This is a genomic window from Denitratimonas tolerans (assembly GCF_037203605.1).
In the GTDB taxonomy this organism is placed as follows: Bacteria; Pseudomonadota; Gammaproteobacteria; order Xanthomonadales; family Xanthomonadaceae; genus Denitratimonas; species Denitratimonas tolerans.
The window spans coordinates 57,672-171,350 of record NZ_JBBDHC010000001.1; the positions used below are offsets into that span (position 1 = coordinate 57,672).

General features: G+C 69.0%; 96 protein-coding genes, 1 tRNA gene, 1 other RNA gene, 1 pseudogene and 1 riboswitch (2 of these 100 running past the window's edge). Of the genes and pseudogenes, 25 read left to right on the forward strand and 74 right to left on the reverse strand.

Going from position 1 to position 113,679, the window contains the following annotated elements:
- Both WB794_RS00250 and WB794_RS00255 read left to right on the forward strand, forming a co-directional pair.
- On the forward strand, nt 1-111 hold the 3' portion of the coding sequence (locus WB794_RS00250; protein ID WP_337333833.1) for a complex I NDUFA9 subunit family protein. 834 nt of this gene lie to the left of the window's left edge; 111 of the gene's 945 nt are visible here — the last part of the coding sequence; its start codon lies beyond the left edge, outside the window; its stop codon occupies nt 109-111.
- Nucleotides 108-1,334, forward strand: coding sequence for a multifunctional CCA addition/repair protein (locus tag WB794_RS00255; protein WP_337333834.1), 1,227 nt, complete (start codon nt 108-110; stop codon nt 1,332-1,334). The genes WB794_RS00250 and WB794_RS00255 overlap by 4 nt, the downstream gene beginning before the upstream one ends.
- A gap of 19 nt (nt 1,335-1,353) precedes the next feature.
- Here the strand turns inward: WB794_RS00255 and WB794_RS00260 are convergent, their stop codons facing one another.
- Nucleotides 1,354-2,139: an SEL1-like repeat protein gene (locus tag WB794_RS00260; protein ID WP_337333835.1), complete on the reverse strand. Its 786-nt coding sequence runs from the start codon at nt 2,137-2,139 to the stop codon at nt 1,354-1,356.
- Between the two features lie 129 nt (nt 2,140-2,268).
- Nucleotides 2,269-3,153, reverse strand: a complete 885-nt coding sequence (gene htpX / locus WB794_RS00265) for a protease HtpX (RefSeq protein ID WP_337334015.1) — start codon at nt 3,151-3,153, stop codon at nt 2,269-2,271.
- A gap of 68 nt (nt 3,154-3,221) precedes the next feature.
- Between htpX and gluQRS the strand changes: the two genes are divergently transcribed.
- The 3 genes from gluQRS to WB794_RS00280 all read left to right on the forward strand — a co-directional run bounded on the left by gluQRS (nt 3,222) and on the right by WB794_RS00280 (nt 7,916).
- The gene (gluQRS, locus tag WB794_RS00270; protein ID WP_337333836.1) at nt 3,222-4,118 is read left to right on the forward strand and encodes a tRNA glutamyl-Q(34) synthetase GluQRS; all 897 of its coding nucleotides are present in this window, start codon (nt 3,222-3,224) and stop codon (nt 4,116-4,118) included.
- A gap of 96 nt (nt 4,119-4,214) precedes the next feature.
- Nucleotides 4,215-5,867 carry a tetratricopeptide repeat protein gene (locus tag WB794_RS00275; RefSeq protein WP_337333837.1) on the forward strand — a complete coding sequence of 551 codons (1,653 nt, stop codon included), beginning with the start codon at nt 4,215-4,217 and terminating at the stop codon, nt 5,865-5,867.
- A 93-nt stretch (nt 5,868-5,960) separates the two neighbouring features.
- On the forward strand, nt 5,961-7,916 hold the full coding sequence (locus tag WB794_RS00280) for an acetoacetate--CoA ligase (RefSeq protein ID WP_337333838.1): 1,956 nt from the start codon (nt 5,961-5,963) through the stop codon (nt 7,914-7,916).
- Nucleotides 7,917-8,597: 681 nt separating this feature from the next.
- Here the strand turns inward: WB794_RS00280 and WB794_RS00285 are convergent.
- Nucleotides 8,598-9,854 (reverse strand): aminotransferase class I/II-fold pyridoxal phosphate-dependent enzyme, encoded by a 1,257-nt coding sequence (locus WB794_RS00285; RefSeq protein WP_337333839.1) that lies wholly within the window; start codon nt 9,852-9,854, stop codon nt 8,598-8,600.
- 203 nt (nt 9,855-10,057) lie between these two features.
- Between WB794_RS00285 and WB794_RS00290 the strand changes: the two genes are divergently transcribed.
- On the forward strand, nt 10,058-10,603 hold the full coding sequence (locus WB794_RS00290; RefSeq protein WP_337333840.1) for a DUF924 family protein: 546 nt from the start codon (nt 10,058-10,060) through the stop codon (nt 10,601-10,603).
- 9 nt (nt 10,604-10,612) lie between these two features.
- On the opposite strand, the gene tkt is transcribed toward WB794_RS00290, so the two are convergent.
- The 16 genes and pseudogenes from tkt to WB794_RS00370 form a co-directional block, all read right to left on the reverse strand.
- On the reverse strand, nt 10,613-12,613 hold the full coding sequence (gene tkt, locus WB794_RS00295; RefSeq protein ID WP_337333841.1) for a transketolase: 2,001 nt from the start codon (nt 12,611-12,613) through the stop codon (nt 10,613-10,615).
- A 120-nt stretch (nt 12,614-12,733) separates the two neighbouring features.
- Nucleotides 12,734-13,546, reverse strand: a complete 813-nt coding sequence (locus tag WB794_RS00300) for a prolipoprotein diacylglyceryl transferase family protein (RefSeq protein WP_337333842.1) — start codon at nt 13,544-13,546, stop codon at nt 12,734-12,736.
- A gap of 21 nt (nt 13,547-13,567) precedes the next feature.
- Nucleotides 13,568-14,875, reverse strand: coding sequence for a dicarboxylate/amino acid:cation symporter (locus tag WB794_RS00305; RefSeq protein ID WP_337333843.1), 1,308 nt, complete (start codon nt 14,873-14,875; stop codon nt 13,568-13,570).
- Between the two features lie 72 nt (nt 14,876-14,947).
- The gene (locus tag WB794_RS00310; RefSeq protein WP_337333844.1) at nt 14,948-16,624 is read right to left on the reverse strand and encodes a BatD family protein; all 1,677 of its coding nucleotides are present in this window, start codon (nt 16,622-16,624) and stop codon (nt 14,948-14,950) included.
- On the reverse strand, nt 16,621-18,492 hold the full coding sequence (locus WB794_RS00315) for a VWA domain-containing protein (RefSeq protein WP_337333845.1): 1,872 nt from the start codon (nt 18,490-18,492) through the stop codon (nt 16,621-16,623). Before WB794_RS00315 ends, WB794_RS00310 begins: the two co-directional genes overlap by 4 nt.
- Entirely contained in the window at nt 18,489-19,472 is a 984-nt protein-coding gene (locus WB794_RS00320; RefSeq protein WP_337333846.1) for a vWA domain-containing protein, read from the reverse strand. Before WB794_RS00320 ends, WB794_RS00315 begins: the two co-directional genes overlap by 4 nt.
- Nucleotides 19,465-19,944, reverse strand: a complete 480-nt coding sequence (locus WB794_RS00325; RefSeq protein WP_337333847.1) for a DUF4381 domain-containing protein — start codon at nt 19,942-19,944, stop codon at nt 19,465-19,467. Before WB794_RS00325 ends, WB794_RS00320 begins: the two co-directional genes overlap by 8 nt.
- Nucleotides 19,941-20,900: a DUF58 domain-containing protein gene (locus WB794_RS00330; protein WP_337333848.1), complete on the reverse strand. Its 960-nt coding sequence runs from the start codon at nt 20,898-20,900 to the stop codon at nt 19,941-19,943. The genes WB794_RS00325 and WB794_RS00330 overlap by 4 nt, the downstream gene beginning before the upstream one ends.
- Nucleotides 20,901-20,912: 12 nt before the next feature.
- Nucleotides 20,913-21,917, reverse strand: a complete 1,005-nt coding sequence (locus tag WB794_RS00335) for an AAA family ATPase (RefSeq protein ID WP_337333849.1) — start codon at nt 21,915-21,917, stop codon at nt 20,913-20,915.
- 173 nt (nt 21,918-22,090) lie between these two features.
- Complete coding sequence (locus tag WB794_RS00340; protein ID WP_337333850.1) at nt 22,091-23,248, reverse strand: EAL domain-containing protein; 1,158 nt, start codon at nt 23,246-23,248, stop codon at nt 22,091-22,093.
- 129 nt (nt 23,249-23,377) lie between these two features.
- Nucleotides 23,378-26,323, reverse strand: a complete 2,946-nt coding sequence (locus tag WB794_RS00345; RefSeq protein ID WP_337333851.1) for a hypothetical protein — start codon at nt 26,321-26,323, stop codon at nt 23,378-23,380.
- A gap of 65 nt (nt 26,324-26,388) precedes the next feature.
- Nucleotides 26,389-28,575 carry a type IV pilus secretin PilQ gene (locus WB794_RS00350; protein WP_337333852.1) on the reverse strand — a complete coding sequence of 729 codons (2,187 nt, stop codon included), beginning with the start codon at nt 28,573-28,575 and terminating at the stop codon, nt 26,389-26,391.
- A gap of 59 nt (nt 28,576-28,634) precedes the next feature.
- Nucleotides 28,635-29,174 (reverse strand): pilus assembly protein PilP, encoded by a 540-nt coding sequence (locus WB794_RS00355; RefSeq protein WP_415926624.1) that lies wholly within the window; start codon nt 29,172-29,174, stop codon nt 28,635-28,637.
- 5 nt (nt 29,175-29,179) lie between these two features.
- The gene (locus WB794_RS00360) at nt 29,180-29,821 is read right to left on the reverse strand and encodes a type IV pilus inner membrane component PilO (RefSeq protein ID WP_337333854.1); all 642 of its coding nucleotides are present in this window, start codon (nt 29,819-29,821) and stop codon (nt 29,180-29,182) included.
- A gap of 2 nt (nt 29,822-29,823) precedes the next feature.
- Nucleotides 29,824-30,408: pseudogene (locus WB794_RS00365) on the reverse strand (PilN domain-containing protein); the annotation flags it as partial.
- Nucleotides 30,408-31,466, reverse strand: coding sequence for a pilus assembly protein PilM (locus tag WB794_RS00370; RefSeq protein WP_337333855.1), 1,059 nt, complete (start codon nt 31,464-31,466; stop codon nt 30,408-30,410). The pseudogene WB794_RS00365 and the gene WB794_RS00370, both read right to left, overlap by 1 nt.
- Before the next feature lie 218 nt (nt 31,467-31,684).
- On the opposite strand from WB794_RS00370, the gene WB794_RS00375 reads away from it, so the two are divergent.
- Entirely contained in the window at nt 31,685-34,153 is a 2,469-nt protein-coding gene (locus WB794_RS00375) for a penicillin-binding protein 1A (protein ID WP_337333856.1), read from the forward strand.
- Nucleotides 34,153-34,779: a hypothetical protein gene (locus WB794_RS00380; protein ID WP_337333857.1), complete on the forward strand. Its 627-nt coding sequence runs from the start codon at nt 34,153-34,155 to the stop codon at nt 34,777-34,779. The genes WB794_RS00375 and WB794_RS00380 overlap by 1 nt, the downstream gene beginning before the upstream one ends.
- A gap of 70 nt (nt 34,780-34,849) precedes the next feature.
- Here the strand turns inward: WB794_RS00380 and WB794_RS00385 are convergent, their stop codons facing one another.
- The 4 genes from WB794_RS00385 to thrS form a co-directional block, all read right to left on the reverse strand.
- The gene (locus WB794_RS00385; protein ID WP_415926621.1) at nt 34,850-36,148 is read right to left on the reverse strand and encodes a citrate synthase; all 1,299 of its coding nucleotides are present in this window, start codon (nt 36,146-36,148) and stop codon (nt 34,850-34,852) included.
- 210 nt (nt 36,149-36,358) lie between these two features.
- Nucleotides 36,359-36,604, reverse strand: coding sequence for a type B 50S ribosomal protein L31 (locus tag WB794_RS00390; protein WP_337333858.1), 246 nt, complete (start codon nt 36,602-36,604; stop codon nt 36,359-36,361).
- A gap of 207 nt (nt 36,605-36,811) precedes the next feature.
- Entirely contained in the window at nt 36,812-37,333 is a 522-nt protein-coding gene (infC, locus tag WB794_RS00395; protein WP_337334017.1) for a translation initiation factor IF-3, read from the reverse strand.
- A gap of 42 nt (nt 37,334-37,375) precedes the next feature.
- Complete coding sequence (thrS, locus tag WB794_RS00400; RefSeq protein ID WP_337333859.1) at nt 37,376-39,286, reverse strand: threonine--tRNA ligase; 1,911 nt, start codon at nt 39,284-39,286, stop codon at nt 37,376-37,378.
- 409 nt (nt 39,287-39,695) lie between these two features.
- On the opposite strand from thrS, the gene WB794_RS00405 reads away from it, so the two are divergent.
- Nucleotides 39,696-41,885, forward strand: coding sequence for a M3 family metallopeptidase (locus WB794_RS00405; protein ID WP_337333860.1), 2,190 nt, complete (start codon nt 39,696-39,698; stop codon nt 41,883-41,885).
- A gap of 124 nt (nt 41,886-42,009) precedes the next feature.
- On the opposite strand, the gene WB794_RS00410 is transcribed toward WB794_RS00405, so the two are convergent.
- Complete coding sequence (locus tag WB794_RS00410; protein ID WP_337333861.1) at nt 42,010-42,348, reverse strand: Hpt domain-containing protein; 339 nt, start codon at nt 42,346-42,348, stop codon at nt 42,010-42,012.
- Between the two features lie 129 nt (nt 42,349-42,477).
- On the opposite strand from WB794_RS00410, the gene WB794_RS00415 reads away from it, so the two are divergent.
- Nucleotides 42,478-43,116, forward strand: a complete 639-nt coding sequence (locus WB794_RS00415) for a DUF937 domain-containing protein (protein ID WP_337333862.1) — start codon at nt 42,478-42,480, stop codon at nt 43,114-43,116.
- Nucleotides 43,117-43,200: 84 nt separating this feature from the next.
- Here the strand turns inward: WB794_RS00415 and WB794_RS00420 are convergent.
- From WB794_RS00420 to WB794_RS00435, 4 genes are all read right to left on the reverse strand, one after another.
- Nucleotides 43,201-43,276, reverse strand: a tRNA-Thr gene (locus WB794_RS00420).
- Between the two features lie 102 nt (nt 43,277-43,378).
- The gene (locus tag WB794_RS00425) at nt 43,379-44,056 is read right to left on the reverse strand and encodes an SPOR domain-containing protein (protein ID WP_337333863.1); all 678 of its coding nucleotides are present in this window, start codon (nt 44,054-44,056) and stop codon (nt 43,379-43,381) included.
- Nucleotides 44,057-44,086: 30 nt separating this feature from the next.
- The gene (locus WB794_RS00430) at nt 44,087-44,836 is read right to left on the reverse strand and encodes a type III pantothenate kinase (RefSeq protein ID WP_337333864.1); all 750 of its coding nucleotides are present in this window, start codon (nt 44,834-44,836) and stop codon (nt 44,087-44,089) included.
- On the reverse strand, nt 44,833-45,609 hold the full coding sequence (locus WB794_RS00435; protein ID WP_337333865.1) for a biotin--[acetyl-CoA-carboxylase] ligase: 777 nt from the start codon (nt 45,607-45,609) through the stop codon (nt 44,833-44,835). Before WB794_RS00435 ends, WB794_RS00430 begins: the two co-directional genes overlap by 4 nt.
- A gap of 153 nt (nt 45,610-45,762) precedes the next feature.
- Between WB794_RS00435 and WB794_RS00440 the strand changes: the two genes are divergently transcribed.
- Nucleotides 45,763-46,041, forward strand: a complete 279-nt coding sequence (locus WB794_RS00440) for a hypothetical protein (protein ID WP_337333866.1) — start codon at nt 45,763-45,765, stop codon at nt 46,039-46,041.
- 211 nt (nt 46,042-46,252) lie between these two features.
- Nucleotides 46,253-47,002, forward strand: a complete 750-nt coding sequence (locus WB794_RS00445) for a M90 family metallopeptidase (protein WP_337333867.1) — start codon at nt 46,253-46,255, stop codon at nt 47,000-47,002.
- Nucleotides 47,003-47,017: 15 nt separating this feature from the next.
- Here the strand turns inward: WB794_RS00445 and WB794_RS00450 are convergent, their stop codons facing one another.
- From WB794_RS00450 to dusA, 5 genes are all read right to left on the reverse strand, one after another.
- A complete protein-coding gene (locus tag WB794_RS00450; protein WP_337333868.1) occupies nt 47,018-48,391 on the reverse strand; it encodes an ATP-binding protein in 1,374 nt (457 codons plus the stop codon).
- A gap of 12 nt (nt 48,392-48,403) precedes the next feature.
- Nucleotides 48,404-49,084: a response regulator transcription factor gene (locus WB794_RS00455; protein WP_337333869.1), complete on the reverse strand. Its 681-nt coding sequence runs from the start codon at nt 49,082-49,084 to the stop codon at nt 48,404-48,406.
- 121 nt (nt 49,085-49,205) lie between these two features.
- Complete coding sequence (locus tag WB794_RS00460; RefSeq protein WP_337333870.1) at nt 49,206-49,499, reverse strand: hypothetical protein; 294 nt, start codon at nt 49,497-49,499, stop codon at nt 49,206-49,208.
- Nucleotides 49,500-49,703: 204 nt separating this feature from the next.
- The gene (locus tag WB794_RS00465) at nt 49,704-50,579 is read right to left on the reverse strand and encodes an arginine deiminase-related protein (protein ID WP_337333871.1); all 876 of its coding nucleotides are present in this window, start codon (nt 50,577-50,579) and stop codon (nt 49,704-49,706) included.
- 2 nt (nt 50,580-50,581) lie between these two features.
- Nucleotides 50,582-51,583, reverse strand: a complete 1,002-nt coding sequence (gene dusA / locus WB794_RS00470) for a tRNA dihydrouridine(20/20a) synthase DusA (protein WP_337333872.1) — start codon at nt 51,581-51,583, stop codon at nt 50,582-50,584.
- A gap of 217 nt (nt 51,584-51,800) precedes the next feature.
- Between dusA and WB794_RS00475 the strand changes: the two genes are divergently transcribed.
- Entirely contained in the window at nt 51,801-52,694 is an 894-nt protein-coding gene (locus WB794_RS00475) for a pirin family protein (protein WP_337333873.1), read from the forward strand.
- Nucleotides 52,695-52,811: 117 nt separating this feature from the next.
- Here the strand turns inward: WB794_RS00475 and WB794_RS00480 are convergent, their stop codons facing one another.
- From WB794_RS00480 to WB794_RS00525, 10 genes are all read right to left on the reverse strand, one after another.
- A complete protein-coding gene (locus WB794_RS00480; protein WP_337334018.1) occupies nt 52,812-54,011 on the reverse strand; it encodes an acetate/propionate family kinase in 1,200 nt (399 codons plus the stop codon).
- Nucleotides 54,012-54,019: 8 nt separating this feature from the next.
- Nucleotides 54,020-55,438: a bifunctional enoyl-CoA hydratase/phosphate acetyltransferase gene (locus tag WB794_RS00485; RefSeq protein ID WP_337333874.1), complete on the reverse strand. Its 1,419-nt coding sequence runs from the start codon at nt 55,436-55,438 to the stop codon at nt 54,020-54,022.
- Between the two features lie 54 nt (nt 55,439-55,492).
- Nucleotides 55,493-56,614, reverse strand: coding sequence for an ABC transporter permease (locus tag WB794_RS00490; protein WP_337333875.1), 1,122 nt, complete (start codon nt 56,612-56,614; stop codon nt 55,493-55,495).
- A gap of 27 nt (nt 56,615-56,641) precedes the next feature.
- Nucleotides 56,642-59,452, reverse strand: coding sequence for a ribosome-associated ATPase/putative transporter RbbA (rbbA, locus tag WB794_RS00495; RefSeq protein ID WP_337333876.1), 2,811 nt, complete (start codon nt 59,450-59,452; stop codon nt 56,642-56,644).
- Nucleotides 59,452-60,540, reverse strand: a complete 1,089-nt coding sequence (locus WB794_RS00500) for an HlyD family secretion protein (RefSeq protein WP_337333877.1) — start codon at nt 60,538-60,540, stop codon at nt 59,452-59,454. Before WB794_RS00500 ends, rbbA begins: the two co-directional genes overlap by 1 nt.
- 111 nt (nt 60,541-60,651) lie before the next feature.
- Entirely contained in the window at nt 60,652-61,737 is a 1,086-nt protein-coding gene (locus WB794_RS00505; protein WP_337333878.1) for a branched-chain amino acid aminotransferase, read from the reverse strand.
- Nucleotides 61,738-61,762: 25 nt separating this feature from the next.
- On the reverse strand, nt 61,763-63,169 hold the full coding sequence (gene lpdA, locus WB794_RS00510) for a dihydrolipoyl dehydrogenase (protein ID WP_337333879.1): 1,407 nt from the start codon (nt 63,167-63,169) through the stop codon (nt 61,763-61,765).
- A gap of 4 nt (nt 63,170-63,173) precedes the next feature.
- Nucleotides 63,174-64,493: a dihydrolipoamide acetyltransferase family protein gene (locus tag WB794_RS00515; RefSeq protein WP_337333880.1), complete on the reverse strand. Its 1,320-nt coding sequence runs from the start codon at nt 64,491-64,493 to the stop codon at nt 63,174-63,176.
- Between the two features lie 3 nt (nt 64,494-64,496).
- A complete protein-coding gene (locus WB794_RS00520) occupies nt 64,497-65,537 on the reverse strand; it encodes an alpha-ketoacid dehydrogenase subunit beta (RefSeq protein ID WP_337333881.1) in 1,041 nt (346 codons plus the stop codon).
- A 2-nt stretch (nt 65,538-65,539) separates the two neighbouring features.
- A complete protein-coding gene (locus WB794_RS00525) occupies nt 65,540-66,772 on the reverse strand; it encodes a 3-methyl-2-oxobutanoate dehydrogenase (2-methylpropanoyl-transferring) subunit alpha (RefSeq protein ID WP_337333882.1) in 1,233 nt (410 codons plus the stop codon).
- A 144-nt stretch (nt 66,773-66,916) separates the two neighbouring features.
- On the opposite strand from WB794_RS00525, the gene WB794_RS00530 reads away from it, so the two are divergent.
- Complete coding sequence (locus WB794_RS00530; protein ID WP_337333883.1) at nt 66,917-67,849, forward strand: LysR family transcriptional regulator; 933 nt, start codon at nt 66,917-66,919, stop codon at nt 67,847-67,849.
- A gap of 22 nt (nt 67,850-67,871) precedes the next feature.
- Here the strand turns inward: WB794_RS00530 and WB794_RS00535 are convergent, their stop codons facing one another.
- Both WB794_RS00535 and WB794_RS00540 read right to left on the reverse strand, forming a co-directional pair.
- Nucleotides 67,872-68,186: an FmdB family zinc ribbon protein gene (locus WB794_RS00535; RefSeq protein WP_337334019.1), complete on the reverse strand. Its 315-nt coding sequence runs from the start codon at nt 68,184-68,186 to the stop codon at nt 67,872-67,874.
- 62 nt (nt 68,187-68,248) lie between these two features.
- Nucleotides 68,249-70,189, reverse strand: a complete 1,941-nt coding sequence (locus WB794_RS00540) for an ABC-F family ATP-binding cassette domain-containing protein (RefSeq protein ID WP_337333884.1) — start codon at nt 70,187-70,189, stop codon at nt 68,249-68,251.
- Between the two features lie 169 nt (nt 70,190-70,358).
- Here WB794_RS00540 and WB794_RS00545 point away from each other — a divergent pair, with 169 nt between their 5' ends.
- From WB794_RS00545 to arsC, 8 genes are all read left to right on the forward strand, one after another.
- Nucleotides 70,359-71,036, forward strand: coding sequence for a YceH family protein (locus tag WB794_RS00545; protein ID WP_337334020.1), 678 nt, complete (start codon nt 70,359-70,361; stop codon nt 71,034-71,036).
- A gap of 102 nt (nt 71,037-71,138) precedes the next feature.
- On the forward strand, nt 71,139-73,967 hold the full coding sequence (locus WB794_RS00550; RefSeq protein ID WP_337333885.1) for a monovalent cation/H+ antiporter subunit A: 2,829 nt from the start codon (nt 71,139-71,141) through the stop codon (nt 73,965-73,967).
- A complete protein-coding gene (locus tag WB794_RS00555; protein ID WP_337333886.1) occupies nt 73,967-74,320 on the forward strand; it encodes a Na+/H+ antiporter subunit C in 354 nt (117 codons plus the stop codon). The genes WB794_RS00550 and WB794_RS00555 overlap by 1 nt, the downstream gene beginning before the upstream one ends.
- Complete coding sequence (locus tag WB794_RS00560; protein ID WP_337333887.1) at nt 74,317-75,849, forward strand: monovalent cation/H+ antiporter subunit D; 1,533 nt, start codon at nt 74,317-74,319, stop codon at nt 75,847-75,849. Before WB794_RS00555 ends, WB794_RS00560 begins: the two co-directional genes overlap by 4 nt.
- A 1-nt stretch (nt 75,850) precedes the next feature.
- The gene (locus WB794_RS00565; RefSeq protein ID WP_337333888.1) at nt 75,851-76,348 is read left to right on the forward strand and encodes a Na+/H+ antiporter subunit E; all 498 of its coding nucleotides are present in this window, start codon (nt 75,851-75,853) and stop codon (nt 76,346-76,348) included.
- Between the two features lie 44 nt (nt 76,349-76,392).
- Complete coding sequence (locus WB794_RS00570; RefSeq protein WP_337334021.1) at nt 76,393-76,614, forward strand: K+/H+ antiporter subunit F; 222 nt, start codon at nt 76,393-76,395, stop codon at nt 76,612-76,614.
- Nucleotides 76,611-76,994, forward strand: a complete 384-nt coding sequence (locus tag WB794_RS00575; protein WP_337333889.1) for a Na+/H+ antiporter subunit G — start codon at nt 76,611-76,613, stop codon at nt 76,992-76,994. The genes WB794_RS00570 and WB794_RS00575 overlap by 4 nt, the downstream gene beginning before the upstream one ends.
- Before the next feature lie 42 nt (nt 76,995-77,036).
- A complete protein-coding gene (arsC, locus tag WB794_RS00580; RefSeq protein WP_337333890.1) occupies nt 77,037-77,384 on the forward strand; it encodes an arsenate reductase (glutaredoxin) in 348 nt (115 codons plus the stop codon).
- Between the two features lie 82 nt (nt 77,385-77,466).
- Here the strand turns inward: arsC and WB794_RS00585 are convergent, their stop codons facing one another.
- The 3 genes from WB794_RS00585 to WB794_RS00595 form a co-directional block, all read right to left on the reverse strand.
- Complete coding sequence (locus WB794_RS00585) at nt 77,467-78,444, reverse strand: NUDIX domain-containing protein (protein WP_337333891.1); 978 nt, start codon at nt 78,442-78,444, stop codon at nt 77,467-77,469.
- A 91-nt stretch (nt 78,445-78,535) separates the two neighbouring features.
- Nucleotides 78,536-81,265 (reverse strand): preprotein translocase subunit SecA, encoded by a 2,730-nt coding sequence (gene secA / locus WB794_RS00590; RefSeq protein WP_337333892.1) that lies wholly within the window; start codon nt 81,263-81,265, stop codon nt 78,536-78,538.
- A gap of 137 nt (nt 81,266-81,402) precedes the next feature.
- Complete coding sequence (locus WB794_RS00595) at nt 81,403-82,338, reverse strand: M23 family metallopeptidase (RefSeq protein ID WP_337333893.1); 936 nt, start codon at nt 82,336-82,338, stop codon at nt 81,403-81,405.
- On the opposite strand from WB794_RS00595, the gene WB794_RS00600 reads away from it, so the two are divergent.
- Nucleotides 82,328-82,807 carry a DciA family protein gene (locus tag WB794_RS00600; RefSeq protein WP_337333894.1) on the forward strand — a complete coding sequence of 160 codons (480 nt, stop codon included), beginning with the start codon at nt 82,328-82,330 and terminating at the stop codon, nt 82,805-82,807. The two genes, WB794_RS00595 and WB794_RS00600, sit on opposite strands and share 11 nt — an antisense overlap.
- A 69-nt stretch (nt 82,808-82,876) precedes the next feature.
- On the opposite strand, the gene lpxC is transcribed toward WB794_RS00600, so the two are convergent.
- From lpxC to rnpB, 16 genes are all read right to left on the reverse strand, one after another.
- Nucleotides 82,877-83,791: a UDP-3-O-acyl-N-acetylglucosamine deacetylase gene (lpxC, locus tag WB794_RS00605; RefSeq protein ID WP_337333895.1), complete on the reverse strand. Its 915-nt coding sequence runs from the start codon at nt 83,789-83,791 to the stop codon at nt 82,877-82,879.
- Between the two features lie 328 nt (nt 83,792-84,119).
- Nucleotides 84,120-85,325, reverse strand: a complete 1,206-nt coding sequence (gene ftsZ, locus WB794_RS00610; RefSeq protein WP_337333896.1) for a cell division protein FtsZ — start codon at nt 85,323-85,325, stop codon at nt 84,120-84,122.
- An 86-nt stretch (nt 85,326-85,411) separates the two neighbouring features.
- Nucleotides 85,412-86,647, reverse strand: a complete 1,236-nt coding sequence (gene ftsA / locus WB794_RS00615) for a cell division protein FtsA (protein ID WP_337333897.1) — start codon at nt 86,645-86,647, stop codon at nt 85,412-85,414.
- The gene (locus WB794_RS00620) at nt 86,644-87,510 is read right to left on the reverse strand and encodes a cell division protein FtsQ/DivIB (protein WP_337333898.1); all 867 of its coding nucleotides are present in this window, start codon (nt 87,508-87,510) and stop codon (nt 86,644-86,646) included. The genes ftsA and WB794_RS00620 overlap by 4 nt, the downstream gene beginning before the upstream one ends.
- Entirely contained in the window at nt 87,507-88,478 is a 972-nt protein-coding gene (locus tag WB794_RS00625; RefSeq protein WP_337333899.1) for a D-alanine--D-alanine ligase, read from the reverse strand. The genes WB794_RS00620 and WB794_RS00625 overlap by 4 nt, the downstream gene beginning before the upstream one ends.
- Nucleotides 88,475-89,920 (reverse strand): UDP-N-acetylmuramate--L-alanine ligase, encoded by a 1,446-nt coding sequence (murC, locus tag WB794_RS00630; protein WP_337333900.1) that lies wholly within the window; start codon nt 89,918-89,920, stop codon nt 88,475-88,477. The genes WB794_RS00625 and murC overlap by 4 nt, the downstream gene beginning before the upstream one ends.
- On the reverse strand, nt 89,917-90,990 hold the full coding sequence (gene murG, locus WB794_RS00635) for an undecaprenyldiphospho-muramoylpentapeptide beta-N-acetylglucosaminyltransferase (RefSeq protein WP_337333901.1): 1,074 nt from the start codon (nt 90,988-90,990) through the stop codon (nt 89,917-89,919). The genes murC and murG overlap by 4 nt, the downstream gene beginning before the upstream one ends.
- Nucleotides 90,987-92,303 (reverse strand): putative lipid II flippase FtsW, encoded by a 1,317-nt coding sequence (ftsW, locus tag WB794_RS00640; protein ID WP_337334022.1) that lies wholly within the window; start codon nt 92,301-92,303, stop codon nt 90,987-90,989. Before ftsW ends, murG begins: the two co-directional genes overlap by 4 nt.
- Before the next feature lie 2 nt (nt 92,304-92,305).
- A complete protein-coding gene (gene mraY, locus WB794_RS00645) occupies nt 92,306-93,385 on the reverse strand; it encodes a phospho-N-acetylmuramoyl-pentapeptide-transferase (RefSeq protein WP_337333902.1) in 1,080 nt (359 codons plus the stop codon).
- A complete protein-coding gene (locus WB794_RS00650; protein WP_337333903.1) occupies nt 93,375-94,760 on the reverse strand; it encodes a UDP-N-acetylmuramoyl-tripeptide--D-alanyl-D-alanine ligase in 1,386 nt (461 codons plus the stop codon). The genes mraY and WB794_RS00650 overlap by 11 nt, the downstream gene beginning before the upstream one ends.
- Nucleotides 94,757-96,214, reverse strand: coding sequence for a UDP-N-acetylmuramoyl-L-alanyl-D-glutamate--2,6-diaminopimelate ligase (locus WB794_RS00655; RefSeq protein WP_337334023.1), 1,458 nt, complete (start codon nt 96,212-96,214; stop codon nt 94,757-94,759). Before WB794_RS00655 ends, WB794_RS00650 begins: the two co-directional genes overlap by 4 nt.
- 2 nt (nt 96,215-96,216) lie before the next feature.
- The gene (locus tag WB794_RS00660) at nt 96,217-98,043 is read right to left on the reverse strand and encodes a peptidoglycan D,D-transpeptidase FtsI family protein (protein ID WP_337333904.1); all 1,827 of its coding nucleotides are present in this window, start codon (nt 98,041-98,043) and stop codon (nt 96,217-96,219) included.
- The gene (gene ftsL, locus WB794_RS00665; protein WP_337333905.1) at nt 98,040-98,309 is read right to left on the reverse strand and encodes a cell division protein FtsL; all 270 of its coding nucleotides are present in this window, start codon (nt 98,307-98,309) and stop codon (nt 98,040-98,042) included. The genes WB794_RS00660 and ftsL overlap by 4 nt, the downstream gene beginning before the upstream one ends.
- Nucleotides 98,306-99,244, reverse strand: a complete 939-nt coding sequence (gene rsmH / locus WB794_RS00670; RefSeq protein ID WP_337333906.1) for a 16S rRNA (cytosine(1402)-N(4))-methyltransferase RsmH — start codon at nt 99,242-99,244, stop codon at nt 98,306-98,308. The genes ftsL and rsmH overlap by 4 nt, the downstream gene beginning before the upstream one ends.
- A 3-nt stretch (nt 99,245-99,247) precedes the next feature.
- A complete protein-coding gene (mraZ, locus tag WB794_RS00675; protein WP_337333907.1) occupies nt 99,248-99,694 on the reverse strand; it encodes a division/cell wall cluster transcriptional repressor MraZ in 447 nt (148 codons plus the stop codon).
- 328 nt (nt 99,695-100,022) lie between these two features.
- Nucleotides 100,023-100,452, reverse strand: an RNA gene (rnpB, locus tag WB794_RS00680) — RNase P RNA component class A.
- A gap of 124 nt (nt 100,453-100,576) precedes the next feature.
- Nucleotides 100,577-100,692: riboswitch (SAM riboswitch) on the forward strand.
- A 92-nt stretch (nt 100,693-100,784) separates the two neighbouring features.
- On the opposite strand from rnpB, the gene metX reads away from it, so the two are divergent.
- Together metX and metB are read left to right on the forward strand one after the other, a co-directional pair.
- On the forward strand, nt 100,785-101,825 hold the full coding sequence (gene metX, locus WB794_RS00685; protein ID WP_337333908.1) for a homoserine O-succinyltransferase MetX: 1,041 nt from the start codon (nt 100,785-100,787) through the stop codon (nt 101,823-101,825).
- The gene (gene metB / locus WB794_RS00690) at nt 101,822-103,027 is read left to right on the forward strand and encodes a cystathionine gamma-synthase (RefSeq protein WP_337333909.1); all 1,206 of its coding nucleotides are present in this window, start codon (nt 101,822-101,824) and stop codon (nt 103,025-103,027) included. The genes metX and metB overlap by 4 nt, the downstream gene beginning before the upstream one ends.
- Nucleotides 103,028-103,086: 59 nt before the next feature.
- Here metB and WB794_RS00695 read toward each other — a convergent pair whose 3' ends face one another.
- From WB794_RS00695 to WB794_RS00740, 10 genes are all read right to left on the reverse strand, one after another.
- Nucleotides 103,087-103,926, reverse strand: a complete 840-nt coding sequence (locus WB794_RS00695) for an undecaprenyl-diphosphate phosphatase (protein WP_337333910.1) — start codon at nt 103,924-103,926, stop codon at nt 103,087-103,089.
- A gap of 73 nt (nt 103,927-103,999) precedes the next feature.
- Entirely contained in the window at nt 104,000-104,629 is a 630-nt protein-coding gene (locus WB794_RS00700) for a YbhB/YbcL family Raf kinase inhibitor-like protein (protein ID WP_337333911.1), read from the reverse strand.
- Nucleotides 104,630-104,733: 104 nt separating this feature from the next.
- Nucleotides 104,734-105,735, reverse strand: coding sequence for a YheT family hydrolase (locus WB794_RS00705; RefSeq protein ID WP_337333912.1), 1,002 nt, complete (start codon nt 105,733-105,735; stop codon nt 104,734-104,736).
- Nucleotides 105,732-106,535, reverse strand: a complete 804-nt coding sequence (locus WB794_RS00710; RefSeq protein ID WP_337333913.1) for a lysophospholipid acyltransferase family protein — start codon at nt 106,533-106,535, stop codon at nt 105,732-105,734. The genes WB794_RS00705 and WB794_RS00710 overlap by 4 nt, the downstream gene beginning before the upstream one ends.
- 95 nt (nt 106,536-106,630) lie before the next feature.
- The gene (locus tag WB794_RS00715) at nt 106,631-107,065 is read right to left on the reverse strand and encodes a hotdog fold thioesterase (protein ID WP_337333914.1); all 435 of its coding nucleotides are present in this window, start codon (nt 107,063-107,065) and stop codon (nt 106,631-106,633) included.
- Nucleotides 107,065-107,679 (reverse strand): YkvA family protein, encoded by a 615-nt coding sequence (locus WB794_RS00720; protein ID WP_337333915.1) that lies wholly within the window; start codon nt 107,677-107,679, stop codon nt 107,065-107,067. The genes WB794_RS00715 and WB794_RS00720 overlap by 1 nt, the downstream gene beginning before the upstream one ends.
- 209 nt (nt 107,680-107,888) lie before the next feature.
- Nucleotides 107,889-109,781 (reverse strand): phospholipase D family protein, encoded by a 1,893-nt coding sequence (locus WB794_RS00725; protein WP_337333916.1) that lies wholly within the window; start codon nt 109,779-109,781, stop codon nt 107,889-107,891.
- Nucleotides 109,778-110,311: a YceI family protein gene (locus WB794_RS00730; protein ID WP_337333917.1), complete on the reverse strand. Its 534-nt coding sequence runs from the start codon at nt 110,309-110,311 to the stop codon at nt 109,778-109,780. The genes WB794_RS00725 and WB794_RS00730 overlap by 4 nt, the downstream gene beginning before the upstream one ends.
- Nucleotides 110,312-110,354: 43 nt before the next feature.
- On the reverse strand, nt 110,355-110,834 hold the full coding sequence (locus tag WB794_RS00735; RefSeq protein ID WP_337333918.1) for a SixA phosphatase family protein: 480 nt from the start codon (nt 110,832-110,834) through the stop codon (nt 110,355-110,357).
- Nucleotides 110,835-110,842: 8 nt separating this feature from the next.
- Nucleotides 110,843-113,679: the 3' portion of a trypsin-like serine peptidase gene (locus WB794_RS00740; RefSeq protein ID WP_337333919.1), read on the reverse strand. Its footprint extends 679 nt past the window's final position; the window shows 2,837 of its 3,516 coding nt (coding positions 680-3,516); its start codon lies off the right edge, out of view — the gene reads right to left on this strand; its stop codon occupies nt 110,843-110,845.

The window sequence follows — 113,679 nt, forward strand, 5'->3', positions numbered from 1 at the left end:
TATCGGCTCGGCATCGAAAAGACCCCGATCGATGCCATCGTGCCGCAGCAGCTCGGCGTCGGTGCGCGCCAGCCGCGCCACGACCGCTGGCGACGGGCGCGGCGCGCGTGAAGACGTTTCTGGTCGGCGGCGCGGTGCGCGATGCGTTGCTGGGTCTGGCGCCAGGCGACCGCGATTTCGTGGTGGTGGGTGGCACGCCCGAGGCGATGGTGGCGGCCGGCTACACCCCCGTCGGGCGCGACTTCCCGGTGTTCCTGCACCCGCAAACGCACGAGGAATACGCCCTGGCGCGCTGCGAGCGCAAGGCCGGGCGCGGCTATCGCGGCTTCTCCGTGGTGGCCACGCCCGACATCACGCTGGAAGAAGATCTGGCGCGGCGCGACTTCACCGTCAACGCCATGGCGCAGGATGCAGACGGCAGCCTGATCGATCCCCATGGCGGCGCGGCGGATCTTGCGGCGCGTGTGCTGCGCCACGTCTCCCCCGCCTTTGCCGAAGACCCGGTACGGATCCTGCGCGCGGCGCGCTTCATGGCGCGCTGGGCGCGACTGGGTTTTTCCGTGGCGGCCGAGACTCTGGAGCTGATGCGCGCCATGGTGGCCGATGGCGAGGTCGATCACCTGGTGCCCGAGCGCGTCTTCCAGGAGCTGTCGCGCGCGCTCGCCGAGCCCTCGCCCTCGGCCTTCCTGCGCACCCTGCGCGCCTGCGGCGCACTGGCCCGGGTGCTGCCCGAAGTCGATGCGCTATACGGCGTGCCGCAGCACGCGGCGCATCATCCGGAAGTGGATGCGGGCGTGCACACCGAGATGGCCTGCGACGCGGCCGCGCGGCTGGCGCCTGGCGATGCGCTGGTCGCGTTCTGCGTCCTCACCCATGACCTGGGCAAGGCGCTCACGCCGGCGCGCGAGCTGCCGGCGCACCGCGCGCACGAACATTCGGGACTGGCTCCGCTGGAAGACCTGTGCGAACGCCTTCGGGTGCCGACCGAACACGCCGCGCTCGCCCGCAGCGTCTGCCGTGAGCACCTCAACGTGCATCGCTTCCACGAGCTGAAGCCGGCTAAGGTGCACGACCTGATCGTTCGCTGCGACGGCTTCCGCAGGCCCGAGCGCATGGACCGGATCGCACTGGCCTGCGAGGCCGACAAGCGCGGCCGGCGCGAGCGCGAACGCGAGCCCTACCCGCCGCGTGACGCACTGCTTGCCGCGCACGCCGCCGCGCTCGCGGTGAAGCCGCGCGATCTCGACCTCGCCGGCCTCGGCGGCGAACAGATCGCCGAGAAGATCCGGCGCGCGCGCGTCAGCGCCATCGCTGCGGCGCGCGCGGTCGGCTAGGCCGATCCGGCCGGGCGCTTCAGTCCTTCGCCGCTTCAGTCCCGGGCACGAGGTCACCCACATGCACCTCGCCGCGCGGGGGAGATTTCCAGATCGTGTCCTGCAGCGCCCAGTACCGCTCAGGCTCCCAGTACTCCCTTGCATAGAAACGCTCGCCCGGAATCGACATCCCCGTTCCCGCCAGCGGGCCGGTGTTCGGGATGATGGTGATGTTGCCGACGAAGCCGGTGCGGCTGCCGGTCAGCTTGCGCTTCTCCCGCCGCAGCACTTTCTCCAGGCGCGGTTTGGCAACCTCGTCGCCGTACTCGGCATAGACCGCCTGGCCGCGCTCGATCGCCTCGGCGCGCGTCGATTCATCGAGCTGGTCCCAGTAGCTCTCGCGCAGGATCAGGAAGTTCGGGTAGCGCCGCTCGGCGGCCAGGTCCATCCACGCATAGCCCAGGGCACGATCCTGCGGCACGCCGATGCCCTGCCAGTGCATCTCGGCCACCATGGCCTGCGAGGCCTTGTCGGCGTAGCGCGCGGCCTGAAGGAAATGCGTCATCGCCTGCCCATGGCGGCCGTTGGCGTAGTCGTGCAGCCCTTCCCGCCGCCAGCGCAGGTCGGGATGCGCCGCCATGAACCCCTCGGTCATCGCCTCGATCGCAATGCCCGGTTCGCCCACGAAATCGCCGTGCCGCGGCGCTTCCGGCCGCTCCTGCCAGCGCACCTCGCGCGGCTCGCCGGCCTGCGCTGCCGCCCACGGCACGATCGCCAGCACGGTACCCACCGCAGCGACAGCTCGCCACACGGCTCTCTTTCCCATGGTTCCACTCCTCTCCGCCCCGGATCCGCTCCGGTATGCATTTACTGCTACGGGCGAGAGCGCGGAACCGTCGCAGCCTTGCGCAAATCGAGGGCGCGGCGTGGAGACAGCGGGCGGAAGGAGCGGCGTTTACGCGGCCTCGCGCAGCGCGCGGATGCGCTCCTCCAGCGGCGGGTGCGACATCATCAGCTTGCGCAGCCCGTGCGCGATGCCGCCGGAAATGCCGAAGGCGCGGATCTGGTCGGGCAGCGTACTCTGGCCGCGGTTGCCCGCCAGCCGCTGCAGCGCGGCGATCATCTTCCCGCGCCCTGCGAGGCGCGCGCCGCCGGCATCGGCGCGAAACTCGCGCCAGCGGCTGAAGGCCATCGCGATCATCGAGGCAAACAGCCCGAACACCAGTTCCAGCACCGTCACGATGATGTAGTAGAAGAAGCTCGGCCCGCCGTCATTGTCGCGATTGCCCGAAAGCATGGCGTCGATGGTGCGGCCGACCACGCGCGCGAGAAACAGCACGAAGGTGTTGAGCACGCCCTGGATCAGCGCCATGGTCACCATGTCGCCGTTGGCGACGTGGCTGACCTCGTGCGCCAGCACGGCCTCGGCCTCGTCCCTGTCCATCGCGCGCAGCAGGCCGGTCGAAACCGCCACCAGCGAACTGTTGCGGGTGGCACCGGTGGCGAACGCATTGACATCGGGCGCGTCGTAGATCGCCACTTCGGGCATGCGGATACCGGCAGCCTGCGCCTGCCGCTCCACGGTCTGGAACAGCCAGCGCTCCACCTCGTTGCGGGGCTGGGTGATGACCTGCGCGCCGGTGCTGCGCTTGGCCATGGTCTTGGACATCAGCAGGGAAATCATCGCCCCGCCGAAACCGAACACGGCCGCGAATACCAGCAGGGTGCCGTTCTGGCCCGGTTGAATCCCGAACGCCTTTTCCAGCACGCTCATCACGATGCCCAGCAGGACCAGGACCGCAAGGTTGGTGGCGAGAAACAGCGCGATGCGTCGAATCATCATGGGAACCTTCCTTGAAGAAAGATGCCGGAGCCTCCGGCGCGCAGTGGAGTGCGGATTGTGCAGAAATGAAGCCATCGTCCGCTGAATTCAAGCCGGGTCGATACCGCGGCCGTTTCGCGCCCTCGCCCACCGGGCCGCTGCATTTCGGTTCGCTGGTGGCGGCCCTCGGCAGCTTCCTGCGCGCCCGCGCGCAGGGCGGCCAGTGGCTGCTGCGGGTGGAGGACATCGACACCCCGCGCGTGGTGCCCGGTGCCACGGACCTGCAGCTCGACGCGCTGCGCCGCTTCGGGCTGGACTGGGACGAGGAGCCGATGTGGCAAAGCCGGCGGCTGGAGGCGTATCGCGCCGCGCTCGATCGGCTGCGCGCGGACGAGCGGGTGTTCGCCTGCCGCTGCAGCCGCAGCGCGCTGGCCGGCGCGCCGCACCGCGGCTGCCTGTCCACGCGCCGCGATGGCCCGGTGGCCTGGCGGCTGCGCGTGCCGGATCGCGTCATCACCTTCGTCGACGCCATCCGCGGGCCGCGCCGGCAAAACCTCGCGCAGGACGTGGGGGATGTGGTGCTCTGGCGCGGCGATGGCCTGGTGGCCTACCAGCTTGCGGTGGTGGTGGACGACGCGGCCCAGGGCATCAGCGAGGTGGTGCGCGGTGCCGACCTGATCGACTCCACCGCGCGCCAGATCTTCCTGCAGGAATCGCTCGGCTTGCCGACGCCCGCCTACGCCCACCTGCCGCTGGCGCTGGATGCCGATGGCCACAAGCTCGGCAAGTCGCAGCAGGCGCTGGCGCTGGACGCTGCCCGTCCGATCCCGGCGCTGCGCGCCGCCTGGGCCTTCCTCGGGCAGCGCTCCGAGGCGCTGGATGACGCCCTGGACCTGCCGCGTCTGCTCGACGCCGCCATCGCCGCGTTCGACCTGACGCGCGTGCCGCGGAGTGATCGCCGCATCGCCACGACGCTGGCCTGAAGCCACCTGCGCGGCGAGCAGGCGGAAAACTGCGATGCGGCGCGCAGATTCAATCCGCGCTACTCTCCGACCACCTCTCGCCCACCCGCCGAGCCCATGACTCAGGATCAACGCACCGAACGCCATCGGAAAGCCGGAAAGCTGTTTCGCGACAGGGACTACGCCGGCGCGCTGAAGATCCTGGACGAACTTGTCGCCTCCCACCCCGACGCCGCGCCGCTGCACGTCCACCGCGGGCGCTGCCTCAATGCGCTGGGGCGTCCGGCCGAGGCGGCGATGGCGCTCGACGCCGCGCTGGCGCTCGCGCCCGATCACGTTCCCACGCTGCTGGCGCGGGTGGAACTTGCCGAAGAGCATTACGAAGCGCTCGACATCCTGCCGCTGCTGCGGCGCGCGATCGCGCGCGAGCCGGAAAATGCCGCCGCGCACTTCTTCTTCGCACGCGCCGTGCTCGATGGCGCGGCCGATGCCGACGACGCCGGCGCGGTCGAGGAGGCGCTCGCCAGCCTGGACCTCAGCATCGCGCTGGATCCGCAGCGCGCCGAAGCCTGGGCCCGCCGCGGCCAGTACCATCACCTGCGCGCACACGATGCCGCGGACGGCCAGGACGTGGTGCACGATGCCCTCGGCATCGGCTACGGCCGCAGCGCGCTGGAACAGGCCCTTTCCGACACCACCCGTGCGGCAAGCCTGACGGCCGACAACCAGTATGACCGCCTCTGCGCGCGGATCGCCGCCCTGCTCGGCCGGCACGAACTGGCCACCCACCACATGGACCGCGTGCTCGAACGCATTGCGGCCGATGCGCCGGCGCGCGCCTTCGTCGAGGAGGAACGCGCACGCTACGCCAGGGGCAAGGAAGGCGAACGCGAAGAGCTGGCCGAAATCCTCGAGCGCGCGGGTGACACCGAAGACGTGGAACGCAGCCCCGTGGAAGACGCGAGCTACGCCCTGACCCACGCCACCGCGGAACTGGTGCGCCAGGGCGTCGACCTGCAGAACGCGCTGGAGGCGATGGCGGGAGACGAATCGCCGGAAGACCTGCAGGCAACCCAGATCGCTTTCAGTCTCTACAGCGTGGCGCACGAGGCCGATCCTGAGCTGGCCGAAGTCGAACCCACGGAATTCCCCGCGTTCCAGCGCAGGCACGCTGCGGCCTGCGAGCGGGCGCTGGCACCGCTCGGATACACGCTTCTGGCCTATGCCGAGGCGCGCGGCATCAGCGCGCAGCAGGGCCGGCGCACCCTGCTCGGCCTCTTCACCCACCCCGATTACGGCAGCGCCGCATCCTTCGCGCTCAAGCCCAAGTGGCCGGGGTTCATCGGCTTCCTCCTGCTGCTCCTGAGCGGTCAGTGGAAGACCGCGCGGATGCTCGAATGCGCCACCCGCTTCGACGACGACCTCCACATGCACAGCCGCGCCGCCGGACCGGACCCGTTCGAGACCGACGGCATCCGCAACTTTTCCTTCGAGAAGCTGCCGCCGAAATCCGCGCCGCGCGAAGTGGCCGAGCGCCACATCGAGCGCGTGCTCGAACGCATCGGCGAAGGTCACGACGTGGTACCCGAGCGTTGCATTGAAGACATCGAAGCGGGCTGGCGCGCGACCAGCGCGCTGAAGCGCGAGTATCGCCAGAGCATCGGCTACGCCACCGACGGGGAGCTGCGCGCGCTCCTGGGCAGGCACTACGACGCGCTGGCCGGGCGGGTGCGCGACCGGCTGCGCCTGCTGGCCGGGTCCGGCGGCTGATTCCGCCCGGGGCGCGGGCCTTGCCCCAAAGGACAACTGCCGCCGCCGGGACGCGGCACTAGAATGCGGGCAGGTCATTCATCGGTCCGCGTCATGTCCCAACCTCTCTGGATTCCCGGCGTCGAACGCATCGAGCGCGCCAACCTCTCGCGCTTCATCGCCCTGGTCCAGGCCGAAACCGGTGACGACAGCGTCACCGACTACCCCGGCCTCTACCGGTTTTCCATCGCCCACCCCGAGGCGTTCTGGTGCCTGGTATGGGACTTCTGCGGGATCGAGGCACAGGGCGAGCGCACACCGGTGCTGGTAGACGGCGACAAGATGCCCGGCGCGCGCTGGTTCCCGAACGTGCGGCTGAACTTCGCGCAGAACCTGCTTCGCTTCGACGACGACCGCGTGGCCCTGCTGTTCCGCGGCGAGAACGGTGCCACCGAGCGCATCACCTACGCCCAGCTGCGCCGCCGCGTCGCCGCGCTGGCCGCCGCCCTCGGGGCGCAGGGCGTGACCGTCGGCGACCGCGTCGCCGGCTTCATGCCGAACCTGCCCGACACCGTGGTCGCGATGCTGGCCACCGCCTCGCTCGGCGCGATCTGGTCGTCGTGTTCACCCGATTTCGGCGTCAACGGCGTGCTCGACCGCTTCGGCCAGATCCGCCCCAAGGTGCTGTTCACCGCGGCCAGTTACCAGTACGGCGGCAAGCGCCTGGACTGCCTGGAGAAAGTCGCCGGCTTCGCGCGCGAGATCGACTCCATCGAGCGCATCGTGGTGGTGCCCTACCTCGACCGCCCCGAGTCGCTCGAGGCGGTGCCGCGCGCGGTGAACCTGGGCGATTTCGTCGCGCCCTTTGCCGAGGCCGAGCTCGAATTCGTGTCCCTGCCCTTCGACCACCCGCTCTACATCATGTACAGCTCGGGCACCACAGGCGTGCCCAAGTGCATCGTGCACAGCGCCGGCGGCGCGCTGATCCAGCACCTGAAGGAACACGTGCTGCACGCCGACGTGAAGCGCGAGGACAACATCTTCTACTACACCACCTGCGGCTGGATGATGTGGAACTGGCTGGTCTCGGCGCTGGCGGTGGGCGCGACCGTGGTGCTGTACGACGGCAATCCGTCCTGGCCCGACGCCAACGCGCTGTGCAACCTGGCCGACGAATTCGGCATCAGCATCTTCGGCACCAGCGCCAAGTGGATCAGCGCGATCGAAAAGGCCGGCATCAGGCCGCGTGAAAGCCACAGGCTGCCCGCGCTCAAGACCATCCTCTCGACCGGCTCGCCGCTGGCCCCGGAGAGCTTCGATTACGTCTACCGCGACATCAAGGCCGACGTGCTGCTGTCATCGATTTCGGGCGGCACCGACATCATCAGCTGCTTCGCGCTGGGCGCGCCGATCCTGCCGGTGTGGCGCGGCGAGCTGCAGTGCCGCGGCCTCGGCCTCAAGGTGGAAATCCTCGACGACGACGGCCGGCCCGTGGTCGAACAGACCGGCGAGCTTGCCTGCAGCGCCCCGTTCCCGGTGATGCCCGTGGGCTTCTGGAACGATCCGGACGGGGCGAAATACCGCGCCGCCTACTTCGAAAACCAGCCCGGTATCTGGTGCCACGGCGACTTCGCCAAACTCACCGGACACGACGGCATCATCATCTACGGCCGCTCCGACGCCACCCTCAATCCCGGCGGCGTGCGCATCGGCACCGCGGAAATCTACCGTCAGGTCGAGCAGCTTCCGGAGATTCTGGAGAGCATCTGCATCGGCCAGGACTGGCAGGGCGACGTGCGCGTGGTGCTGTTCGTGCGCCTGCGCGAGGGCATCGTGCTGGATGACGCACTGCGCGAGCGCATCCGCAGGCAGATCCGCGCCAACACCACCCCGCGCCACGTGCCGGCGAAGATCGTGCAGGTGGCCGACATCCCGCGCACCATCTCCGGCAAGATCGTGGAGCTGGCGGTGCGCAACGTGGTGCACGGGCGTGCGGTGAAGAACACCGACGCGCTCGCCAATCCGCAGGCGCTGGCGCTGTATCGGGATTTGCCGGAGCTGGCGGAGTAGGGCTCGCGGACGATTTCTTTTAGCAAGCGACTCAGGCGATACGGCTTCTGTCGCTTCTTGATTGGGCGTGGCCGCAAGGTTTCGACCGCCTCAGCGGCGGCCGAATTACTTCTCTTTGCGTCGCCAAAGAGAAGTAACCAAGAGAAAGGCGACCCCAGCGGCCCGCCCGGAAGATGAAGCCTTCCGGGTACGTGAGCCGGTGCCGGGGTTTCCCGATGGCACATCCTGTGCCGCCGGGAAACGCGCGGGCATCGATGCCCGCGCCCCTGCGGGCTGATCCGGCACCACCTCACCGGGCCACATGGGGACCCCAAGAGCAGGAGCGTGCGGTCATCTCGCTGCCTGCCGGCCTTCGCTCTTGATCTACCGGGCCCCCTTGAACCGCGCCAAGTAGCGCAGGCGGCCGGCGGGGATAGGCGCGATTGTTCGAGGCCATGGATGGCCGAGTTCGCGCCGGCCGACGGGTGCCGAGCAACGCAGGGCACGACGCCTGCGCAGCAGGCGGCGCGCGGTGCCGGGGTGTCGTTTCTTTGGGTTACCTTTCTTTGGACAAGCAAAGAAAGGTAACTCGGCCGCCGCCGAGGCGGACGAAACCCTGCGAAAACATCCAAACCAGAAGCAAAAGAAGCCGCACGCGCCACGCGCCACGCGCCCATGAAAACACGGACCAGACGCGCGCGTTCACCCCTCCGCCGCGCGAACCAGCTCCACCGGCTGCCGCTCACAGCGCGCCAGCGCCGTCTCGATGCGCGCGAACACCTCGCGGATCTGCTCGGGCTGCGGCAGCAGCGTCACGCGGAAATGATTGCGGTAGGGCACGTTGAAGCTCGTGCCCGGCACGATCAGCACGCCCTCGTGGGTGAGGAGATCGAGCGCGAAGCGGTGGTCGTCGAACTCCGCAAAGCCGGTCGTGTCGATGCCGGGAAAGGCGTACAGCGCGCCCTGCGGTGCGTGCAGATGCAGGCGCGAACTGGCCTCGCAGGCCTCGATCACGGCGCGGCGCGCCTCGTACAGGCGGCCACCCGGCGCGGTGAGCGCGCTGATCGTGTCCGGCCCGGTGAGCGCGGCCAGTGCGGCCCACTGCGCCGGCACGTTGGCGCACAGGCGCAGCGCGCCGAGGAGATCGAGCGCGTGGTGGTAGTCGCCGCTGCGGATCGGATCGCCCGAAAGCACCGCCCAGCCGGCGCGATAGCCGCAGGCGCGATGCACCTTGGACAGTCCGCCGAAGGTGAGGCACGGCGCATCGCCCGCCAGCGGTGCCAGCGGCACGTACTGCGCGTCGTCGTAGACGATCTCGTCGTAGATCTCGTCCACCATCAGCAGCAGACGATGACGCTCCGCAATGTCGGCCAGCCGCTGCAGGGTTTCACGCGAGTACACCGCGCCGGACGGATTGTTCGGATTGATCAGCACCAGGGCACGGGTGCGCGGGGTGATGAGCGATTCGACCTGCTCCGGATCGGGCTGGAAGCCGTTTTCGGGCCGGCAGTCGTAATAGACCGGCACGCCATCGTTGAGGATCGTGGCCGCGCTCCAGAGCGGGTAGTCGGGGCTGGGCAGCAGCACCTCGTCGCCGGGATTGAGCAGGGCGCGCAGCGACATGTCGATCAGCTCGGAAACGCCGTTGCCCATGAACACGTGCGCCGGCGTCACTCCGCGTGCGCCGCGCGCCGCGTGCCTGGCGGCGATGACCTCGCGCAGTTCCGGCAGGCCCTGCTGGTGGCAGTAGGGATCGCTCTCGGCGACGTGTTCGGCGATGGCCTGTTGCAGGTGCTCGGGCGCGCGGAAGCCGAATGCGCCAGGGTTGCCGATGTTGAGCTTGATGAGCCTGCGCCCCTGCGCCTCCATGTCACGCGCTCGCCGCGCCAGTTCGCCGCGAATCTCGTAGCGGACCTGGGACAGGCGTTGGCGGGTGGCGATGGTGCGGGAGCTGGACATGGCTGGGCCGGAAGCAGAGGAAAGAAGGGACGCGACGCCTCCAGACTAGCGAAGAAGCGCGCGGGATTCCGGGCAATCCGCGGGCGTTTCGGCGCTTTCACGGGGCCGTGGGGCGGACAATATCGCGCGCCATGACGCATCGCAACAAAAGCGTCCGTCGGCACACTCGGCTACCCTGCCCGCATTCATGCCGGAGAGGTTCCATGCCCACCCTGCCCACGCCGAAGGCGGTCGTTGATTTCTGGCGCGAGGCCGGCCCGGAGGGCTGGTTCGGTCGTCGAACGGCCTTCGACGACCGCTTCCGGGAACGCTTCCTGGCCGCCCACATGGCGGCGGCGCGGCGCGAGCTGGACGACTGGATGGACAGCGCCGAGGGCGCGCTGGCGCTGATGGTGCTGCTCGACCAGTTCCCGCGAAACTGCTTTCGCGGCACCGCGCACATGTTCGCCACCGACGCGCTGGCGCTGAGCCTGGCGCGCACGGCGCTTGCGCGCGGCTACGACCGGGAAACCGAAGCCGCGCTGCGCCTCTTCCTGTATCTGCCCTTCGAGCACAGCGAGGTGCTGGAAAACCAGCACCGCGCGGTCGAACTGTGCACGCCGCTGGGCGCACCGTTCGACCAACACGCGCGCGTCCATCGGGACGTGATCGAACGCTTCGGCCGCTTTCCGCACCGCAACGCCGCCTTTGGCCGCGAGACCACGGCCGAGGAGCAGGCGTTCCTGGATGCGGGCGGGTTCGCGGGTTGACGCGAAGGCCTACAGCGCCTTGGCCGCCTCCACCACGCGCTCCACGGTAATGCCGAAGTGCTGGTACAGCGCATCGGCCGGGGCCGAGGCACCGAAGCTGTCGATGCCGATCACCGCGCCGTCCAGCCCGACGTACTTGCGCCAGAAATCGGTGACGCCGGCCTCGACCGCGACGCGCTTGCGGCACCACGCGGGCAGCACGCCTTCGCGCCACTCCAGCGGCTGGGCGTCGAACACGTTGGTGTTGGGCATCGACACCACGCGCGCCTTCACGCCCTGCGCATCGAGCCGGCGCGCGGCTTCCATCGCCAGTTCCACTTCCGAACCGGTGCCGATCAGGATCAGGTCGAACCGCGCCTCGGGCGGATCCAGCAGCACATAGCCGCCGCGCGCGATGTCGGCCACCTGTTCTTCGGTGCGGTGCTGGTGCGCCAGATTCTGGCGGCTGAAGACCAGCACGCTGGGGCCGTCGGCGCGCTGGATCGCGGCCTTCCACGCCACCGCGCTTTCCACCGCGTCGCACGGGCGCCAGAGCGAATTGCCGGGGATGTAGCGCAGGCTCGACAGGTGTTCGACCGGCTGGTGGGTGGGGCCGTCCTCGCCCAGGCCGATGGAGTCGTGGGTGAAGACGTGGATGGCGCGGGCAGGAATCAGCGCGCTCATGCGCAGCGCATTGCGCGAGTAGTCGGAGAACACCAGGAAAGTGGCGTCGTAGGGAATGAAGCCACCGTGCAGAGCCAGACCGTTGGCGATGGCGCTCATGCCGAACTCGCGCACGCCGTAGTAGACGTAGTTGGCGTCGGCATCGTCGCCCGCGGCGCTCTTGCTGCCCTTCCACAGGGTGAGGTTGGAGCCGGCGAGGTCGGCCGATCCGCCGATCAGTTCGGGCAGGCGCGGCGCGAAGGATTCGATCGCCATCTGCGAGGCCTTGCGCGAAGCCACCGTCGGGCCTTCGGCCTGCAAGCGCGCGATGTACGAATCGGCATGGGCAAGGAAATCGGCCGGCAGCTCGCCACGGATGCGGCGGGAAAACTCGGCGGCCAGTTCAGGGTAGGCGGCGGCGTAGCGCTCGAACCGCGCGCTCCAGTCCGCCTCGCGCGCGGCACCGGCGGCGCGCGCATCCCAGCCGGCGTAGATGTCGGCCGGAATCTCGAAGGCCGGGTGCGGCCAGTTCAGCGCCTGGCGCGTCGCGGCCAGCTCGTCCTTGCCCAGCGGCGCGCCGTGCGAGGACTCCTTGCCGGCCTTGTTGGGCGAGCCGAAGCCGATCGTGGTCTTGCAGCAGATCAGCGTCGGGCGCGCGGTTTCGGCCTGCGCGGTGCGGATCGCCTGGCCGATTTCCTCCGGATCATGACCATCGACGTTGCGGATCACCTGCCAGCCGTAGGCTTCGAAGCGCTGCGGCGTGTTGTCGGTGAACCAGCCGTGCACCTCGCCGTCGATGGAAATGTTGTTGTCGTCGTAGAGCGCGATCAGCTTGCCCAGGCCGAGCGTTCCGGCCAGCGAGCAGGCCTCGTGCGAGATACCTTCCATCAGGCAGCCGTCGCCCAGGAACACCCAGGTGTGGTGGTCGACGATGGCGTGGCCTTCGCGGTTGTAGCGCTGCGCCAGCAGCTTTTCCGCCAGCGCGAAACCGACCGCATTCGCCAGCCCCTGACCAAGCGGCCCGGTGGTGGTTTCCACGCCGGGGGTGGCGTGCGCCTCGGGATGGCCCGCGGTCCTGCTGTGGAGCTGGCGGAAGCGCTTGAGCTCGTCCAGCGGCAGGTCGTAGCCGGTCAGGTGCAGCAGCGCGTAGAGCAGCATCGAGCCGTGGCCGTTGGAGAGCACGAAGCGGTCGCGGTTGCACCAGGCCGGATTGGCCGGGTTGTGACTCAGGAAATCGCCCCACAGCACCTGCGCCATGTCGGCCATGCCCATCGGCATGCCGGGGTGGCCGCTGTTGGCGGCCTGCACCGCGTCGGCGGCAAGGAAACGGATGGCGTTGGCGAGATCGCGGCGGCGGGGCGTCGTCATGTCGGGCATTACCTGGGGGATGAGAGAAAGTCGCGGGCGCGGCGCGCCGGGTGCGCATTGTCCCACCGCCGATTCGCGTTGTCGCGCCGCAAGCTGCGCGCGCCGCCGCCGCGCGAGGGCCTATTCCACCCCGAAATGCCGCTGCAGGCGGTCGGCCAGCGCGGCGGCCGTGAGCTCTCCGACGTGGAGATCGCGCAGCACGCCGCGGCTGTCGTAGAACAGCGTGGTCGGCAGCACGCGGGCACCGGTGGCCTGCATGGTGCCGGATTCGGAATCGAGCAGGACATCGGGCGTTTCCAGCCCGCTGCGGCGCAGGTAGTCCTCCACGAGCTCCGGCGGATCGCCCTGATTCACCAGCAGGAAGCGCACCTGCGGCCAGCGCGTGCCGGCGCTGGCGAACATCGGCATCTCGCGCCGGCACGGTGGGCACCAGGTGGCCCAGAGGTTGATCACGATCGGCCGCGGATCGGCGTCTGGGATGCGCACCAAAGCGCCGTCGCGCGCGTGCAGCGACAGCGCCGGCAGCGGAATCGAATCGCGCTGGTGCGCATCGAGCGCGGAAGCCGCCATCCACCAGCCCGCCGTGCCGATGAGCAGGCCCGCGATGACCGGACCACGCAGCGCCGGCGCGCGGCGGCTGCGCCACCAGGCCGTCGCCAGCGCCACCGGCAGCCCGCTCCACCAGGCAAAGCCGCCGTCACCGATGGCGATGATCGACGCCGGCGCGGCGGCATACTCGGGCCACCAGCGCAGCACGTAGCCCAGCCTGGCGGCGAGCAGGCCCGCCAGCACGGCGTCCAGCAGCGGCCCGCCGGTACCCGCATCTTCGGCCAGCGCACGGCGGCGCGACAGGAGGTTGGCCGCGATCCAGGCCAGCAGCACGGCGGCGGCGGCGATGGCAACCCGCAGCGAGAACGGCCCGAACGAGGTCATGCGCGCACCCGGCCCAAAGCCTCAGGCAAGACGATTGCCGTCCATGTCGACATGGATCGGCTCCTCGTCACTCTCCCCGCGCGACACCACCACCGCGGCGACCAGGTCACCGCTGACGTTGAGCGTGGTGCGGCACATGTCGAGGAACCGGTCCACGCCCAGGATGATGCCGATGCCCTCCGGCGGCACGCCCACCATGCCGCAGATCATCGCGATCACCGGCAGCGAACCGGCGGGAACGCCGGCGGTGCCGATGCCGCCCAGGATGCACACCAGCATCACCACGAACTGCTGGGTGAGGCTCAGGTCCACGCCGAAGAACTGCGCGAGGAACAGCACCGTGACGCCTTCGAACAGCGCGGTGCCGTTCTGGTTGGCGGTGGCTCCGATGGTCAGCACGAAGCGCGACACCTTGCGCGGCAGCTTCAGCTCTTCCTCGGCCACCTTGAGCGCGGTGGGCAGGGTGGCGTTGCTGGAAGCGGTGGAGAAGGCCATCACCATGGCCTCCTGGATGCTGCGGAAGAACACGCGCGGCGACATGCCGCCGGCCACGCGCAGCACCAGCGGGTAGACCACGAACTGGTGGATCGCCAGCGCGCCCACCACCACCGCCACATACGCGCCCAGGCGGATCAGAAGCTCCCAGCCGAACAGCGCGGCGAGGTTGAACACCAGGCAGGCGACGGCCCAGGGCGCGAAGCGGATGACCAGATTGATCAGGGTCATCGCGATGTCGAACAGCCCTTGGACCACGCCCTTGACCCGCGCCGCGCCGGGCGTGTTGGTGAGCACCAGGCCGATGCCGAACATCAGTGCGAAGAACATCACCGCCAGGATGTCGTTGGATGCCGCCGCGCGAAACACGTTGTCCGGTACGATCTGCACCAGGAGCTGCATGCCGGTGCCGCTGGTCCGGGCGCTGTCCACGATGCCCTGGGCACGCCCCGCGCCCTCTTCCAGCAGGCGATTGGCCAGCTCCGGATCGACCCCGCCGCCCGGATTGAACACGTTGACCATGATCATGCCCAGCGCCACGGCGATGGACGACACGATCACGGTGTAGACCAGCGCCTTCCAGCCCACGCGCCCGAGCGAACGGATGTCGCCCATTTCCGCCACGCCCATCACCAGCGCCGAGAACAGCAGCGGGATCACCAGCATGAAAAGCAGCCGCAGGAAGATCTGTCCGACCGGCTGGGTGACGTAGGTCGTCAGCAGCTGGAGCCACTGCGTGTCAGCGGCAAAAAAGTGGACGATGAGGCCACCGAAGAGGCCCACGGCGAAACCGATCGCCATCTGGGTGTGGAGCGGAAGCTTCTTGCGTGCCATGCGCGAGGGTTCGGAACGGAAAGGGACCGATGGTACACCAGCGCGTTTTCCCTCCCGCCGTGCGCCGCGGGATCAGCGCGGCGGATAGAGCGGCGGCAGCGCGCCTTCGTCGGTGGCCATCGCGTTCGCCGCAGCGCGCAGCTCCGGCGAACGCGCAAAGGCCGCGCGCAGGCGGCCGACCATGCCGTCCTTTCCGTCGCCGCGATACAGCGCCCGATCCAGCGCCAGCACCGCCTCGCGCTGCTCGCCGTCAGCCAGGCGCGCGGCGAGGGACTCCAGATCGCGCGTTCCCGGCGCGATACGCAGCAGGGCGCGGCGCGCGCCAGCAAGATCATCACGGGCCAGCGCATGCGCCAGCTCCGGCCGCCACGAGGCCGACGCGCGCGACGTCGCAGCCGGCGCACTGCGGCCACGCTCGCGGCGCGCCTGCAACCACCACAGCAGCAGGGTCAAGGCCCAGGCCAGTGCGAAGAAAACCGCCAGCACCTGCCACAGCCGCATGAGATCGGGCCGCAGCGGATTGCTGGCGGCATGCGGAACGCCGGCCGCCGCCTCCGGTGCCGACGGCCTCTGCGGCGATGCGACGGGCGCAGGCAGCACCTCGACGCTGCGCGCGGGCAGGATGTTGCGCTGCGCGCGATCATCGCCGACGTTCCACCAGGCGATGCTGCGCTCGGGCAGCTCCAGCCGCCCCGCGCGCAGCGGCACGATGGCGAACTTGCGGCTGCGCACGCCGACCCGCTTGCCGTCGACCTCGCGCGTCTCGCGGGTCTCCTGATCGGGGTACACCTCGGCCCCGACGATCGCGGGCAGGGTCAGTTCGGGCAGCTGTTCGCTCGACAGGCCCTCGGCCTCCAGCGTCAGGGTCAATTCCAGCGCGTCGCCCACGCGCGCCTCCCGCGGCAGGCGCGACGCCGTATCGCTGAAGCGCAGCGCGCTCGCCGGCAGCCAGGGCGAGGGGGCGGCACTCGGCGCGGGACGCACATTGAGCGTGACCACCTCGCTGCCGACGCTGACCGGCGTGCCCTGGCTGAAGAAGCCGCCGGCCTGGCCGCCGCGCGCGAGCCGCCCGCGGAAGGTGATGCCGGCCACGCTGAGCGTGCCGCTGCGCTCGGGCGTCAGCGCATAGCGCCGCTCCACCACGTTGTAGGCGCGGCCCTGGACACCGCGCGTGTACTGCGCGTCCTGGCCAATGCGCTGCACCTGCAGTCCGTCGCCGGAAGGATCGGAGAGATCGCCACTTTGCAGCGCCACCGCGTAGAAGAGCCGCACCGTGTAGCCCACCTGCTGCTGCACGTAAGGTGCCGGCGTGTCGACCTCCACCTCCAGGAAAACGTCGTCGCCATCGGCCGCCGAGCCGCGCGCCATGGGGCGCACGGTAAGCTGGAGCGGAGCGGTCCGCTCGCCGCCGACGGGAATCGCGGGCAGATCGATGACGCCTTCGCGCAGCGGCTCCAGCGCAACCGCCCACAGATTGGTGCGCGCCATCGCGCCATTGATGAGCTGGATCTGGGTATTGCTGGACCGGCTGGTGATCCGGAAATCCTTTTCCAGCACGGAAAAGTCCGGCTCGCCGGTGCTGCCGCTCTCGACATTGAGCGTGACCGTTTCGCCCATGCTGACCGCGCTGCGATCGAGCCAGGCGCGCACCTCGGCACGCACGCCCTGGGCGCACAGCGCGGTCGCGAACAGCAGCAGCGTCGCCAGCAGCCGCGGCAGCACCGCAGGAACAGGCGTTTCACGAATCATCGACGTTCTCCTTCGCGCTGGCGGCGCTGAAGCTCAAGCTGGAACTTGCGGCGCAAGAGCCCACCCGGATCATCGGGGACGCGCTGCAGGAGGTGCTCCATCGCCTGCTGGCGCTCGGCCTCCTCGACGGTCAGCGGTGCCGGCTGGCCTTCGTCCGCGGGCGACTGCTCTTCGGCCGCAGACCGGTCCAGGGCCTGCTGCATCTCCTGCGCGTAGCGTTCGGCATCCTCGCCGGCCTTGCCCGCCTCGTCTTCGCCGGCCTCGGACCCGTCGGAGCCATCGCGCGCCTTGCGCTCGGCCTCCGACGCCTCGTCCTGCGCGCCGGATTTCGTTTCCGGCTCGCCGTCCGGCGGCGCATCGGACTCCTGCGATGAAGGCGGACCGTCCTCGTCCGGTTCGTCCCCGGAGGCATTGTCCTGCCCGCTTCCGTCCGATGATGGTTTGCCGCTGTCCTGCCCATCCTGAGGGGAATCCTGCGGCGAGGATTGTTCCTGTCGCTGGCGCAACCATTCTTCGAGCGCCTTGCGGTTGGCCGCCGCATCGGGAAAGTCGGGCTGCAGGGCGAGTGCGCGCGCATAGGCATCGAGCGCCTCCTCGTAGCGCCCGGCCCCGACCAGTGCGTTGCCCAGGTTGTAGCTGCCGGTGGCGTCATCACGGCGGGCGAAGGCCTCTGTCGCGGCGGCATAGTCTTCGGCGCGATACGCGGCCGCACCGCGCAGTGCGGGATCGCGCGCAAGTGCCTGTGCCGCCTTGGCATCGCCCTCTTGCAGCGCCTCCCAGGCGCGCTGGTCGGGCCGCTGCCAGAGGTCGCGCCACTCCAGCGCCTGGGCCGGCGCGACGGGCAGCGCGATCATGAGCGCGACAACCGCCAGCCAGCCGCGTCGAAACGCCAGCGCGGCGAGCGGCAGCAGCGCCAGCAGCAGCCAAGGTCCTTCGTCGCGCCAGCCGAGGTGGGAGCGCGCGCCCTCTTCGATCCGGGTGGTCGCATCGACGCGCGCCGCGGTGACGCCGAGCCGATCCAGATCCATCGCATCGACGGTCAGCTCGGCATAGCGTCCACCGCCGAGGCGCGCGAGCTGTTCAAGCGAGCTGGCGTCGAGCCGCGGAATCAGGATCGCCCCGGCGTCATCCTGCAGGAACCCGCCGCGCGCGCGCGGCACCGGCGCGCCCTGCGCCGTGCCCACGCCCAGCACCGAGACGCGCAGGCCCGCATCGCGCGCCGCGCGCGCCGCATTGCTCGCACGCCCGTCGACCTGATCGGTGAACAGCAGCAGGTCGCCGCCGGGTTCGCCGGCATCGCGCAGCAGGCGCAGCGCCAGCTCGATGGCGCGATCGGCGCGCTGGCCGGGCAGCGGCATGACATCGGGCGACAGCGCGGCCGCCAGATCGCCGAGCGAGGCGGCATCGTCGGTCAGGGGGGCGACGGTGAAGGCGTCGCCGGCATAGCCGATCAGGGCGGTCTGGCCTTCGCCGCGGCGCGCCAGCAGGTCGGCCAGCTTGAAGCGCAGCCGCGACATGCGGTCGGGCTTGAGGTCGGTGGCGTGCATCCGCTCCGACAGATCCACCGCCAGGATCAGCGGGGCCTGCAGCTGCACTACCGGGCGAGCCTCCTGCCGGAACGACGGGCCGGCCAGCGCCAGCACCAGGAGCACGAATCCGGCCGCAGCCAGCCAGGGCATCGCGCCGGAGCGCAGCACGCCGGCCGATTCCTGCACCAGATACGGCAACAGGGCGGGGTCGCAGATGCGCCGCCACGGATCGGCGCGACGCGCCTGCCGCCGCCCGTACCACGCCAGCACCGGCAGCAGCGCCAGCGCCAGCAGCCAGGCCGGGCGCAGGAAATGGAAGTCGGCCAGCCATGCGCTCATGCGGCCGATCCTTCGCGCGCACGCTGCGGCCATCGAATCAGCGACAGCAGCGCCAGCACCAACGCGGCACCGGCGGGCCAGGGATACAGCTCGCTCGCCAGGCGCACCTGCTCGGCGCTGTGCTCGATCTGTTCGAGCCGATCCAGCTCGGCATAGATTCCAGCCAGCTCGGCGGTATCGCGAGCGCGGAAGAAGCGGCCGCCGGTGGCATCGGCGATGGTGCGCAAGGTGGCCTCATCGATTTCCGCCGAGGGCAGCATCATTCCGAACGGTCCGCGCTGCGCATCGGCGCCGAAGGCGATGGTGTAGACGCGCACCCGATGCGCCTGCGCCAGTTCGGCCGCCTGCGCCGGCTGCAGGGCACCGGCGTTGTTGGCACCGTCGGTCAGGAGGATCACCACGCGCTGCTGCGCCGGGCGCTCGCGCAGGCGCTTGACCGCAAGCCCGAGGGCATCGCCGATGGCGGTTTCGCGCCCGGCCAGACCTACCGCGCTGGTTTCGAGCTGGTGGCGCACGCTCTGCCGGTCGAAGGTGAGCGGCGTGACCTGATAGGCCTGCTGTCCGAACAGGATCAGGCCGAGGCGGTCGCCGGCGCGGCGCTCGATGAAGTCGTTCAATACGCGTTTGACGGCGGTGAGGCGATCCACGCTGCGCCCGCCGATCCGCATGTCCTCGGCCGCCATGCTGCCGGAAACGTCGACCGCCAGCATCAGGTCGCGGCCGGTGCGCGGCGGCGCAACGGGTTCCTCCACCCACTGCGGCCGCATCGCTGCCACGCACAGCGCCAGATAGGCCAGCGCCGGCAGCCAGAGCCGTCCCGACAGCACGCCGCTGCGGCGTTCGCCCGCCAGCCCGACCAGCTCGGCATAGAACGGCACCCGCAGCGCCGCGCCGCCGCGCTCGCGGGCGCGCGGCAGCCGCCGCGCCAGCAGCGGCAGCAGCGCGGCGGCCAGCGCCCAGGGCCAGGCGAACTCAAACACGGCGCGCCTCCGCCCAGCGCGGCAGGGTCCGCTGCACCAGCGCGCGAAGGCGTTCGGCGTCCTGCGGATCCACCTCGCGGCGATAGGGCACCTCGAGCAGGAGGCGACCGCCGCCTTCGGAAAACGGACGCGCCGGATCGTCTCCGTCGAGGAAATGGAGCCAGGCTTCGCCCTGCCGCGAAGCTACGCCCGCATCAGTGAGCACGGCCACCCGGCGCAGGAATACCGACAGCGCGGCGGCGTGTGCCGCAGGCGACTGCAAATGCGGGTGACGAGCCTCGATCGCGGCGAGTTCGTCGGCCAGCTGCCTGCGCCAGGCGCGCCGCTGTCCCTGCCGCCACAGCCACCGGGATGCGAGGATCAACAGCAGCAGTGCCAGCACGGCCAGCGCCCACCAGCCCGGCGCCGGCGGCCACCAGCCCGGCGCGGCGGGCAGGTGAATGTCCTGCAGCACCAGTCCCTCGGGCATCATGCCGCCGACTCCTGCCTGGCTCCCAGCTCCGTGGCACCGCGCAGCAGCGCCGCCAGCGCGTCGACCGGATCGGCCTCCGTGACCACCCGGCTGACCCGCACGCCGGCCCGCCGCAGGCGTTCGATGGCCGCCTCGCGCTGCACGGTGAAGTGTTCCTGCCAGCGCGCCCGGGCCTGACGCGACTCCAGGTACAGGTGGCCCGTCCGCTGCCCGTCGCTGACGCGATAGTCGCCCGCCGGCAGGGCCGCGCACTCGATCGCATCCTCGATGAGGCAGGCGGCGAGATCGTGGTGCGCGCGCAGGCGAGCCAGCGCTGCGGCGCTCGCGTCGTCGACGCTGCGTGCATCCAGCAGCAGCAGCACCTGGCTGCCCGGCCGCAGGATGCGGCGCAGTGCATCCACGCCGCGCGCCAGCTCGGCGGCCGCCGCTTCCGAGGTCTGCATGCCACGTTGCGGCTGCCAGCGCACCAGGGCATCGAGCGCGCGCAGCACGCCGCGACGCCCGCCGGTCGGCGGCACGAATTCGACACCGGAGCCGCCGGCGGCGGCCGCAAGGCGGTGCCCCTGCTGCATCGAATGCCACAGCATGAGCGCCGCCAGCCGTCCGGCCTGCACCGATTTGAAGCAGGTTCGCGTGCCGAAGGCCATGGCCGCGCTGCGGTCGTAAACCACGGCGGTGATGCGCTCGCGCTCGGGCTGGAAAAGTTTCGTGTGGGTGCGCCCGCTGCGGGCCGTGACGCGCCAGTCGATGTGGCGCACGTCGTCGCCCGGCGCATAGGGCCGTGATTCGGCGTACTCCATGCCGCGACCGCGGAACGGTGACTGATGTCCGCCGGAAAAGAGATCGGCGCTGCGGCGCTGCGTCATGCGCGCCAGGCGCGGCACGCACGCGCGCAGCGCAACCAGTTCGCGCAGATCGAATCGCACGCCGGGGATGGACGGGTTTGCGGAATCCATGCCGATGCGTGATCAGGGGACCGGAACGCAGTCGAGCAGGCGATCGATCACCGCATCACTGCTCGTGCCGTCGGCCTCGGCTTCGAACGACAGCAGGACGCGATGACGCAGCACGTCGTGGGCCACGGCGTGGACGTCCTGCGGGGCCACATAGTCGCGCCCGGCGAGCCAGGCGTGCGCACGCGCGCAGCGCTCCAGCGAGATCGTCCCGCGCGGGCTGGCGCCAAAGGCGATGCGGCGCGCGAGCGCGGCGTCGTAGGGCGCGGCGTCGCGGGTCCCCAGCACCAGTTCGATGAGGTAGCGCTCCACCTCCGGCGAGACGTGCACGTCGAGCACGGACTGGCGAGCGGCGAAGATGTCCTGCACGGGAATCCGCGCAACTGGCTCGTTCTGATCCCGCGCGCCTGCGCTTCGCTGCGCCTGCTCCCGGGCCAGCGCGAGGATGCGCTGCTCCGCATCGGCCTTCGGATAACCGATGCGCACATGCATGAGAAAGCGGTCGAGCTGCGCCTCGGGCAGCGGGTAGGTGCCCTCCTGCTCGATCGGGTTTTGCGTGGCCATCACCAGGAACAGCGCCGGCAGCGGATAGGTGACGCGCCCGACCGTGATCTGGCGCTCGCCCATGGCTTCCAGCAGGGCCGACTGCACTTTGGCCGGAGCGCGGTTGATCTCGTCGGCGAGCACGAGGTTGTGGAAGATCGGCCCGGGCTGGAATTCGAAGCGCCCCTCCTGCGGCCGATAGATGTCGGTACCGGTCAGGTCGGAGGGAAGCAGGTCCGGGGTGAACTGGATGCGGTGGAAATCCGCCTCGATGCGCGCCGCCAATTCCTTGATCGCCGTGGTCTTGGCCAGACCCGGCGCGCCTTCCACGAGGAGGTGCCCGTCTGCAAGCAGGGCGATGAGCAGGCGCTCCACCAGCTCGGGCTGCCCGACGATGCGCGCGGCGAGGTGGTCGCGCAGCCGGGAAAACGTGTCTTGCAGCGCGGTGGCGTCCGCGCGTTCGGTGAATCCATCCATGAGAGTGTCCGTTGCCGAGGCGAGTCCGAGGGGCGGAGCGCCGCTTGGACAGCGGCGCGTGGCGAAGGTTCGGATTCTAGTGCGGCGCGGCGCATTGTCGCGCCCTCGCATGCCCGAGGCGCCCTCGCATGCCCGAGGTGCGCGTGCGTGACCTGCGACGGCGTCGGATCGGGCTAGGCCGCGCCCTGCGCCTGCAGCGCCCGGGCGAGCGGCTCGGGCTTTCCGATCAGGTAGCCCTGTGCGTAGCGCACGCCCAGCCGGCGCAGGGTCTGCAGCTGCTCGGGCGTCTCGACCCCTTCGGCGAGCGCGTCGGCGCCGGTGGCGCGCACCAGCCCGACGATGGCATCCAGCATCATCGCCGCCCTGCTCGAACCTTCCACGCCGCGCAGGAAAGCCTGGTCGATTTTCACGGTATCAAAGGCCAGTGCGCTCAGATGGCTGAGGTTGGAGAACCCGGTGCCGAAGTCGTCGAGCGCGACCCGGATTCCGGCGGCACGGCAGGCGTCCAGCACCTCGGCCGTGTGCGGATAGTCGAGCACCTGGCTCTCGGTGATCTCCAGCTTCACGGCGCTGGCCGGCAGGGCTGCATCCCCGAGGCGCTCGAGCAGGGACTGGATGAGGTCGGCCTCGCGCAGCTGCCGTGCGGATACGTTGATGGAAAGGAAGGGAAGCTGCGCCATGCCTCTGGATCGCATCGTCACGAGCGCAGAGATGGCTTCCTGCAGCATGAATTGCCCGACCGGGACGATCAGCGAGGTCTCTTCGGCCAGCGTGATGAATTCGAGCGGCGAGATCGGGCCACGCTCGGGATGGTCCCAGCGGATCAGCGCCTCGTAGCCGGCGATCTTGCCAGTCGGGATGTCGAGCAGCGGCTGCAGGTGCATCTGCAGGCGTCCGCCGTCCAGCGCCTCGCGCAGCTGGGACTCGAGGCGAATCTTGGCCACGGCGGCGGCGTCATCCGTACCCAGGCTCTGGTCCGGTGCCGCCCCACCTTGCAGCGTTGCGAGCGCAGCACGGTAGCGCTTGATTTGACCCCCGAGCAGAGCGCGGACGATCGGGTCGGTCTGCGCGATGCGCTCGGCCAGGTGGCCACGGTCGATGACCAGAAGTGCGGTGTCTTCCAGCGCCACCGCCGTCGCGGTGCGCGGCGCGTTGTCGATCAGCGCCATTTCGCCGACCAGATCACCGGGGCCCAGATCCGCCAATGTCACGGCGCTGTCGGTACCGCGCAGCGAAACGCGAATGCGCCCGCGCTCGACGAGGTAGGCCACATCGCCAGCGTCGTGCTCCTGGAAGAGCACCTCACCTGCCTGCAGCTGCCTTCGCGCCATGCCTTGCTCCAAGCTGCACGCGGCACCTCGCCGCGTACAGCGTGCCCGAAATTCCGATGCCCGGCAGCCTGCACGGGCCGGAAACGACAGTGGGATGGTTTCCCATCCCACTGTCCTTGCAACGATACCTCAGGGGCCCCAGCTTGCCGTGCAGGCCCGTGGCCCGTCCATCTGGACCGTGGCCTGCGGCGGGACGCCCGGGGCACAGGTGCCGGACCAGCCACCGAAGACCGCACCTGCGGGCCCAGTGGTATTGAGGACCACCGGCGTGCCTTGGTCGAAGTCGATCGTGCAGCTCACGGTCAGCGCGGTGCCGCTGGTCGCATTGGTGCAGGCACCACCGCCCGGAGCCGTGGTGACCGTGTAGGAGCCGGACGGCGCGCCGGCCGCGACCGTGATTGTCACGGTCAGAGTCTGCTGGACGACGGGCGGGACGTCCGGTGCCGGGCAGCCCGGAATCGGCGGGCTGGTGCCCAGGGTGCACAGATCGCGACCTTCCAGTGTCACCACGGCCTGGGCCGAGCCATCCGCGGTTTCGAAGGTGCACTCGCCGCTGCCCGCCGCGCCAACTTGATTGAGGTTGAGCGCATCGATCACGGCCGTCGTCTTGCCGGCGCTGTTGGTGATGCCCGGGCCGGACATGATGCTGACCGAGGCACCGCCGCTGCTTTCGCAGGAGCCGCGAATCTGGAAGCCCGGCTGCGGCACGCCGTTCGCGTCGAGCAGGGTGAGGGTGACCGTACCACCGCTGGTCATCGCGCTCGGGTTGGCCATCAGCACCAGCGGAGAGAAGGTGAAGGTGACTTCGCCGGACGCGCCCGCTGCCGTGAACACGAGCTTGGGCTCGCCGTCGCCTTCCAGCATGCCGCTGGTCTGGACTTGGGCAACGGTGCAGCCCGAGCCGAAATCGGTCAGGTTGGCAACGGTGCCGCCGCCGGCCACGCCATCGACCTTGCCGCTGCCGATCAGATCCTGGAATGCGAAGCCGATGGGGATGCCGCCCATGGGTGCCGACAAGGCATCGTACAGGCAGACCGTCACGTTGCTGGTCGTGTTGGCCGGCAGCACGTTCGGGCTGACCACCAGCTGCGCCGGAGCCACGCCCGCAAAGTAGGCGAACTCCACGTCGGCCACCTTGCGCGGCGAAGCGCCGGCCTGGTCCATCGCGCGGTCACCCTGTGCCCAGACGATGGCCTGCTTGCCGATTTTGCTGACCGGGTAGTTGAGCTTGGTGGTCGCCACGCCGATCTGGTTGGTCTGTGCGGTAGCCACGATGTTGCCGTCGGCCGCGCGACCGACGACGTAGGGCAGGATGCCGCCATAGTCGACGTTGCTGCCGGTGGTGTCGTTGAGATTGAAGCGGTAGTCGACGCTCAGGCTGGTCTCGCTGTTGACCCGATCGACGGTGCGCGCGCTTTCGAGCTCGCGGTTGCCGATCACTTCCTCGCCGAAGACCACCAGCGTGTCGCCAGGACCCACACCGCCACCGGCGGTGCGGAAGGCGCCGGTCACCGCGGTAAACAGCTTGCCGCCCTCTTCCGGATTGCCGTCGCCGCCGGCGATGTGGAAGTCGCCGGTACCGGTGGCCTGCGGTTCGTCGATGAGCCCGAAGCGGATTTCGGTGCCCGGCAGGACCGGGTTGCCGAGGCGATCCGTTGCAATCACCGCCACGGTCACGCTGTAGGTGCCATCCGGGCTCACCGGGATCGTGAGGTCACCGTACTCGGTGACTTCGATGTCGCCACCGCTCGGATTGACCGTCAGCGCGTTCACGATCGGCTGGGTGATTTCCAGATCGTAGAGACGGCCGTCCGAGACCACGACCGAGCGCTCGACCTTGACCGGATCGCTGATGCCGTTGTCGACATTGTTGTCGGCACGGTCCGCGGTGAGCCTGACGATGTAGGACGCCGCATCGCTGCCGCCGATGAACGTGGCACCGCCGATGCCTGCCGTGGTGCGAAGGTTGATCTTGGTGCCGGTGACCGTGGCACCACTCGCATCGATGCCGCGCAGGCGCGCGCTGATCGGTGAAGCGGTTCCGAGGATCTCCAGCTGGTAGTTGTTGAAGGCCGTGGCACCGGCCACAGGATCGGGCACCGGCTGGCCGATCGGATCGCCCACTTCGATGTGGAGCTGACCGCTGTTGTTGCCGCCGGACTGCTCGACGTAGAGCGCGTTCGACGGGCCGACCAGCGCAAGCTGCGCAGGCAGCGGCGGGAAAGTCTCGACAATCCGGAAGTCCAGCGTGGAGCTGATCGACTGACCGGTGACGTCGTCCTGGGTGGTGACGGTCAAGGTGGTGGTGCCGGTGAAGTTGAGCGAGTGGACGAAGATGGTGGCCTTGCCCGCAGTCACGTCGACCGGTGCCTGGCCCATGCGGATGTAGAACTCGCAGCCCTTGAAGTTGTCTTCCATGTCGCAGTCGGTTTCCGGGTCATCCAGCGTGGTGAATCCGCCGGTATTGCCGACCGGGTTGATCGACACCTGGATGCCGTCCACCTTGTTGACCGGCTGGCCGTTGCCGTCCTTCACGGTAACCGTCACCTCGGCCATGTAGGGCGAGCCCATGAAGGGAAGCACCTCGAACCGGTTCACCGGAAGCTGGGTACGGGTCGCAGCCAGCTTCAGGCGCTCGTCCATGCCGGGCTGGATGGTGATCTTGAGCGCGGTACTGGCGCTGCTGCCGGAGTCATTGACCGAGAAGGTCAGGTTGGCCTCGCCACCGGTTCCGGTCGCGGTGAAGCGGAAATTGGCCAGGCCGCCGGTCGTCTGCGCGGAAGCCCCACCCAGCGCCGTCCCGACGACAGCCTGCAGCGATCCCGATCCGGCCGGGGAGACGGTGCCGCTGACGATCGTGCCGTCCGCCACGTTGTTGCCGTTGCTGAAGGCCACCTTCACCGTGACGTCGAGATGGCCTCCGGGCCCGACGGTGGTCGCCGTCGGGGTGGCCGTGACCCGGAGCTGCGCCGGCTGGAACGCCGAATCGCCGCCGCTGGTTCCCCCGCCACAGGCGGCCAGCAGCGACACGGCGGTCACCAGCAAAAGACTTTTCAGGATGGATGCAAATTTCATGGGTAGTCTCCGCGAACCGGGTCGCTTCCTGCGTTTAAGTATGAAAATCTGTTGGGACCGGCAGCTCAGCCGCCGCGAGGGCCACCGACGTTGAGTATCTTGGGCGTGACGAAGATCAGGAGCTCCGCCTTGGTGGTTCCCTTGTGCTTGTTGCGGAACAGGTTGCCCAGCACCGGCACATCCCCGAGGAACGGAACCTTCTTGATGTCCTCGGCGCTGGTGAACTCGTAGACGCCGCCCACGACGACGGTCTGGCCGCTGTCGACCAGAACGGCGGTGGTGACTTCGCGCTTGGCCAGTTCCGGCGTGGAGCCGAGCTGACCCAGGTTGACGTAGCCGATGATCTCGTCCTTCTTGACCGCCATGCTGAGGAACACGCGGCCGTCCTGGGTGATGGTCGGGGTGACCTTCAGCTGCAGCAGGGCTTCCTTGAAGTTCACCGTCGGCGTGGCGTTTGCGCCGACGCCGCTGGTCGTGACATAGCCCACTTCCCGGCCCTGGTTGATGGTGGCCTCGCGCTGGTTCGACGTGATCACCCGCGGGCTGGAGACCACTTCGCCACGGCCTTCGTTCTGCAGCGCGGAGAGCTCGAGATCAAGCAGGTAGTCGGAGCCGAGGATCGCGAAACCGATCGCACCAGCCGGGTTGGCAACCGGCAGATTGACGTTCAGCCGGTCCGAGCCCAGACCCGCGCCGATGCCTGCCAGCGGCGGCCGGCCGGACAGCCGGTTGTCCAGTGCGGCACCCGCCATGCTCGACGCGGCCCCGAGCGAGCCGGAGGTGCCGATGATGGTGTTGCTGCCTTCCTGACGCGCGCTGCTGATGCCGAAGCGGGCACCCAGATCGCGCGCGAAGCTCTCGGTGGCGATCACGATGCGAGCCTCGATCAGCACCTGGTCGACCGGGCGGTCGAGCAGCTTGATGAGCTCCCTGATCTCCACGACCTTTTCCGCGGTCTCATTGAGCAGGAGGGTGTTGGTGCGCGGATCGAAGCTGACGCTGCCGCGCGGCGAGAGGAAGCCGCGCTGCTGCTGTCCCGCCTGTCCACCGCCGGCACCGCCCTGGCCCTGCTTGGCATCCTCCGTGAGCAGGCTGGCAATGTCCGCGGCACTGCCGTAGTTGATCGCGATGTACTCGGTCAGGAGCGGTGCGCGCTGTTCCATGTCCAGCCGCGCCTCCGCGATGTCCTTTTCGTACTTGGCGATTTCGCTCTGCGGGGCGACCCAGATCACGTTGCCATCGACGCGCTTGTCCAGCCCCTTGGAGCGCAGCACGATGTCGAGCGCCTGGTCCCAGGGCACGTTGATCAGGCGCAGGGTGACGTTGCCCGTGACGGTATCGGCGGCGACGATGTTCTTCTGCGAGACTTCCGCCAGGAGCTGCAGCAGGGTGCGCACCGGGATTTCCTGGAAGTTGAAGACCACCGGCTCGCCGGTGTAGCCCTTCTGCTCGTCCTTGCCCAGCCCCGTCACGGCATCTTCGGGAGCAATTTCTTTCCTGGGCGACACTTCAAGCACATATTGTCCGCCGGTCTGGTAGGCCAGGGTCTCGAACTGACCGTTGGCACGAACAGTCACGCGCGATCCGGACGGCCCCTGCGTGGTTTCGATGAACTGTGCCGGGGTCGCGAAGTCGGACACGTCGAGCTTCTGGCGCAGGGACTCGGCGACATCGACATCCTTGAGGTCGATGATGACGTTCGAACCTTCCGTGCGCAGGTCGACAATCGCGTTCTCGTCGCTCAGGTCGAGCAGGACGCGCGCGGCACCTTCGGGTGTGCGGCGGAAATCGACGTTGGTGATGGCCGCATTCTTGCCATTGATGCGCTTGGCCGGATCGGCGGCCAGTCCCGGGGTCGCGTTGGCGGCCGCACCTGCGGTGCCGGCGATCTCGACAACATAGGTGCTGCCGTCGGCGTACGCCTGATACTGCGCCTTGTTGAACAGGTCGATCACCACGCGGGTGCGCCCCCCGGCTTCGACGGCGCTGATCGAGTTCGCCGCACCATTGCCGACGGCGATGCGGCGATCCACCACCTGGCTGGCCGTCGATGGGAGATCGATGGCAATGCGCGGCGGATCGTCCGTCGTGAATGCCTGTGCTCCGGAAGCCGGTTCGGCCAGGTGCAGCACCACGCGGACGCTGCCGTCGGCCGCCGTTGCGTAGCTGATGTCCTGCAGCGTGTTGGCCGAGGCAAGGCCACCTGCGATGAGGGCGATTGTTCCAAGCAACCCGGCGATCTTGTGCTTCATCTTCGGCGCCATTCCCTGGAGTGTGTGGTTCGTCGAGGTCATCGTGCTATCCCCCATCCCTATTTGTCGTCCAGCGCCACTTGGGCCTGGCGCTCCATCCATCCGCCAGCACCATCCGGCACCAGTTCCGTCAATTCAATGCGATCCTCGTGGATCGAAGTGATGCGACCATCGTTCTGGCCCATGTACTGCCCGCCCAGAACCTGATGCACCACGCGTTCCGGATCCATGATCAGCCCGATCATGCCCGGGCCGGTACCGATCGTGCCCACCATGTCCAGACCATCGAGCGGGAAGGCCTCGAGCGGTTCCTTGCGTCGCGTCGGATCAGGCCGCAGGCCTGAGTCGGCTCCGCCGCTTTCCTGATCGGCCGCGGGTCCGCTGAACGGGTCGCGCATTGCCTGGGCGGCATATTCGAAGGTCTCGAACTGCTGCATTATCGGCAGCGGGTCCAAGGGCTTGGGTGGCCGAGCTTTCACTTCGGACACCCATGTCTGCAGATCGGACATGCCCGGGGCGCAAGCGGTAAGCGTTGCTGCCGCAGCGAATGCCACGAGCAGCAGCCGCCGCACGGCGCGGAACGGGCGATTGGCATGCATGATGCTCATCGGCGGGCTCCTGCCGGGGCCGGCGTTGCGGGGACGGTCTCGTCCTCTTCCAGATAGCGATAGGTCTTGATCGTGCCTTCCAGGACCAGCACCCCGCCGGCGCGCTTGTCGTCGCGCGGCTTGAGCGAGATGTCGTGCATGGTCATGATCACCACGCGCGGCAGCGAGGCCACGCCGCTGACGAACGCGCCGAACTGGTGGTAGGTACCTACCATCCGCAGCGCGATCGGCTTCTCGGCGTAAAACTCCTTCTTGATCTCGGGTTGCGGCTGGAACAGTTCGTTCTGGAGGCCGGTGGCCAGCGCCGTCTGGGAAATGTCGACGATGAGGTCGGCCATTTCGGTGCGGCCCGGCAGCTGGCGCAGCATCTGCTGAAGCATGGCCTCCATGTCTGCCAACTGCTGCTTGAGCGGCTCCAGGTTCACGGCGCGCGCCTGTTTGGCCTCGAAGTCGTTGCGCAAGGACTGTTCCTTGGCCTTTTCCCCGGTGAGCGTGTCCTGCTGCTCCCGCACGATCAGATACCAGCCCAGGAACAGGATCAGCACCGCGAGCAGGGCACAGAAAAAGAGCTTGACCGAACCCGGCCAACCGCCCGGGTTGCTGGTGTCGAGGTTGCGAAGATCGAATCCGCCGCTCATGGCGCACCTCCGGCGATCTGACCGTCCTCACCCTCACCCTCGGCATTGGGCCGAACCAGGGTGACCTTGAGGTTGAAGATGTAGGGCATGCTCTTGTCAGCCCCCTTGGCTTCGATGATCGAAAGATCCGGGCGCGACATCCAGCCGGAGCCTTCCAGCGCCCGGATGTAAGAGGACACGCGCGCGTTTGACTGGGCCAGGCCTTCGAGCGTGAGCAGGTCGCCGGCCTGCTTGATCGAAGTCAGGCGCACGCCCTCGGGAACGGTGCGGACCAACTCGTCGAACAGGTGGACCATCTGCGAGCGGCTGGCCTGGAGCTGCTCGATCACCTGCTTGCGCTGCAGGAGGCTCGCGCGCTTGCGGTCCAGCTCCTCGATTTCCTTGATTTTGGCCTCGACCGCGACGATCTCCTGCTGCAGGTAGGCGTTGCGCGCCTGCTGCGCCTCGATCAGCGAGTCGTAGTACATCTTGAGCCCGAACACGGCCAGCACCGCAATGATCGCCGCCGTGCCCAGCATCGTGTAGAACTGCTTCTGGCGCTGCTTGCGACGCTCGACACGCCACGGGAGTAGGTTGATCCGTGCCATCAGTCGAAGCTCCTCATGGCCAGGCCGCAGGCGATCATCAGTGCCGGCGCATCCTGCGCCAGCGCCTGTGCCTGCACGCGTGAGGACAGGGACATGTTGGCGAGCGGGTTGGCCACCACGGTCAGAATGCCGATCTGCTCTTCCACCATCTCCGCGATTCCGGGGATCGAGGCGCAGCCGCCGGCCAGCACGATCTGGTCGACGCGGTTGAACTCGCTGCCCGCGTAGAAGAACTGCAGCAGGCGGCTGATCTGCTGGACCATCGCCTCCTTGAACGGCTCCAGCACCTCGATTTCGTAGCTTTCCGGCAGGCCGCCCTGGCGCTTGGCCAGCCCGGCCTCCTCGTAGGAGAGCCCGTAGCGGCGCATCACCTCGTCGGTGAGCTGCTTGCCGCCGAAGACCTGCTCGCGCGAGTAGATGCCGCGCTGGTTGCGCAGCACGTTGAGCGTGGTCATCGTGGCACCGACGTCGACCAGGGCCACCAGCGCGTCCTTGGGCACCGAGAGCTGATCGGCGATCAGACGGAAGGCGTTCTCCATCGCGAAGGCCTCCACGTCGATGACCTTGGCGGTCAGCCCCCCCAACTCCAGCGCGGATTGGCGTACCTCGACGTTCTCGGTCCGGGTAGCGGCCAGAAGCACCTGGACCATCTCGGGATTGTCCTTGACCGCGCCGAGGATCTCGAAGTCCAGGCTCACTTCCTCGATGGGATAGGGAATATACTGCGCGGCCTCGACCTGGACCTGATCTTCCAAGTCGTCTTCGCTCAGGTTCGCCTGCATCGGGATGACCTTGGTGATGACGGCCGAACCGGCGACCGCCGCGGCGGCCTGCTTGAGGCGAGAGCCGGAGCGCGACAGGGCACGCTTGATGGCCTCGCCGACGGCTTCCACCTCGACGATGTTCTTTTCGACCACCGCATTGGGCGGAAGCGGCTCGACCGCGTAGTGTTCCACGCGATACTTGCCGCCCGCTTGGCCCAGCTGCAGCAGCTTGACTGCCGTGGAACTGATGTCCACGCCAATCAGGGGTGTTGTGTTGGTAGCAAACAGCGCCACGATTTCTCCCCTTCCGACGGAGTCTTACGCGCAACTCCTGTGTTGGCACATTAGATAACGAGTCTTAACGGTTTGGCAACAGTGTGATGCATCGAACCCCGAACCCCACGTCCCCACCCCACCCCACAAGCTTCGCCATCCGACCTTCACAGGCATCTACGGCCACATTCTATACTCTTCTTTAAGAAGCAACGCAAACCCATGGTATTCCCGCGAAAATGTCTCTGCTGCGCCGCCTCCTGAAGTGGTCCCTCACCCTCGGCCTGATCCTCGCTCTGTGCGGCGTGGCCACGCTCGCGGTCCTCTACTGGCTGATGGCGCCAGGCCTGCCCTCGGTGCAGGTACTGCGCAACGTCGAGTACCAGGTGCCCCTGTCGGTCTACAGCGCGGACGGGCGGCTGATGGCGCTGTTCGGCGAGACGCGGCGCACGCCGGTCGCCATCGCCGACGTGCCGCAGCGGGTGCGGCAGGCCTTCATCGCGATCGAGGATGCGCGCTTCTACGAACACCCGGGCGTCGACTGGCGCGGTACCGCGCGCGCGGTCTGGCTGCTGGCCACGACCGATGGCCAACGCGTGCCGGGCGGCTCGACGATCACCCAGCAGGTGGCGCGGATGTTCTTCCTGAGCCCGGAGTACAGCTACACGCGCAAGTTCCGCGAGATGCTGCTGGCGCTCAAGATGGAGCGCGAACTGGAGAAGGACGAGATCCTCGGCATCTATCTCAACAAGAGCTTCTTCGGCAACCGCGCCTACGGCATCGTCGCCGCGGCGGAGTTCTACTACGGCAAGCCGCTCGAGCAGCTGTCCCTGGCCGAAGCGGCAACGCTCGCGTCCATTCCCAAGTTCCCCTCCAGCGGCAACCCGATCATCAATCCCGAGCGCGCCATGATCCGGCGCAACTACGTGCTGCAGCGCATGTTCGAGCTGGGCTTCGTCGACGAGGCGGATTACCGCGCGGCGGTCGCCGAGCCCGACCGCTCCACGCCGCACGAGCCGCCGGTGGAGCTGGAGGCCTCGTATGTGGCCGAAATGGTGCGCCAGCGGATGGTGGATCGGTACGGTGCCGACGCCTTCACCGGTGGATACCAGGCCTACACCACGATCGATTCGCGCATCCAGGAAGCCGCCAACGCCGGCATCCGCACCGCGCTTCTGGCCTATGACCGGCGGCACGGATGGCGCGGCGCGGAAGGTCATGCCGAGCTTCCCGATGCGCTGACGCCGAGCGTTGTGCAGCAGGCGCTGCGCGACTATCGCGCGCTGGGCGGCCTGCAGCCCGCGCTGGTGACTTCGATTGGAACCGATGCGGCCGAGGTCACGCTCGCCGACGGCCAGGAAGCGCTGCTGCACATGGACCAGCTGCGCTGGGCCGCCCCCTATGTGTCCGCCGACCGGCGCGGTGGCGCGCCGCGCAAGCCCGGCGACGTGCTGGCGCGCGGCGACATCGTGCGGCTGGCGCGCGGGGCCGAGGGCGAATTCGAGCTGGCCCAGATCCCGGCGGCGCAAGGTGCCATCGTGAGCCTGTCGGCCGAAGACGGGGCCGTTCTGGCGCTGAACGGCGGCTTCAGCTTCGGCCTCAACAAGTTCAACCGCGCCACCCAGGCGCTGCGCCAGCCCGGTTCGAGCTTCAAGCCCTTCGTGTACGCGGCGGCGTTCGAGCGCGGCTTCCATCCCGGCTCCATCGTGCTCGACGCGCCCGTGGTGTTCCACGACCGCTCCTCCGGCACGTCCTGGCGGCCCTCCAACGACAACAACGTCTTTTCCGGCCCGATGCGGCTGCGCGAGGCCATGGTCAGCTCGCGCAACCTGGTGTCGGTGCGCATCCTCGACGCGATCGGTGCCAGCTACGCCAAGCGCTACATCCAGGGTTTCGGTTTCCCGCCGGAAAGCCTGCCGGAGAACCTCTCGCTCGCGCTCGGGACAAGCTCCGTGCCGCCGCTCGCGGCAGCGCGCGGCTATGCGACATTCGTCAACGGCGGCTATCTTATCGAGCCCTACGTGCTGGCGCGGGTGCTGGACAGCAACGGCACCATCGTCCACGCCGAGCACGCTCCGCGCGCCTGCCACGACTGTCCCGAGCGGCTGCTTTCTTCCGGCACGCGCGACGGCGCTCAGGTCGCGGGCTTCAACTTTGGCGATGCGGCACCCGCACCCGCCATCGAGGATGCCGCCGGCCCGACGCAGACGGTCCTGGCACCGCGCGCCATCGACGAGCGCACCGCCTTTTTGATCCACTCGCTGCTGCGCGACGTGATCCAGCGCGGCACGGGCCGCGGCGCACGCGTGCTGGAGCGCAGCGACATCGGCGGCAAGACCGGAACCACCAACGACCATCGCGACGCCTGGTTCTCCGGCTTCGGCGGCAACATCGTGACCAGCGCCTGGGTCGGCATGGACGACTTTTCCACGCTCGGCACGGGTGAGTTCGGCGCGCGCGCCGCGCTGCCGATGTGGATCGACACCATGCGCGCTGCGCTGAACGGTGTGCCCGAGGTCCACCCCATGATCCCCAACGGCATCACCACCGTGCTCATCGACAGCGGATCGGGCCTGCTGGTCCCGGCCGGCACGCCGGGCGCGATCAGCGAGTACATGAAGACCGAGGACGCGGCGCGGCTCGAAACGGCCAGTGCCGGCGCAAACCGCAACGCGACCAGCGAGCGCGAGTCGTTCGACATCTTCTGATGTCTCCCCGCCGCGCCGACACCACGCGCCAATGGCTGGCCGAACAGGCGGCGCGCTGGATGACCGAACACGCCGTTGACGATCCCCTGCTGGCGCTCAGGCGCGTCCTGGCACGGGACGGTGGCGCGCCGCCGGATCGTCGCCAGTGGCCGGGGGCCGGTGAGATCCGCGAGGCGCTGCAGGCCTACCAGAGGCTGTTCCGGGGAAACGACCAGCACGCGGCGCTGCAGGCGCGCCGCCGCGCCGCGGTCGAGGCCATGCGCTTCTTCGCGCCGTTCCGGCCCGCCCTCGTCGGTGCGGTGCTGGATGGAACCGCGGACGCGCACTCCATGGTGCAGCTGCATGTACACGCCGAAGAGGCGGAGGCGGTCCTGGGCGTGCTGCGTGAGCAGGGCATCGCACACCGACTGGGCGATCGCCGCGTGCGCCTGGACCCGCGCCGGCAAACCAGCGTGCCGCACGTCGCCTTCGACGCCGACGGCATCGGGTTCGAACTGTGGCTGCTTCCTCCGGCCTGCGAGCGCAATCCGCCGCTTGACGCGGAAGGGCGCGCGCCGATGTCGCGCGCCAGCCTGGACCAACTGCTGCGGATGATCGACGCGCAGCCGGCGCACCCGCCGCACTGAAGGGCGTCCTTCCGCCACCACCCAGCAGGGCACACCGGTCGGTGTTGTCCTGCCGGGTGGCGCGCAGTCTTCAGGCGCGCGCGTCGATCGGGCTGTAATCGCGCGGCGTGGCGCCGGTGTAGATCTGGCGCGGACGTCCGATGCGGTTCTCCGGATCGTTCTGCTGCTCCAGCCAGTGGCTGACCCAGCCGGCGGTGCGCGCGATCGCGAACATCACCGTGAACATCTCGGTCGGAATGCCAAGCGCCTTGTAGATGATGCCGCTGTAGAAATCCACGTTCGGGTAGAGCTTGCGCTGCACGAAGTAGTCGTCGTGCAGGGCCGCCTCTTCAAGGCGCAACGCCACTTCCAGCAGCGGATCGTTGACGCCCAGCTCGCCCAGCACCTTGTGGGTCATTTCGCGGATGATCTTGGCGCGCGGATCGAAGTTCTTGTAGACGCGATGGCCGAAGCCCATGAGGCGGAAGCCGGACTCCTTGTCCTTGGCCTTGTCCACCGCCGACTGCACATGCTTGGCATCGCCGATCTCCTCCAGCATCTTGAGCACGGCCTCGTTGGCACCGCCGTGCGCCGGCCCCCACAGCGCGGCCACGCCCGCCGCCACGCTGACATAGGGATTGGCACCGGTGGAGCCCACCAGCCGCACCGTCGAGGTGGAGGCGTTCTGCTCGTGGTCGGCATGCAGGATGAAGAGCAGATCCAGCGCCTTGGACACGATGGGATTGAGCTCCAGCGGGCCGCTCGGCACCTCCTTCATCATGTGCAGGAAGCGCGTGGTGTACTCGAGATCGTTCTTCGGATAACGGATCGGCCAGCCGATCGAGTAGCGGTAGCAGGCCGCCGCGATGGTCGGCACCTTGGCAATCAGGCGGATCGCCGCGAGGCGGCGCTGCTCGGGATCGCGCAGGTCCAGGTCGTTGTAATAGAAGCTCGAGAGCGAGCCCAGCATCCCGGTCAGCATCGCCATGGGATGGGCATCGTGGCGGAACCCGTACAGGAAGGTGCGGAACGCCTCGTGCATCATCGTGTGATGCGTGACCTCGTGCTCGAAGGCCCCGAACTGCGCCTTCGTCGGCAGCTCGCCGTGCATCAGCAGGTAGGCCACTTCCAGAAAGCTCGACTTTTCCGCGAGCTGCTCGATCGGGTAGCCGCGGTACAGCAGCACGCCGTTGTCGCCATCGATGTAGGTGATCGCGCTGCGGCAGCTGGCGGTGGAGCCGAAGCCCGGGTCGTAGGTGTAGTAACCGGTGTCCTTGTGCAGCCGGGCGATGCCCAGCGCGGGACTCCCGAGGGAACCGCGCTGCACCGGCAGCGTGCTGGATTTGGCGTTGTCGGAATCGGTCAGGACGACCTGGGTGCTGTCAGCCACGGGGTATCTCCCAAGAGCATGTGATTCGGAATGCAGCGGATCGCCGGCACCGTCCCGTGCGGTCGGCGGCTGGCGCGATGCCGGCACTTGGCGCGCACGGCAATCCGCTGTCGGCAAAGCGCCGATTATCGCATAGCAAAACGCCGCCGGTCAGGGACCGGCGGCGTTCGACTTTGGTGCAATGGCGTTCGGCGCAGGCGCGCCGTCGCGTCACTTGCTGGCGTAGCGGCGGCGGAACTTGTCCACCCGACCGCCGGTATCGACGATCTTGTGCTTGCCGGTGTAGAAGGGGTGCGAACGGGACGACACTTCGACCTTGACCAGCGGGTAGGTCTCGCCGTCTTCCCACTTGATCGTTTCCTTGCTCGTCAGCGTGGAGCGCGTAAGGAACGAAAGGTCGGACGAAAGGTCCTGGAACACGACGGCGTTGTACTTCGGATGGATGTCGGCTTTCATGATGATGACCTGTGGCCAGTGGTGGGCCAGAGCGGCCGGGAAAAGAGCGGCATTTTACTGCGTTCGGCAGCGTGGCGCAAGGCCGGCAGCCGCCAAGCCCGGCGGCTGCACCTGCCGCACCCGCCCGGTGGAAGTGACGATGCCAGCTGGCATCGGAATGCCGGCCTTGGTGGAAATGCCTCGCCACCCGGCCCGGGCGCGGGGCGATCAGATCTTCTTCTTGGGCGCGACCATCATGATCATCTGGCGCCCTTCCATCTTGGGGCGCTGCTCGATGACCGCCTCGTCCTTGAGTTCTTCCTCGATGCGCCGGGTCATCGCAAGGCCCAGCTCGGTGTGGGACATCTCGCGCCCGCGGAACCGGACGACGACCTTGACGCGGTCGCCCTCGGCGAGGAAGCGGCGCATGTTGCGCAGCTTGATCTGGTAGTCACCGTCATCGGTCACCGGCCGGAACTTGAGTTCCTTGATCTCGACCTGCTTCTGCTTTTTCTTGGCCTCGGAGGCCTTCTTCTGCTGCTCGAAGCGGAACTTGCCGAAATCCATGACCTTGCACACGGGCGGATCGGCATTGGGCTGGATCTCGACCAGATCCAGGCCCTCATCCTCGGCCATGCGCAGGGCCTCATCGCGCGAAAGCACGCCGATCATCTCGCCATCGGAGCCGATCACGCGCACGCGCGGCACGCGGATCTCGCCATTTTTCCGGTTCAACTTGTCGGTACTGATAAAGGTGTCCTCTGATGAATGAATCGCGAGCCGCCGCCTGTCTCAGGCCAGCGGTCCCTGTTCGGCGCGCAGCCGGGATGCAAAGTCCTGCAATGACATCGACCCCAGATCTTCCCCTGATCGCGTGCGCACCGCCACGGCTCCATTTTCCTTCTCGCGGTCGCCGATGACCAGAAGGTAGGGGATGCGCTGCAGCGTGTGTTCGCGGATCTTATAGCCGATCTTCTCATTCCTCAAGTCCGTCGTCACGCGGAATCCTTGATTTGCAAGGGCTTTTCCAGCAGCGGCGACGGCATCGGCCTGGGCATCGGTGATGTTGAGCACGACCGCCTGCACCGGGGCGAGCCAGGAGGGCAGCTGACCGGCGTGGTGCTCGATCAGGATTCCGATGAACCGCTCCATGGAGCCCACGATGGCCCGGTGCAGCATCACCGGGTGGCGGCGCTGACTGTGTTCATCGATGTATTCGGCACCCAGTCGACCCGGCATCATGAAATCGACCTGCATCGTGCCCAGCTGCCAGGTGCGCCCGATGGCATCCTTGAGGTGGTACTCGATCTTGGGACCATAGAACGCCCCCTCACCGGGAAGCTCCTGCCACTCCACGCCCGAGGCACGCAGCGCCGAGCGCAAGGCGTGTTCGGCCTTGTCCCAGGTGGCGTCGTCGCCCAGACGCGGCTCGGGGCGCAGCGCGATCTTGATCTGGATGTCCTCGAAGCCGAAGTCGGCGTAGACCTTGAGCGCCTGGTCGTGGAAGTCCCGCACCTCCGCCTCGACCTGCTCCTCGGTGCAGAAGATGTGGCCGTCGTCCTGGGTGAAGCCGCGCACGCGCAGGATGCCGTGCAGCGCGCCGGACGGCTCGTTGCGGTGGCAGGAGCCGAACTCGCCGTAGCGGATCGGCAGGTCGCGGTAGCTGTGCAGGCCCTGGTTGAAGATCTGCACGTGACCGGGACAGTTCATCGGCTTGACTGCGTAGGTGCGCTTCTCCGATTCGGTGAAGAACATGTTGTTCTGGTAGTTGTCCCAGTGCCCGGACTGCTTCCACAGTTCCACGTCGAGGATCTGCGGGCAGCGCACCTCGCCATAGCCGGTATTGCCGTAAACGCGGCGCATGTACTGCTCCACCACCTGCCAGATCGCCCAGCCCTTGGGGTGCCAGAACACCAGGCCCGGTGCCTCTTCCTGCAGGTGGAAAAGGTCCTGCTGCCTGCCGATGCGGCGATGGTCGCGCTTCTCGGCTTCCTCGATGCGCTGGATGTAGGCCTTGAGCTGCTTTTCATCGGCCCAGGCGGTGCCGTAGATGCGCTGCAGCTGCTCGTTCTTCGAATCGCCGCGCCAGTAGGCACCGGACACCCGCATCAGGCGGAATGCCTTGAGGAAGCGCGTGTTGGGCACGTGCGGGCCGCGGCACATGTCCACGTATTCCTCGTGATGGTAGAGGCCCATGGCGGTGACTTCCGGGCCCATGTCCTCGATCAGGCGCAGCTTGTAGTCCTCGCCGCGCGCCTTGAACACCTCGATCACCTCGGCGCGCGGGGTCACGCGCTTGACCACGTCGTAGTCCTTCGCGATCAGCTCGCCCATGCGCTTCTCGATCGCTGCCATGTCCTCAGGGGTAAAGGCGCGTTCGTACCAGATGTCGTAGTAGAAGCCGTCCTCGATCACCGGACCGATCACCATCTTGGCGGTGGGATACAGCTGCTTGACCGCGTGCCCGACCAGGTGCGCGCAGGAGTGGCGGATGATCTCGACGCCCTCGGGATCCTTGGGCGTGATGATGGAAAGGCGCGCGTCCCGGTCGATCAGGTCGACCGCATCGACGAGGCGATCGTCGACCCGGCCGGCCACGGTGGCCTTGGCCAGGCCCGGACCAATGGCCTTGGCCACGTCCATGACGGACACGGGATGATCGAATTCACGGCGGCTGCCGTCGGGAAGGGTGATGGCAATCATGGCGATGCTCCGCTTTCCACGGGTTGGAAAGCATCGGACGGGGGATGCGGGAAAAATCGGGCGGCAGGCCGGAACCGGCCGGTCCGGCGGCAGCACGGGTCAGCGGGATGCTGATGTCACCATGTCGCACACTGTTCCGGCGATTGCCCGCCGGGCTCCTTCCGCAGTCTGGCACCAGATTGGCGCACAAACCGTGAATTATCCGCTCACTCCGCGCGATGTCAACGCGCGGCCGGCCCCGCCCCTGCCCTCCGGCACATGGAAAAGCCGCGCGCCAGCCCCCATGCTTGGCGATTGCCTCCGTGCGCATGCGCGCCCTGCGGCGGCAGGCCCCTTTCTTCCCGCTGCAGCCGCAGGCATCGCCGCCCGTCGCCGGAAGCCATTTCCATGACCGTCAAAGAGAGTAACCATGACCCTGACACGCCTCACCCTGGCCAGCGCCATCTGCCTCGCCCTCGGGCTGTCCGCCTGCTCGCCGGACGGAACGCCCTCCGCGCCCGCCGAATCGACATCCGCCGCTGCCGGCAGCACGGCCAGCGAAGCCGCGCAGGCGAACCCGTTCTTCAGCGCCAGCGCGCTGCCGCTGCAGACACCTGATTTCCGCCTGATCCGGGAAGAGCACTACCTTCCCGCGATCGAGGAAGGCATGAAGCGCCAGCTGATCGAGATCCGCGCCATCGCCGACAATCCCGAACCGGCGAGCGTCGCCAACACGCTGGAGGCGATGGAGCGTTCGGGCGATCTGCTGACGCGCGTGACCCAGGTGTTTTTCAACATCGTGGGCACCGACAGCAACGATGCCCTGCGCAAGATCCAGTCGGAAGTGGCCCCGAAGATGGCCGCGCACCAGGACGCCATCCTGCTCGATTCCGCCCTGTTCGCGCGGATAAAGAGCCTGCATGACGGCCGCGCGACGGCCGGATACGACCCGGAAACCCTGCGCCTGATCGAGGTGACCTACAAGCGCTTCGTGCAGGCCGGCGCGGAGCTGTCCGATGCCGACAAAGCCATCGTCAGGAAGCTCAACGAGGAGCAGGCCAGCCTCATGACGGGCTTTCAGCAGGCCCTGCTCAAGCAGACCGAGGCCAGCGTCATCGTGGTCGATGACGTGGCTCAGCTCGACGGCTTGGGCGCGGGTGCCATCGCCGCCGCTGCGGAAGCGGCCAAGGCCGCGGGGCACGAAGGCAAGTGGCTGCTGCGCCTCACCAACACCACGCGCCAGCCGGTGCTGACCTCGCTCAAGGATCGCGCCCTGCGCCAGCGCGTCTGGGAGGCATCAGCCAACCGCGGCCTGACGGACGGCGACGGCGACACCCGCGCCGCCGTGCTGCGCCTGGCCAAGCTGCGCGCCGAGCGTGCGCAGCTGCTGGGCTACCCGAATCACGCGGCCTATACCCTCACCACGCAGATGGCCGGCACGCCGGAAGCGGCGATGGGCATGCTCGATGAATTGGCCCCGGCCGCCCTCGCCAACGCCAAGGGCGAAGCGGCGCAGATCCAGGCTGCGATCCGCGCCGACGGGCAGGATTTCGAACTGGCTCCGTGGGATTGGGAGTACTACGCGGAAAAGGTCCGCGCAAAGAACTACGACTTCGACCCCGAGGCGGTAAAACCCTATTTCGAGCTGAACCGGGTGCTTGAGGACGGCCTGTTCTACGCCCTGAACCGGTTTTACGGCGTGAGCTTCCGCGAGCGCACCGACCTTCCGGTTTATCACCCCGACGTACGCGTGTTCGACGTGATCGACGCCGATGACACCCGGATCGGCCTGTTCTACGCCGACTACTTCGCGCGCCCGAGCAAGCGCGGCGGTGCCTGGATGTCCGCCTTCCGCGGCCAGAGCCAGCTGCTCGACCAGAAGCCGGTCATCATCAACGTGATGAACATCCCCAAGCCGGTCGAAGGCCAGCCTGCGCTGATGAGCTTCGACGAGGTGACCACGATGTTCCATGAAGTCGGCCACGGCGTACACGGGCTGTTCTCGCAGGTGCGCTATCCCTCGCTCGCCGGCACCGCAGTCTCGCGCGACTACGTCGAGTTCCCCTCGCAGTTCGAGGAAGACTGGAACAAGGATCCCGAGGTGCTTGCGCGCTACGCGCGCCACCACGAGACCGGCGAGGCGATCCCGCAGGATCTTCTGGACAAGATGCTCAAGGCCAGCAGCTTCAACCAGGGCTTCGACACGCTGGAGTACGTGGCTGCCGCGCTGGTGGACCTGGAATGGCACACCCTGCCGGCCGACGCGCAGGTCGATGACGTGATCGCATTCGAGCAGGCCGCGCTGGAAAAGCACGGCATCAGCTACGCACCGGTGCCGCCGCGCTACCGCAGCCCGTTCTTCGCGCACGTGTTTGCCGGCGGCTATTCGTCGGGCTATTACGCCTACATGTGGGCCGAAGTGCTGGCCGCCGACGCCTTCGCCCACGTGCAGCAGCAGGGCGGGCTCAACAGCGAGGTCGGCACGCGCTTCCGCAAGGAAATCCTCTCGCGCGGCAACAGCCAGGATCCGATGGAGATGTACACCGCCTGGCGCGGACAGAAGCCCGATCCGGCGCATCTGCTGCATCGGCGCGGCCTGCGCGTGGACAGCACGGACTGATCCATCGATCACGTCCATGCTTCGAACGGGAGCGCGCCTCAGGGCGCGCTCTTTCGTGCTGCTACCCGCGCAGCGTGGCTCTGCCCGCCCGCACGCGCCCTGCGCGCCTCACGCGCTCACGCGCTCACGCGCTGGTGTCCGATGATTCCAGAATCGCCGCCAGCAATTCGGCCATCGTTCCCGCCTGCCGCGCACACACCTGGTATGGCGGTGGTCGCGCTCCTTCGGCCACCGCCTTCCACGCCACCCAGTCCTGCTCCAGCGACCGCGCCAGCGCCGCGATGCGCTCGTGGCCATAGGTGCCGGCCGAACCTGCCAGGCGGTGCAGCAACAGCTGCATCTGCGCAACCTGCTCGAGTGACACATTTTCCGCACAAAGCGCCTCCCAGGCACGCCGCAGCGCATCGCGCTTGTGCGGCAGGGAACGGCGGTAGTCGCGATGGATCTGGTCGAGGTCGGACACGGCGCTGGACGGACACAAGGGGGATGAAAGCCTAGCGGCAAAAATGACCGGAAACGACGCCTTCCCGGCGCACGGTGTTAACGTCACCCTGCGGCACGCCACGGGGCCGCGTTCCTTGAGGATACGGACATGGCAGATCTCGCAGACACCCTTCTTTCCTCGCTCGATGCACGCAGCGTGCAGTCGATGTCCAGACAGCTTGGCCTCGATCCGCAGCAGACCGCGGGTGCCATCCAGGCCGCCCTGCCGATGCTGCTCGGCCAGATGGCGAAGAACGCGTCGCAGCCGGATGGCGCAAACGCACTGCTTGGCGCGGTGCAGCGCGACCACACCGGCATCGACATCGACGGCCTGCTGGGCGGGCTGCTCGGCTCGCTCGGCGGCGGTCAGGCGCAGCCGGCACGGAACAGCGGCCTCGCCGGCGGCATGGCGATCCTCGGGCACGTCTTCGGCGGTGGCCAGGGCAGCGGCGCGGCACAGGTTCCCAAGGTGCAGGGACTCGACAGCGCCGGCTCGACCAGACTGCTGGCCATGCTCGCCCCGATGGTGATGGCTGCGCTGGGCAAAATGACCCAGGGCGGCCAGCTCAACGCCGGCGCGCTCAGCGGCCTCCTGGGCGGTGAAAGCCAGCGCATCGCGCAGGCTCCGCCCTCGGCGCTCGACAGCATGCTGGGTGCCGTGCTCGACAGCGATGGCGACGGCAAGATGGACATCGGCGGCGTGCTCAAGTCCGCCCAGACCCTGGGCGGACTGTTCGGCAAGCGCTGAACGCTGCGGTCATCCGCACCGATGCCGATGACCGGAACAATGACGCCGCAGTCGTCGCCGACGGCGGCGTCATCGCTGCTGTGCTGGTGCCGCTTCACAGACTCGAACTGTGGACCTACTGATTACAAATCAGTTGCTCTACCAACTGAGCTAAAGCGGCATGGGTACGCGGGATGGCTGCGGCGCAGCTGGAGTCAGGCGGCAGCGGGGCGGCGATTCTACCCCAACCTCGCCGGAATCGTGGCACATCTGCGAGACGCCTTCATCGACAGGCCACGGTGGCGGCAGTGACGCCCGGGTAGCCGGCGACGCGCGACTGCCAGTCGAATTCCTTGTCGACCATGAGGTCGATCCAATAGTTCGGAATCTCGTCGGAACGCGTCTGCAGCTGCGCATCGAAGCCCAGTGCGCGCACCTGCTCGTGGCGCTGGCGGGCGTTGTTCATCTCGCGGAACAGACCCAGCGAAATGGTGTTCTCGCGCTCGCCGGCGGCCACGACGTAATAGTCGCGCAAGCCTTTGGCCGAGAGCTCGCGCGCGGTCGCCAGCGCCGCGTCGCGTGAGCCTTGCGCGGGCAGGTAGACCCAGTAGCCACGGCTGGCCAGCGCGCGGGTTTCGCGAAACTGCAGGCGCTCGGCCGACGGGGTGAAGGCGTTCATCGCCCGCCGCAGGTCGGCCTGGGTCAGAAAGGGGCCGATCTCCAGGCACACCAGGCGATCCAGGCCCGGCGTAGGCTCGGGTGGGCCGTCGGGTTCGGCCAGCCTGAGGTCACCGGCAGGCGCGGGGTCCTCCTCCTCGCTCAACAGCACCAGCGTCGGCGCGTTCGACGCAGGTGCCTGCGGCTCGGCCTGAACCTGCAGCGGCACCGGCCGCAGCCAGAGCCACGCCGCAACGACGAGATTCATCACGAGCAGGATGGCGATCAGCGAACGCGTCAGCATCGGCACCGGTTCCGGAAAGTCAGACGCATTCTAATCGCCCGGCAGCAGGGTAGCCTGCGCCCACAGGGCGAGTCCTTCGAGCACGAGATCGGGCAGGAACCGGTGTTCGTCCAGCCACGGGCGCAGCGGCTGCGCGCCGCCGCCGGACAGGACCCGCGCCACGCGCGCCCCGGCATGATCGGCGAGCCGTGCGGCGCTGCGCTCGATCAGCGCGATCGACGCCAGCAGGCAGCCGCTTTCGATTCCGCTGGCGGTGCCGGTGGCGAACGCGGCGATTTCGCCACGCGCGCGCGGCAGCGCGGGCGCGCGGGCGTACAGCGCCTCGCGCATGGCGTCCGGGGTCGGCGCGATCAGGCCGCCGAGGTGCCGCCCGTCGGCCAGCAGCGCGTCGATGGTGAGCGCGGAGCCCACGCTGGCAACGATGCACGGGCCCAAACCGCGCGCGCGGGCCGCCAGCAGGGCCAGCCAGCGATCCACGCCCAGCTCGTCGACGCGCTCGTAGCCGACCGTCACTCCCAGCGCCTGCGCCGACACGCGAGCCCGCCGTGGCGACGGGCCGATGGATTCCAAACGCGCCGCTACCGCCGCGGTCACCTCCTCGCGCGCAACCGAGGCCAGCCAGGTTTCCCCGATCATCGCCGCCTCGCCCGCAAGCCAGCCCTGCAGATCGTCGAGAAATCCGGCCTGCGCGTGCGACCCGGCCCAGGTGGCGACCAGCTTCCGCCCATCGGCCAGGGCGCACTTGAGCCGGGTGTTTCCCAGATCCGCGAGCAGCCTCATGCCGGCCGCACCGAGACATCCGCGCTGGTGAAGGCGCGACATTCGCCGGCGACATCCAGAAGCAGGCGGCCGTGTGCGTCGATGCCTCGCGCGATGCCTTCCAGCGGCGTACCACCGGACTCCACGCGGACCCGGCGGCCGGCCAGCGCATCCAGCCCCGCCCAGGCGGCGAGCAGCGCCTCGACGCGCCCGGCGAGGACCTCGTCGAACGCGGCATTCCAGGCCAGGATCAAAGCCGCCGCCAGGGTTTCGCGCTCAATCCGACAGCCCGCAGCCGCAAGGTCGGTGCAGGGCTGCCCGATGGCGGCCCGTGCGCTCTGGTTCAGGCTCAGGTTGATGCCGATCCCGGCGACCACGCCCTCGGCGCAGCTTTCCACCAGGATGCCGCCGAGCTTTGCACCATCGTGCACCAGGTCGTTGGGCCACTTGAGGCCTATGCCGCAGGCACCGGCGCGATGCAGCGCTTCGGCCGCCGCCACGCCCAGCGCGAGGGTCAGGCTGGAGGGCCAGCGTGCTCCCGTCCGACTGCGTACGAAAAGAGACAAGGCCAGCGACTGGCCCGGCGGCGAATGCCATCCGCGCCCGCGCCGCCCGCGCCCGCCCTGCTGTCGATCACTCACCACGACGCTGCGGTCCGGCCAGCGCGCCGCCGCAGCAAGAAGCTCGGCCTGGGTCGAGCCCACCTCGCCACGCACGTGCAGCCGCTCGCGCCAGCCTGCGGGCAGTGCCGCGCCGATGCGCTGCGCATCCAGCAGGGGAAAGGTCTGATCCACGCGTGCGTCCGCTCGAAACGCGCCATGGTAATCGCGGAAAGCGATCACAGGAACGCCAAACGAAAACGCGCTAGACTCGGACATTCGCCCGGACGGTGTCACCAGGCACCTCCGGATGCTGTCGAACCGACGCAAACCCATCGGGCCATCGCCATGATCTTCCGCCTGCTGCTGATCAGCTTCATCCTGAGCCTGGCCTTCGACGCGCATGCCGCGATCGACACCATCCGCAGTTCCAGCGGCGACTCCGGCGGCCCCTGCCCGTCCGCGGCCGCTGACGCGCCGTCCGCGGCTCCCGGTGCCCCAGCCGATGCCGCCGCGCCCGCCGCAGCGCCGCTGCCGGATGCGGCACCTGCACCGCGCAGCAACAACGCGTCGCTGCCGCGTCCGGGGCTGCGCTGGCACTCGTTCCTGCCCGGCATGATGAAGTAAGCCGCGTCTTGCCCGGGAGACTGCGCGGCAGGGATTGGTCCCAGTGGGCTTTCGGCCGCGCTGAACGGCACACAACCCGCGCGGCCAGTGCGGCGAACCACGCCCACTGCGCGCAGTCCAAGTTCCTGCCGGCGCGAATCGGCCGGATGCGGAACTCCCCATCACTCCGCCGCATCCGGCCGTTCATTCCGGCTCTCTCCAGGGCTTTGCGATGAAATGGCTGACCCGCTGGCTGGGCAGCCCGCCTCCGGCTCCGATCGATCCCGCGCTCTGGCAGGCACTGCTGACGCGGTTCGACGGAGCCGAGGTGCCTTCTTCCGCGCGCATGCTGCGGTGGCGCGATCTGACAGCGCGCTTTCTGGCCGACAAGGCGATCACGCCCGCGGCCGACTGCGCGCTGTCCGAGTCCGATCGCGTACTGATCGCGATGCTGTGCTGCGAGCCTGTCCTCGATCTGGGCTACGGCTGGCTGCGCGGCTGGCACCAGGTCATCGTGTATCCGGGCGGATTCGGCGTTCGCCGCCAGCATGTGGATGAAGACAGCGGCGTGCTGCACGAATGGGACGACGAGCTGGCCGGCGAGTGCTGGGAGCAGGGGCCGGTGATCCTGTCGCTGGAAGACGCGATCCAGGCCGTCGATGCGCCCGAATCCGGGTATCACGTCGTGGTGCACGAGATCGCCCACAAGCTCGACCTGCTGGACGGCAGTCTCGATGGCACGCCCCCGCTCGACGATGCCGCCTGGCGTCGCCGCTGGATCGCCGACTTCCAGCGCGCGTTCGACGCGCTGCGGCGCGAGGTGGACGCCGGGCGCGAAACCCTGATCGACCCCTATGCCTGCGAGGCACCGGACGAGTTCTTCGCGGTCGCCTCCGAATACCACTTCACCGATCCCGACCTGCTCGCCCACGCGATGCCGGAGGTTGCCGCGCACCTGGCGCGGTTCTACCACCCGAGCTGAGTACGGCCCCGCGCCTCACACCACCGGCGCGAAGCGCACCACGAAGCAGGCCCCGCCGAGCTCGTTGGAACGCTCGACCGTCAGCTCGCCGCGATAGGCTCTGACCAGATCCTGCACGATCGCAAGGCCGATGCCGTGGCCGTGCACGCGCTCGTCGCCGCGCACCCCGCGCTGCAGCAGATGCTCGACGTCCTCGGGCGCGATGCCGGGGCCATCGTCTTCCACCGTGATCAGTATCGCGGCGCGGCGCTGCGGCGCGATCGTCAGGGTCCGCACCGTCAGCAGCACCCGGTGCCTGGCCCACTTGAAGGCGTTTTCCAGCAGGTTCCCGAGCAGCTCCATCAGATCGCCACGCTCGCCGTAGAAGCTGGCGTTTTCATCGACCTCGAATTCACACAGGATGTTTTTTGCGGCGTAGACCTTTTCCAGGCTCTGGACGATTTCTTCGGCGCAGGGCCGGATCTGCAGCGGCGCGGCGAAGGTCTGGTGGCCGGTGGCGGCGGCACGGGAGAGCTGGTAGGCCACGATCTGGTTCATGCGCGCGATCTGCTCTTCCACCACGCCCCGGATGTCGTCCTGGGATCGCCCGGAATCCAGCTCGTTGCGCACCACCGCCAGCGGCGTCTTGAGGCTGTGCGCCAGGTCTCCCAGGATGTTGCGGTTGCGGGCGATCTGCTCGCGCCCCACGTCGATCAGGGCATTGAGGCTGTCGGTGAGCAGGCTCACCTCCTGCGGGTAGGTGCCGCTGAGGCGCTCGGCCTCGCCGGCGGTCACCTTCTCCATCTCGCCCACCACGCGCCGCAGCGGTGCCAGGCTCCAGCGCAGCACCAGCGTCTGCAGGGCAAGCATCAGCGCGCCGGCCGCGCCGAGGTAGGCCCACAGCGCGCGCCGGAAGGCCGAAACCTGCCGATCCATCGAGGCGGTGGTCTCGGCGACATGGACGGTGACGTTCACGGCCTTGATGTCGCTGACCTCCCAGGCCATGCCCATGCTTTGGCGATACATGGTGCCGGCCGAGGTCACGATCGGACCCTCGTAGCGATCCTCACCGGGCTTGAGCGCCTCGTCGAACGGCAGCTCGCGCCCCAGCGCCGATTCGGATTCCCAGCGGAAATCGTCGGCCAGGATCGCGGCATACAGGCCACTGCCGACGCTGGCCAGGCGCGCATCGGGCGGATTCTCGGGCGGAATGATGTCGCCGTTGCGCAAAAGCTCGGTGCCGCGCATGTAGGCCCAGGCGTAGTTCTGCAGGCGCTGGCGCATGGTGTTGCCGGCCACCTCCACGAAGGCCTGATCCAGCGCATAGCCGGTCAAGCCGAGGAAGGCGACCAGTCCGAGGCTGGCGGCCAGCAGCTGGCGCGCCTGGAGGGAGAGCGTCCGGCCGGCCATGGCCGCCGCTGCTTACTCGTTGCGCGGAATCGCGAAGCGATAGCCGCGCCCACGCACCGTCTCGATCGGCTTGAGCGTGCCTTCCGGATCGAGCTTCTTGCGCAGCCGGCCGATGAACACCTCCAGCACGTTGGAGTCGCGGTCGAAGTCCTGCTGGTAGATGTGCTCGGTGAGGTCGGCCTTGGAGACCAGTTCGCCGGCATGCAGCATCAGGTACTCGAGCACCTTGTACTCGTAGCTGGTCAGATCCACGCTCGCCCCGTCGACAGTGACGGTCTGGGCCGCCAGATCGAGCGTGATCGGGCCGCAGTCCAGGGTCGGCTTGCTCCAGCCGGCGGCGCGGCGCAGCAGCGCGTTCAGGCGCGCCAGCAACTCCTCGACGTGGAAGGGCTTGACCAGATAGTCGTCCGCGCCGGACTTGAGACCCTCGACCTTGTCCTGCCAGCTCGAACGCGCGGTCAGGATCAGGATCGGGAACTTCTTGCCCTCGCTGCGCAGCAGCCGCACCAGATCCATGCCGGACATCCTGGGCAGGCCCAGATCGATGATGCCGACATCGAAGGGCACTTCGCGCCCGAGGTAGATGCCTTCCTCGCCATCGCTGGCCGCATCCACGGCGTAGCCTTCGCGCTTGAGCCGTGCGGCGAGCGTCTCGCGCAGCGGCGCCTCGTCCTCGACCAGAAGAATGCGCATGGGATCTCCTTTCAGGGCTTTGCACATGCCGCAGAGGCGGCCTCACCGGCGCGAGTGTAACCGCCGCCTGCCGGGAAGAACACCAAGGATGCGGGCAGCGCGGTCCGGCGTCGGCCGCAGTTCAGCGATGGTCGTCGCGCGGGCGCTGGCCGCGGGACTCGCGTGGCGGCAGCTCGCGCGGTGCCGAATGCTGCGGCCCCTGGGCTGGCCGGGCGGATTCGCGGCGCGGGTCATCCCACATCACCCGCACGCGGCCTTCGGGGGTGTAGACCTTGATCCGGTTGACCTCGTGGCCGCCGCGGTTGCGCCGCTCGGCCGACAGCACGCGGCCGCCGGTTTCGCGCTCGACGCGATTGACCGAGGCCGGCAGGCCGCTGTCTTCGCTGCTGGCGCAGACCTCAGGTCCCCAGCTCACGCAGGCAATCGCAACGGTAATGAGGAAAGCGTGGGTCGACATGAAAACGCGAGTCTCCAAGCGGAACAGGAAAGGCAACGGCACCTGTTTCCTGCGGTGCGGGCAGTCTGGTGCGAGGGCGGTGAATCCCATCTGAACTTTCTTAACAATTTCATCACAAAAGCCGCCCCACGGGCGCACGATGCCGACGCAGGGCTGAACGCCTCAAAAAATCTCGCCCACGCAGCAGCGCAGCGAGCCGCCGGCCTTCTCGATCTCGTCCAGCGCCACCGCCACCACCTCGAAGCCGCAGCGGTCCAACGCCCGGCGCGTGGCCGGACGCAGCGCGTCCGCCGCACGCCGGCTCATGAAGACGTGCCGCCCGGTCAGCGCGATGCAATTGGCGACGAAGGCGTCCTTTTCCTCGGGCGAGATCAGGATGGCCCCTTCGCCGTAGGCCGCCGCGATCGCCCGACCCGCGCCCGGATCGGCGAAGCCTTCCGGGCACAGCACCACGGCGCGCGAGGCCAGCACGCTCATCACCACGTTGCCGTGGTATTCGCCCGATGCCAGCGCGTAACCCACCATCGCGTCCAGGCCGAACGCCGCCTGCATCGCGGCGGCACCCACGGCATCGCAGCGCTCCGACAACCCGCAGTAGCCGATGCTGCGGCCGCGATCGATCACCATCGAGCCGGTCAGCTCGCACACGCCCGGCTGGCGGCGCAGGTCGACCTCCTCATAGCCCAGCACGCCGGTGAAGAAACCGCGGATGTCGCGGCGCTCGGCCTCGGCCTGACGCACCGGGTGGCACATGTGCCCGAGGATGAGGCGGCCGCGCACGGTGCCGAAGACGTTGTTGGGAAACACCGCGTCGGGCGTGGCCGGATCGCCTGCAAACGCGATCACGGGGAGGTAGCGCGCCAGCGTACGGTGCAGCTCGCGGTGCTGGGCCAGCGCGCGCTCGGGATCCACCGCGAGCGAGAGGTCCATGTAGGCGTTGTCGCTGGCCGACTGCGCGGCCAGGGAAAAGCCCTCGGGTGCCACCAGGAAGGCGGCGCGGGCGCAGGAGGGCGCGGTGATTTCGGGAAGGTCCGTCATGGTCATGCGGCGCGGGAAAGGTCCTGCGTGGCGCGCAGGGCGCGCTCGATCAGCTCGATGCCGGTGCCCGGGCGCGACGCACCTTCGCTCAGGATCTGGCGAAACGCGCGCCCGCCCGGCTGGCCGTGGAACAGCCCGAGGATGTGGCGGGTGACGTGGCGCAGCGCCAGCCCCCGCGCCAACTGCGCCTCCACCCAGGGCAGGAAGGCACGCAGCAGCGCCTCGCGCGGCTGTTCCGCCGTCCCGGCCAGCGCCGCGTCGAGCCGATGCAGCACATGGGGATCGTGGTAGGCCGCCCGCCCCAGCATCACCCCGTCGACCTGCGCCAGATGCGCCCGCGCCGCATCCACCGTGGTGATGCCGCCGTTGATCAGGATGCGCAGCGCCGGCCGCTCCTGCTTGAGCCGGTACACGTGCCCGTAGCGCAGCGGCGGCACCTCGCGGTTCTCCTTCGGACTCAGTCCCTTGAGCCAGGCCTTGCGCGCATGCACCACGAAGGTGTCGCAGCCGCCGGCCGCGACGGTGTCGATGAATTCCAGAAGGGTCCCGTATTCCTCCTGCTCATCCACGCCCAGCCGGCACTTCACCGTGACGGGAATCGAAACCACCGCGCGCATCGCCGCCACGCACTCGGCCACCAGCACCGGCTCGCGCATCAGGCAGGCACCAAATCGCCCGGCCTGCACCCGATCCGACGGGCAGCCGACGTTGAGGTTGATCTCGTCATAGCCCCAATCCGCCCCGATCCGCGCCGCCTGCGCCAGCGCAGCCGGCTCGCTGCCGCCCAGCTGCAGGGCAACGGGATGCTCCATCGGATCAAACCCGAGCAGCCGCTCGCGGTCGCCGTGGATCACCGCCTGCGCGTGCACCATCTCGGTGTAGAGCCGCGCCCCGGGTGCCAGCGTGCGGTGGAAGGCGCGGCACACCCGGTCCGTCCAGTCCATCATCGGCGCAACGCTCAGGCACCACTCGTCATAAGCCGATGTTGTCTCGACTTTTTCCATCCCGGATGCGCCGGAAACGACGGCGTTGCCCACAACCGATTGCACCATTGAAATCACCCGCTTGCGACAGGCGACAGTGTAACGGCGTTGCGATGCCTCAGGCCGGGTGCCGGGCGAGGCAAGCCGGCTGCGGGGCGTGCCGCGGGGCCGCTGCTCCGCCGCGCGCAATCGGTGCCATAGTTGTGCCGTTCGTGCATGCATTCTCCGGAGGTTTGCCGTGATCGAGCTTGTCATCACCCAGCGCCAGCGCGATCTGGGGGCGTTCATGGTCGGGCGGGTGCTGCCGTTTGCGCAGCGGCGCATGGTCGGGCCGTACATCTTCTTCGACCGCATGGGTCCCAAGGACATCGCGGCCGGGCTGCCGCGCGAGGCCGATATCCGGCCGCATCCGCATATCGGGCTGTCGACGATCACGTACCTGTTCGATGGCGAGATGACGCATCGCGACAGCCTGGGCTTCGAGCAGCCGATCCGCCCCGGCGAAGTGAACTGGATGACCGCGGGGCGCGGCATCACCCATTCGGAGCGCTTCGAGCGCCTGCGCGCGCAGGGCGGTCCACTCGACGGCGTGCAGGCCTGGGTCGCGCTGCCGGAGGAGCGCGAGGAGCGCGATCCGGGGTTCTGGCACTACCGCAGCGATGCGCTGCCGGAATTTCACGAGGTCGGCGCGCGCGGCCGCCTGATCGCCGGACGGCTGGCCGGGATCGAGTCTCCGGTCCGGGTCGACTCGCCGCAGTTCTATGTGCACTGGCGTCTGCAGGCGGGTTCAAAGGTCTCGCTGCCACCCGAATATTCCGAACGCGCCGCCTATGTCGCCAGTGGCGAAGTGGACGTCGACGGCCAGCGCATCGCGCCGGGCAGCATGGCGGTGCTGGCACCCGGCAAGGCCGTCACCCTCGCTGCGCACAGCGATGCCGTGGTCATGGCGCTGGGCGGCGAGCCGCTCGGACCGCGCTACATCGACTGGAACTTCGTGTCCTCGTCGAAGGAGCGCATCGAACAGGCCCGCGCCGACTGGGCCGCCGGGCGGATGAAGCTGCCGGATATGGACAATCGGGAGTTCACCCCGGCACCGCCGCGCCTTGGCCGGGAACTGGAGGCCCGGCGCTGAGTCTGGAAAAGCCTGCCGGTCTGCGGCGGGTGGCGCGGGATGCGTGTGGAGGAATCCCCAACCGCTGGATCGCGGGCAAGCCCGCTCCGACAGAAAGCAGCCCGCGCGGAGATCGGGTCAGGCGTTCCGAAGCAGCCGCTGCGCGTGGCTGGCCGCGATCCACTCTTCGTTGGTCGGTTCCACACCGACGATCACGCGGCTGTCGCGCGATGAAATCACCGCGGCGTTGGCGGCGTTGGCGTCGTCGTCGAGCGTGATGCCGAGGAAGGCGAGGTCGCGGCAGACGCGCTCGCGGATGAAGGCGTTGTGTTCGCCCACGCCGGCGGTGAACACCAGCAGGTCCAGCCCGCCGAGCACGGCGACGAGCGCGCCGATCTCGCGCACGATGCGGCGCACGTAGAGCGCCAGCGCCTGGCGCGCGCGTTCGCCGCGCTCGCCCGGATCGTCCTCGTGGCGCACCACGACGCGCGGTTCGGCGGAAATGCCGGATACGCCCAGCAGGCCGGAGCGGTGGTACAGCAGCCGGCCGACCTCTTCCAGCGAGAGCCTTTCGATTTCCATCAGATAGAGGATCGCGCCGGGGTCGATGGAGCCGGTGCGGGTGCCCATCATCAGGCCATCCAGCGCGGAAAAGCCCATGGTGGTGGCCACGCTTTTCAGTTCGCGCATGGCGCACAGGCTGGCACCGCTGCCCAGGTGCGCGACGATCGTCCGCCCGCGCGCCAGGGCACCGTGGCGCTCGGGCAGCGCGTGGCTCATGTAGTCGTAGGACAGCCCATGGAAGCCGTAGCGGCGCAGGCCGCGATCCCGGCCCAGTTCGCGCGGCAGCGGCAGCATCTTTTCCACCTCGGGCAGGTCGTGGTGGAAACCGGTATCGAAGCAGGCCACCTGCGGTACCTGCGGGTCGCGTTCGATCAGCAGGCTCATGGCCTTGAGCGGAAACGGCTGGTGCAGCGGTGCCAGCGGAATCAAGGCGCGCAGGTCCGCGATCAGCGCGGCGTCCACGCGCGTCGGCGCGTGGTACCTTCCGCCGCCGTGCACCACGCGATGCGCGACGCCCGCGAGCGGCCTCCCGGCGAGGCGCGCTTCGACCCGCGCCAGGATCAGCGCCAGCGCAGCGGCATGCGGATGCCCGGCATCCAGCGCGACCGCGTGCGGCGCGACGCCGGTTTCACCGAAATCCGGACTCGGCCCACCGATGCCCTGCACCTTGCCGTTCCACAGCGGCGCGCGCGGCAGCGGTTCGGCGGCGGCGTCGAACAGCGCGAACTTGATGCTCGACGAACCGCAGTTGAGGACAAGAATCAGGCCCTCCATCGCGGGGCTCACGGCGGCGTCTGGCGGTAGCGGTGCGCGAGCAGCAGGGCGATGGCGCAGGAGGCCATGCGCGAGGCGCGCGCGTCGGCGCGGCTGGTGAGCACCACGGGCACCTTCGCGCCCATCACGATGCCGGCGCTGGCGGCCTCGCCCAGGTACATGAGCTGCTTGGCGAGCATATTGCCGCTTTCCAGATCCGGCACCACCAGAATGTCGGCCTGCCCGGCCACTTTCGAGACGATGCCCTTGGCGTGCGCGGCGGCCGGGGAAACGGCATTGTCGAAGGCCAGGGGGCCATCGAGCAGGCCGCCGGTGATCTGGCCGCGCTCGGCCATCTTGCACAGCGCGGCGGCATCCAGGGTCGCCTGCATCGAAGGCATCACCGTTTCCACCGCCGCCAGGATCGCCACTTTCGGTTCGGGCACGCCGATGGCGTGCGCCAGGTCGATCGCGTTGCTGACGATGTCGGCCTTCTGCAGCAGGTCGGGCGCGAGGTTCACCGCCGCATCGGTCACGATGAAGGGGCGCGGGTAGTGCGGGGTCTGCAGCACGAAGCAGTGGCTGACCCGGCGCTTGGTGCGCAGACCGGCCTCGCGCGCCACGATCGCGGCCATCAGTTCGTCGGTGTGGAGGCTGCCCTTCATCAGCGCCTCCACCCGGCTGCAGCGCGCCAGTTCGGCCGCGCGCGCGGCGGCGGCGTGGCTGTGCGGAACATCCTCGATCTCGATGCCCGCAAGGCTCAGCCCGGTCTCCGCGGCGACCGCTTCGAGACGGGCGCGCGGTGCCACCAGCACCGGCACGATCAGGCCCTCGTCGCGCGCATCCAGTGCCCCGGCCAGACTCAACGCATCGCAGGGATGCACCACCGCCACGCGCACCGGCTCGAGCGCGCGCACGTGCGCCAGCAGGCGCTGCAGCCCGTCGCGGCCGGTACCGTGGTTGCGGATGCCCGGCAGGCTGGCACGCGGGCGCTCGATGCGCTCGCTCGGCGCGATCACCCGCGCTTCGCCCTCGATCACCGCGACGCCGTCCTGGTTGACGCAGGCGCAGGCCAGGGTGACGCCGCGCGTGGCCGGATCGAGCGCGCTGACGGTGGCACTGACGCGCAGCCGGTCGCCGCTGCGTACCGGTGCCAGGAAGCGCAGGCTCTGGCCGAGGTAGATCGTGCCCGGCCCCGGCAGACGGGTGCCGAGCAGCGAGGAAATCAGCGCCCCGCCCCACATGCCGTGCGCGATCACGTCCTGGCCGCCCGTGCCGTCATCGACGGAATCCAGATACCGCGGGCTCGCATCGCCCGACATCGCGGCGAACAGCTGGATGTCCTCGCGCGCCAGCGCGCGCTCGACGCTGGCGGTATCGCCGATGCGAAGCTCGTCGAAGGTCCGGTTGCGCAGCACGGCAAGATCATCGGGGGCCGGGGCGATCATGCGGGTGTCCTTTCAGCGGTGTGTGTCATGCGTGGCGCATGGTTTGGCGGGCTTTCACGCCATCCGGCCAATGGTACGGCGGAAGCGGCGCAGCGACAGCGCGAACAGTACCGTACCGATGACGGCGAGCCAGGCAAACGGCCGCCACACCACGTCCAGCCCGGCACCGCGGAACAGGATCGCCTGTCCGAGTTCGACGAAATGCGTGGTAGGCGCAGCCAGCATCAGGGTCTGCACGATACCGGGCATGGATTCGCGCGGGGTGCCGCCGCCGGAAAGCATCTCCAGCGGCACGATGGTCAGCATCATCAGCATCGCGAACTGGGGCATGTTGCGCGCCACGGTAGCCAGGAAGATGCCCATCGCGCTGGTGGCGAACAGGCACAGCGTCGCACCGGCGAAAAACAGCGGCAGCGAGCCGGCCACCGGCACGCGCAGCACGCCCTGCACGATGAAGGTCAGGGATATCCACGCGGCCAGCAGCACCACCAGACTCGTCGACCAGGCTTTGGCGAGCATGATCTGTGCCGGCGTCACCGGCATCACCAGCAGGTGCTCCACGGTGCCGCGCTCGCGCTCGCGGACCAGCGCCGCGCCGGCGAGGATGATCGAGAGCATCGCGATATGGTTGATCACCTCCACGAGACTGCCGAACCACGACGGTTCCAGCGCCGGGTTGAAGCGCGCGCGCAGCGCCAGCTCCACCGGCAGCACGGCGGCGGCGCGCTCGTGCCGCGCGAATTCGTCGATCTCGCCCATCACGATCTGCTGTACGTAGCCGCTGCCGACGAAGGCCTGCCTCATGCGGGTGGCATCGACGTTTAGCTGGAGGTCCGGTGCGCGGCCGGCCAGCACGTCGCGCTGGAAACCGTGCGGAATCACCAGCACGAAGGTGTAGTGACCCGCGTCCATGCCGGGATCCATCTGCGCCCAGTCGATCATCCACGGCGGGGTGAAATGCGGCGGATACAGGGCCGAGGCGATGCGCCCGGAAAGCGGCGAGCGGTCCTCGTCGACGATGGCGATGGGCGCGTTGCTGAGCGTCTCGGGCATGGCGGTGGCGGCGGTATACACGCCCGCGGTGAACACGTAGACGATCAGCGCGAGCATCGCCGGATCGCGCCACAGGCTCCACAGCTCCTTGATGCCTAGCCGCCAGGTGTTGGCCGTGAACATGCGGATTCGGGAGGCCGGCTGCATCGCTCAGCGCTCCTGCTTGCGCACCAGGAGAATCCCCGCACCCACGATCACCGGCACGGCCAGCGCCATCGCCCGCAGCGACGCGTGCAGGTCGGAAAATCCCAGCGCCTTGTTGAACACGCCGCGGCTGATGTCGATCATGTGCGTGGCCGGATAGATCCCGCCCAGCCAGCGCGCACCGCCCTGCAGCGACGACACCGGGTCGATCAATCCGGAGAATTGCGCCGCCGGGATCATCGTGCCGATCATCGCGCAGAACATCGCCGCGATCTGGCTTTTCGTCACGCTCGATGCCAGCAGACCCATACCGGTGGCGCAGAGGCTGTAGAGCAGCGCGGCCAGTGCCAGTACGGCGAAGCTGCCGGTGATCGGCACGTCGAACAAGGTCACCGACATGAGGGTCATCAGCGCGAAGTTCAGCATGGCCAGCACCACATAGGGAATCTGCTTGCCGAGCAGGAACTCGCTGCGCGTGACCGGGGTGACGTAGAGGTTGATGATCGAGCCGGTTTCCTTTTCTCGCACCACCGCCAGCGCGGTGAGCATGGCCGGCAGCATCAGCAGCAGCAGCGGCATGACCGCGGGCACCATCGCCGGCAGGCTCTTCACGTCCGGGTTGTAGCGGAAGCGGGTTTCGATGCCGGCAACTCCAGCGGGCGCGACGCCGCGCTGCGCCATCTGCTCGGCCAGCCAGTGCAGGTGGATGCCCTGCACATAGCCGGCCACGGTTTCGGCGCGCGGCGGCATCGCACCGTCGATCCATGCGCCGATCTGCACGGAATTCCCGCGCAGCACGTCGCGCATGAAGCCCGACGGGATCTCCAGCGCCAGGCTCAGTTCGCCGCTGCGCATGCGTCGGTCCAGATCGGCATGATCGGTGATCGGCGGGCGCTCGATGAAGTAGCGCGAACCCGACAGGCTGAAGGCGTAACTCTCACTCAACTGGGTGCGATCATGGTCGAGCACGGCATAGCGCAGGTCGTCCACGTCCATGCTGATGCCATAGCCCATCACGAGCATCAGGATGGCCGAGCCGGCCAGCGCCAGCGTGGCGCGCACCGGGTCGCGGCGCAGCTCGAGCGCCTCGCGCCAGAGGTAGGCGAACAGGCGGCGGAAGCTGAAGCGGACGTGGCGCGGCGGGGGATGCGAGAGCGCGGCATCCACAGGTTGGGGGCTTGCGAATCCCGACGCTGGCGTGGCGGTGGTGTTGGGGTTCCTTGCCTCACCCCAACCCGTGTTGGCGTCGGAGGATTCTCCCGGGGCGGCACGCTTGGCAGCTTCACCGTCGGCTTCCAGCAGATAGCCGATGAAGGCGTCTTCCAGATCCTTTGCGCCGCGCTTTTGCACCAGCGCCGCCGGCGCATCGCTGTCGAGCACGCGGCCGGCGTGCATCATCGACATGCGGTCGCAGCGCGCGGCTTCGTTCATGAAATGGGTGGAGATGAAGATCGTCACCCTGTCGCGCCGCGACAGCTCCACCAGCAGCCGCCAGAATCCATCGCGCGCCACCGGGTCCACGCCCGAGGTGGGTTCATCCAGGATCAGCAGCTCCGGCGCGTGCACCATCGCCACCGCCAGCGAGAGGCGCTGGCGCATGCCCAGCGGCAGGCTGCCGGGCAGACTGTCGCCCATATCCTCCAGCCCGAAGCGACGCTGCATCCCGGCCACGCGCGCGGCGATGTCCGCCGTGGGAACCTGGAACAGGCGCGCGTGCAGCTCCAGGTTCTGCCGCACGGTGAGCTCGCCATAGAGCGAAAAGGATTGCGACATGTAGCCCACGCGCCTTCGCGTATCCATGTCCTCCGGATCCACTTCGCGACCGAACAGCCAGGCCTTGCCCTCGCTCGCCGGCAAGAGGCCGGTCAGCATCTTCATCGTGGTGGTCTTGCCGCAGCCGTTGGAACCCACGAAGCCGAAGATCTCGCCGCGACGGATGCGGAAGCTGACGCGATCCACCGCGACGAAATCGCCGAAACGCATGGTGAGGTCCCTGGCTTCGATCGCGATCCCGTGTTCGCTCGCGTCCAGCGGCGGAATCGCCACCGGCGCGTGGTCGCGGGTCTTTTCTTCCGGCAGGAGGCGAACGAAGGCCGCCTCCAGCGAGTCGGTTCCGGTGCGTTCGAGCAATTCCTGCGGCGTGCCCGTGGCCAGCACGGTGCCCACGTCCATCGCCACCAGCCAGTCGAAATCCTGCGCCTCGTCCATGTAGGCTGTGGCGACGATCACGCTCATGCCCCGGCGCTCGCTGCGGATGCGGCCGATCAGATCCCAGAACTGCGCGCGCGCCAGCGGATCGACGCCGGTGGTTGGTTCGTCGAGGATCAGGAGGTCCGGATCGTGGATCAGCGCGCAGCACAGCCCGAGCTTCTGCTTCATGCCACCGGAAAGCTTGCCGACCGGACGCGCGAGGAAGGGATAAAGGCCGGTGGCGCGGGTCAGCTCGTCGATGCGGCGGCGGCGTTCTCCGGCGTCGTGTCCGAACAGGCGCGCAAAAAACTGCAGGTTTTCCTCCACGCTCAGGGTTGGATAAAGATTGCGCCCCAGCCCCTGCGGCATGTAGGCGATGCGCGGGCAGACGCGATTGCGATGGCTGCGGCTGCGCATGCTGCCACCGAGGGTTTCGATGTCGCCCGCCTGCAGGGCGCGCGCGCCGGCGATCAGCGAGAGCAGGCTGGACTTGCCCACGCCATCGGGACCGATCAGGCCGACCATGCACCCCGCCGGAAACGCCAGATCGACCCCGGCCAGCGCCGCCACTTTGCCGTAGCGCAGGTGCACGCCGGCCACGCGCACCACCGGCGGCGGACTCGACATCACTCGGTCCGGGTGCGCAGCGACTCGGGCACGGCCAGGGATTCGGGCCACGCCGCCTGCGGATCGAGCTTCAGCCAGGCCACGCCGGGAACGCCGGTCTTCACCTGGTCCAGGTGCCGGCGCAGCAGTTCCGGCGCGATCTGCGCGCGCACCCGGAACATCAGCTTCTGCCGCTCGCTCGCGGTTTCCACGGTCCTGGGCGTGAACTGCGCCTGGCTGGCGACGAAGGAGACGCGCGCCGGAATGACGATATCGGGCGCGACGTCCAGCACCAGCCTCGCCTCGCTGCCGATGGCGATGCGGCCGGCGACGGTCTCTGGCACGAAGAATGTCATGTAGACATCGGACAGATCGAGCAGGTTCAGCACGCGACCACCCGCGCCGATCACCTCGCCCGCCTGCGCCACGCGCACCTGCACGCGGCCGTCGCGCGGGGCCTTGAGGTCGCTGTCGCGCAGATCGGCATCGATCCGCGCGATGGTGGCCTCGGCCGCAATCACCGAGGATTGCGCTCCCTCGACCTGCGCCTTCGCCGCGTCCACCGCCGCCTGCGCCGCCGCCACCTGCGCGCGCGTCGCGGCCAGAGCCGCCTGGGCGCTGCGCCAGTTCGCGCGATCGTCGTCGAGCTGCTGCAGCGAAAGCGCGCCTTCCTTCGACAGGGTTTCGGTGCGCGTCAGCCGCCGCCGCTGCGCCTCCAGCTCCGCTTCGCGCTGCGCGATCTGGGCGCGCATCGCCACCACGTCGGCCTCACGCAGCGCGACCTGCGCCTGCGCGGCGGCGACGGCCTGAACCGCCTGCTGGCGGCCGGCCTCGGCCTCCGCGCGCTGCGCCGCGAGCGTGTCGATCTGCATCTTCGCCAAAACCTGCCCGGCGCTGACGAAATCGCCCTCGCGCACGAGGATGTCCTCGACCCGCCCCGGCAGCCGCGTCGCCACGTCGATCTCGGTCGCCTCGATCCGCCCGTTGCCGCTGATGAACCCTTCACCCGGCCCGTCATCGGCCAGCCGCTGCCAGCCCCACCATGCCAGGGCGAGCAGCCCGAGGACGACGAACGGGAGGAGCCGGCGGTGGAAGGATGTGATCGCCATGCGTTAACTTCCGGAGGATCTGGACGAAAAGCATCGCAGAAATGGCGCTGGAAGGATTGATGGGGGTCAAGTCGGCGGCGGCACCGCCGGGGCCGCTTGCCCGGGCCACCATCACGCCAGGCGAGTCAACCAGCCGTGGCGATCCGGGGCACGGCCGTACTGGATGTCGGTCAGCTCCTTGCGGACCGACATGGTCAACTCGCCGGCGGGCGCGTCGAGGCTGCCGACGGAAAAATCCGGGCCCTTGAGCTGGCCGATGGGCGAGATGCTGGCGGCGGTGCCGCAGGCGAAGGTTTCCACGATGTCGCCCGAGGCCACGCCGTCGATCCATTCCTGCACGTCGATCCGGCGCTCGGTGACGGCCACGCCGCGATCGCGCAGGAGCTGGAGCACCGAGAGGCGGGTGATGCCTTCCAGGATGCTGCCGGAAAGCTCGGGCGTGATGACGCTGCCGTCGCGCCGGACCAGGAACACGTTCATGCCGCCCAGTTCCTCCAGCCAGCGGCCTTCCTGCGAATCCAGGAACAGCACCTGCGAGCAGCCGTTGGCCACCGCTTCCTTCTGCGGCAGCAGCGAGGAAGCGTAGTTGCCACCGCACTTGGCGGCACCGGTGCCGCCGCGACCGGCGCGCGAATACTCGCGCGACAGCCAGATCGCGACCGGCTTCACCCCGCCCTTGAAGTAGGCACCGGCGGGGCTGGCGATGACGTAGTAGGCGACTTTCTGCGCCGAGCGCACGCCGAGGAAGTTCTCGTTGGCGATCATGAAGGGACGCAGGTACAGGCTGGACTCGCCGCCCGAGGGCACCCACGCCGCATCGATCTTCACCAGTTCGCGGATCGAGTCGATGAATGTGTCGACCGGCAGCTCCGGCAGGGCCAGGCGGTGCGCCGAGCGCTGCAGGCGCGCGCCGTTGGCCTCGGGACGAAACGACCAGATCGATCCGTCGGCATGGCGGAAGGCCTTGAGGCCCTCGAAAATCTCCTGCGCATAGTGCAGCACCGCCGAGGCCGGATCGAGCGTCAGCGGACCGTAGGCGCGCACCTGCGCATCGTGCCAGCCCTGCCCGGCCTCCCAGTCGATGCTCACCATGTGATCGGTGAAATGCAGGCCGAAGCCCGGATTGGCGAGGATCGCGGCGCGCTCGGCGTCGGTTTTGGGCTGGGTGGACGGAAGGATCTGGAACGGAATGCTCATGACGGACTCGCGGGAATGACGGGGATCAGATATGCAGCGCATGACCGAGCGCGCGCAGCGCGGCTTCCTGCACCGCCTCGCCCAGGGTCGGATGGGGATGGATGGTAGCGGCGATGTCCTCGAGCGTGGCACCCATCTCGATGGACTGCACGAAGGCGATAGACAGCTCCGACACCTGCGCGCCCACGGCCTGCCAGCCGAGGATGCGGTGGTCGCCCTCGCGCGCGACCACGCGCACGAAGCCGTCGGCCGATTCCAGCGTCATCGCGCGGCCGTTGGCGGCAAACGGGAACAGCGCGACCTTGACCGCGTGCCCGGCGGCCCTGGCCTCGTCCGGCGACAGCCCGACCGTCACGATTTCCGGGTCGGTGAAGCACACCGCCGGCATCGCGGCGGGCTGGAAGCGGCGGGTCTTGCCGGAAACGATCTCGGCCACCATCTCGCCCTGCGCCATGGCGCGGTGCGCGAGCATCGGTTCGCCGGCCACGTCGCCGATGGCCCAGACGTTGCGCATCGAGGTGCGGCACTGGTCGTCGATCCTCACGGCGCGGCCGGCCGTGTCCAGGCGCAGGGACTCGAGGTTGAAACCCTCGGTCTTCGGCTTTCGGCCCACGGCAACGAGGATGCGATCGGCCTCGATCGCGCGCTCGGCACCGTCGGGCGTGCGCACCCGTAGCGCGCCGCTCCCGGAAAGCCCGAGCACGCTGTGGCCGACAAGGGTTTCCACGCCCAGCGCCTTGAGGTGCTTGGCCACCGGCGCGGTGAGCTCGGCGTCGTAGGCCGGCAGGATGCGATCCTGCGCCTCGACCACGGTCACCTCGCAGCCGAGCTTGCGGTACGCCGTGCCCAGCTCCAGGCCGATATAGCCGCCGCCGACCACGACCAGCTTCTTCGGCAGCTCCGCCGGCGAAAGCGCCTCGGTGGAGGAAACGACCTTGCCGCCGAACTTCAGGAAGGGCAGCTCAACCGGCACCGAGCCGGTCGCCAGCAGCAGGTGCTCGCAGCGGATGCGCAGGCTGTCGCCACCCTCGCCCGCGCCGGGAACATCCACGGTCTTGCCGTCCACCACCTGGCCCCAGCCCTTGACCACGCGCACACCGTGTTTCTTCAGCAGCGCCGCCACGCCGCCGGTGAGGCGACGCACGATGCCGTCCTTCCAGGCCACGGTCCTGCCGATGTCGAGCGTGGGCGAGGAAACGCCGATGCCCAGCGGCGATGTGCCCGCAGCACAGGCCGCCACCCGGGCGAACTCCTCGGCCGCGTGGATCAGCGCCTTGGAGGGAATGCAGCCGATGTTGAGGCAGGTGCCGCCCGGGGTCGCGCCTTCCACCAGCACGGTCGGGATGCCGAGCTGGCCGGCGCGGATCGCGGCCACATAGCCGCCGGGGCCGCCGCCGAGGATCAAGAGTCGGGTGTCGATGATCTGGCTCACGGGGTCACTCCACGAACAGCAGGGCGGGGTTTTCCAGCAGCGCGCGGATCGCCTGCACGAACTCGGCCGACTCCATGCCGTCCACCACGCGGTGGTCGAAGGAGGACGACAGGTTCATCAGTTTGCGCGCCTCCACCAGGCCGTTGCGGATGCAGGGGCGCTCGATCATGCGGTTGACCCCGACGATGGCGACCTCGGGGTGGTTGATGATCGGGGTGGACATGATCCCGCCGATCGGCCCCAGGCTGGTGATGGTGATGGTGGAGCCCGACAGCTCCTCGCGCGTCGCCTTGCCGGCACGCACCGCACCGGCAAGGCGCGCGATTTCGGCCGCGGTCTGCCACAGGTCGAGCGACTCGGCGTGCGCCACGACCGGCACCGACAGCCCGCTGTCGCTCTGCGTCGCGATGCCCAGCCGCACCCCGTGGGAGCGCGTGATGATGTTGGCCTCGTCATCGAAGCGCGCGTTCATCTGCGGAAAGTCGCGCAGCGCCAGCACCATGGCGCGCGCCAGGAACGGCAGGAAGGTGAGCTTGCCGCGGGTCTTGCCCCACTTCGCGTTGAGCTTGCCGCGCAAGGCTTCCACCTCGGTCACGTCGATTTCCTCGACGTAGGTGATGTGCGGAATGCGCCGCCAGGAATCCTGCATCTTCTGCGCGATGCGCCGACGCAGTCCCATCACCGGAATCTGCTCCTCGCCCTCGCGGCGCGCGTAGCCCGACGATCCGCCGCCCGCAGGCTGCGCCCGACCGCCGCGCGCGGCGTAGGCATCGAGATCGGCGTGCATCACCCGCCCGCCGGGGCCGGTGGGCGGCACGAAGCGCAGTTCGATGCCCAGATCCCAGGCGCGTCGGCGCACCGCGGGCGAGGCCAGCGGGGCTTCGCCCGTGAAGCGGGGATTCGGGATTCGGGACTCGGGATTTGCGGGAACGGCGGCTTCGGGGACTTTGGCGGCAACCGGAGCGGGTTCGGGTTTCGGGTCGGGCAGGCGCGGCGGCGGCTCGGGCGCGCGGGCCACGGCGGGTTTCTCCGCGGCGGCGCTGCCTGCGGAAGCCGCTTCGCCCGGTTTGACGTTGCCGTCGCCGGCCACTTCCAGCCGGATCAACGCGCTGCCCACGGCCAGGGTTTCGCCCAGGGCACCGCCCAGCGCAAGTACCGTGCCGGCGACGGGCGAGGGAATCTCCACCGTCGCCTTGTCGGTCATCACCTCGGCGATGATCTGATCCTCGGCCACGGCGTCGCCCACGCCGACCTTCCAGCCGACCAGTTCGACCTCGGCGATACCTTCACCGATATCCGGCATCTTGATGACATGCTGTCCCATCGCTCAGTCCTCCAGCACGCGCTTCATGGCGTCGATGACCCGGGCCGGGCCCGGGAAGTAGTCCCACTCCTGCGCGTGGGGATAGGGCGTGTCCCAGCCGGTGACGCGCTCGATCGGGGCTTCGAGGTGGTAGAAGCAGTGCTCCTGCACCAGCGACACCAGCTCGGCACCGAAGCCGCTGGTGCGCGTGGCCTCGTGCAGTACGATGCAGCGGCGGGTCTTCTTCACCGAGTCGACGATGGTGTCCAGATCCAGCGGCCACAGGCTGCGCAGGTCGATGACTTCCGCATCGATGCCGGCATCCTCGGCCGCGGCCAGCGCCACCCAGACGGTGGTGCCGTAGGTGAGGATCGTCAGCGCCTTGCCTTGGCGCGCGATCGCGGCCTTGTCGAGCGGCACGCTGTAGTAACCCTCGGGCACGAGGTTCCCGGGGTGCTTGGTCCACGCCTGCACCGGGCGGTCGTGGTGGCCGTCGAAGGGGCCGTTGTAGAGGCGCTTGGGCTCCAGGAAGATCACCGGATCGCCGCATTCGATCGAGGAGATCAAGAGACCCTTGGCGTCGTAGGGGTTGGACGGCATCACCGTGCGCAGGCCGGCGACGTGGGTGAAGATCGCCTCCGGGCTCTGGCTGTGGGTCTGGCCGCCGTAGATGCCGCCGCCGCAGGGCGTGCGGAACACCACCGGGGCGGTGAACATGTTGCAGGAGCGGTAGCGCAGGCGCGCGGCCTCGGACACGATCTGGTCGTAGGCCGGATAGATGTAGTCGGCGAACTGGATCTCGGCCACCGGGCGCAGGCCGTAGACCGCCATGCCGATGGCCGCGCCGGCGATGCCGCTTTCGGAAATCGGCGCGTCGAACACGCGGTGCTTGCCGTATTTGGCCTGCAGCCCGTCGGTGCAGCGGAACACGCCGCCGAAGTAGCCCACGTCCTCGCCGAAGATCACCACGCTGTCGTCGCGCTCCAGCATCACGTCCATGGCCGAACGCAGGGCCTGGATCATCGTCATCGGGCTCGCGCCCGCGGCGGTTTCGATATCGCTCATGGTCAGATCCCCAGTTGCTGGCGCTGGCGGCGCAGGTGTTCGGGCATGTGTTCGTACACGTCCTCGAACATGTCGGCGGCACCGGGGCGGTTGTCGCTGCCCAGGATGCCGTGGCGCTCGGCTTCCTTGAGCGCCTGGGCGATTTCCTCGTCGAACGCGGCGCGGGTGGCCTCGTGCTGCGCCTCGCTCCACAGTCCGCGCTTGATCAGATGGCCTTTGAGTCGCTCGATCGGATCGCCCAGCGGGAAGTGCTGCGCATCGTCGGCGGGCCGGTACTTGGAGGGATCGTCCGAGGTGGAATGCGGCCCGGCGCGGTAGCTGATCCACTCGATCAGGGTCGGTCCGAGGTCGCGGCGGGCGCGCTCGGCGGCCCAGCGCGACACCGCGTACACCGCGAGGAAATCGTTGCCGTCCACGCGCAGCGAGGGAATGCCGTAGCCCAGCCCGCGCGTGGCCAGCGTGGTGTGCTCGCCGCCGGCGATGGCCTGGAAGGTGGAAATGGCCCACTGGTTGTTGACCACGTTGAGGATCACCGGGGCCTCGTACACCGAGGCGAACACCAGGGCGGCGTGGAAGTCGCCTTCGGCGGTGGCGCCATCGCCCACCCAGGCCGAGGCGATCTTCGTGTCGCCCTTGATCCCCGAGGCCATCGCCCAGCCCACCGCCTGCGGCAGCTGGGTGGTGAGGTTGCCGGAAATGGAGAAGAAGCCGTACTCCTTGTAGGAATACATGATCGGCAGCTGGCGACCGCGCAGCGGGTCGGCGGCGTTGGAGAGGACCTGGCACATCATGTCCACCAGCGGCACATCCTGGGCGATCAGGATGCCCTGCTGGCGATAGGTGGGGAAATGCATGTCGCCCTGGCGCAAGGCCAGCGTCTGCGCGATGGCGATGGCTTCTTCGCCCAGGCACTGCATGTAGAACGAGGTCTTCTTCTGGCGCTGGGCGATCAGCATGCGCGCGTCGTAGGCGCGGGTCTTGAGCATCGCGCGCATGCCGCGCAGAAGGATCTCGTCGGGGATGTCCGCGGCCCAGTCGCCGACGGCGTCGGCGCTGTCGTCCAGCACCCGGATCAGGCCCTGCGCGAACGTCCCCGTGCTCGATGCGGCCACGTCGATCGGCGGCTTGGGCAGGGCTCCTGCGGGGCTGAGCTTGAGATAGGAAAAGTCGGTCTGCTGTCCGGGCCGGGCGCTGGGCTCGGGGACGTGCAGGGTCAAGGGGGCGTAGTCGCTCATGGCGCAAATCCCGGTCTGCGGTGGGTTCGGTCTCGCCCGAACGCGGCGGTCGCACGCAGTGCGACGCGGTTAACCGCACAAGTTTAGAGCCTGCGCTCGATATCGTAAAATCTGGATTAGTCCTTTCTGGTATCTGAAAAAGCCATGGCACTTCCACCCAATCTCTCGCTGCGGCAGCTGCGCTACTTCGTCGCCGCCGCCGAACTGGGCCAGTTCTCGCTGGCCGCGCGCCGGCTGCAGGTTTCGCAGTCGGTCGTGACCACGGCCATCGCGCAGTTGGAAGCGATCGTGGGCACCGATCTGTTCGAACGCCAGCCGCATGGCGTAGTGCCCACCGCCGCCGGGCACCGCTTCCACCAGCACGTAGCCCACGCGCTGGACGCCCTGCAGGATGCACTGAGCGAGCCGCTGTTTTTCGGCGAGGCGCTGTCGGGCGTGGTGCGCGTGGGCGCGTCGTACACGGTGCTGGGCTATTTCCTCCCGGCCCTGCTCGCCCGCTTCCGGCGCGACTATCCCAAGGTGGAGATCGATCTGATCGACATGGACCGGCCCAGCATCGAAAAGGGCGTGGCCGAGGGCGATCTGGACATGGGCCTGTGCATCACCTCGAACATGCGCCCGGATTCGCCGCTGCGCCACCAGGTGCTGGCGCGCTCGCACCGCCAGCTGTGGATGGCGCAGGATCATCCGCTGGCGGCACTGGCGCAGATCCGGCTGGCCGACATCGCGCCCTGGCCCTACATCCTCCTGACGGTGGACGAGGGCGAGGCTTCCTCGATGCGCTACTGGCAGGCCGCCGGCCTTGCGCCCAACGTCGCCTTCCGCACCTCCACGCTGGAGGCGCTGCGCGGCCTGGTGGCGCACGGCTTCGGCGTCACCATCCTGTCGGACATCGTCTACCGGCCGCTGTCGCTGGAAGGCCGGCGCATCGAGAGCCGCATGGTCGCCGATCTGGTTCCGCCGATGGAAGTCGGACTGGTGACGCGGCGCGAAGATGTGCTGCCGCAGGTGCCCTACGCCTTCCAGCAGTTCCTGGTGTTCGCCTGCAGCGCGCTGCCGGACACGATCCTGCGCTGAGACGCGCCCGCGGCAGGCGGTTTCACTCGGAGGCGGAGGCGGAGGCGGGTGCGGCCGGAGCGGCCGCTGCCGCGGCAGGCTTGGCGGCCGGTTCGGGTGCCGCGGCCTTGTCGCCAGCGCCGCCCGAATCGGCGAGATTGTGCTTTTTCTCGCCGTCCTTCTTGAAGTCGGTTTCGTACCAGCCACCGCCCGCGAGGCGGAACTGCGGCGCGCTCAGCAGGCGGCGCGGCGCGGCTTGGCCACAGGCCGGGCAGGCGTCAGGATCCGGATCGGAGAGCTTCTGCAGGCGGTCGAACTCGTGCCCGCAGGCGTTGCAGTGGAAGGCGTAGATCGGCATGTCGGTGCAGGCATCGGAAAAGAGGGAAACAATCTGCCACCGTGGGGGCGGCACGGGGAAAATCAAGCCAGATCGAGCCATTCGGTTTCCAGCGCATCCTGCTCGCGCGCGAGGCTGGCCTGCTCGAAGCCGAGCTCGGCGACGCGCTGCGCGCCGTGGGTCTCGTACAGGGCAGGGTCGGCCAGCGCCGCCTCCACCGCGGCGCGCGCGCCGCGGATTTCCTCCAGCCGCGATTCGATGCGCCTGATCCGGCGCGCGATGGCGGGATCGGGCCCGCGCCGCGCCGGCGCGGCTTTCGCTGCGGGAGCTTTTACCGCCTTCGGCGCGGCCTCGCCGTCAGCGGCCCGGCTGCGCAGCCAGGCGGCATAGGCGTCCAGATCGCCGTCGAACTCCTCCACTCGCCCGTTCGCCACGCGCCAGAAACGGTCGCACACCAGGCCGATCAGATGACGGTCATGGCTGACCAGCACGATCGCGCCGGAAAAATCCGACAGCGCCTCGGCGAGCGCCTCGCGCATGTCCAGATCGAGGTGGTTGGTGGGTTCGTCCAGCAGCAGCAGGTTGGGGCGCTGCCAGGCGATCAGCGCCAGCGCCAGGCGCGCGCGCTCGCCGCCGGAAAATCCGTCCACCGGCTCGAAGGCACGGTCGCCGGCGAAGTTCCAGCGCCCGAGGAAGTCGCGGAACGCCTGCTGCCCTTCGCCGGGAGCCAGCAGGCGCAGGTGCTCCATCGGGCTGAGGCCTTCGTGCAGCGACTCGACCGTATGCTGGGCGAAGTAGCCGATGCGAAGATCCGGGTGCGCACTGCGCTCGCCCGCCAGCAGCGGCAGCTCGCCCACCAGGGACTTCACCAGCGTCGACTTGCCCGCCCCGTTCGGCCCGAGCAGGCCGATGCGGTCGCCCGATTCGAGGCCGAAGTCCACGCCATGGAGCACTATGTGCCCGGGATTCGGGATTGGAGATTGGGGATTGGCAAGAGCCGGCAGTTCTTGCTGCATCGAATCCCGAATCCCAAATCCCGAATCCCGGGCCGCAGGCCCATACCCGCAGTCAGCGTCCGCCAGCCGCACCAGCGAGGTCGGCAGCTTTGCCGGCTCGGCGAAGGCGATGTGCAGGGCGCGCTCGGCGCGCACCGCTTCGGTGCCGGCGAGCTTTTCCAGCCGCTTCATGCGCGACTGGGCCTGCCTGGCCTTGGTCGCCTTGGCGCGGAAGCGGTCGATGAAGGCCTGCAGGTGGGCGCGCTCGGCCTGCTCCTTGTCGTGCGCGATCTGCTGCTGGCGCAATTGCTCGGCGCGCTGGCGCTCGAAGCTGGTGTAGTCGCCGGCGTAGAGCTTCGCGCGGCCGTCGTGGAGGTGCAGGATGTGGCTGGCGACCCCGTCGAGGAACTCGCGGTCGTGGCTGATCAGCATCAGCATGCCGGGGTACTTGAGCAGCCACTGCTCCAGCCACAGCACCGCGTCCAGATCCAGGTGGTTGGTGGGTTCGTCGAGCAGCAGCAGGTCGCTGGGCGTCATCAGCGCGCGCGCCAGATTGAGCCGCACGCGCCAGCCGCCGGAAAACGTGGAAACGGCGCGCGCATGGGTTTCCGGCGCAAAGCCCAGGCCGTGCAACAGGCGCCCGGCGCGGGCCGCGGCGTCATAGCCGCCCAGATCGCCCAGGCGCTGGTGCGCGATCGCCACGGCCTCGAAGTCCTCGCGCGCGGTGGCATCGGCTTCCTCGCGCAGCGCCTGCGCCACCGCGGCGTCGCCGCCGATCACGAAGTCCAGCGCGGCGTCGGGCAGCGACGGGGTTTCCTGCGCGACCGAGGCGATCCGCAGCCGCGCCGGCAGCTCAAGCGCGCCCGAATCGGCCTCCAACTCGCCCATCAGCGCGGCGAACAGGCTCGACTTGCCGCAGCCGTTGCGCCCGATGACGCCCACGCGCCAGCCGGCGTGCAGGGCCAGATCCACCTGCGACAGCAGCAGGCGCGGGCCGCGGCGCAGCGCGAAGTTGCGAAAGGAAATCATGGCGTGGCTCGAAGGAAACATGGCCCGGGCAGGGGGGCGCATTCTAGCCCGGCGGTTCGACCGGGCCGCCATTGCCCGCCGGTTTTTGGCGCGAAATCCTGCGCCCGTCCTTGCGGTGCAGCACGCGAAGGCTCTATGTTCACGCTCCGCAACCGCGGAAAATGCCGCGATGAACGACACCGACGTTACCGCCGATGCCGCCACGTTGCCTGAAGCCCTGCGTCTTTCTCCGATCGAGGCCCGCGTCCTCGGCTCCCTGATCGAAAAGGAAGCCACCACGCCGGACCAGTATCCGCTGACAGAGAACGCGCTGACCCTGGCCTGCAACCAGAAAACCAGCCGCGATCCGCTGATGGACCTGTCTTCAGGCGAGGTTGGCCACGCACTGCGCCAGCTCGAAACGCGCCAGATGGTGCGCAGCCAGCACGCTGCGCGCGCGCAGCGCTGGGAGCATCGCTTCACACAGGCCTATGGCGTCACGAGCCAGCAGCAGGCCGTGCTGTGCATGCTGATGCTGCGCGGCCCGCAGACCCTCAACGAGATATTCACCCGCAGCGAGCGGATCGGCCGCTTTGCCACGGTGGACGAAGTGCGCCATGCGCTCGAACGCCTCGCCCAGCGCAACCCGGTGCTGGCGACCCTGCTGCCGCGTACCGCGGGCCAGCGTGAAGACCGCTGGACGCACCTCTTGTGCGGTCCGGTGGATATGGAGGCGGTCGCGGCCGCCGCGCGGCCTTCGTCCGCCGGCGCACCGACCGGACTGCTCGGGCGGATCGAAGCGCTCGAGGCGCGCATCGCCGTACTGGAGGCCCGCCTCGCCACGCCGAACCCCGATGCCCGGGTCTGAGGCCAGCGCCGGACGGCCGCTCGCCTGCCCGGCGCGCGGCACCGTGGACGCCGCGCCGCGGCGAGGCTGGTGCCGTGCCCGACCCGCGATCCGGAGCGCCTGATGCTGTTCCTGGCCCTTGCCACGCCCTTCCTCGCCGCGGTACTGGTCGCGCTGTCCCACCGCGCCTCGCGGCGGGTCATCGGCTGGCTGGCCGGCCTCGCCCCGCTGCTCGCCATCGCCATGCTGCTGCCGCTGCGCCCCACGATACTGGATGGCGATGTACCCACCGCCACCCTGGCCTGGGCACCGCAGGTGGGTCTCCTGCTGAGCCTGCGTCTGGACGGGCTGGCATGGATGTTCACGTTGATGGTGCTGGGGATCGGTGCGCTGGTGGTGATGTACGCGCGCTACTACCTCGACGAGGAGGACAGCGCGCCGCGCTTCTTCGCCTTCCTGCTGCTCTTCATGGGCTCCATGCTGGGACTGGTGATGTCGGGCAACCTGCTGGTGATGGTGGTGTTCTGGGAGATGACCAGCATCAGTTCGTTCCTCCTCATCGGCTACTGGTCGCAGCGCGAGGATGCGCGGGAAGGCGCGAAGATGGCGCTGGCGATCACCGGCGGCGGCGGCTTCGCGCTGCTGGCCGGCGTGCTGCTGATCGGGCGCGAAGTGGGCAGCTTCGATCTGGACGTGGTGCTGGCGGCAGGCGATGCGATCCGCGCCAGCGCGAACTATCCCTGGATCCTCGGACTGGTGCTGCTGGGCGCATTCACCAAGAGCGCGCAGTTCCCGTTCCACTTCTGGCTGCCGCACGCGATGGCCGCGCCCACGCCGGTCTCCGCCTACCTGCACTCGGCCACCATGGTGAAGGCAGGCGTCTTCCTGATGGCGCGCCTGCACCCGGTGCTGGCCGGAACCGACATGTTCTTCTACATCGTCAGCGGCATCGGTGCGCTGACCCTGCTGCTGGGAGCCTGGTACGCGATTTTCCAGCATGACATCAAGGGCCTGCTCGCCTACTCGACGATCTCGCACCTGGGCCTCATCACCCTGCTGTTCGGCCTGTCCTCGCCGATGGCGCTGGTCGCCGGCCTGTTCCACATCCTCAATCACGCCACCTTCAAGGCTTCGCTGTTCATGGCGGCGGGCATCATCGACCACGAAACCGGCACGCGCGACATGCGCCGGCTGGGGAACCTGCGGCGGTTCATGCCCGTCACCAGCACGCTGGCGATCATCGCCTCGCTGGCGATGGCGGGGGTGCCTCTGCTCAACGGCTTCCTGAGCAAGGAAATGTTCTTCGCCCAGGCGCTCGACATCAGCGCCAACGACACCATGCGCGACCTGATGACCGCCGCAGCGGTGCTGGCGGCGATGCTGGGCGTGGCCTACAGCCTGCGCTTCGTGCACGAGACCTTCTTCGGCCGGGGGCCGCGCGCACTGGAGGAAGCGCCGCACGAATCACCGCGCTGGATGAAGCTGCCGGTGGAGGTGCTGGTGGTGGCCTGCCTGGCGGTGGGCATGGCACCGGCATGGACCGTGGGACCACTGCTCAAGTCGGCGGCATTCGCGGTGCTGGGCGACAGCGTGCCCGACTACAGCCTGGCCATCTGGCACGGTTTCAACCGCCCCTTCTTCATGAGCCTGATCGGGCTGGTCGGCGGCGTAGCGCTCTACTTCGGGCTCAACCGCCTGCTCGACCTGCATGCGATCGTGCGCGAGTCGCTCGGGCGTCGCCTTTTCCAGCTCAATGTCGAACGCCTGTTCGCGTTCGGCGATCGCTTCACCCGCGCCATCGCCAACGGCAGCGTGCAGCGCAGCCTGTTCCTGCTGGTGTTCGTCGCGCTGATCCTGGGGGCCGCGCCGATGGCGGCCTCGGGCCTGATGCCGGTACTGCCGACGCGCGAAAGCTTCGCGTCCCTGCCGCTGCTGGGGTGGATTGCGTGGCTGATCCTGGTGACCGGAACCCTGGCCACGCTGGCGAACTTCCGCCAGCGGCTGATCGCGGTGATCCTGCTCGGCTCGGTGGGCCTGATGGTGAGCCTGGTATTCGTTTACTTCTCGGCACCCGATCTCGCGCTCACCCAGATCCTGGTGGAAATGGTGACTCTCGCCCTGATGCTGCTGGCGCTCAACTACCTGCCCAAGGAGTCGCTCGCCGGTCCCTCGCCGGCGCGGCGCTGGCGCGATATCGCCATCGCGCTGGCGGCGGGACTGGGCACCGCCAGCCTGGCATGGGCCATGCTCGGGCGGCCAAGCCGGACCATGGCCGGCGAGATGCTGGCGCGCGCCCTGCCCGAAGGACACGGCCACAATGTCGTCAACGTGATCCTGGTGGATTTCCGCGGCTTCGACACCTTCGGCGAAATCACCGTGTTCGCCATCGCGGCGCTCATCGTCCACGCCCTGCTCAAGCGCACGCGCCTGGCCCCCGAGGAAAAGGTCGAAGAGGCACCGATGTCGCTGCCGATGGCGGCGGACCTGAGCCAGATCATGTTCCCGCTCGCGCTGACCGTGTCGATCTACCTGTTCCTGCGCGGGCATGACGCGCCCGGCGGTGGCTTCATCGCCGGGCTGGTACTGGTGATCCCGGTGCTGCTGCAATACCTGATCCAGGGCATGACGGCCTTCGAGCGGCAGTTCCACATCGACTACGTGCGCTGCATCGGCGCAGGCCTGCTGATCGCCGCGGCGACCGCACTGGCACCTCTGCTGCGGGGCCTTCCCTTCCTGACCAGCGCCCATGTCGCGCCGTCGCTGCCGCTGATAGGCCCCGTGCCGCTGACCAGCGCGATGGGCTTCGACCTGGGCGTGTACCTGGTCGTGTTCGGCGCATCGATGCTGATCCTGTCGACCATCGGCGGCGTGCGTCCTTCGCTCACGCGCGCGAGCTGGCGCGCCACGATCCGCCGCCCGGACCCGGCGCACTCGCGCGGGAGGCGTGCCTGATGGAAATCGCGATCGCCAGCGCCATCGGCATCCTGACCGCCGCCGGCGTCTATCTGCTGCTGCGCTCGCGCAGCTTCGATCTGATCCTCGGCCTCACCCTGCTTTCCTACGCCACCAACCTGCTGATCTTCTCGGCCGGACGACTGCGTCCCGGCCTGCCCCCGGTGCTGCGCGAGGGCGTCACGGCGACGCTTGAAAACCACGTCGATCCGCTGCCGCAGGCGCTGGTGCTCACCGCCATCGTGATCTCGTTTGCCATGACCGCGATCATCCTGGTGCTTGCGATACGCGGGCGCCACGACAACGGCGTGGACCACGTCGACGGTGCCGAGCCGGCGGAGCGCGACCGGTGAGCGCGCACCTGCCGGTACTGCCGATCGTGTGGCCGCTGGTCATGGCGGCACTGATGCTCCTTGTCGAGCGGCGCGGCATCGCGTTGCAGCGCGCCCTGGCCTGGCTGGGCGCGGGCGGCCTGCTGCTTCTGTCGATCGCGCTGGTGCGCCAGGCCGATACCGGGGACATCACCGTCTATCTGCTCGGCGACTGGCCGGCGCGGCTGGGCATAGCGCTGATGGTCGATCGGCTGTCGGCCTGGATGGTGCTCGTCACCTCGCTGCTTGGTGCGGCCTGCCTGCTGCATGCCAGCAGCGGCTGGGACCGGCGCGCGCCGCACTTCCACGCCCTGTTCCAGCTCCAGCTGATGGGCCTCAACGGTGCCTTCCTGACCGGCGACCTGTTCAACCTGTTCGTGTTCTTCGAGATCCTGCTGGCGGCCTCCTATGGCCTTCTGCTCAGCGGCGCACGCGGCGGGCGCATCCGCACCGGCTTCCACTACGTCGTTTTCAACGTCGCCGCCTCGACCCTGTTCCTGATCGGACTCGGCATGATGTACGGACTCCTGGGCACGCTCAACATGGCCGAACTGGCGGCGGGCGTGGCCACCGTGGCACCGCAGGACCGCTTCCTGCTGCAGGCGGCGGCCGGGCTGCTGCTGGTGGTGTTCTGCGCCAAGGGCGCGGTGCTGCCGCTCTACCTCTGGCTGCCGGCCACCTACGGCCGCGCCCAGCCGGCGGTCGCCGCGCTGCTGGTGATCATGACCAAGGTCGGTGCCTACGCGGTGCTGCGCGTGTTCTCGCTGCTGTTCGGGGCCGAAGCGGGGGATCTGGCCGGCTTCGCCTGGGACTGGCTGCTGCCGGCCGGCATCGCCACCCTGCTGATGGCGGGTCTGGGAACCCTCGCCGCGGTGCGCCTGCGCATCCTCGCCGGCTACGTGGTGCTGGCGTCTTCCGGTACCCTGTTCATCGCCTTCTCCCTCGCTACCGCGCAGGCCATCGGCGCGGGCCTCTACTATCTTGCGCACAGCACCTTTGCCGCCGCGGCGCTGTTCCTGATCGTGGCCCTGGTGCGCCGGCACCGCATCACCGACCGCACCAACGTCGTGCTCCCGATCCGCGACGCATGGCTTTCGGGCGGGCTGTATTTCGTGGCGGCCATCGCCCTGATCGGACTGCCGCCACTGTCGGGCTTCATCGGCAAGTTCACCGTGCTCATGGCCACGCCCGCGCCCCACACCGCCTGGGTATGGAGTACGGTACTGGCGACCAGTTTTTTCATGCTGGTGGCGATGACCCGCGCCGGCAGCCGGCTGTTCTGGCTGGTACCCTCGGAGCCCGCCCCTGCCGCACCTTCCCGGGCCAGGCCGACCCGCGCGCCACGGCGCGAAGTGGTGGCCATCGTGCTGCTGCTGGGCTACGGCGTGATCATGACGGTCGCCGCCGGCCCCCTGCTCGACTACACCCGCGCCGCCGGCGAGCAGCTGGTGTCTCCGCGAGACTATATCGAGGCGATGCGCACCACGCTGCCTCGCCTTCGGGAGCCTTGACGTGAAGCGCCTGCTGAAACGCCTCGTGCGAGCCGTTCCGCTCAGCCTGGCGGTTTTCGCCACCGGCCTGCTGATGTCCGGGCAACTCGCCGCCGGGCATATCGCGCTGGCGCTGCTGCTGGCCCTGACGATTCCGCACGTCGTGCAGCGGCTGGAGCGCGAGTCCGCCCACATCGGCTCGCTGCGCCCGCTGCCGCGCCTGGCCGCCGTGATGCTGCACGACATCTTGCGCTCCAACATCAACGTCGCGCGCCTCGTGCTCCGGCCGCGCGGCACGCTGCGCCCCGGCTGGGTGTGGATTCCGCTCGATTTGACCAATATCCACGGCATCACCGCGCTGGCCAGCCTCATCACCCTCACGCCGGGCACGGTGTCGGCCGAACTGAGCGACGACCGCCGCTACCTGCTCGTCCACGTGCTGGACATGCGCGATCCGGAAACCGAAATTGCCGAGATCAAGGCACGCTACGAAGCCCCGCTCAGGGAGATATTTCCGTGATCCAGATCGCCATCCTCATCTCGCTCAACGTCATTGGCGCGTCCATGCTGCTGGTGATGTGGCGCCTGCTGCGCGGCCCGACCGTGCCTGACCGCATCCTCGCGCTCGACACGCTCAACATCAATGCGATCATGCTGCTGGTGCTCCACGGCATGTACGCACGCACCCAGGTGCACTTCGAGGCCGCACTGGTCATCGCCATGCTTGGCTTCACCGGCACCGTGGTGCTGACCAAGTTCGTGCTGCGCCGGGACATCATCGAATGAATCCGCTGGTCGAGCTCCTGCTGTCGGCGCTGCTGCTGGTGTCGAGCTTCTTCACCCTGGTCGGCTCGATCGGGCTGGTCCGGTTCAACCAGTTCTTCAAGCGGCTGCACGCGCCCACCAAAGCGACCACGATGGGCGTGGGCTCGGTGCTGGTGGTGTCGGTCATCTACCACGCGCTCATCGGCAACGGCCTGCATCCCCATGAGCTGCTGATCACGGTGTTCCTCGTCGTCACCTCGCCGATCAGCGCGCACATGATGTCCAAGGCCTCGCTGTCGCTGCAGCTTCGCCACCGGCCGCAGTGTCCGACCGATGAAACCCCGAATCCGGACGCAAGCGATGCCGACACCGCGGGAGCCGGCGGGAACCCGCCGCGCTGATCCGCGTCTGCCGCTGCAGCGACCCCGCAACGAGTACCGACCATGCGATACGTGATCTACCACAACCCGGCCTGCGGCACCTCGCGCAACGCGCTGGCCATCCTGCGCGAGGCCGGCATCGAGCCGGAAATCGTGCTCTACCTGCAGACCCCGCTGGACGTGGCACAGCTGCGCGCGCTGGGCGAAGCCCTGGGCGAGCCGGCGCGCGCGCTGCTTCGCAGCAAGGAAGCGCTGTGCGCGGAACTGGGCCTGGACGCCCCCGACGCGAGCGATGCGCGCATCTTCGCCGCCATCGCGGCCCATCCGATCCTGTTCAACCGCCCGATTGTTTCCGGCCCGCGCGGTACCCGCGTCTGCCGGCCGGCCGAGGTGGTGCGGGAACTGATCTGAAGACCGACCTTCGGGGTCCGGGGGTTCAGCGGCGCGGAAAACACGGGTGCGGCACCGCCGCTGCGGACGTCCCGCGGGCACGTCAGCCTGGCAGCGGCACGACCAGCCCCTGGGCACCGTGGGCGCGGGCGGCCTGCAGGTCATCCGCCTGGCCTGCCGCCAGGTAAAGCGGAATCGTCACGGACTCGCGCAGCGCGGCAAAGCGGGCAAGGCGGGAGGCGGCTTCATGGCGCGCATCACGCGGAGTGGAAAGTTCCACCAGCGCGAAGCCCACGCCGGCCTCCTGCGCACGCGCGAGCGCGAGAGCGCTGTCGCCGGTGGCGGACAGCAGCAGGCCACCGGCCGCCGGGCTGGCTGCAACGCGATCGAGATCGCCCGCCGCGAGGTGTGCGCCCAGACCCGGCCGACGGGCCAGCACCATCGCGGCATCCAGCCCGAGCGCGTCGCTCTCGAACAGGATCGATGCCCCGAGCCGCACCGCGAGCGACGCCAGGGCGTCGGCCACCGATTCCAGCTCCCGCACCGGGCCGCGCACGATCACACGACGCGCATCGCCGGCCAGCGCCTGTTCGAGCTGCGTGAACAGTGCCTCGCCGGCCGCGTTGCGCGACGAGGTCACGACGCAAAATTCAGGCTCGCGCAATGCGGCCACGACGGGGCGATCGGCACCGGGCATGGAATAGTCGGCCAGGCGTTCGGGCTGGACCCAGGCCAACGCCTGCGACTCGAGGCCGCGCGCCCGTCCCTTGAAGCGGGCGATGCGATGGACATCGAGCACGATGCGTTTGCCGCTGGCCATGCGGTGCGGCACGGCGATCAGCGGGCGCATCGCCGCGGGTTCCACCTCAACGCCGATTTCTTCCGCAAGCTCGCGCGCCAGCGCTTCGCGGGCGATCTCGCCCTTTTCCACCTTGCCGCCGGGGAACTCCCACAGCCCCGCCAGCTCGCGCTCGCCTTCGCGCCGCGCCAGCAATATCCGCCCGCGCGCATCGCTCAGCACGCCCGCCACCACGTGGATGGGCGGGCGGGAATCGGGAGTGGAGAATGGGGAATGGTTCACCGGTGATCGTTGCGATCTAAAATTCCGCACCAAGCGCCGGGATCCGGCAGGCGATCCGCGCTCTTGCGATTCCCGATTCCCGTCCAGCCCGCTACGCGAGCTGCCCGTGACAGTGCTTGAACTTCTTGCCCGATCCACAGGGACACGGCTCGTTGCGTCCGACCTTGGGATGCTCGCGCACCACCTGCACCGGCGGCTGCGGCTGGCCGGTCACCTGCGCCGCCTCCTCGTCCGCGCCCAGCCCTCCCACGTCCTCGTGCTGGAACTGCATGGAGCGGGCCTGGGCGGCGCTGCGCTGGCGTTCGGCCTCTTCCATCTGCGCGACTTCGTCCTCGCTGCGGATACGCACCAGCGCCAGCAGGCGAACGACCTCGAGCCTGATCTTGTCGAGCAGCTGCCCGAACATCTCGAACGCCTCGCGCTTGTATTCCTGCTTGGGCTGCTTCTGGGCGTAACCGCGCAGGTGGATGCCCTGGCGCAGGAAGTCCATGCGCGCGAGGTGCTCCTTCCAGGACTGGTCGAGCACCGTCAGCATGACGTGCCGCTCCAGGGTGCGCATCATTTCCGAACCGATCATCGCCTCCTTCTCGCGGAACAGGCGATCGAAAGCCTCCTGCACGTGCTCGGCGATACCGGCGCTGTCGATCTCTTCCTGCTCGCGCACCAGCTTCTGCAGATCCATGCCGACGCCGAATTCGGTCAAGATCTCCTTTTCCAGGCCCGCAAGGTTCCACATTTCGTCGACGGAATCTGGCGGCACGAAGCGCGCCACGATCCCGGCGACCACGTCCTGGCGGATCTCGGTCACGACCTCCTGCACCGACTCGCTTTCCATGAGCTCACTGCGCTGGGCATAGATGACCTTGCGCTGGTCGTTGGCCACGTCGTCGTATTCGAGCAGCTGCTTGCGGATGTCGAAGTTGTGGGCCTCGACCTTGCGCTGCGCCTTCTCGATCTGGCGGCTGACCATCTTGTCCTCGATGCGGTCGTCTTCCTTCATGCCGAGGAACTTCATCGCGCGCTGCACCCAATCGGAGGCGAAGATGCGCATCAACGTGTCTTCCAGCGACAGGTAGAAGCGCGAGGAGCCGGCGTCGCCCTGGCGGCCGGAGCGGCCACGCAGCTGGTTGTCGATGCGCCGGCTTTCGTGCCGCTCGGTGCCGATGATGTGCAGGCCGCCTGCGGCCAGCACGGCATCGTGGCGCACCTGCCAGTCGGCCTTGGCCTGAGCGATCTGTTCCTCCGTCGCGTCCGGCCCCAGCGCCTCCAGGTCGGCCTCCAGCGAGCCGCCCAGCACGATGTCGGTGCCGCGACCGGCCATGTTGGTGGCGATGGTCACCGACCCGCTGCGGCCGGCCTGCGCCACGATCTGCGCCTCGCGCTCGTGCTGCTTGGCGTTGAGCACTTCGTGCGGGATCTGCGCGCGCTCAAGCTCGTTGGACAGGAGTTCGGAGGTCTCGATCGACGTGGTGCCCACCAGCACCGGCTGGCCGCCAGCGTAGCGTTCCTTGATGTCCTCGACGATGGCCTTGAACTTGGCGCTGCGCTTCATGAACACCAGATCGGGCTCGTCCTTGCGCACCATCGGGCGGTGGGTCGGGATCACCACCACTTCCAGCCCGTAGATCGACTGGAACTCGTAGGCCTCGGTATCCGCAGTGCCGGTCATGCCCGAGAGCTTGGCGTACATGCGGAAGTAGTTCTGGAAGGTGATCGAGGCCAGGGTCTGGTTCTCGCGCTGCACCTTCACGCCTTCCTTGGCCTCGACGGCCTGGTGCAGGCCATCGGACCAGCGCCGCCCGGGCAGGGTGCGGCCGGTGAACTCGTCGACGATCAGCACTTCGCCGTCGCGCACCAGGTACTCCACGTCGCGGTGGTAGAGCGCGTGGGCGCGCAGCGCGGCGTTGAGGTGGTGGACCAGCGCCAGGTTCTGCGCGGCGTACAGGCCATCTTCCGCCTCGAGGATGCCGGCCTCGCGCAGCAGCTGCTCGGCGTGCTCCATGCCCGCTTCGGACAGATAGACCTGCTTGCCCTTCTCGTCGGCCCAGTAGTCGCCTTCGGCGTTTTCATCCGCCTGGCGGCTGAGCCTGGGCACGAGCCGATCCATCTTCAGGTAGAGATCGGGCGAATCGTCGGACGGCCCGGAGATGATGAGCGGGGTGCGCGCCTCGTCGATCAGGATCGAGTCCACCTCGTCGACGATGGCGTAGTTCTGGCCGCGCTGGAAGCGATCCTCGACCGACAGGGCCATGTTGTCGCGCAGATAGTCGAAGCCGAATTCGTTGTTGGTGCCGTAGGTGATGTCGGCGGCGTAAGCGGCTTTCTTGTCGCCGTGCGGCATGCCCGGATACACCACGCCCACCGAAAGCCCCAGCCAGTTGTACACCCGCCCCATCCAGGCCGCGTCACGGCGCGCGAGGTAGTCGTTGACGGTCACCACGTGCACGCCCTGGGCCGGCAGGGCGTTGAGGTACACGGCCAGCGTCGCCACCAGGGTCTTGCCTTCGCCGGTGCGCATTTCCGCGATCTTGCCCATGTGCAGCACCATGCCGCCGATGAGCTGGACGTCGTAGTGGCGCATGCCGAGCACCCGTCGCGCCGCCTCGCGCATGGTCGCAAACGCCTCGGGCAGCAGCGCATCGAGTTTTTCGCCCTTCTCCAGACGGGCGCGGAACTCGGCCGTCTTGGCGCGCAGCGCTTCGTCATCGAGGGCCTGGAACTGGCCCTCCAGCGCGTTGATCTGGGTGACCCGCTTGCGCAGTTGGCCGATCAGTCGTTCATTGCGGCTGCCAAAGATGCCGGTCAGGAGCTTGTTGAGCATGGGGATTTCCGGAAAAAGGGAGGCCGCCATCGGCGGCACACGCGAAAGGCCGCGCGCGGCGGCCTTGGCGAAAGCGGGATTTTAACGTGGGGACCGCCGACGTGCGAATCAAGGGCGCGCGATGATGCGCGCCGCCCTCAGCCGCGGGCGTTGCGCAGGTACTGGCCCGGATTGACCACGCGGCCATCGAGCCAGACTTCGAAGTGCACGTGGCTGCCGGTGGAGCGTCCGGTGGAGCCCATCTTCGCGATCATCTGCCCGGCCTTGACCCGATCACCCACCGCCACGATGTTCTCGCTGTTGTGCGCATAGCGGGTCATGTAGCCGTTGCCGTGGTCGATCTCGACCGTGTTGCCGTAGCCGTTCCTGCGCCCGGAGAACTGCACCACGCCGTCGGCGACCGTCAGCACGTCCGATCCGCGCGGGCCGGAGAAATCCACGCCCTTGTGGAACTCGTTGAAGCCCGAGAAGGGATCCGAACGCCGTCCGAAGCCGGAGGACGCGTAGCCGGCGCGTACCGGAAGCCCGGTCGGGAGCATGCTGGCATCCAGCTCGCGGTCGGCCAGGACGCTCTCCAGCAGGCTGAGCTGCTGGGACTGGACGGACACCTGGCGCACCAGCGCGTCGATCGAGCTGCCCAGTTCGAGTCCGGACGGGGCTGCGGTGGTCTCGCCGCCCTGGCGAGCCACGGGGCCACCGACCGCAGGAGGTTCGTCAAAGTTGAACTCGCCGTCGTCCAGCCGTGCGATCTTGGTCAGGCGTGCGCCCAGCGCATTCAGGCGCGTGGCGTGGGCCTGCAGTTCGGCCAGCTTCACCGACATGGCGTTGAGCTCGCGCTGCGAGTCGCTGCGCGCCTGCTCGAAGGCGACGCGCTGCTGCTCGATCCCCTCACGCAGGCCGTCCACGCGCGCGCCTGCCGCATCGGTCACCAGGGCATGCATGCCGTAGCCGCCCGCGGCGCTCAGCCCCACCAGCAGCAGGATCGCGGTACCCAGCGCGGCGATGATGCGCGGCTCGCGCAGACACAGCTTTCGTGGTGTCTTGAAAAATTTCGATACGATGATGACGTTCATCGGCCCAACCTGTTCTCGTATGCCCATGCAGCCTTCCTCCGGATCCACCTTCCGCGCCGCCCTTTCGGCGGCGCTTTCCAGCGACCCAGGTCGCCTGATCGAGCGCGCCATGCAGCTTCAGGCGCTCGACCGGCAGCTGCGTCAGTCCTTGCCGGAACCGCTGGCATCCCACACAAGACTGGGCAACCTGCGCAACGACAAGCTTGTCTTTCTGGTCGATGCGCCAGTGTGGGGATTACGACTGCGCTTGCATGCCAACGCCCTGTTGGACGCAGCTCACGCAGCCGGCATCCGCGCCAGCGACATCGCCGTGAAAGTGGCAACGATGCAGCCCGTCCCCCCGGACGCGGCACCGCCAATACCCCTTTCAGCTGCCGCGCGCGAAACCCTGCGCGCGGCGGCGGCAGCAACAGGGGACGAAACACTCAGGTCCCAGCTGCTGCGTCTGGCCTCCATGGCCGATTCCTGATCTCCATTTCCGCGCCACGACCGCAGGACACCCGTCCCGCCGCCGCAACGCGACGTTCGATTGATTGCCTCAGATCGCCGCCTGTGCCGGATTGGCGTAGGAAATCGGCGCGGTGTCGTTGTCCTCGTAGGTGACTTCTTCCCACGCGGACGCATCCGCCAGCAGCGTGCGCAGCAAGCGGTTGTTCAACTGGTGGCCGGACTTGTAGCCGTAGAACGCACCCACGAGGCTGTGACCAAGAAGGTACAGATCGCCGATCGCATCGAGGATCTTGTGTTTGACGAACTCGTCCTCGTAGCGCAGCCCGTCCTCGTTGAGGACGCGGTAGTCATCCAGCACGATGGCGTTGTCCATCGAACCGCCCAGCACCAGATTCTTCTCGCGCAGCATCTCGATGTCCTTCATGAAGCCGAAGGTGCGCGCGCGGCTGACTTCCTTGACGAAGGACGTCGTGGAAAAGTCGATCTCGGCCTTGGACAGGCTGGCCGGAAACGCCGGGTGCCTGAAGTCGATGGAAAAACCGACCTTGAAACCGTCGAAAGGCTCGAAGCGCGCCCATTTGTCGCCGTCCTTGACGGTGACGGTGCGCTTGATGCGGATGAAGCGCTTGGCCTTGGACTGCTCCTCGATCCCCGCCGACTGCAGCAGGAAAACGAACGGGCCGGCCGAGCCATCCATGATCGGCACCTCCGGTGCCGAGAGGTCCACATAGGCGTTGTCGATGCCCAGGCCCGCCATCGCCGAGAGCAGGTGCTCGACGGTCGCGACGCGGATGCCGTCTTCCACCAGGGTCGAGGAAAGCATGGTGTCGCCGACGTTTTCGGCGGTGGCGCGGATCTCGCGCGGCTCGGGCAGGTCGGTGCGGCGGAACACAATGCCGGTATCGACGGCCGCCGGGCGCAGGGTCATGTAGACCTTTTCGCCCGAGTGCAGACCCACGCCGGTGGCGCGGATCGCGTTCTTCAAGGTGCGTTGTTTGATCATGGACAAGGCGGGCTCCGCATCGGAGCGCGTTTGAGAACGCGCCGGACAATACCACAGATGGGGTGCCATGCAGCACGCCGGAATGGCAATTACCCCACAATTTTGTTGCTTTTCTGCTACAAAACGAGAACACGCGCACGGTTCCCGCCCGCCACGCCCAAACGGCCGGGCGTCACAGGCGGACGCGCCGGCCTGTGCGGGCCAGGACCGGCCTATTTGAGTGCAGGCCACCTGAACCCTGGGCGGATGGATGCGCGACCCACCGCGTCCGGAACGAAAAGTCGGGGGACGCCACGCGTCCCCCGTGCACCTTCCCTGGCCGGATGTTTCAGTCCGCCTGCCGGCGCAGGAAGCTCGGGATATCGAGGTAGTCGATCGCCGCCGACGCGGCTTCCACCCGGCTCTGGGCGGGCGTGGCCGGTGCCGCGACGCTTGCCGCCGCGCCCGGATGCGGGACGCCCAGTCCCGGCACCGGATACTCGACCGCCCCGTTCGAACCGTTGCGAACCAGGCGCACCGGACGCGTGGCCGAAGCCGGCACCTTCTCCGGTTCGCGCAGCGGCTGGCGCGCCGCCGCACGGTTGAGGCCGGTGGCCACAACGGTGACGCGCACTTCGTCCTGCATGTCCGGATCCAGCACCGTGCCGATGACCACGGTGGCGTCCTCGGAGGCATAGGCCTCGATGGTGCGGCCGACTTCGTCGAACTCGCGCATGGCGAAGTCGGGGCCGGCGGTGATGTTGACCAGGATCCCGTTCGCGCCCGACAGGTTGACGTCGTCGAGCAGCGGGTTGCTGACCGCCTTTTCGGCGGCCTCCATCGCGCGCTCCTCGCCGCGCGCCGCGCCGCTGCCCATCATCGCCATGCCCATCTCGCTCATGACCGTGCGCACGTCGGCGAAGTCGACGTTGATGAGGCCGGGGCGGACGATCAGGTCGGCAATACCGCGCACCGCGCCCTGCAGCACGTCGTTGGCGGCGCGGAATGCCTGCAGCATGGTGACATCGCGGCCCAGCACCGAGATCAGCTTTTCGTTCGGGATGGTGATGAGCGAATCGCAGTGGTTGCTCAGCTCTTCGATGCCCTTGAGCGCCACCTGCATGCGCCGCCGGCCTTCGAACGGGAACGGCTTGGTGACCACGGCCACGGTCAGGATGCCCATTTCCTTGGCCAGCTGCGCCACCACCGGGGCCGCGCCCGTGCCGGTGCCGCCGCCCATGCCGGCGGTGATGAACACCATGTCGGCACCGCCCAGCGCCTCGACGATGCGCTCGCGGTCTTCCAGCGCGGCCTGGCGACCCACTTCCGGATTGGCTCCGGCACCCAGTCCCTTGGTGACGTTGGAACCAAGCTGCAGCACGTGCCGCGCACCGGCGCTGTGGATCGCCTGCGCGTCGGTATTGGCGCAGATGAACTCAACCCCTTCCAGCTGGGAATTGACCATGTGCGCCACCGCATTGCCGCCTCCGCCGCCGACTCCCACCACCTTGATGACGGCGTTCGGCGTCATGTTCTCGACCAGTTCAAATGCCATGTTGCTCTCCTCCTTGACCCTGTGATTTTCCCAAAACCCACAACCTTGCTTCATGAAACGCCCACGGGCTCGACCGGCCCGATGCCTCAAAACTCTCCGCGATACCAGGTGCGCACCCGCGACCAGAACCCGCCCACGCGGCCGCTGCTGGCTACAGGGCGACGCTGCTGCTCCAAGCGACTGCCCCACAGCAGCAGGCCCACGCCGGCCGCGTATTCGGGATTCCCGACGACTTCGCCCACGCCCGAGACGTATTGCGGTATGCCGATGCGTACCGGCATGTGCAGCATTTCCTCCGCCAGCTCGGTGACGCCCTCCATCTTTGCGGCCCCGCCGGTCAGCACCAGGCCGGCTCGCACCATCGGCGCGTAGCCGGCACGCTCCAGCTCGGCCTGTACCATCTCGAAGATTTCCTCGTAGCGGCTCTGCACCGCCTCGGCCAGCGACTGGCGCGCGAGCCGGCGCGGCGGACGGTCGCCGACGCTGGGCACCTGGATGCTTTCCTCGGCGGTCGCCAGCTGGGCCAGCGCGCAGGCGTAGCGCACCTTGATCTCCTCGGCGTGCGGCGTAGGCGTGCGCAGCATGTGCGCGATGTCGCCGGTGACCTGGTCGCCGGCGATCGGCAGCGAGGCGGTATGCCGGATCGCGCCCTGCGCGAACACCGCGATGTCGGTGGTACCCGCGCCGATGTCGACCAGGGCCACGCCGAGATCCTTTTCGTCGTCGGTCAGCACCGACTGGCTGGACGCGAGCGCACCCAGCACCAGTTCGTCCACCTGCAGTCCGCAGCGATTGACGCACTTGGTGATGTTCTGGGCGGCCGAGAGCGCGCCCAGCACCAGGTGGGCGCGCACCTCCAGGCGCACGCCGGACATCCCGACGGGATTGCGGATGCCTTCCTGGGAATTGTCGACGCTGTATTCCTGCGCGATGGCGTGCAGGATGCGCTGGTCGGAGGGCACCGCCACCGCCTTGGCGGCCTCCAGCACCCGCTCCATGTCGCCCCAGGTCACCTCGCCGTCGCGGATCGGCACGATGCCGGGCGAATTGCGGCAGTGCGTGTGGCCACCGGAAATGGAGGCGTAGACGCTGCGGATCTCGCAGGCGGCCAGGGCCTCGGCCTCCTCGATCGCGCGCTGGATGGCGTTGACGGTGGATTCGATGTCCACCACCACGCCGCGCTTGAGGCCGTTGCAGGCGTGGCTGCCGATGCCGATGACTTCCAGCGGGCTGCCGGGCGCGTACTCGCCCACCAGCGCCTTCACCCGCGAGGTGCCGATGTCCAGCCCGACGATGAGTGATTTGTCGCCCTTGCGGTTCATGTTGAAAAGCCGTGATGGGTGATTCGTGATGGGGGATTGGTGAAAGAAGTCGGTAGCGCGGCGACTGGGCGGGTGACGGACGCCCGGGAGGCCGTGGCTTCCTCCAGCGCCAATTCCTTCCCCGCAGCAGCCACAGGGCTGGCCACGCCCGATCCCTGCGCTTCGGGTTCATCCCAGGCAATCGCAAAGCCATTGGTGTAGCGAAGGTCGATGCGGCGTACCGCGCGCGTCTCGCTGGCCAGCACCCGCGGCAGGACGCGGATCAGGCGCGCCAGACGAATCTCGGGCGTCTCGACCCGTCCGATCACGATCCGGGCACCGCCCTTGAGCTGCAGGCTCCAGCTGCCGCGCAGCGAAAGGCTGGCCCCCTCCAGCGCCAGACCGATGCCTGCGAGCTGCTGGCGCGCGTGGTCGTACAGGGCCGCAACCTCGTCCATGCGGTCATTCGGCCCGGCAAGGCGCGGCAGGCCCTGAAGCTCGCCCGCACCCGGTACCCGGAACACGATGCCCTCGTCCGACAGCAGGCGGTCGCGCCCCCAGTGGGCGCGCGCGCGGTGCTCGACGAGCAGCACTTCGAGCCGATCCGGCCAGCGCTTGCGCACCATCGCTTGCCGTACCCAGGGCATGGCCCCGAGCGCCTCGCGCAGCGCCACCGGATCGGTATCGAAATAGCCCTGCCCCATGTGCGCGGCCACGGTGGCACGCACCTGCTCGGCGCTGACGCGCTGGTACTCGGCGGTCACCTGAAGCTGGCGAAGAGGCCAGCGCTGCGGTGCCATCCAGCCGTTGAGCACGGCCACCAGCGGCAGGGCCACCACGCCCAGGGCCAGCAGCCACGCAAACAGGCGCGCCAGCCGCGTCATGCGCCCTCCCCGCCGGCAAGGCTGGTTTCCAGGATGTGCCAGCACAGGGCGTCGAAGTCGATGCCCACCTGGCGCGCCGACTTGGGCACCAGCGAGTGGCTGGTCATGCCGGGGGCGGTGTTCACTTCCAGCAGGAAGTTGCGGCCCTGGCCGTCGCGCATCACATCGACCCGTCCCCAGCCGCTGCAGCCAAGCGCCTCGAACGCGGCCAGCGCCAGCGCGCCCATCTCGGCCTCGGCCTCACCGTCCAGGCCGGGGCACAGGTAGCGGGTGTCCTCGGCGACATATTTGGCGTGGTAGTCGTAGTACTCGCCGGCCGGCACGATGCGGATGCTCGGCAGCGCCACGCCGTCGAGCACGGCGACGGTGTATTCGCCCGCATCCTCGCCCTGGCCCCGAATCAGCTCTTCCACCAGAAGTTCGCCGGGATAGCGCGCCGCCAGCGCCGCGGCCGCGTCCAGTTCGGACGCGTCGAACACGCGCGTCACTCCGACGCTGGAGCCCTCGCAGCTTGGCTTGACGATGACCGGCAGGCCCAGCGCGCGCACCGCCGCATGCACGTCGCCACCGCGCGTCAGGCGCACGTAGCGCGGCGTCGGCAGGCCGAGTGCCAGCCAGATCTGTTTGCTGCGCACCTTGTCCATCGCCAGCGCCGTGCCGAGCACGCCCGAGCCGGTGTACGGCACGCGATAAGCATCGAGCAGGCCCTGCAGCACGCCGTCCTCGCCACCGCCGGCGCTGCCGTGCAGGATGTTGAAGACGCGATCGACGCCGCGCTGCACCAACAGATCAATCAGCGCCGGAATGCCGTCGACCGGAAAGGCGTCCACGCCGCGCGCGCGCAGCGCATCCAGCACGTTGGCACCGGAGTTGAGCGACACCTCGCGCTCGGATGAGGTGCCGCCCAGCAGCACGGCGACGCGGCCGAAGCGTGCGGGATCGGTGGTTCGCACGACCCCGCGGCTCATGGCGAACCCTCCGTGCCGTGCGCGCGGCTGGCGATGCGCGCACCCAGTTCGCGCACGACCCGGCCGATGTCGCCGGCACCGGCGAAGATCACCATGTCGCCATCCCTGGCCACCGCTTCCAGCGCCGCCGGAAGTTCGGCTGCGGTGGATACCAGTACCGGATCGATCCGGCGTCGCGCGCGGATCGCACGCGCGAGCGCGCGCCCGTCGGCATCCGGGATCGGCGCTTCGCCGGCCGCATACACCTCGGCCAGAAGCAGCGCGTCCACGTCGGAGAGCACTGCGGCGAAATCGTCCAGCAGATCGCGGGTGCGGCTGTAGCGGTGCGGCTGGAAGGCAACCACCAGGCGGCGCTGCGGCCAGCCGGCGCGCGCGGCCGCGAACACTGCGGCCAGCTCGCGCGGGTGATGGGCGTAGTCGTCGACCACCTGCACCCGCACGCCTTCGCGCACCGGCAGCTCGCCCAGCAGGTTGAAGCGCCGCCCGATGCCCTGGAAGGTCTCCAGCGCGTGGGCGATGGCCGCAGGATCCACGCCGAGCTGCCAGCCCACCGCCGCTGCGGCCAGTGCGTTCTGCACGTTGTGGCGGCCGGGAAGGTTCAGCGTCACCGCCAGCGCCGGCGCATCGGGCAGGTGCAGGGTGAAGCGGGTTCGCGCGCCGTCCTGCTCGACTCCGGTGGCGCGCACATCGGCATCGGTCGCATGGCCATAGGTCACCATGTGACGCGGCACGCTGGCCGCCAGCGCGCGCACGTTGTCGTCGTCCAGACACAGCACCGCGAGTCCGTAGAACGGCAGGCGGTGCAGGAACTCGGCGAACGCCGCCTGCATGCGGCCGAAGTCGCCGCCGTAGTTCTCCAGATGATCGGCGTCGATATTGGTGACGACGGCCATCAGCGGCGTCAGGCGCAGGAAGGAACCGTCGCTCTCGTCGGCCTCGGCCACCAGCCAGTCGCCCTGACCCAGCCGGGCATTGGCACCGGCCGAGAGCAGCTGGCCGCCGATCACGAACGTCGGGTCCAGTCCGCCCTCGCTCAGGACGCTGGCGATCAGGCTGGTGGTCGTGGTCTTGCCGTGCGTGCCCGCCACCGCGATGCCGCGGCGAAAGCGCATCAGCTCGGCCAGCATCTCGGCGCGCGGCACGATCGGAATGCGGCGCTCGCGCGCGGCGCGGACCTCCGGGTTCTCCGGGTGGATCGCGCTCGACACCACCACCACGTCGGCATCGGCCACGTGCGCGGCATCGTGGCCCTGATGCACGCGCGCGCCGGCGGCAACCAGTCGCGCCGTGGCGGCCGTGGCGGCCTGGTCCGACCCGCTCACGCTATAGCCCAGCGTGCAGAGCACTTCGGCGATGCCGCTCATGCCCACGCCGCCGATGCCGACGAAGTGGACGTGGCGGAACTGGCGGGTGAAATCCACGTCGCGATAAAGCTGGTTCATGCGGCGGCCTCCGCAAGGATGGCATCGGCGACGGCCTGTGCCGCGTCGGGGTACGCGAGCGCACGCGCGGCCACGGCGCGCGCCAGGCGCAGCGCAGGGTCCGCGCGCAGTGGCTCCAATTCGGCGACCAGGCGCTCCGGGAAACGGTTGCCCTCGGCCACGCGCACGGCCGCGCCGTGCGCCACCAGGTGCTGCGCATTGGTGGTCTGGTGGTCGTCGACGGCCGACGGCAGCGGCACCAGCACGCTGGCCACACCGGCGGCGCAGATTTCGGCCAGCGTCAGCGCGCCGGCGCGGCACAGCACCACGTCGGCCCAGCCGTAGGCTTCGGCCATGTCGGCGATGAAAGGCTCGATGCGCACGTCGACGCCGGCCTCGGCATAGGCCGCGACGGTCGCCTCGCGCTGCGCCTCGCCGCACTGGTGGCGCACCTCGAACCCGCCGCCGAGGCGCTTGAGCGCCACCGGAACGTCGAGGTTGAGCGCGCGTGCGCCCTGACTGCCGCCCAGCACCAGCAGGCGCGTGGCACCGTCGCGTCCGGCGAGGCGCTGCGCCGGCGGCGGCAGCGCGGCAATCACCGCACGCACCGGATTGCCGACGGTCTGCGCTTCGCGCGCGGCGGGAAAGCTGTCGGGAAAACCCTGCAGCACGCGCCGCGCCAGGCGTGCGAGCACGCGATTGGTCACGCCGGGGCGGCTGTTCTGCTCATGCACCAGCAGCGGCCGTCCCAACAGCCAGGCCGCGATCCCGCCAGGGCCGGCGGCATACCCTCCGAAACTGATCACCGCGCGCGGCGCAGCGCGACGCAGCAGCGCGCGCGCCTGCAGTACCGCGCGCAGCAGCCGCAGTGGGGCCGCCAGCAGCGCCAGCGCACCCTTGCCGCGCACGCCGGCGATGTCGATCACCTCGATGGGCACGCCGTGCGCCGGCACCAGCCGGGTTTCCATGCGCCCGCGCGCGCCGATCCACAGCACCGGCACGTCGCGCTCGCGCAGCACCTCGGCCACGGCCAGGCCCGGGAAAATATGGCCGCCGGTGCCGCCGGCCAGGATCGCGACGGGCGCGTTCATCCGATCGCTCCCAGCGTGGGCTCGATGCGTCCGCCGCGTGCCGGCGCGGGCGCGGCGGCCGGCGAACGCGGGCGCGCCGCGGGAATCGGATCGGCCGGCGGAGACGGAATCTGGCCTTCCCGCGGTGGCGCGATCTCGGCCGCGTTCTGGCGGATGCGCGCCACCTGCCGATGGGTGCGGTCGACCTCGTAGCTCACCCGCAGCAGAAGACCGACCGCGGCGCAGGTCATCAGCACGCTGGAACCGCCCGAGGAAATCAGCGGCAGCGTCAGTCCCTTGGTCGGCAGGATGCCCAGGTTCACGCCGATGGAAACGAAGGCCTGCAGCCCGATCCACAACGCGACCCCGAAGGCGCAGTAGCCGGCGAACGGGCGCTTGGCCTCCATCGCCGCCAGGCCCAGCCAGAACGCGCGCCCGGCGACCAGCGTGAACAGACCGATGATGGCCAGCACTCCGACAAATCCCGTCTCTTCCGCGATCACGGCGAAGATGAAGTCGGTATGCGCCTCGGGCAGGAACGAAAGCTTCTGCACGCTCGCGCCCAGCCCGACACCGAACCACTCGCCGCGCCCGATGGCGATCAGCGCCTGGGTCAACTGGAAGCCCTTGTCGAACGGATCGGACCACGGATCAAGGAACGAGGTCAGGCGGCGCACCCGGTAGGGTTCGCTCATGGCCAGCAGCACCATCGCCGGCAGCACGATCAGGGTCGGCGCGACCAGATTGGCAATGCGTACCCCGCCGAGGAACACCATGCCCGCCACGATCGCGCAGATCAGCAGGGCCGAGCCGAAGTCTGGCTGGAGCAGCAGCAGCATCACCATGGCTCCGGCAATGGCGCTGGGCTTGATCAGCCCCCACCAGGTGTTCTGCACCTGTTCGCGGTGGCGCACCAGGTAGCCGGCGAGCCAGACGATCAGCACCACCTTCACCGCCTCCACCGCCTGGAAGCGCGCCAGCCCCAGGTTGATCCAGCGGCGCGCACCGTTGACCTCCGCGCCGATGCCCGGGATCAGCACCAGCACCAGCAGCGCGAGGGCGACCAGAAGCAGCAGCGGCCCCTTGCGCTCCAGCGTGCGCAGTTCGATCCGGCTGATGATCGCCGCGCCCACCAGGCCGACGCCGAGGTAGAACAGGTGCCGGCCGAGGAAGTGGAACGGGCCGACGTGCAGCCGCGCCGTCACCCCGATCGACGCCGAGGCCACCATCACCACGCCGATGGCCACGAGCGCGGCTACCGCCCCGAGCACCCAGGGGTCATAGCGGCCTTCGATGTCGCCGAGCCGGAACGCCTGGCGGATGCGGTCGGTGATCATCAGCGCACCTTCAGCGTGGCGAGGCCGGCGAGCACCAGCACCACGGTGATGATCCAGAAGCGGACGATCACACGCGGCTCGGGCCAGCCCTTGAGTTCGAAGTGGTGGTGGATGGGCGCCATGCGGAACACGCGCCGGCCGGTGAGCTTGAAACTCGCCACCTGCACCATCACCGAGAGGGTTTCCATCACGAAAATTCCGCCCATGAGCACCAGCACCAGCTCCTGGCGCACGATGACGGCGATCGCACCCAGCGCCGCACCCAGTGCAAGCGCGCCGATATCGCCCATGAACACCTGCGCCGGGTAGGTGTTGAACCACAGGAAGCCCAGCCCCGCGCCGACGATTGCCGCGCAGATGATCACCAGCTCGCCGGCCCCCGGAACCGCCGGGATCTGCAGGTAGCTGGCGAACTGCGCGTGGCCCGAAACGTAAGCGAAGATTCCAAGCCCACCGGCCACCAGCACGCAGGGCACGATCGCCAGGCCATCGAGCCCGTCGGTGAGGTTCACCGCGTTGGAGAACCCCACGATCCAGAAGTACGCGACCACGATCAGACCCGCGCCCAGCGGGATCGCCACGTTCTTCAGCAGCGGCAGGTACAGCGTGGTATTGGACGCGGCGTCGGCGGTGGCAAACAGGAACACGCCGGCGGCCAGCCCGAGGACCGACTGCAGCAGGTACTTGGTGCGCGAGCGCAGGCCCTTGGGATCGCGGCGCGCCACCTTGATCCAGTCGTCGAGCCAGCCGATCAGGCCGAAGCCCAGCAGTACCGCCAGCACCAGCCAGACATAGCGGTTGCGCAAGTCGCCCCACAGCAGGGTCGCTGCCGACACCGACAGCAGGATCAGCGCGCCGCCCATGGTCGGCGTACCGGCCTTGGTCAGGTGCGACTGCGGCCCGTCGCTGCGGATCGGCTGGCCCTTGAGCGCTGCCAGCCGGCGGATCATCGCGGGTCCCAGCCACAGCGTCAGCGCCAGCGCGGTCAGGGTGGCGAGGATGCCGCGCACGGTGATGTAGCCGAAGAGGCCGAAAAGGCCATCCAGATTGCGCAGCCAGCGGGCGAGCTCAAGCAGCATGCTCTTCACCCTCCGTGCCGGTGCCGGCCAGCGCGTCGACGACCCGATCCATGCGGCTGCCGCGCGAACCTTTCACCAGCAGCAGCACCGGCCCGTCCGACCGCGCCTTGAGGCGCTCGATCAGGGCGGTCTGGTCGACAAAATGTTCACCGCCGGGTCCGAAGGCATGGGCGGCGTGGCGGCTCATCTCGCCCACGGTCAGAAGCCGCGCGACGCCGACATCGCGCGCGCGCTGGCCAACCTCGGCGTGCAGCACCGCGGCACCCGGCCCCAGCTCGCGCATGTCGCCCAGCGCGACCCAGGCCTGCGCGCCGCTGCGGTGCGCCTGCGCCACCAGGGTCTGGATCGCGGCAGCGACCGAGCCGGGATTGGCGTTGTAGCTGTCGTCCAGCACCACCGTGCCATCGCCCAGCGTCACGGTCTGCAGCCGCCCCGGCACGCCGGGGGCAGCGGCCAACCCGACCACCACATCATCGAGCGACGCACCGGCGGACAGCGCCACGGCCGCGGCGGCGAGCGCATTGCCGACCTGATGACGACCCGGCAGCGGCACGGTGACCTCGGCCGCGCCCCAGGGGCTCTGCAGCACGAAGCGGCTGCCGTCCTGGTGCGGCTGGACCGCCGAGGCGGTGACCTGCGCGCTGGCGTCCAGGGCGAAGTCCAGCACCCGGCGCGCGCCGGCGCGTTCGCGAAAGTACGGCGCAAAGGCGTCGTCGGCATTGATTACCGCGATGCCGTCGGCAGGCAGCGCATCGTAGATCGCCGCCTTGGTATCGGCGATGCCGAGCAGGCTGCCCATCCGCTCCAGGTGTGCCGGTGCCACATTGGTCACCAAGGCGATGTCGGGGCGCGCGATCGCGGCGAGGTAGGCGATGTCGCCCGGCGCGCCCGCGCCCATTTCGTATACCGCCAGGCGCGCGTTCTCGGGCTGGTCGATCACCGCCAGCGGCAGGCCGATCTCGTTGTTGCGATTGCCGGCGTTCGACCAGACCTCGGGATCGGACTGCGCCAAAATCGCACGGGTCAGGGTGCGGGTGGTGGTCTTGCCGTTGCTGCCGGTGATGGCGACAAGACGCGTGGCGCGCGCCTGCGCCAGGTGCGCCGCGATCTGCCCCAGGGCGATTCGCGTATCGGCGCACACGAGCCGCGGCAGCGCCTCGTCGACGTCGCGCTCGACCAGCAGCGCGTGCGCACCGGCGGCACGCGCCCTTGCGCAGAAGTCGTGGCCGTCGTGGGTTTCCCCGCGCAGCGCCAGATAGAGCGCGCCAGGCATCAGGGTGCGGGTATCCACGCCAACGGCATGGATCACCCGGTCCTCGCCCACCAGTCGCGCGTCGCACCAGGTGGCGATCTGCGAGAGCGCAAGCGGCCTCATGGCACCGCCTCCAGCGCCCGGAGCGCGACCAGGCGATCATCGAACGGATGCTTCACGCCGGCGATTTCCTGATACGGCTCGTGGCCCTTGCCGGCGATGAGCACGACGTCGCCCGGCCACGCCTGTTCGATCGCGCGTGCGATGGCGCGCGCGCGGTCGCGTTCGACCATCACCGACGACGGATTCCCGAAGCCGGCGAGGATGCCGGCGATGATGGCGTCGCCCTCCTCGCCGCGCGGGTTGTCATCGGTCACGATCACCGCATCGGCCAGGCGCTGCGCGATGGCCGCCATCTGCGGGCGCTTTCCGGCGTCGCGTTCGCCGCCGCATCCGAACACGCAGATCAGCCGCCCCGCCGCGTGTTCGCGCAGGCTGGCAAGCGCCTGTTCCAGCGCATCGGGCGTATGGGCGTAATCGACCACGACCAGCGGCGCGCGCGCGTCGCCGCCCAGGCGATTCATCCGGCCCGGCACGGGATCGAGGCGCTCCAGCACTCCGGCGATTCGCGCCAGCGGCCAGTCCATGGCCAGCAGCACGCCGGCCACGGCCAGCAGATTGTCGATATTGAAGCGACCCAGCAGTCGGCTTTGCACCCGCCGGCGCTCGCCGTCCAGCACCAGGTCGAAACCCGTGCCTGCGGCGGAAAGCTCCAGCGCCTGCGCGCGAAGGCGTGCGGACGGCGCGTCGTGACGGCTGACGCCGATACCGCGGGTGTCCGGCGCGAGGCGTTCGAACACGCCGGCACCGAATGGATCATCCAGATTGACCACGGCGGCACCAAGACCGGGCCATCCGAACAGGCGCGCCTTGGCCGCCCCGTAGGCCGCCATGGTGCCGTGGTAATCGAGGTGGTCGCGCGTCAGGTTGGTGAACACCGCCACGGCAAAGTGCACGCCATCGACCCGGCCCTGCTCGAGCGCGTGCGAGGAGACCTCCATCGCCACGCTGTCGGCCCCGGCATCGCGCATTTCGGCGAGCGCCTCATGTACGGCGATCACGTCGGGCGTGGTGCGCTCGCCTTCGCGCAGCGCGCCGTGGATCCCGACGCCGAGCGTGCCGATGCTGCCGGCGCGGTGGCCGGCCAGGCTCAGGGCCTGCGCCAGCAGCTGCACGGTGGAGGTTTTGCCGTTGGTGCCGGTCACGCCGATCACGCGCAGCGCGCGCGAGGGCGACCCGTGCCAGCGGCCCGCGATGTCGCCCAGGCGCGCGCGCAGGCCCGGCACGGCGACCGCGTTCTCGCCGGTCACCACGCCGGCGGGTGCGGGCGGTTCGAACGCGATGGCCGCAGCGCCGCGGCGCTGCGCCTCATCGGCAAACACGAGGCCGTGGGTGCGCTGTCCAGCCAGCGCCACGAACAGGCTGCCCGGCACGACCCGGCGACTGTCCAGCGTCAGGCCCGACAGCCGCAGCGGCGGGGCCGGGGCAATGCCTTCCAGCAGCTGGTCCAGGCGCATCGTCATGGCGTGGCCTCGAACAGGCCCGGGACCGACTCGGCCTCCAGCGGCAGCGCGCCCGGCGCGCTGGGTGCCGAGGCGCGCGGGGTGGCGGCGTACCACTGCTGGACGTCGTCCGGCGCCACGTCCGTGAGCCGCAGCGCACCTTCCATGATGGTCCCGAACACCGGCGCGGCGACCGCGCCGCCGTAGTACACCAGATTGCCTGCGGCATCCCGGGAGGAGGGATCGTCGACCATGACCACCACGGAAAACCGCGGGTTGCTGGCCGGCACCAGGCCGGCGAACAGGCTGACATAGCGCCGATCGTAGCCGCCCGATCCGACCTTGCGCGAGGTACCGCTCTTGCCGGCCACGCGGTAGCCGCTGATGGCCGCGCGCCGCGCCGTGCCTTCCGGCCCGATGACCGTCTCCAGCATCCGCATCATCTGGTTCGCGATGCCGGGGTCGATCACGTCGCGCCCCTGGGTCTGCGGATCCTTGAGGAAACTCGGCGGCACCAGGCGCCCGCCGTTGCCCAGCGCGGCGTAGGCCTGCGCGAGCTGCAGCGGCGTGACGGAAATCCCGTAGCCGAAGGCGATGGTCGCCTTGGACAGAGCGCTCCAGCTGCGCGGTTCCGGCAGCACGCCGGCGGCTTCGCCGGGAAATCCGATGCCGGTCGTTTCGCCGAAACCGAAGCGCCGCAGCACGTCGTGGATGTGCTCGGCCGGCATGTCGAGCGCGAGCTTCACCGCCGCCACGTTGCTCGACTTGGTCAGGAGGCCGGTGGTCGTGAGCGTGCCGAAGTTGCGGACATCGCGCACGGTGTGGCCAGCCACCTGCAGGGTGCCGGGCCAGGTTTCGATCACCGTGTCGGGCGATACCTTGCCGGTCTCCAGCGCCGCGGCAACGATGAAGGACTTGAAGGTCGAACCCGGCTCGAACAGGTCGGTGACGACGCGGTTGCGCCGCGCGCCGGCCGCCGAATCCTCGCGCGCGTTGGGGTTGTAGCCGGGCAGGTTGACCATCGCCAGGACTTCGCCCGTGGCCACGTCCAGAATTACCACCGAACCGGCTTCCGCCTGGTTCTCGGCCAGCGCGCGGCGCAGCTCGCGGAAGGCCAGGTGCTGCAGGCGCCGGTCGATCGAGAGCGCGAGCGGACGGCCGGGTTCCGCCGCGCGAATGAGGTCCACGCTCGCGATCTGGCGCCCCGCGCCATCGCGGATCACGCGCTTGACGCCCGGCTTGCCGGTCAGCCAGTCGTCATAGGCCAGCTCCAGCCCTTCCTGCCCGCGGTCATCGATGTTGGTGAATCCGAGGACGTGCGCGGCGGGCTCGCCCAGCGGATAGAAGCGGCGGAATTCGCGCTGCGAGCCCACGCCGGGAATCTTCAGCGCGGTGATGGCCTCGGCCTCGGCCGGAGCCATGTGGCGGCGCAGCCAGACGAAGTCGCGCTCGGCACGCGGCAGCAGGCGTTCGTCCAGCGCCTCGGGCGTCATGCCCAGCGCCCTGGCCAGCGCCGGGCGCTGTTCGGGATGCTGCAGCAGCACGCGCGGGCTGGCCCAGATCGACTCGACCGGGCTGGAAATCGCCAGCGGCTCGCCGTTGCGGTCGGTGATCATGCCGCGCGAAGCCGCGATCGGGATGTCGCGCTGGAAGCGGGCATTGCCTTCGCGCTGGTAGAACTCGTTGTGCAAAAGCTGCAGGTCCACGGCGCGCGCCACCAGCGAGGCGCAGCCCAGGCCGAGCAGCGCTGCTACCAGCTTCAGCCGCCCGCGCGTATCCACCTGGCGCGCGCGGGGGCGCAGCGCGTTGCCTTTGCCGGCTCGCGGCATCGAAGTCCAGTTCATGGCGTCAGCACCACGGTGTCGGCCTGCTCGGGCGCATGCATGCCCAGACGCCTTTTGGCCTGTTCCTCGATGCGGCCGGCATCGGCCAGCGTGGCGATTTCGAGCTGGAGCCGGTCGAACTCGATGTTGAGCTCGTCGCGCGCCTGCTCCAGCCGCGAAAGCTGCGCGAAGGCATCGCGATGCTGCTGGCGGCTCTGGACCACGCCGATGGCGCTGGCCACGGCCACCAGGATCAGCAACGAAAGGACGAGCCAGCGCGCGCTCATGCGAGCTTCTCCGCCACGCGCAGCACCGCGCTGCGGGCGCGCGGATTGGATGCACACTCCGCCGCCGTGGCGCGAATGGCCCCGCCCACGGCGCGCAGCACCGGAACAAACGCGCCCGTCTCGGGCAGACGCCGGTTTGCCGCCGGCGGCCGGGCGTGCTCGGCAATGAACTGTTTGACGATCCGGTCTTCCAGCGAATGGAAGCTGATCACCGCCAGGCGTCCGCCCGGCGCGAGCCGCGCCAGCGCCCCGTCCAGGCCCTGCTGGAGGTCATCCAGCTCACGGTTGACATGGATGCGCAAGGCCTGGAAGGTGCGGGTGGCCGGATGCTTGCCCGGCTCGCGCCGCCCGATCGTGGCGGCGACCAGATCCGCAAGCTGGCGCGTCGTCACCAGCGGTGCCTCGGCCCGCTGCGCGACGATGGCGCGCGCGATGCGGCGACTGTGGCGCTCTTCGCCATGGCACCAGATGACCTCGGCGATCGCGGCTTCGTCCGCACGCGCAAGGAAGTCGGCAGCACTCTCGCCCGAACGCGGATCCATGCGCATGTCGAGGGGGCCGTCGTGCTGGAAGCTGAAGCCACGATGCGCCTCGTCGATCTGCGGCGAGGACACGCCCAGGTCGAGCAGCACGCCATCCAGGCCGGCAGCGGTCTCGTCCCACTGCGCCATGGCCGAAAAACTGCCGTGGAAGATCCGCACGCGCGCATCGCTGCCGATGCTCGACCTTGCCACTGCCACGGCGTCGGGATCCTTGTCCATCACCAGCAAGCGGCCCTCCGGACCCAAGCGTTCCAGCACGCCGCGCGCATGCCCGCCGCGGCCGAAGGTGCCGTCCAGGTACCTTCCGCCGGGCCGCACCGCGAGGGCTTCAATCGCCTCCGCGTACAGCACCGGGACATGGACGGGACCACCGCAGTCCGATCCGGTCTCCATGCGCTACAGCACCAACTCCAGCATCGCCTCGCTGACATCAGTCTCGGCGATGGTCTTCTGAACCTGCTCCAGGTGCGCCTGCTCGCTCCACAGCTCGAACTTGCCGCCCATGCCGAGCAGCACGGCCTTGCGGTCGATCGCACTGGCGTTGCGGTGGCTGGCGGGCACCAGGATTCGCCCGCTGCCATCCACATCCACGAACGTCGCCGCGCCGACCAGCTTGAGCTGGAGCTGGCGATGGCCGGGCTTGGCCATGGGCAGGCGATTGACCTCATCGCGCACCCGCTCCCACTCGGCGTGCGGGTAGAGCCACAGGCAGCCGCGTTCCCACGGGTTGTAGGTCACCACCAGGCGATTGCCGCACTCACGCGCGACGAGATCGCGGTAGGCCATCGGAATGGCCAGCCGCCCCTTGTCGTCGATCGTGATGGAGTTTTCGCCCTGAAACATGTTTCCCCACAAAAACCCACAGAAATCCAGATTTTCCTACAAGGTTCCACCTTAGCATCCCGCGAAGCGGTGTCAACAGGAACCTGCGGGCGTGGACTCGCGCGCAAGCGATTGGCGCGGCAGGGATTTTTCCCTCGCCGCGCGCTTCTCGGACAAACCTCTTGAAATACAGATCATTACGGCGAGAACATGATGATTTACATCAATTCACGTTCACGGCGCGCGGCGCGGAAGCGCGACGGGGCTCACAGCGCACAAGTGCGCCGGACTGCGCAAACGCGAGCGCCCCGGCAGGCGCGAGGCCTGCCGGGGCATCGGTGCGGGAAAAGGGCGGAGCCGGCCGATAAGCCGGGTTCTGTCGTGGACAGTCATTCCTCTGGGCGCACCGTCACCGATACGCTCAAGCAGCCTACCCGGACGCGACACGGGCCGTGTCATTGCGTCCCTATTTGGCCTTGCTCCGGATGGGGTTTGCCGTGCCGGTCCGTTGCCGGACTCGCGGTGCGCTCTTGCCGCACCCTTTCACCCTTGCCTGATCCATGCGCGCCACCGGCGGTCCTGGAAACACCAGGGCGTTCGCTTTCGCAAAACCCGGGTGACCAATCCTCCGGCGTCAGGCACGCATAGCCATCGGCGGTCTGCTCTCTGTTGCACTTTCCGTCGGCTCGCGCCGCCCAGGCGTTACCTGGCATCCTGCCCTGTGGAGCCCGGACTTTCCTCGCAGCGCCGAAGCGCCACGCGACTGTCTGGCCGACTCCGCGAGGCACATCTTAGCCTGCGCCGCCCCAACCGCAGGCAAATCGGCGCTTATGAGAAAAATTCATCGCTTTATCGGCATGAAGCGATTGACACGGATCGCGCGCCGCGTAGAATGCGGCCGAAATCCCATCAAGACCGGCGGAGGGGCAGGCCCTTTGAAGCCGGGGCAACCCGCGGCCACGGAGCCGCTCGGTGCCAAATCCTGCGGCAGGCGTGCAGCGCCGGCCGGAAGATGGGTCGCACCGTTTGCCGCTGACGGCGAACCGTTGCGACACCGTGCTTTCGGGCCGCAGGACCTTGACGGGGTCCGCCCACGAACCGGAGCACGATGATGAGCCTTCACACCGCCGCCCTGTCCCGCGAACCTGCGGCACTCGCCCACGCCGGGATCGTTGCCTTCCCGCCCGGCACCGCGACGATGGCCGAGCGCGACGTGCTGGATACGACGCTGGCGATGCGCCATGCGGGCATCCGCCGCCTGCGCATCGGCTGGGAGCTGCAGGGCGCGCAAGACGCGCCGGTCATCGTGGTCCAGGGCGGCATTTCGGCCCATCGCCACGTCGCAGCCGGCGCGCGCTTCGCCGAACCGGGCTGGTGGGACGCGCAGTGCGGCGAAGGGCGCGCCATCGATACCCGCCACCACCGCGTACTGGCGATCGACTGGATCGGTGCCGACGGCAGCCTCGATGCCTGCATCGATCCGGCCGACCAGGCCGACGCGATCGCCGCCGTGCTCGACCACCTGGGCATCGTCCGCGTCACGGCCTTCATCGGCGCGTCCTACGGCGCGATGGTCGGCCTGCAGTTCGCCGCGCGCCACGGCGCGCGCCTCGGGCGACTCATCGCGATCAGCGGGGCGCACCGCTCGCATCCGCAGGTGACGGCGCTGCGCGTGATCCAGCGCCGCATCGTGGCGCTGGGCCGCAGCGAGGGCGGCGTGCGCGAGGCGCTGGCGCTGGCGCGTTCGCTTGCGGTCATCGGCTATCGCAGCGATGTCGAATTCGAGCAGCGCTTCGCCGCCGCGCCCGCGGTCGGTCCGGACGCGACGCGCTTCGTGGTGGAGGACTACTTCGACGCCATCGGCCCGAAGTTCGTCGCGCGCTTCTCGCCCACTGCCTACCTGCGCCTGTCCGAATCCATCGACCTGCAGAACCTCGACCCCGCGTCGATCCGCGTGGCGACCGACATCGTGGCGGTGCGGGAGGACCGGATCGTGCCCGAATCCGATCTCTACGCGCTCGCCGAGGGCATTCGCGGCAGCACACGGCTGCACCGCATTTCCTCCCTGTATGGCCACGACGCCTTCCTCAAGGAAGAGGCGCAGATTGCCGCCATCCTCACCGCGGCCCTGTGTCGGAGCGTTGCCGCATGAGCCGCTGCGACGCCCTCCTCACCCGCCGGCATGCCACCGCCGCCGTGCGCGCGGGAATCGATTCGGACCAGACCCATGGCGCGGTGGTACCGCCCATCGTGCTGTCGACCAACTTCAGCTTCGCCGGCTTCAACGACAAGCGCCGCTACGACTACACCCGCAGCGGCAATCCCACGCGCGACCTCCTGGGCGATGCGCTGGCCGAAATGGAAGGCGGAGCCGGCGGCGTGGTGGTATCCACCGGCATGGCCGCCGTCACGCTCGTCCTGCAGCTGCTCAAGCCGGGCGAGCGCCTCATCGTTCCGCACGACGGCTACGGCGGATCGTGGCGGCTGTTCAACGCGCTCGCCGGCAAGGGCCAATTCGTACTGGACACCGTCGATTTCAGCGATCCCATCGCGCTGGGCAAGGCGCTCACGCGCGCGCCGGCGATGGTCTGGATCGAAACCCCGTCCAACCCGCTGCTGCGCATCACCGACATCCGCTTCGTGGCGGAAGCGGCGCACCGCGTCGGCGCGCGCGTGGTGGTCGACAACACCTTCCTTTCCCCGGCGCTGCAAAACCCGATCGCGCTGGGCGCGGACATCGTGGTGCACTCCACCACCAAGTACATCAACGGCCACAGTGACGTGGTCGGCGGCGCGGTCGTTGCCGCTGATGGCGCAACCCACGACGCGCTCACCTGGTGGGCCAACGCGCTGGGCCTCACCGGCTCACCGTTCGACAGCTTCCTGACCCTGCGCGGCCTGCGCACGCTCGACGCGCGCCTGCGCGTGCACCAGGAAAACGCCATGTCCATCGCGCAGCTCCTCCAGGCCCACCCGGCGGTGCAGGCGGTGCACTACCCGGGACTGCCCGGCCATCCCGGACACGCGCTCGCGGCGCGCCAGCAGCGCGGCTACGGCGCGATGATCGGCTTCGATCTGGGCAGCGAAGCAGCGGTGCGCGCCTTCCTCTGCGGCCTGTCGTACTTCACCCTGGCCGAATCACTGGGCGGCGTGGAAAGCCTGATCGCCCACCCCGCCACGATGACGCACGCGGCGATGAGCAGCGAGGCGCGCGCCGCGGCCGGCATCGGCGACGGCTTGCTGCGCCTTTCAGTCGGCATCGAGGCCGACAGCGACCTGCTCTTCGACATCGCGCGCGGCCTGGAGCGGGTGCTGGCGACAGCGCCTGCGGACGCGGTGGCGCAACGCAGCTGACGCTGCCGCGCGACGGCGGCCACACCGCCGCACGCGGATCGCGGATCGCGGATCGCCGCTTACCGCAGCAGGAAATACCAGCCCAGCACCGCCACGCCCAGCAGCACGCGATAGGCGACAAAGGGTGCGGTGCCGATGCGCCGGATCACGCCGAGGAAAAAGCGGATCACGAACCAGCCCGAGACGGCCGAAAACAGCGTGCCCAGGGCCATGTCGCCCAGCCCCGCGAGCGGTTCGCCGCGCGCCTCCCACGCGCCGTAGGCGGTGGCCAGCACCATGACCGGGGTGGCCAGCAGGAAGGAGTAGCGCGCCGCCTGCGCGCGGTCGAGCCCGAGCAGCATGCCTGCGGTCATCGTTGCGCCCGAGCGCGACGTGCCGGGCATCAGCGCCAGGGTCTGGGCGCAGCCGATCAGCAGCGCACGACCGATCGAGAGGCGTCCCAGTGCCTCGCCCGCACCCGTACCCTCGGCCACCAGCGCGCGCCCCGCGCGCAGCGACCAGCGTTCGGCGAACCAGAGCAGCAGTCCGAAGAGGATCAGGTTGGACGCGATCATTACCGGATGGCGCAGCACCAGCGCACCCGCATCGCCCAGGAGGAGGCCCGCGAGGCCGGCCGGGATCGTTGCCAGCGTGATGCCCAGCGCCAGGCGCTGGGTCGGATTGAGCCGGCGTCCGGGCCGCCAGGCCAGCGCCTCGCGCACCAGTTCGGCGATGTCGCGGCGAAAGTAGGCCAGGATCGCGATCAGGGTGCCGCAGTGGAGGGCCAGATCGAAGCTCAGGCCCTGGTATTGCCATCCGAACATTTCGCTGGCCAGCACCAGGTGCGCGGAGCTGGAAACGGGCAGGAACTCGGTGAGGGCCTGCACCAGGGCCAGGATAAGAATCTGCAGGAAGTCCATCGGTGTGCGGGCACTCGTGCGGGCACCGGGCGGCGATCGCGCCGCCGCGGTGCGGGGTCGGGGCGGTGTTTGCTCAGTCGAGCGCCGGATTCAGGCCGTAGCTGCCGTAGATCGCGACCTCGTCGAGCACGTGACCCTGCATCGCGGCCAGCGCCTGGGCGGCGGTGAAGCCCTCGGGCAGCTCGAGTTTCGCCACGTCGAGCGCGAACAGGCGGAAGAAGTAGCGGTGCGCAATGGCGTCGTTGAACGGCGGGCAGGGACCGTCGTAACCGTGGTACGAGCCGGCCATCTCGGCATCGTTGGCGAACCAGCCGGTGTAGTCGTTCACGCCCTGGCGCGCGCCACCCGGGCCAGGCTGCGCCGGCTTGCCGCGCGCGGTGATGCCATGGCTCAGCGCGCCTTCGGCGATCTCGTGCACGCCGACGGGAATGTCGACCATGATCCAGTGGCTGAACTCCACCCGCGGCAGCTCCGCCGGAATGATGCGCCCCGCCTGATTCACGTCGTCCCCGCGCGAAGGCACGTCCGGGTCCACGCACCACAGCACGAACGACGCCGTGCCGGCAGGCGCGTCTTCCCAGGCCAGGTGCGGGTTGCGATTGTCCGACAGCGCGATCGGATTGGTCGCATCGCCGCGTCGTCCGAAGGCGAGTTCCGGAGGAATCGGGCCGCGGTGGGGGAAACTCCGGCTGGAAAGCTTCATCGCGCAGTCTCGAATGGGAAAACAGGCGCATAGGGTATCGGCAATCCGGGCCGCGCGACCCGGATTGCCCGGGAATCGCCACGATTGGCGGGCGGTGCCTGCGCTCAATCGGCCGGACAGGCCTCGGCGAGCTGCTCGGTGACCCAGGCTTCAGCCAGACCGTCGAGCCGCAGGCCGGCGAGGAAGCCGCAGTGCCCGCCCCAGGGCGCGATCGAAAGCCGCACCTGCGGCGGCAGGGAGAGCGTGCGGAAATCCTCGACCGGAATGACGGGATCATCCGCCGCGGTGAGGATGCTGGCCGGCACCTGCAGCCCGGCCAGGCGATCGCCGGCGACGGAATAGCCGTCGAGGTAGGCGTCGAGCGAATCGAACTCGGTATAGCGATCCACCAGCGCCCGGGTGAGGCCGCGCACGCCGGCGCGCAGCTCGGACGCGCTGAAGTGGAAGGCATCGGGGAAGATCGCCTGCTTGCGCCGCAGCGAGCGGCCCCACTTGTGCATGAAGTAGTGCTGGTAGAACCAGGGCGCGGCCTCGATGGCCTCCAGCCCGGCCCGCGGGCTGATCACCGGGCAGACCGCGGCGACATGCCGCAGCCCGAGGTCGGCCGCGGGCGCGCGCAGCGCCACGCGCAGCGCGAAATTGCCGCCGAGCGAGTAGCCGGCAACGCACAGCGCGCGGTGCGGCACGCGGCGCGCGAGGTTGCCGACCGCCGCCACCACTTCGTCGATCCGGCAGGAATGGAACAGGTCGCGGTTGAGCGCGTGGGTGTCGCCATGGTCGCGCAGGTGCAGCCGGAACACGTCGAATCCAGCGTCGAGCAGGCGCGCGCCGGTGGCCAGGATGTAGCTGGAATCGACCGAGCCCTCCCAGCCGTGCACGAGAACCGCCAGGCCGCGTGCCTGCGGCAGGTGGTTTTGGAGGGTCAGGAACCCCTGCAGGCGCACGCCCTCCCCGCCGTCGAGGATCAGCTCCTGCGCCCCGGCGATCAGATCGGCCGCGACCCGGCGGGTGAAAATCTTGCGAAACCGGCTGCTCGCCAGAACCGACTGCACGTGGGCATTGCGCAGGGGTGCGGGCGGGCGGAACCGGGCGGGATCGAGGCTCACGATTCCATCGCCGCGACGATCGACTCGCGCGCCTTTTCGGCGACCTGGCGGCGACCTTCCTCGCCCGGCACGATCGCCGGCAGGAAATGTACCTCGGCCACGCGCGAAGGCTCGCCCAGGAGGCGCAGGAAATTCCGCAGGAAGTTCTCGCCCGGCGCAAACGCCACCACGGTCTGCGCGCTGCCTCCGGAGCCGTAGCGCAGCGCCACCGGCTGCACCGGCACCTGGGCCTCGAAGGCAGCCTGGAAGATGCGCGCGTGGAAGGTCCGCACGGAGTCACCGCCGTTGGTCCCGCCTTCGGGAAAGGCACCCACCGCCTGGCCCGAATCGAGCCGGCCGACCATCAGGTCGAGCACGCTCGACAGCGAGGCGTTGCTGCCGCGCTGGTGGTAGATGGTGCCGGCACGCCCCGCAAGCCAGCCAACCAGCGGCCAGCGGCTGATCTCGGATTTCGCCACGAAGCCGACCACGCGCTGGCTGTGCACCAGCTCGATGTCGATCCAGGAAACGTGGTTGGCCACCAGCAGGTGCGCTTCGCGCAGCGGCTGGCCCACGCGCCGCACGCGCATGCCGAAGATGCGCATCAGCGTGGCCGACCACCAGCGGATCGCGTGATGGTCCACGCGCTCGCCGTCCAGCGTCCAGCGCGCGGTGAAGCGGTTGATCGCCAGCAGGGTCAGCGGCAGACCCAGCGTCAGGTGCAGGGTGAACAGCGGAACCCGAACGGCATAGCGCAGCGGGCGCAGCAGGCGTTCGCCCGGCGCTGGGGATTGGCGTGACTGCGGGGAAGGGCGAGGCATCGGGACACGGAACGGTTCGGAGCGTGGAGTCTATCCAAAGGCGGCCGTGAGTTTGCCTGGATCGCCAACCCGATCCGCAACGGGTTGGCCCGCGTTCAAGCTGCGCGGCGCGCCACCACGGCCAGGGTGAGCCGCGACACGCAGACCAGACGGTCTTCTTCGTCTTCGATGCGGATATCCCACACCTGCGTATTGCGCCCCAGGTGCAGCGGGCGCGCCGTGCCGGTGACGGTGCCGGAGGTGACCGAGCGGATGTGGTTGGCCGAGATTTCCAACCCCACCGCCGTCGATGCCTCATTGTCCAGGCACAGGTTTCCGGCGAGGCTGCCGAGCGACTCCGCCAGCGCGACCGACGCGCCGCCGTGCAGCAGGCCGAACGGCTGTCGGGTGCGCGGATCGACCGGCATGGTGCCGCGCAGGAAATCCTCTCCCTGTTCGGTGACGGTGATGCCCAGATGCGCGACCATCGAGTCGGCACCGCTGGCGTTGATCGCGGCCAGCGGCGGGCGTCGGGTGAAGATATCGGCCATCAGCGCATCGTGAAGATGCTGGGACGCCAGCTGCGGCTCAGGTAGGTCTTGCCGCTGGCATAGCCGCTGGAGTTGCCGTAGCCCACGCCGAAGTCGCGCTCGCGGCGCAGGTGCATCCGGTTCTGCAGCTCCTCGCGGCGCGCGTCCAGCCAGTCGCAGCGCCCGACCTCGGATGGGCTCTGGCCCAGACGACCGGCCTCGCTCTCGCGGAAATCGCAAAAGTCGTCGTAGGCATCGATCTCGTGCTTGAGGTCGCGCACGCACAGCTCGATCATGATCGCATCGTCCAGGTAGCCCAGCACGGGCACCGAATCGGGGATCACGTCGGCCGGATCGACGAAGTAGACCAGCGCCGCAAGCACGCGCTGGCGGTCGGCGTCAGGCAGGCTCCAGCCCTCGTCGCGCAGCATGGCGATCAGGTTGTCGAGCATGGCCAGGCGCTGCTGGACGAAGTCCGGCACCTTGGCCTTGAGCGCACCCTCCAGCATCTGCGTGGATGCGGCGATGATCTCGTCGGCGCTCTTGCTTTCGGCCGCGGCCGTGGCGCTGCGCTGGGCGGCGACGAAGTGCTCGAGATCCTGATCGCTCAGTTCGAACGAAATGCTCAGAGGCATGGCCTGACCTTAAAGATGACCGGAGAGGCGGCAGCCTAGCGAAGCCCCGGCAGAGGCGTCAATCGGGGCGTCAATCGGGGCGGGAATGGGGAATCGGGAATCGAAGGCGCGGGTACGGCGGCGGCCGCGGCGGCCACGCAGACGACCGCCCGAGATTGGCGACGGGCTCACCGTCCATTCCCGATTCCCGATTCCCCATTCCCGCCCCGTCAGAGAATCGGTGCCAGGCCCGCGCCGAAGGCGGTGAGGATGCGGGTGTAGATCGACTTGAGCGGCACCTGCACCTCGGGGAAATCGCCGACGGGCTGGTAACACTCGGAGAACTTCGGGTCGTCGCGCGGCACCGGCGCGCAGCCGGGCTTCATTTCCCAGCTGGTGGCGTAGCGGAAGGGCCAGATGTCGAACAGGGGCAGCGCCTCGAAGGCCTTGCCCAGGCTGTAGTTGAGCCCGGACAGCACCACCGGCTTGGGGCGCGGCGCGATCACCCAGGCGTTCTCGGGCGCGGTGTCGGCAAGAACCTCTTCGGCAAGCTCCGCGGCAAATGCCGGGTCGTGCACGATCACCACGCTTTCGGTGTTGAGGCGATCCGAACGCGGGTCGAAGTTGTGCGTGCCGACCAGCCCGATGCGGTCGTCGATCACGATCGACTTGGCGTGCATGCCCATGCGCACGCCTTCGCGCGAAAGCGGAACGCGACCGCCCCGCGCGCTGCCGCGCGAGCCTTGGGCACCCGAGCCGATCGCACGGCGGGATTCGGTCGCACGCTCGCCCAAGCTGCGTCGCACCGGCGCGCCGGGCGGCAGATCGATCAGCGCATCCTGCCAGTCCAGCGGCGCACTGCCCGGAAACGGCTTGTACTCGTAGATGTGCAGCCCGTACTCGCGCAGGTAGCGACGCTTGTACTTGTGCGAGAGCGCATAGACCGGGAAGGCATCGGTCGAGGCCAGGCTGTTGGTCGAGACGATGATCCTGGGCGGATGCTCGCGCTCGTGCAGCGCACGCAGGCTGCGCCGCGCGGTGCGCGAAAACACGAGGTAAGGCGTCTGCAGCACGATGCGGTCCTGCGCGCCCTCGAACAGCGCCAGCAGTTCGAGCGACAGGTCGCGCTCGCTCGGGTCATTGCGCTCCAGCGTCTTGTTGGGCAGGTCGGAGAGGAACTCGACCTCGCCCACGGAGCGGGTTCGCGCGAGCAGGCGCTCGGCGATCACGGACGGGTCGCTGGCCGCCCTGGACATGGCCGCGACCCGTCCGTGTGCTTGCGCGGTGGCGATCAGCGTGTCCGGATCGAGCGCGTGGCCGCGCTCCAGCGCGCTCAGGCGGCGGCGCACGTCGTGCAGCGCCGCCGCCGGCACGGCGCGAGGATGGCGCCAGAACCGGCTGAAGGATTCCTGCATCTGCCCGGCGGCGGGGCCGGCCACGAGGATGTCGCGATCGCGGTAGTTGAAGGCTGGATCCCAGTCGAAGTAGCGGTCCTGGTAGTTGCGCCCGCCGGTGATGCCGATGACGCCGTCGGCCAGCAGCAGCTTGTTGTGCATGCGCTGGTTGAAGCGGGTGAAGCAGCACAGGATCCCGGCGGCGAACTCGAATGGCCCGGTGCGGGCCTTGCCGAAAGTCGGGTTGAACAGGCGCAGCTCGAAGTTGACATGGGCGCTGGCCAGCGCGGCGACCAGTTCCACGTCGTCGACGCTGTAGAGCTGGTCGAGCAGGACCCGCACCCGCACGCCGCGCCGCGCCGCTGCCAGCAGTTCGCTGAGGACGAGAAACCCGGAGTCGTCCTGGGCGTAGATGAAGCTCTGCACGTCGAGCCGGAATCGCGCGGCCCGGATCAGGTTGATGCGCGCCAGCAGCGCGTCTTCACCACTTTCCAGCAGCGTGACTTCGTGACGCGGGGCGTCTGGCTGGCTCTGCGCCATCGCAAACTCGCCCAGGGCGTACAGCGCCGACTCCTGCGCGCAGCGGTCCGGCAGGCCGCAGGTGGTGGCGGTGTCCTGCAGGGCGCGCGCGTCGGCGCGCGCGCTGCGGATGTCCTTGCGGCTGGGCATGCAGGCGGTGAGCGCCAGCGCCAGCAGCGCCAACGCCAGCAGGTGCAGCACCCGGTTCATCGCATCGGGTCCGGGGCCTGGATCAGCATCACTTCGAAGCTCAGCGTCACGCTGTCGCCTAGGGACAGGCGTCGCGCATCCATGGCGAAGGCGCTGCGGCTGACCGCGCCCTCGGCCCGGATCGGGCAGTCCGGGGCGAACGCGGCGCATTCGACCGGTGCCAGGGTGAAACCGATCCGTCGGGTCACGCCGCGCAGCGTGGCCTGCCCTTCGATCAGCCCGCCCTCAGGCAGCTGGCTGACGGGAAAGGGATCGGAACGAAAGCGGATCCACGGGTGGCGCTCGACGTCGAAGAACTCGGGCGACTGCGCCCAGATCACCCAGGCGGCGCGCCCCATCTGCAGCGCACGCACGTCGATGCGCACGTCGACCGCGACCGTGTCACGCGCCGGATCACGCACCAGGACCCCTTCCAGGATCGGGAAGTGTCCATGGATGCGCCTGAGCCAGACCGGGCGCACGCTGAAGCTGGCGCTCGCCCTGCCTGTGTCGATGGACCAGGTCTGCGCGGACGCGCGAGGCCAGATCACGGCGAGAGCCAGTGCAGGGATACAGAGCCAGCGCATCGCGTGGTCAGGAGGACCAGAAGGCGTCCAGCCGCGCAACGCCCGGTTCCAGCGCCGCGCCCTCGGGCAGGCTCAGCACCGCGACGCCCGCCGGCGGCATGCCGCGGTATTCGCCCGAACGCCCGGTGCACAGCAGGGCCACGAGCTGCTCCAGCCCCGGGTTGTGCCCGACCAGCAGGATGGACGGGGCGTCGTGCTCGTCCAGGACCTCGATCAATTCGCCGGCGCTGGCCTCGTAGATGCGCGGGTCGTGGCGGGTGTCGGCATAGCCGGTGCGCGCCATCACGCGTTCGGCGGTCTGGCGGGTGCGCAGCGCGGGCGAACACAGCACACGGGCGAAGGGCGCGTGCTCGGCGAGGAAGGCCGCGACGGCATCGGCCTCCGCCTCACCGGTGCCCGACAGCGGGCGATCCCGGTCGGCCTGGCCCGGCCCGGCCGGAAGCGCGTGTGCGTGACGCAGGAGGATCAGTCGGCGGTCCTGTTTCATGGCGGGTCTCATCGGATCGGAACGAGGGGGACGCTGCTGCGCTGCCATCGACCCTGCAGCGGTGGCGGCAGGGTGATGTCGGTGCTGATGGTCGCATGGCTGGCACCGGGCCAGAGCAGGCGCAGGCTTCCGGCCGGCTGGCGCTGGCTGGCCCAGTCCTCGTAGTGCGCGCAGCCGGGGCAGTGCGGGCGATGGCTGCGCAGCAGGAGCTGGCCGCCCGGCGTCATCGCGCCTTCGCTGATCGTCCAGCGCGGCGTGCCGCGGTCGTCGTAAAGGTAGGTGGCGGCCACGTCCAGGCGCTCATCGCCGATCTGCACGCTCTCCACATTCACGCCCCAGCCCGACTGGCTGGGCGGATACCAGTGCGCGGTGTGGTCGGGATCGGGCCGGGCCAGCAGCGCGGTGGTCGATTCCAGATATTCCATGCCGGCGCGGCCATCATCGAAACGCCAGGCGAACAGCGCGCGGGTGGGCGTGATCGGCGCGACGTAGGCGCGCCCGACCTGCTCAACCTTCACGTCCAGGCCCTCGGGCGCATCAAGGTTGCGCGCTTCGAGCAGGGGTGCTTCGAGCAGGTTGTCGCGGTAGGTTCCGACGATGTTGTACCAAGTCGGCAGGTGTGAGCTGTCGGCGGTGTACCAGGTCGCGCCCAGGTCGCTGAGGTGGGCCAGTCCGTTGCCGGACCGCTGCGGGTTGCTGATGTCCCCGCTGCGCAGGCGCACGGCGGCGATCGGCGCGCCGCACTGGCTCACCGCCTGGCAGCCGGACGCCACCGTTCCCGCCGCGAGGCGGCTGCCGCGCGCGCTGTGCGCGTTGACCGTCGCGGTAGCCAGGTAATCCAGCCGCAGCGGCGCGCCGCAGGCGGCGTCATCGCGGATCTTGACCGGCAGGTTCACCGTGGCGCTCTGGCCGGCGGCGATCTGCGGCAGCACGATCGCCGCCGATTCCAGCCGCAGCGGCGATTCCGAGGCCGGCTGCGCGCCGGGCGCGAAGGCGCACATCGCGCTGCCGGCCGCGGGCACGGTGCGGGTCGCCTGCGGGCAGGCCAGGGCCAGCGCGTCGCCGCCGCCGGCGTCGATCAGGCCGATCGCGCCGGAATGAAGGTCGGTGGGCGCGGCGCGGCGGTACTGGTAGGCCACTTCCCCGGTGCCTTCGTAGACGATGGCCTGGAATTCGGTTTCGCCCTCGAAGTACCAGTCGCTGTCGAGCACTTCCATGCCGCTCCACTGGAACACGTGGCAGGGATGCGTACCGCCCAGCTGCGAGGCGCGCGGGCACTGGGCGAAACGGCGGTAGCGCAGCCCCGCTCCCGGGCTCTCCAACACGCGCAGGTCGGCGTGGAAGGGGCGAAGCTGCGGGCCCCCGGCCCCCGCCGGAAGTTCACCGCCGCCGCAGATCGGGTCGGCGTCCGCGCCGGTATCGCCGGTATCGAAGGAGACATAGCCGTTGGTCGACATCACCGCCTTCGAGTACGTCACTCCGTACAGGGTGATGCCGCTGCCGCCCAGCGCGATGTCCGGGGTGCGCGCATCGTCCAGGTCTCCGTAGGGATTGCCGTCGGCGACCGCGGTGGCCAGCGGCGCGGTCGCACCGCTTCCGACGGCCAGGTCGATGAAGCCGTAGTCGCAGTCGCGGGTGCCGACATAGCCGAAGGCGTTCGGGCCGACATCCAGGGTCATCAGGCCCACCGGCGCGAACAGCGCGCGCGCGCCGGCCGCAAGCGCGGCGCTGCCGACGTTGCGCAGCGTGACCGGTACGGTGTAGCGCTCGCCCGGGTCGATGCCGGCGCGATCGTTGCCGCAGACCAGCGCCGGCGTCCCGACCGACACCGCCTCGATCACCGGTGCCACCACGTCCAGCGCGCGCGAGGCCACGCCGATGCAGCCCTGCGCATCGCGCACCTGCACCCGGACGTTGAGCTGGCGCCGGGTCGGGAAGGACACGCGGATTTGGCTGCTGCTGCCGCTGCGCTCGTATACCCCATCGCCGTCGGCGTCCCACAGATAGGTGTAGCCGCCGGCACCGCCCTGGGCGCTGGCACGCAGCTCGAAGCGCGCGCCGGCGGCGGGCGCGGCGCTGAAAGCGGAAGAGGCCAACGTCACCACCGGCGCGTCGCAGCTCGACTTGCCCGGCATGGTTTCCGGGTTGCCGCCGCTGCGGTCGAAGGCCGCGCGAATCGAGGTGCCGGTGTCGCTCGGAACTTCCCAAGCCGAACTGAGCCGCCCGTAGCAGTCGTAACCGGAGGGATTGGCGCAGCCTGCGTTGCCGCCGGACAGCACGCCGATCAAATGGCCGTTGGACGGATTCCAGAGGCCCGAGCCCGAGGAGCCGATCTCGGTGGTGCCCAGCTCCCACTGGTCCACGCGCCAGTGCGTGTCCGGATCACCGCCGCTGACGATGCAGTTGCGCATCGGGGTGAGCGGATCGTCGTTGAAGACGATGCGCTTTTCGTTGCCGTTGGCGTGGTGGATGCCGACCGCGCCGTTGGGCACGATGCCGCTGCGGTCCCAGCCGCTGTAGTAGGCCATCGCCGCTGCCGGCACCGGCGCATTGAGCTCCAGCGCGGTGAAGTCGGTGGCCTGATTGGTGGACAGGAGCTGCGCGCCGCCGGTCTGGATGGCGCGCGAGGCGGTGGTGGCCGGCAGCGGCGAGCCGTTTTCGGCGCTGCCGGGCGCGCGGCAGGTGGGGCTTTCGAAGCCCCAGTAGAACACCGCGCTGGCCGCCTCCTGCGCGGTGGAAATGCAGTGGTAGGCGGTAGCCAGGCGCGGCTTGGCGGTGTCCTGCGCGGCGCTTCCCGTGGCCACCAGCGTACCGGTGCAGTACAGGCTGCTGCTGCTGGAGCTGA

What these genes read in the sequence shown, in the direction of transcription:
- WB794_RS00450 (WP_337333868.1), bottom strand. Translation starts at nt 48,391, where the DNA reads ATGGCCGGCCGGACGCTCTCCCTCCAGGCGCGCCAGCTGCTGGCCGCC.
- WB794_RS00525 (WP_337333882.1), bottom strand. Translation starts at nt 66,772, where the DNA reads ATGAGCGACTACGCCCCCTTGACCCTGCACGTCCCCGAGCCCAGCGCC.
- mraZ (WP_337333907.1), bottom strand. Translation starts at nt 99,694, where the DNA reads ATGTTTCAGGGCGAAAACTCCATCACGATCGACGACAAGGGGCGGCTG.
- WB794_RS00625 (WP_337333899.1), bottom strand. Translation starts at nt 88,478, where the DNA reads ATGAGCCGCGGGGTCGTGCGAACCACCGATCCCGCACGCTTCGGCCGC.
- tkt (WP_337333841.1), bottom strand. Translation starts at nt 12,613, where the DNA reads ATGACGACGCCCCGCCGCCGCGATCTCGCCAACGCCATCCGTTTCCTT.
- WB794_RS00330 (WP_337333848.1), bottom strand. Translation starts at nt 20,900, where the DNA reads ATGGATTCCGCAAACCCGTCCATCCCCGGCGTGCGATTCGATCTGCGC.
- htpX (WP_337334015.1), bottom strand. Translation starts at nt 3,153, where the DNA reads ATGATTCGACGCATCGCGCTGTTTCTCGCCACCAACCTTGCGGTCCTG.
- WB794_RS00325 (WP_337333847.1), bottom strand. Translation starts at nt 19,944, where the DNA reads ATGATGCCCGAGGGACTGGTGCTGCAGGACATTCACCTGCCCGCCGCG.
- WB794_RS00340 (WP_337333850.1), bottom strand. Translation starts at nt 23,248, where the DNA reads ATGGCGCGAAGGCAGCTGCAGGCAGGTGAGGTGCTCTTCCAGGAGCAC.
- WB794_RS00710 (WP_337333913.1), bottom strand. Translation starts at nt 106,535, where the DNA reads ATGCCTCGCCCTTCCCCGCAGTCACGCCAATCCCCAGCGCCGGGCGAA.
- metB (WP_337333909.1), top strand. Translation starts at nt 101,822, where the DNA reads ATGAGCCGCTGCGACGCCCTCCTCACCCGCCGGCATGCCACCGCCGCC.
- WB794_RS00260 (WP_337333835.1), bottom strand. Translation starts at nt 2,139, where the DNA reads ATGGGAAAGAGAGCCGTGTGGCGAGCTGTCGCTGCGGTGGGTACCGTG.
- WB794_RS00375 (WP_337333856.1), top strand. Translation starts at nt 31,685, where the DNA reads ATGTCTCTGCTGCGCCGCCTCCTGAAGTGGTCCCTCACCCTCGGCCTG.
- murG (WP_337333901.1), bottom strand. Translation starts at nt 90,990, where the DNA reads ATGAACGCGCCCGTCGCGATCCTGGCCGGCGGCACCGGCGGCCATATT.
- WB794_RS00500 (WP_337333877.1), bottom strand. Translation starts at nt 60,540, where the DNA reads ATGGCGATCACATCCTTCCACCGCCGGCTCCTCCCGTTCGTCGTCCTC.
- metX (WP_337333908.1), top strand. Translation starts at nt 100,785, where the DNA reads ATGAGCCTTCACACCGCCGCCCTGTCCCGCGAACCTGCGGCACTCGCC.
- WB794_RS00275 (WP_337333837.1), top strand. Translation starts at nt 4,215, where the DNA reads ATGACTCAGGATCAACGCACCGAACGCCATCGGAAAGCCGGAAAGCTG.
- WB794_RS00310 (WP_337333844.1), bottom strand. Translation starts at nt 16,624, where the DNA reads ATGATTCGTGAAACGCCTGTTCCTGCGGTGCTGCCGCGGCTGCTGGCG.
- WB794_RS00445 (WP_337333867.1), top strand. Translation starts at nt 46,253, where the DNA reads ATGAAATGGCTGACCCGCTGGCTGGGCAGCCCGCCTCCGGCTCCGATC.
- mraY (WP_337333902.1), bottom strand. Translation starts at nt 93,385, where the DNA reads ATGCTGCTTGAGCTCGCCCGCTGGCTGCGCAATCTGGATGGCCTTTTC.
- ftsZ (WP_337333896.1), bottom strand. Translation starts at nt 85,325, where the DNA reads ATGGCATTTGAACTGGTCGAGAACATGACGCCGAACGCCGTCATCAAG.
- WB794_RS00660 (WP_337333904.1), bottom strand. Translation starts at nt 98,043, where the DNA reads ATGAACTGGACTTCGATGCCGCGAGCCGGCAAAGGCAACGCGCTGCGC.
- WB794_RS00380 (WP_337333857.1), top strand. Translation starts at nt 34,153, where the DNA reads ATGTCTCCCCGCCGCGCCGACACCACGCGCCAATGGCTGGCCGAACAG.
- WB794_RS00545 (WP_337334020.1), top strand. Translation starts at nt 70,359, where the DNA reads ATGAACGACACCGACGTTACCGCCGATGCCGCCACGTTGCCTGAAGCC.
- WB794_RS00335 (WP_337333849.1), bottom strand. Translation starts at nt 21,917, where the DNA reads ATGGATGGATTCACCGAACGCGCGGACGCCACCGCGCTGCAAGACACG.
- WB794_RS00620 (WP_337333898.1), bottom strand. Translation starts at nt 87,510, where the DNA reads ATGACGCGGCTGGCGCGCCTGTTTGCGTGGCTGCTGGCCCTGGGCGTG.
- WB794_RS00715 (WP_337333914.1), bottom strand. Translation starts at nt 107,065, where the DNA reads ATGGCCGATATCTTCACCCGACGCCCGCCGCTGGCCGCGATCAACGCC.
- WB794_RS00695 (WP_337333910.1), bottom strand. Translation starts at nt 103,926, where the DNA reads ATGGACTTCCTGCAGATTCTTATCCTGGCCCTGGTGCAGGCCCTCACC.
- WB794_RS00650 (WP_337333903.1), bottom strand. Translation starts at nt 94,760, where the DNA reads ATGAGGCCGCTTGCGCTCTCGCAGATCGCCACCTGGTGCGACGCGCGA.
- WB794_RS00405 (WP_337333860.1), top strand. Translation starts at nt 39,696, where the DNA reads ATGACCCTGACACGCCTCACCCTGGCCAGCGCCATCTGCCTCGCCCTC.
- WB794_RS00465 (WP_337333871.1), bottom strand. Translation starts at nt 50,579, where the DNA reads ATGACGGACCTTCCCGAAATCACCGCGCCCTCCTGCGCCCGCGCCGCC.
- WB794_RS00600 (WP_337333894.1), top strand. Translation starts at nt 82,328, where the DNA reads ATGACGTTCATCGGCCCAACCTGTTCTCGTATGCCCATGCAGCCTTCC.
- WB794_RS00725 (WP_337333916.1), bottom strand. Translation starts at nt 109,781, where the DNA reads ATGAACCGGGTGCTGCACCTGCTGGCGTTGGCGCTGCTGGCGCTGGCG.
- WB794_RS00360 (WP_337333854.1), bottom strand. Translation starts at nt 29,821, where the DNA reads ATGAGCGGCGGATTCGATCTTCGCAACCTCGACACCAGCAACCCGGGC.
- WB794_RS00555 (WP_337333886.1), top strand. Translation starts at nt 73,967, where the DNA reads ATGGAAATCGCGATCGCCAGCGCCATCGGCATCCTGACCGCCGCCGGC.
- WB794_RS00415 (WP_337333862.1), top strand. Translation starts at nt 42,478, where the DNA reads ATGGCAGATCTCGCAGACACCCTTCTTTCCTCGCTCGATGCACGCAGC.
- WB794_RS00455 (WP_337333869.1), bottom strand. Translation starts at nt 49,084, where the DNA reads ATGCGCATTCTTCTGGTCGAGGACGAGGCGCCGCTGCGCGAGACGCTC.
- rbbA (WP_337333876.1), bottom strand. Translation starts at nt 59,452, where the DNA reads ATGTCGAGTCCGCCGCCGGTGGTGCGCGTGGCCGGCGTGCACCTGCGC.
- WB794_RS00355 (WP_415926624.1), bottom strand. Translation starts at nt 29,174, where the DNA reads ATGCATGCCAATCGCCCGTTCCGCGCCGTGCGGCGGCTGCTGCTCGTG.
- WB794_RS00425 (WP_337333863.1), bottom strand. Translation starts at nt 44,056, where the DNA reads ATGCTGACGCGTTCGCTGATCGCCATCCTGCTCGTGATGAATCTCGTC.
- WB794_RS00440 (WP_337333866.1), top strand. Translation starts at nt 45,763, where the DNA reads ATGATCTTCCGCCTGCTGCTGATCAGCTTCATCCTGAGCCTGGCCTTC.
- WB794_RS00520 (WP_337333881.1), bottom strand. Translation starts at nt 65,537, where the DNA reads ATGAGCGATATCGAAACCGCCGCGGGCGCGAGCCCGATGACGATGATC.
- WB794_RS00490 (WP_337333875.1), bottom strand. Translation starts at nt 56,614, where the DNA reads ATGTTCACGGCCAACACCTGGCGGCTAGGCATCAAGGAGCTGTGGAGC.
- WB794_RS00480 (WP_337334018.1), bottom strand. Translation starts at nt 54,011, where the DNA reads ATGGAGGGCCTGATTCTTGTCCTCAACTGCGGTTCGTCGAGCATCAAG.
- WB794_RS00485 (WP_337333874.1), bottom strand. Translation starts at nt 55,438, where the DNA reads ATGATCGCCCCGGCCCCCGATGATCTTGCCGTGCTGCGCAACCGGACC.
- WB794_RS00655 (WP_337334023.1), bottom strand. Translation starts at nt 96,214, where the DNA reads ATGCGCCTGGACCAGCTGCTGGAAGGCATTGCCCCGGCCCCGCCGCTG.
- WB794_RS00300 (WP_337333842.1), bottom strand. Translation starts at nt 13,546, where the DNA reads ATGACCTCGTTCGGGCCGTTCTCGCTGCGGGTTGCCATCGCCGCCGCC.
- gluQRS (WP_337333836.1), top strand. Translation starts at nt 3,222, where the DNA reads ATGAAGCCATCGTCCGCTGAATTCAAGCCGGGTCGATACCGCGGCCGT.
- WB794_RS00285 (WP_337333839.1), bottom strand. Translation starts at nt 9,854, where the DNA reads ATGTCCAGCTCCCGCACCATCGCCACCCGCCAACGCCTGTCCCAGGTC.
- WB794_RS00305 (WP_337333843.1), bottom strand. Translation starts at nt 14,875, where the DNA reads ATGGCACGCAAGAAGCTTCCGCTCCACACCCAGATGGCGATCGGTTTC.
- WB794_RS00505 (WP_337333878.1), bottom strand. Translation starts at nt 61,737, where the DNA reads ATGAGCATTCCGTTCCAGATCCTTCCGTCCACCCAGCCCAAAACCGAC.
- WB794_RS00430 (WP_337333864.1), bottom strand. Translation starts at nt 44,836, where the DNA reads ATGAGGCTGCTCGCGGATCTGGGAAACACCCGGCTCAAGTGCGCCCTG.
- WB794_RS00595 (WP_337333893.1), bottom strand. Translation starts at nt 82,338, where the DNA reads ATGAACGTCATCATCGTATCGAAATTTTTCAAGACACCACGAAAGCTG.
- WB794_RS00390 (WP_337333858.1), bottom strand. Translation starts at nt 36,604, where the DNA reads ATGAAAGCCGACATCCATCCGAAGTACAACGCCGTCGTGTTCCAGGAC.
- WB794_RS00735 (WP_337333918.1), bottom strand. Translation starts at nt 110,834, where the DNA reads ATGAAACAGGACCGCCGACTGATCCTCCTGCGTCACGCACACGCGCTT.
- WB794_RS00535 (WP_337334019.1), bottom strand. Translation starts at nt 68,186, where the DNA reads ATGCCGATCTACGCCTTCCACTGCAACGCCTGCGGGCACGAGTTCGAC.
- WB794_RS00550 (WP_337333885.1), top strand. Translation starts at nt 71,139, where the DNA reads ATGCTGTTCCTGGCCCTTGCCACGCCCTTCCTCGCCGCGGTACTGGTC.
- lpxC (WP_337333895.1), bottom strand. Translation starts at nt 83,791, where the DNA reads ATGATCAAACAACGCACCTTGAAGAACGCGATCCGCGCCACCGGCGTG.
- WB794_RS00280 (WP_337333838.1), top strand. Translation starts at nt 5,961, where the DNA reads ATGTCCCAACCTCTCTGGATTCCCGGCGTCGAACGCATCGAGCGCGCC.
- WB794_RS00540 (WP_337333884.1), bottom strand. Translation starts at nt 70,189, where the DNA reads ATGATTTCCTTTCGCAACTTCGCGCTGCGCCGCGGCCCGCGCCTGCTG.
- dusA (WP_337333872.1), bottom strand. Translation starts at nt 51,583, where the DNA reads ATGGAAAAAGTCGAGACAACATCGGCTTATGACGAGTGGTGCCTGAGC.
- arsC (WP_337333890.1), top strand. Translation starts at nt 77,037, where the DNA reads ATGCGATACGTGATCTACCACAACCCGGCCTGCGGCACCTCGCGCAAC.
- murC (WP_337333900.1), bottom strand. Translation starts at nt 89,920, where the DNA reads ATGAACCAGCTTTATCGCGACGTGGATTTCACCCGCCAGTTCCGCCAC.
- thrS (WP_337333859.1), bottom strand. Translation starts at nt 39,286, where the DNA reads ATGATTGCCATCACCCTTCCCGACGGCAGCCGCCGTGAATTCGATCAT.
- rsmH (WP_337333906.1), bottom strand. Translation starts at nt 99,244, where the DNA reads ATGGAGACCGGATCGGACTGCGGTGGTCCCGTCCATGTCCCGGTGCTG.
- WB794_RS00315 (WP_337333845.1), bottom strand. Translation starts at nt 18,492, where the DNA reads ATGAGCGCATGGCTGGCCGACTTCCATTTCCTGCGCCCGGCCTGGCTG.
- WB794_RS00350 (WP_337333852.1), bottom strand. Translation starts at nt 28,575, where the DNA reads ATGAAGCACAAGATCGCCGGGTTGCTTGGAACAATCGCCCTCATCGCA.
- ftsA (WP_337333897.1), bottom strand. Translation starts at nt 86,647, where the DNA reads ATGAACCGCAAGGGCGACAAATCACTCATCGTCGGGCTGGACATCGGC.
- WB794_RS00575 (WP_337333889.1), top strand. Translation starts at nt 76,611, where the DNA reads ATGAATCCGCTGGTCGAGCTCCTGCTGTCGGCGCTGCTGCTGGTGTCG.
- WB794_RS00530 (WP_337333883.1), top strand. Translation starts at nt 66,917, where the DNA reads ATGGCACTTCCACCCAATCTCTCGCTGCGGCAGCTGCGCTACTTCGTC.
- WB794_RS00570 (WP_337334021.1), top strand. Translation starts at nt 76,393, where the DNA reads ATGCTGCTGGTGATGTGGCGCCTGCTGCGCGGCCCGACCGTGCCTGAC.
- WB794_RS00515 (WP_337333880.1), bottom strand. Translation starts at nt 64,493, where the DNA reads ATGGGACAGCATGTCATCAAGATGCCGGATATCGGTGAAGGTATCGCC.
- WB794_RS00290 (WP_337333840.1), top strand. Translation starts at nt 10,058, where the DNA reads ATGCCCACCCTGCCCACGCCGAAGGCGGTCGTTGATTTCTGGCGCGAG.
- secA (WP_337333892.1), bottom strand. Translation starts at nt 81,265, where the DNA reads ATGCTCAACAAGCTCCTGACCGGCATCTTTGGCAGCCGCAATGAACGA.
- WB794_RS00345 (WP_337333851.1), bottom strand. Translation starts at nt 26,323, where the DNA reads ATGAAATTTGCATCCATCCTGAAAAGTCTTTTGCTGGTGACCGCCGTG.
- WB794_RS00720 (WP_337333915.1), bottom strand. Translation starts at nt 107,679, where the DNA reads ATGCCTCTGAGCATTTCGTTCGAACTGAGCGATCAGGATCTCGAGCAC.
- ftsL (WP_337333905.1), bottom strand. Translation starts at nt 98,309, where the DNA reads ATGAGCGCGCGCTGGCTCGTCCTTTCGTTGCTGATCCTGGTGGCCGTG.
- WB794_RS00700 (WP_337333911.1), bottom strand. Translation starts at nt 104,629, where the DNA reads ATGAAGCTTTCCAGCCGGAGTTTCCCCCACCGCGGCCCGATTCCTCCG.